General features: G+C 72.3%; 112 protein-coding genes and 1 riboswitch (2 of these 113 cut by a window edge). Of the genes, 54 read left to right on the top strand and 58 right to left on the bottom strand.

The features are described 5' to 3' along the window. A protein-coding gene (locus AB0K52_RS09855; protein ID WP_363528822.1) for a carbohydrate-binding protein crosses the window boundary here: on the bottom strand, positions 1-7 show its 5' end (the start). The gene continues 1,424 nt to the left of window position 1, outside the view; 7 of the gene's 1,431 nt are visible here — the first part of the coding sequence; the start codon lies at positions 5-7; its stop codon lies off the left edge, out of view. A 221-nt stretch (positions 8-228) separates the two neighbouring features. Continuing rightward, a complete protein-coding gene (locus tag AB0K52_RS09850; RefSeq protein ID WP_363528819.1) occupies positions 229-687 on the bottom strand; it encodes a hypothetical protein in 459 nt (152 codons plus the stop codon). A 171-nt stretch (positions 688-858) separates the two neighbouring features. Here AB0K52_RS09850 and AB0K52_RS09845 point away from each other — a divergent pair, with 171 nt between their 5' ends. Continuing rightward, complete coding sequence (locus tag AB0K52_RS09845; protein WP_363529540.1) at positions 859-1,527, top strand: M50 family metallopeptidase; 669 nt, start codon at positions 859-861, stop codon at positions 1,525-1,527. 15 nt (positions 1,528-1,542) lie between these two features. On the opposite strand, the gene hrpB is transcribed toward AB0K52_RS09845, so the two are convergent. From hrpB to msrB, 3 genes are all read right to left on the bottom strand, one after another. Next, entirely contained in the window at positions 1,543-4,158 is a 2,616-nt protein-coding gene (gene hrpB, locus AB0K52_RS09840; RefSeq protein ID WP_363528816.1) for an ATP-dependent helicase HrpB, read from the bottom strand. A 69-nt stretch (positions 4,159-4,227) separates the two neighbouring features. Further along, positions 4,228-5,829, bottom strand: a complete 1,602-nt coding sequence (locus tag AB0K52_RS09835) for a protein kinase (protein ID WP_363528813.1) — start codon at positions 5,827-5,829, stop codon at positions 4,228-4,230. A gap of 225 nt (positions 5,830-6,054) precedes the next feature. Then, positions 6,055-6,465 carry a peptide-methionine (R)-S-oxide reductase MsrB gene (gene msrB / locus AB0K52_RS09830; protein ID WP_363528810.1) on the bottom strand — a complete coding sequence of 137 codons (411 nt, stop codon included), beginning with the start codon at positions 6,463-6,465 and terminating at the stop codon, positions 6,055-6,057. 99 nt (positions 6,466-6,564) lie between these two features. On the opposite strand from msrB, the gene AB0K52_RS09825 reads away from it, so the two are divergent. The 8 genes from AB0K52_RS09825 to AB0K52_RS09790 all read left to right on the top strand — a co-directional run bounded on the left by AB0K52_RS09825 (position 6,565) and on the right by AB0K52_RS09790 (position 16,856). Then, on the top strand, positions 6,565-7,593 hold the full coding sequence (locus tag AB0K52_RS09825; protein ID WP_363528807.1) for a beta-propeller fold lactonase family protein: 1,029 nt from the start codon (positions 6,565-6,567) through the stop codon (positions 7,591-7,593). An 89-nt stretch (positions 7,594-7,682) separates the two neighbouring features. Then, positions 7,683-8,300 (top strand): TetR family transcriptional regulator, encoded by a 618-nt coding sequence (locus AB0K52_RS09820; RefSeq protein ID WP_363528804.1) that lies wholly within the window; start codon positions 7,683-7,685, stop codon positions 8,298-8,300. 174 nt (positions 8,301-8,474) lie between these two features. Continuing rightward, a complete protein-coding gene (locus tag AB0K52_RS09815; protein WP_363528801.1) occupies positions 8,475-10,718 on the top strand; it encodes an MMPL family transporter in 2,244 nt (747 codons plus the stop codon). A 69-nt stretch (positions 10,719-10,787) separates the two neighbouring features. Continuing rightward, entirely contained in the window at positions 10,788-11,489 is a 702-nt protein-coding gene (locus AB0K52_RS09810) for a hypothetical protein (protein ID WP_363528798.1), read from the top strand. A 691-nt stretch (positions 11,490-12,180) separates the two neighbouring features. Continuing rightward, positions 12,181-13,875: a DUF2264 domain-containing protein gene (locus AB0K52_RS09805; protein ID WP_363528795.1), complete on the top strand. Its 1,695-nt coding sequence runs from the start codon at positions 12,181-12,183 to the stop codon at positions 13,873-13,875. A 171-nt stretch (positions 13,876-14,046) separates the two neighbouring features. After that, positions 14,047-14,934, top strand: coding sequence for a sigma-70 family RNA polymerase sigma factor (locus tag AB0K52_RS09800; protein ID WP_363528792.1), 888 nt, complete (start codon positions 14,047-14,049; stop codon positions 14,932-14,934). A 102-nt stretch (positions 14,935-15,036) separates the two neighbouring features. After that, positions 15,037-15,390 (top strand): DoxX family protein, encoded by a 354-nt coding sequence (locus tag AB0K52_RS09795; protein WP_363528789.1) that lies wholly within the window; start codon positions 15,037-15,039, stop codon positions 15,388-15,390. A 128-nt stretch (positions 15,391-15,518) separates the two neighbouring features. Beyond that, positions 15,519-16,856: a jacalin-like lectin gene (locus AB0K52_RS09790; protein ID WP_363528786.1), complete on the top strand. Its 1,338-nt coding sequence runs from the start codon at positions 15,519-15,521 to the stop codon at positions 16,854-16,856. On the opposite strand, the gene AB0K52_RS09785 is transcribed toward AB0K52_RS09790, so the two are convergent. The 3 genes from AB0K52_RS09785 to AB0K52_RS09775 all read right to left on the bottom strand — a co-directional run bounded on the left by AB0K52_RS09785 (position 16,853) and on the right by AB0K52_RS09775 (position 18,518). Beyond that, on the bottom strand, positions 16,853-17,383 hold the full coding sequence (locus AB0K52_RS09785) for a hypothetical protein (protein WP_363528783.1): 531 nt from the start codon (positions 17,381-17,383) through the stop codon (positions 16,853-16,855). The two genes, AB0K52_RS09790 and AB0K52_RS09785, sit on opposite strands and share 4 nt — an antisense overlap. Before the next feature lie 119 nt (positions 17,384-17,502). After that, positions 17,503-18,321 carry a phosphotransferase gene (locus tag AB0K52_RS09780; RefSeq protein WP_363529537.1) on the bottom strand — a complete coding sequence of 273 codons (819 nt, stop codon included), beginning with the start codon at positions 18,319-18,321 and terminating at the stop codon, positions 17,503-17,505. A gap of 29 nt (positions 18,322-18,350) precedes the next feature. Continuing rightward, complete coding sequence (locus AB0K52_RS09775; RefSeq protein ID WP_363528781.1) at positions 18,351-18,518, bottom strand: hypothetical protein; 168 nt, start codon at positions 18,516-18,518, stop codon at positions 18,351-18,353. 189 nt (positions 18,519-18,707) lie between these two features. Here AB0K52_RS09775 and AB0K52_RS09770 point away from each other — a divergent pair, with 189 nt between their 5' ends. Then, positions 18,708-19,514, top strand: a complete 807-nt coding sequence (locus AB0K52_RS09770) for a class I SAM-dependent methyltransferase (RefSeq protein WP_363528778.1) — start codon at positions 18,708-18,710, stop codon at positions 19,512-19,514. A gap of 27 nt (positions 19,515-19,541) precedes the next feature. On the opposite strand, the gene AB0K52_RS09765 is transcribed toward AB0K52_RS09770, so the two are convergent. Further along, the gene (locus AB0K52_RS09765; protein WP_363528775.1) at positions 19,542-19,979 is read right to left on the bottom strand and encodes an ASCH domain-containing protein; all 438 of its coding nucleotides are present in this window, start codon (positions 19,977-19,979) and stop codon (positions 19,542-19,544) included. Between the two features lie 237 nt (positions 19,980-20,216). On the opposite strand from AB0K52_RS09765, the gene AB0K52_RS09760 reads away from it, so the two are divergent. Continuing rightward, on the top strand, positions 20,217-21,323 hold the full coding sequence (locus tag AB0K52_RS09760; RefSeq protein ID WP_363528772.1) for an epoxide hydrolase family protein: 1,107 nt from the start codon (positions 20,217-20,219) through the stop codon (positions 21,321-21,323). 47 nt (positions 21,324-21,370) lie between these two features. Here AB0K52_RS09760 and AB0K52_RS09755 read toward each other — a convergent pair whose 3' ends face one another. Further along, positions 21,371-21,799, bottom strand: coding sequence for a peptidase inhibitor family I36 protein (locus AB0K52_RS09755; RefSeq protein ID WP_363528770.1), 429 nt, complete (start codon positions 21,797-21,799; stop codon positions 21,371-21,373). A gap of 334 nt (positions 21,800-22,133) precedes the next feature. Here AB0K52_RS09755 and urtA point away from each other — a divergent pair, with 334 nt between their 5' ends. The 10 genes from urtA to AB0K52_RS09705 all read left to right on the top strand — a co-directional run bounded on the left by urtA (position 22,134) and on the right by AB0K52_RS09705 (position 33,640). After that, a complete protein-coding gene (gene urtA, locus AB0K52_RS09750; RefSeq protein WP_363528767.1) occupies positions 22,134-23,399 on the top strand; it encodes an urea ABC transporter substrate-binding protein in 1,266 nt (421 codons plus the stop codon). Positions 23,400-23,427: 28 nt separating this feature from the next. Further along, positions 23,428-24,312 (top strand): urea ABC transporter permease subunit UrtB, encoded by an 885-nt coding sequence (gene urtB, locus AB0K52_RS09745; protein ID WP_363528764.1) that lies wholly within the window; start codon positions 23,428-23,430, stop codon positions 24,310-24,312. Beyond that, positions 24,309-25,385 carry an urea ABC transporter permease subunit UrtC gene (gene urtC / locus AB0K52_RS09740; protein ID WP_363528761.1) on the top strand — a complete coding sequence of 359 codons (1,077 nt, stop codon included), beginning with the start codon at positions 24,309-24,311 and terminating at the stop codon, positions 25,383-25,385. Before urtB ends, urtC begins: the two co-directional genes overlap by 4 nt. Next, a complete protein-coding gene (locus AB0K52_RS09735) occupies positions 25,382-26,152 on the top strand; it encodes an ATP-binding cassette domain-containing protein (RefSeq protein WP_363528758.1) in 771 nt (256 codons plus the stop codon). The genes urtC and AB0K52_RS09735 overlap by 4 nt, the downstream gene beginning before the upstream one ends. Next, positions 26,136-26,825 (top strand): urea ABC transporter ATP-binding subunit UrtE, encoded by a 690-nt coding sequence (gene urtE, locus AB0K52_RS09730; protein ID WP_363528755.1) that lies wholly within the window; start codon positions 26,136-26,138, stop codon positions 26,823-26,825. Before AB0K52_RS09735 ends, urtE begins: the two co-directional genes overlap by 17 nt. After that, positions 26,822-27,535: a GntR family transcriptional regulator gene (locus tag AB0K52_RS09725; protein WP_363528752.1), complete on the top strand. Its 714-nt coding sequence runs from the start codon at positions 26,822-26,824 to the stop codon at positions 27,533-27,535. The genes urtE and AB0K52_RS09725 overlap by 4 nt, the downstream gene beginning before the upstream one ends. Positions 27,536-27,565: 30 nt before the next feature. Beyond that, positions 27,566-31,141: an urea carboxylase gene (gene uca, locus AB0K52_RS09720; RefSeq protein WP_363528750.1), complete on the top strand. Its 3,576-nt coding sequence runs from the start codon at positions 27,566-27,568 to the stop codon at positions 31,139-31,141. 27 nt (positions 31,142-31,168) lie between these two features. Beyond that, positions 31,169-32,842, top strand: a complete 1,674-nt coding sequence (gene atzF / locus AB0K52_RS09715) for an allophanate hydrolase (RefSeq protein WP_363528747.1) — start codon at positions 31,169-31,171, stop codon at positions 32,840-32,842. Positions 32,843-32,883: 41 nt separating this feature from the next. Further along, a complete protein-coding gene (locus AB0K52_RS09710) occupies positions 32,884-33,120 on the top strand; it encodes a ribosomal protein L7/L12 (RefSeq protein ID WP_363528745.1) in 237 nt (78 codons plus the stop codon). Between the two features lie 76 nt (positions 33,121-33,196). Next, a complete protein-coding gene (locus AB0K52_RS09705; protein ID WP_363528742.1) occupies positions 33,197-33,640 on the top strand; it encodes a hypothetical protein in 444 nt (147 codons plus the stop codon). 140 nt (positions 33,641-33,780) lie between these two features. Here the strand turns inward: AB0K52_RS09705 and AB0K52_RS09700 are convergent, their stop codons facing one another. The 4 genes from AB0K52_RS09700 to AB0K52_RS09685 form a co-directional block, all read right to left on the bottom strand. Beyond that, positions 33,781-34,284: a methylated-DNA--[protein]-cysteine S-methyltransferase gene (locus AB0K52_RS09700; protein ID WP_363528739.1), complete on the bottom strand. Its 504-nt coding sequence runs from the start codon at positions 34,282-34,284 to the stop codon at positions 33,781-33,783. Continuing rightward, entirely contained in the window at positions 34,281-35,768 is a 1,488-nt protein-coding gene (locus AB0K52_RS09695; RefSeq protein WP_363529534.1) for an AlkA N-terminal domain-containing protein, read from the bottom strand. The genes AB0K52_RS09700 and AB0K52_RS09695 overlap by 4 nt, the downstream gene beginning before the upstream one ends. Before the next feature lie 65 nt (positions 35,769-35,833). Beyond that, positions 35,834-36,808, bottom strand: a complete 975-nt coding sequence (locus tag AB0K52_RS09690; protein WP_363528737.1) for a tyrosine-type recombinase/integrase — start codon at positions 36,806-36,808, stop codon at positions 35,834-35,836. Between the two features lie 28 nt (positions 36,809-36,836). Then, positions 36,837-37,370 (bottom strand): DUF1697 domain-containing protein, encoded by a 534-nt coding sequence (locus tag AB0K52_RS09685; protein ID WP_363528734.1) that lies wholly within the window; start codon positions 37,368-37,370, stop codon positions 36,837-36,839. A 74-nt stretch (positions 37,371-37,444) separates the two neighbouring features. Between AB0K52_RS09685 and AB0K52_RS09680 the strand changes: the two genes are divergently transcribed. After that, positions 37,445-37,864, top strand: coding sequence for a secondary thiamine-phosphate synthase enzyme YjbQ (locus tag AB0K52_RS09680; protein WP_363528731.1), 420 nt, complete (start codon positions 37,445-37,447; stop codon positions 37,862-37,864). Positions 37,865-38,005: 141 nt separating this feature from the next. Here the strand turns inward: AB0K52_RS09680 and AB0K52_RS09675 are convergent, their stop codons facing one another. Then, a complete protein-coding gene (locus AB0K52_RS09675; protein ID WP_363528728.1) occupies positions 38,006-38,971 on the bottom strand; it encodes an aldo/keto reductase in 966 nt (321 codons plus the stop codon). Positions 38,972-39,131: 160 nt separating this feature from the next. On the opposite strand from AB0K52_RS09675, the gene AB0K52_RS09670 reads away from it, so the two are divergent. The 4 genes from AB0K52_RS09670 to AB0K52_RS09655 are packed head-to-tail and all read left to right on the top strand — an operon-like array spanning position 39,132 to position 41,657. Continuing rightward, positions 39,132-39,440 carry a MerR family transcriptional regulator gene (locus AB0K52_RS09670; protein WP_363529531.1) on the top strand — a complete coding sequence of 103 codons (309 nt, stop codon included), beginning with the start codon at positions 39,132-39,134 and terminating at the stop codon, positions 39,438-39,440. A gap of 42 nt (positions 39,441-39,482) precedes the next feature. Then, positions 39,483-40,226, top strand: coding sequence for a nucleotidyltransferase domain-containing protein (locus tag AB0K52_RS09665; RefSeq protein WP_363528726.1), 744 nt, complete (start codon positions 39,483-39,485; stop codon positions 40,224-40,226). A 10-nt stretch (positions 40,227-40,236) separates the two neighbouring features. Continuing rightward, complete coding sequence (locus AB0K52_RS09660; RefSeq protein WP_363528724.1) at positions 40,237-40,785, top strand: AAA family ATPase; 549 nt, start codon at positions 40,237-40,239, stop codon at positions 40,783-40,785. Then, positions 40,782-41,657, top strand: coding sequence for an aminoglycoside phosphotransferase family protein (locus AB0K52_RS09655; protein ID WP_363528721.1), 876 nt, complete (start codon positions 40,782-40,784; stop codon positions 41,655-41,657). The genes AB0K52_RS09660 and AB0K52_RS09655 overlap by 4 nt, the downstream gene beginning before the upstream one ends. Positions 41,658-41,844: 187 nt before the next feature. Here AB0K52_RS09655 and AB0K52_RS09650 read toward each other — a convergent pair whose 3' ends face one another. The 3 genes from AB0K52_RS09650 to AB0K52_RS09640 form a co-directional block, all read right to left on the bottom strand. Continuing rightward, the gene (locus tag AB0K52_RS09650) at positions 41,845-42,420 is read right to left on the bottom strand and encodes a GNAT family N-acetyltransferase (RefSeq protein ID WP_363528719.1); all 576 of its coding nucleotides are present in this window, start codon (positions 42,418-42,420) and stop codon (positions 41,845-41,847) included. A 62-nt stretch (positions 42,421-42,482) separates the two neighbouring features. Then, a complete protein-coding gene (locus AB0K52_RS09645; RefSeq protein WP_363528716.1) occupies positions 42,483-42,983 on the bottom strand; it encodes a tetratricopeptide repeat protein in 501 nt (166 codons plus the stop codon). Between the two features lie 11 nt (positions 42,984-42,994). Continuing rightward, positions 42,995-43,738: a hypothetical protein gene (locus tag AB0K52_RS09640; protein WP_363528713.1), complete on the bottom strand. Its 744-nt coding sequence runs from the start codon at positions 43,736-43,738 to the stop codon at positions 42,995-42,997. 42 nt (positions 43,739-43,780) lie between these two features. On the opposite strand from AB0K52_RS09640, the gene AB0K52_RS09635 reads away from it, so the two are divergent. Then, positions 43,781-44,449 carry a maleylpyruvate isomerase N-terminal domain-containing protein gene (locus AB0K52_RS09635; RefSeq protein WP_363528710.1) on the top strand — a complete coding sequence of 223 codons (669 nt, stop codon included), beginning with the start codon at positions 43,781-43,783 and terminating at the stop codon, positions 44,447-44,449. Here the strand turns inward: AB0K52_RS09635 and AB0K52_RS09630 are convergent. Continuing rightward, complete coding sequence (locus tag AB0K52_RS09630; RefSeq protein WP_363528707.1) at positions 44,446-45,150, bottom strand: HNH endonuclease family protein; 705 nt, start codon at positions 45,148-45,150, stop codon at positions 44,446-44,448. The two genes, AB0K52_RS09635 and AB0K52_RS09630, sit on opposite strands and share 4 nt — an antisense overlap. Positions 45,151-45,257: 107 nt before the next feature. On the opposite strand from AB0K52_RS09630, the gene AB0K52_RS09625 reads away from it, so the two are divergent. The 3 genes from AB0K52_RS09625 to AB0K52_RS09615 all read left to right on the top strand — a co-directional run bounded on the left by AB0K52_RS09625 (position 45,258) and on the right by AB0K52_RS09615 (position 47,267). Beyond that, on the top strand, positions 45,258-45,776 hold the full coding sequence (locus AB0K52_RS09625; protein WP_363528704.1) for an AAA family ATPase: 519 nt from the start codon (positions 45,258-45,260) through the stop codon (positions 45,774-45,776). A 73-nt stretch (positions 45,777-45,849) separates the two neighbouring features. Beyond that, positions 45,850-46,989, top strand: coding sequence for a sialidase family protein (locus AB0K52_RS09620; protein WP_363528701.1), 1,140 nt, complete (start codon positions 45,850-45,852; stop codon positions 46,987-46,989). Then, complete coding sequence (locus AB0K52_RS09615; protein WP_363528698.1) at positions 46,986-47,267, top strand: MoaD/ThiS family protein; 282 nt, start codon at positions 46,986-46,988, stop codon at positions 47,265-47,267. Before AB0K52_RS09620 ends, AB0K52_RS09615 begins: the two co-directional genes overlap by 4 nt. Positions 47,268-47,326: 59 nt before the next feature. On the opposite strand, the gene AB0K52_RS09610 is transcribed toward AB0K52_RS09615, so the two are convergent. Continuing rightward, positions 47,327-47,878 (bottom strand): FKBP-type peptidyl-prolyl cis-trans isomerase, encoded by a 552-nt coding sequence (locus tag AB0K52_RS09610; RefSeq protein ID WP_363528695.1) that lies wholly within the window; start codon positions 47,876-47,878, stop codon positions 47,327-47,329. Between the two features lie 128 nt (positions 47,879-48,006). Here AB0K52_RS09610 and AB0K52_RS09605 point away from each other — a divergent pair, with 128 nt between their 5' ends. From AB0K52_RS09605 to AB0K52_RS09585, 5 genes are all read left to right on the top strand, one after another. Continuing rightward, positions 48,007-48,594 (top strand): rhomboid family intramembrane serine protease, encoded by a 588-nt coding sequence (locus tag AB0K52_RS09605; RefSeq protein ID WP_363528693.1) that lies wholly within the window; start codon positions 48,007-48,009, stop codon positions 48,592-48,594. Beyond that, a complete protein-coding gene (locus AB0K52_RS09600; protein ID WP_363528690.1) occupies positions 48,591-48,815 on the top strand; it encodes a hypothetical protein in 225 nt (74 codons plus the stop codon). The genes AB0K52_RS09605 and AB0K52_RS09600 overlap by 4 nt, the downstream gene beginning before the upstream one ends. Positions 48,816-48,894: 79 nt before the next feature. Beyond that, a complete protein-coding gene (locus AB0K52_RS09595; RefSeq protein ID WP_363528687.1) occupies positions 48,895-49,284 on the top strand; it encodes a GntR family transcriptional regulator in 390 nt (129 codons plus the stop codon). Then, positions 49,281-50,168: an ABC transporter ATP-binding protein gene (locus AB0K52_RS09590; RefSeq protein WP_363528684.1), complete on the top strand. Its 888-nt coding sequence runs from the start codon at positions 49,281-49,283 to the stop codon at positions 50,166-50,168. Before AB0K52_RS09595 ends, AB0K52_RS09590 begins: the two co-directional genes overlap by 4 nt. Continuing rightward, entirely contained in the window at positions 50,165-51,151 is a 987-nt protein-coding gene (locus AB0K52_RS09585) for a transmembrane transport protein (protein WP_363528681.1), read from the top strand. Before AB0K52_RS09590 ends, AB0K52_RS09585 begins: the two co-directional genes overlap by 4 nt. A 38-nt stretch (positions 51,152-51,189) precedes the next feature. Here the strand turns inward: AB0K52_RS09585 and AB0K52_RS09580 are convergent, their stop codons facing one another. From AB0K52_RS09580 to AB0K52_RS09570, 3 genes are all read right to left on the bottom strand, one after another. Beyond that, positions 51,190-51,594, bottom strand: a complete 405-nt coding sequence (locus AB0K52_RS09580) for a VOC family protein (protein WP_363528678.1) — start codon at positions 51,592-51,594, stop codon at positions 51,190-51,192. A 91-nt stretch (positions 51,595-51,685) separates the two neighbouring features. After that, positions 51,686-52,093, bottom strand: coding sequence for a VOC family protein (locus AB0K52_RS09575; RefSeq protein ID WP_363528675.1), 408 nt, complete (start codon positions 52,091-52,093; stop codon positions 51,686-51,688). Positions 52,094-52,170: 77 nt separating this feature from the next. Further along, positions 52,171-52,710, bottom strand: a complete 540-nt coding sequence (locus AB0K52_RS09570) for a GNAT family protein (protein ID WP_363528672.1) — start codon at positions 52,708-52,710, stop codon at positions 52,171-52,173. Positions 52,711-52,967: 257 nt separating this feature from the next. Between AB0K52_RS09570 and AB0K52_RS09565 the strand changes: the two genes are divergently transcribed. Then, the gene (locus AB0K52_RS09565) at positions 52,968-54,074 is read left to right on the top strand and encodes a hypothetical protein (protein ID WP_363528669.1); all 1,107 of its coding nucleotides are present in this window, start codon (positions 52,968-52,970) and stop codon (positions 54,072-54,074) included. 78 nt (positions 54,075-54,152) lie between these two features. On the opposite strand, the gene AB0K52_RS09560 is transcribed toward AB0K52_RS09565, so the two are convergent. Both AB0K52_RS09560 and AB0K52_RS09555 read right to left on the bottom strand, forming a co-directional pair. Then, a complete protein-coding gene (locus tag AB0K52_RS09560; protein WP_363528666.1) occupies positions 54,153-54,740 on the bottom strand; it encodes a DinB family protein in 588 nt (195 codons plus the stop codon). A gap of 63 nt (positions 54,741-54,803) precedes the next feature. Next, the gene (locus tag AB0K52_RS09555; RefSeq protein ID WP_363528663.1) at positions 54,804-55,385 is read right to left on the bottom strand and encodes a DinB family protein; all 582 of its coding nucleotides are present in this window, start codon (positions 55,383-55,385) and stop codon (positions 54,804-54,806) included. A 121-nt stretch (positions 55,386-55,506) separates the two neighbouring features. Here AB0K52_RS09555 and AB0K52_RS09550 point away from each other — a divergent pair, with 121 nt between their 5' ends. Beyond that, positions 55,507-56,253: a class I SAM-dependent methyltransferase gene (locus AB0K52_RS09550; RefSeq protein WP_363528661.1), complete on the top strand. Its 747-nt coding sequence runs from the start codon at positions 55,507-55,509 to the stop codon at positions 56,251-56,253. Between the two features lie 70 nt (positions 56,254-56,323). Here the strand turns inward: AB0K52_RS09550 and AB0K52_RS09545 are convergent, their stop codons facing one another. From AB0K52_RS09545 to AB0K52_RS09535, 3 genes are all read right to left on the bottom strand, one after another. Then, positions 56,324-56,761, bottom strand: a complete 438-nt coding sequence (locus AB0K52_RS09545; RefSeq protein ID WP_363528658.1) for a DoxX family protein — start codon at positions 56,759-56,761, stop codon at positions 56,324-56,326. Between the two features lie 355 nt (positions 56,762-57,116). Continuing rightward, a complete protein-coding gene (locus tag AB0K52_RS09540) occupies positions 57,117-57,257 on the bottom strand; it encodes a DnaJ family domain-containing protein (RefSeq protein WP_363528656.1) in 141 nt (46 codons plus the stop codon). 47 nt (positions 57,258-57,304) lie between these two features. Continuing rightward, entirely contained in the window at positions 57,305-57,955 is a 651-nt protein-coding gene (locus AB0K52_RS09535; RefSeq protein ID WP_363528654.1) for a hemolysin III family protein, read from the bottom strand. A 125-nt stretch (positions 57,956-58,080) separates the two neighbouring features. On the opposite strand from AB0K52_RS09535, the gene AB0K52_RS09530 reads away from it, so the two are divergent. Beyond that, positions 58,081-59,274 (top strand): cation:proton antiporter, encoded by a 1,194-nt coding sequence (locus AB0K52_RS09530; RefSeq protein WP_363529528.1) that lies wholly within the window; start codon positions 58,081-58,083, stop codon positions 59,272-59,274. An 81-nt stretch (positions 59,275-59,355) separates the two neighbouring features. After that, complete coding sequence (locus tag AB0K52_RS09525; protein WP_363528653.1) at positions 59,356-59,871, top strand: DUF2269 domain-containing protein; 516 nt, start codon at positions 59,356-59,358, stop codon at positions 59,869-59,871. Here the strand turns inward: AB0K52_RS09525 and AB0K52_RS09520 are convergent. Beyond that, positions 59,801-60,940 (bottom strand): glycosyltransferase, encoded by a 1,140-nt coding sequence (locus tag AB0K52_RS09520; RefSeq protein ID WP_363528650.1) that lies wholly within the window; start codon positions 60,938-60,940, stop codon positions 59,801-59,803. The genes AB0K52_RS09525 and AB0K52_RS09520 overlap by 71 nt on opposite strands. A gap of 323 nt (positions 60,941-61,263) precedes the next feature. Between AB0K52_RS09520 and AB0K52_RS09515 the strand changes: the two genes are divergently transcribed. Both AB0K52_RS09515 and AB0K52_RS09510 read left to right on the top strand, forming a co-directional pair. Continuing rightward, a complete protein-coding gene (locus AB0K52_RS09515) occupies positions 61,264-61,953 on the top strand; it encodes a hypothetical protein (RefSeq protein ID WP_363528648.1) in 690 nt (229 codons plus the stop codon). Positions 61,954-62,241: 288 nt separating this feature from the next. Next, positions 62,242-62,763 carry a hypothetical protein gene (locus AB0K52_RS09510; RefSeq protein ID WP_363528646.1) on the top strand — a complete coding sequence of 174 codons (522 nt, stop codon included), beginning with the start codon at positions 62,242-62,244 and terminating at the stop codon, positions 62,761-62,763. 81 nt (positions 62,764-62,844) lie between these two features. On the opposite strand, the gene AB0K52_RS09505 is transcribed toward AB0K52_RS09510, so the two are convergent. Further along, positions 62,845-63,357, bottom strand: coding sequence for a LuxR family transcriptional regulator (locus tag AB0K52_RS09505; protein ID WP_363529525.1), 513 nt, complete (start codon positions 63,355-63,357; stop codon positions 62,845-62,847). Beyond that, on the bottom strand, positions 63,357-65,789 hold the full coding sequence (locus AB0K52_RS09500; RefSeq protein WP_363528643.1) for a LuxR C-terminal-related transcriptional regulator: 2,433 nt from the start codon (positions 65,787-65,789) through the stop codon (positions 63,357-63,359). The genes AB0K52_RS09505 and AB0K52_RS09500 overlap by 1 nt, the downstream gene beginning before the upstream one ends. Before the next feature lie 179 nt (positions 65,790-65,968). Between AB0K52_RS09500 and AB0K52_RS09495 the strand changes: the two genes are divergently transcribed. The 8 genes from AB0K52_RS09495 to AB0K52_RS09460 all read left to right on the top strand — a co-directional run bounded on the left by AB0K52_RS09495 (position 65,969) and on the right by AB0K52_RS09460 (position 77,671). Continuing rightward, positions 65,969-67,459, top strand: coding sequence for a dynamin family protein (locus tag AB0K52_RS09495; RefSeq protein ID WP_208495022.1), 1,491 nt, complete (start codon positions 65,969-65,971; stop codon positions 67,457-67,459). Positions 67,460-67,500: 41 nt separating this feature from the next. Next, positions 67,501-68,079 carry a nucleotide exchange factor GrpE gene (gene grpE, locus AB0K52_RS09490; protein ID WP_208495023.1) on the top strand — a complete coding sequence of 193 codons (579 nt, stop codon included), beginning with the start codon at positions 67,501-67,503 and terminating at the stop codon, positions 68,077-68,079. Beyond that, positions 68,076-70,001 (top strand): dynamin family protein, encoded by a 1,926-nt coding sequence (locus AB0K52_RS09485; protein WP_208495024.1) that lies wholly within the window; start codon positions 68,076-68,078, stop codon positions 69,999-70,001. The genes grpE and AB0K52_RS09485 overlap by 4 nt, the downstream gene beginning before the upstream one ends. Beyond that, positions 70,001-70,504, top strand: a complete 504-nt coding sequence (locus AB0K52_RS09480) for a hypothetical protein (RefSeq protein WP_363528638.1) — start codon at positions 70,001-70,003, stop codon at positions 70,502-70,504. The genes AB0K52_RS09485 and AB0K52_RS09480 overlap by 1 nt, the downstream gene beginning before the upstream one ends. A 465-nt stretch (positions 70,505-70,969) precedes the next feature. Then, on the top strand, positions 70,970-72,232 hold the full coding sequence (locus tag AB0K52_RS09475) for a J domain-containing protein (RefSeq protein WP_363528636.1): 1,263 nt from the start codon (positions 70,970-70,972) through the stop codon (positions 72,230-72,232). A gap of 85 nt (positions 72,233-72,317) precedes the next feature. Then, the gene (locus AB0K52_RS09470) at positions 72,318-73,712 is read left to right on the top strand and encodes an IucA/IucC family protein (protein ID WP_363528633.1); all 1,395 of its coding nucleotides are present in this window, start codon (positions 72,318-72,320) and stop codon (positions 73,710-73,712) included. Next, the gene (locus tag AB0K52_RS09465) at positions 73,709-76,354 is read left to right on the top strand and encodes an IucA/IucC family protein (RefSeq protein ID WP_363528630.1); all 2,646 of its coding nucleotides are present in this window, start codon (positions 73,709-73,711) and stop codon (positions 76,352-76,354) included. Before AB0K52_RS09470 ends, AB0K52_RS09465 begins: the two co-directional genes overlap by 4 nt. A gap of 114 nt (positions 76,355-76,468) precedes the next feature. Then, positions 76,469-77,671, top strand: a complete 1,203-nt coding sequence (locus tag AB0K52_RS09460) for a hypothetical protein (protein WP_363528627.1) — start codon at positions 76,469-76,471, stop codon at positions 77,669-77,671. Positions 77,672-77,677: 6 nt separating this feature from the next. Here AB0K52_RS09460 and AB0K52_RS09455 read toward each other — a convergent pair whose 3' ends face one another. Then, a complete protein-coding gene (locus AB0K52_RS09455) occupies positions 77,678-78,151 on the bottom strand; it encodes a MarR family winged helix-turn-helix transcriptional regulator (protein WP_363528624.1) in 474 nt (157 codons plus the stop codon). A 58-nt stretch (positions 78,152-78,209) separates the two neighbouring features. Here AB0K52_RS09455 and AB0K52_RS09450 point away from each other — a divergent pair, with 58 nt between their 5' ends. Further along, complete coding sequence (locus tag AB0K52_RS09450) at positions 78,210-78,587, top strand: cupin domain-containing protein (RefSeq protein WP_363528621.1); 378 nt, start codon at positions 78,210-78,212, stop codon at positions 78,585-78,587. On the opposite strand, the gene uppS is transcribed toward AB0K52_RS09450, so the two are convergent. From uppS to AB0K52_RS09430, 4 genes are all read right to left on the bottom strand, one after another. Further along, positions 78,584-79,348, bottom strand: a complete 765-nt coding sequence (gene uppS, locus AB0K52_RS09445; RefSeq protein ID WP_363528618.1) for a polyprenyl diphosphate synthase — start codon at positions 79,346-79,348, stop codon at positions 78,584-78,586. The two genes, AB0K52_RS09450 and uppS, sit on opposite strands and share 4 nt — an antisense overlap. A 276-nt stretch (positions 79,349-79,624) precedes the next feature. After that, complete coding sequence (locus AB0K52_RS09440; RefSeq protein WP_208495034.1) at positions 79,625-80,371, bottom strand: succinate dehydrogenase/fumarate reductase iron-sulfur subunit; 747 nt, start codon at positions 80,369-80,371, stop codon at positions 79,625-79,627. Beyond that, positions 80,368-82,305, bottom strand: a complete 1,938-nt coding sequence (locus AB0K52_RS09435; RefSeq protein WP_363528615.1) for a fumarate reductase/succinate dehydrogenase flavoprotein subunit — start codon at positions 82,303-82,305, stop codon at positions 80,368-80,370. The genes AB0K52_RS09440 and AB0K52_RS09435 overlap by 4 nt, the downstream gene beginning before the upstream one ends. A 1-nt stretch (position 82,306) precedes the next feature. Continuing rightward, the gene (locus AB0K52_RS09430) at positions 82,307-83,044 is read right to left on the bottom strand and encodes a succinate dehydrogenase cytochrome b subunit (RefSeq protein ID WP_363528612.1); all 738 of its coding nucleotides are present in this window, start codon (positions 83,042-83,044) and stop codon (positions 82,307-82,309) included. A 77-nt stretch (positions 83,045-83,121) separates the two neighbouring features. On the opposite strand from AB0K52_RS09430, the gene AB0K52_RS09425 reads away from it, so the two are divergent. Beyond that, on the top strand, positions 83,122-84,048 hold the full coding sequence (locus AB0K52_RS09425; protein ID WP_363528610.1) for a LysR substrate-binding domain-containing protein: 927 nt from the start codon (positions 83,122-83,124) through the stop codon (positions 84,046-84,048). A gap of 1 nt (position 84,049) precedes the next feature. On the opposite strand, the gene AB0K52_RS09420 is transcribed toward AB0K52_RS09425, so the two are convergent. The 17 genes from AB0K52_RS09420 to AB0K52_RS09340 all read right to left on the bottom strand — a co-directional run bounded on the left by AB0K52_RS09420 (position 84,050) and on the right by AB0K52_RS09340 (position 103,134). Beyond that, on the bottom strand, positions 84,050-84,418 hold the full coding sequence (locus AB0K52_RS09420) for an ankyrin repeat domain-containing protein (RefSeq protein WP_363528607.1): 369 nt from the start codon (positions 84,416-84,418) through the stop codon (positions 84,050-84,052). A gap of 268 nt (positions 84,419-84,686) precedes the next feature. Continuing rightward, positions 84,687-86,027: a chorismate-binding protein gene (locus AB0K52_RS09415; protein WP_363528604.1), complete on the bottom strand. Its 1,341-nt coding sequence runs from the start codon at positions 86,025-86,027 to the stop codon at positions 84,687-84,689. Between the two features lie 64 nt (positions 86,028-86,091). After that, on the bottom strand, positions 86,092-87,762 hold the full coding sequence (locus AB0K52_RS09410) for a VWA domain-containing protein (RefSeq protein WP_363528601.1): 1,671 nt from the start codon (positions 87,760-87,762) through the stop codon (positions 86,092-86,094). 89 nt (positions 87,763-87,851) lie between these two features. Next, positions 87,852-90,743, bottom strand: coding sequence for an aminomethyl-transferring glycine dehydrogenase (gene gcvP / locus AB0K52_RS09405; protein WP_363528598.1), 2,892 nt, complete (start codon positions 90,741-90,743; stop codon positions 87,852-87,854). Positions 90,744-90,822: 79 nt separating this feature from the next. Continuing rightward, positions 90,823-90,923: riboswitch (glycine riboswitch) on the bottom strand. 21 nt (positions 90,924-90,944) lie between these two features. Continuing rightward, complete coding sequence (locus tag AB0K52_RS09400) at positions 90,945-91,502, bottom strand: MerR family transcriptional regulator (RefSeq protein WP_363528595.1); 558 nt, start codon at positions 91,500-91,502, stop codon at positions 90,945-90,947. Positions 91,503-91,600: 98 nt separating this feature from the next. Beyond that, the gene (locus tag AB0K52_RS09395; RefSeq protein WP_310286585.1) at positions 91,601-92,071 is read right to left on the bottom strand and encodes a bifunctional nuclease family protein; all 471 of its coding nucleotides are present in this window, start codon (positions 92,069-92,071) and stop codon (positions 91,601-91,603) included. Positions 92,072-92,199: 128 nt separating this feature from the next. Continuing rightward, positions 92,200-92,637 (bottom strand): FHA domain-containing protein, encoded by a 438-nt coding sequence (locus tag AB0K52_RS09390; RefSeq protein ID WP_208495044.1) that lies wholly within the window; start codon positions 92,635-92,637, stop codon positions 92,200-92,202. Positions 92,638-92,671: 34 nt separating this feature from the next. After that, positions 92,672-93,049 carry a glycine cleavage system protein GcvH gene (gene gcvH, locus AB0K52_RS09385; RefSeq protein ID WP_363528592.1) on the bottom strand — a complete coding sequence of 126 codons (378 nt, stop codon included), beginning with the start codon at positions 93,047-93,049 and terminating at the stop codon, positions 92,672-92,674. A 118-nt stretch (positions 93,050-93,167) separates the two neighbouring features. Next, positions 93,168-93,776: a CDP-alcohol phosphatidyltransferase family protein gene (locus AB0K52_RS09380; protein WP_363528589.1), complete on the bottom strand. Its 609-nt coding sequence runs from the start codon at positions 93,774-93,776 to the stop codon at positions 93,168-93,170. Between the two features lie 355 nt (positions 93,777-94,131). Then, positions 94,132-94,731 carry a DUF624 domain-containing protein gene (locus AB0K52_RS09375; RefSeq protein WP_363528586.1) on the bottom strand — a complete coding sequence of 200 codons (600 nt, stop codon included), beginning with the start codon at positions 94,729-94,731 and terminating at the stop codon, positions 94,132-94,134. 10 nt (positions 94,732-94,741) lie between these two features. Then, entirely contained in the window at positions 94,742-95,629 is an 888-nt protein-coding gene (locus tag AB0K52_RS09370) for a carbohydrate ABC transporter permease (protein WP_363528583.1), read from the bottom strand. Beyond that, positions 95,626-96,615, bottom strand: coding sequence for a sugar ABC transporter permease (locus tag AB0K52_RS09365; RefSeq protein WP_363528580.1), 990 nt, complete (start codon positions 96,613-96,615; stop codon positions 95,626-95,628). The genes AB0K52_RS09370 and AB0K52_RS09365 overlap by 4 nt, the downstream gene beginning before the upstream one ends. An 85-nt stretch (positions 96,616-96,700) precedes the next feature. Beyond that, positions 96,701-97,996 (bottom strand): extracellular solute-binding protein, encoded by a 1,296-nt coding sequence (locus AB0K52_RS09360; protein WP_363528577.1) that lies wholly within the window; start codon positions 97,994-97,996, stop codon positions 96,701-96,703. Positions 97,997-98,091: 95 nt separating this feature from the next. Beyond that, a complete protein-coding gene (locus AB0K52_RS09355) occupies positions 98,092-99,549 on the bottom strand; it encodes a rhamnulokinase family protein (protein ID WP_363528574.1) in 1,458 nt (485 codons plus the stop codon). Continuing rightward, positions 99,546-101,570, bottom strand: a complete 2,025-nt coding sequence (locus AB0K52_RS09350; RefSeq protein WP_363528571.1) for a bifunctional aldolase/short-chain dehydrogenase — start codon at positions 101,568-101,570, stop codon at positions 99,546-99,548. The genes AB0K52_RS09355 and AB0K52_RS09350 overlap by 4 nt, the downstream gene beginning before the upstream one ends. Before the next feature lie 2 nt (positions 101,571-101,572). After that, complete coding sequence (gene rhaI, locus AB0K52_RS09345) at positions 101,573-102,742, bottom strand: L-rhamnose isomerase (protein WP_363528568.1); 1,170 nt, start codon at positions 102,740-102,742, stop codon at positions 101,573-101,575. Beyond that, a complete protein-coding gene (locus AB0K52_RS09340; protein ID WP_363528565.1) occupies positions 102,739-103,134 on the bottom strand; it encodes an L-rhamnose mutarotase in 396 nt (131 codons plus the stop codon). Before AB0K52_RS09340 ends, rhaI begins: the two co-directional genes overlap by 4 nt. Positions 103,135-103,420: 286 nt before the next feature. On the opposite strand from AB0K52_RS09340, the gene AB0K52_RS09335 reads away from it, so the two are divergent. Both AB0K52_RS09335 and AB0K52_RS09330 read left to right on the top strand, forming a co-directional pair. Continuing rightward, positions 103,421-104,428, top strand: a complete 1,008-nt coding sequence (locus AB0K52_RS09335; RefSeq protein ID WP_363528563.1) for a LacI family DNA-binding transcriptional regulator — start codon at positions 103,421-103,423, stop codon at positions 104,426-104,428. A gap of 143 nt (positions 104,429-104,571) precedes the next feature. Continuing rightward, positions 104,572-106,077 carry an alpha-N-arabinofuranosidase gene (locus tag AB0K52_RS09330; protein WP_363528560.1) on the top strand — a complete coding sequence of 502 codons (1,506 nt, stop codon included), beginning with the start codon at positions 104,572-104,574 and terminating at the stop codon, positions 106,075-106,077. Positions 106,078-106,132: 55 nt separating this feature from the next. Here the strand turns inward: AB0K52_RS09330 and AB0K52_RS09325 are convergent, their stop codons facing one another. From AB0K52_RS09325 to AB0K52_RS09305, 5 genes are all read right to left on the bottom strand, one after another. After that, entirely contained in the window at positions 106,133-107,206 is a 1,074-nt protein-coding gene (locus AB0K52_RS09325) for a 3-deoxy-7-phosphoheptulonate synthase (protein ID WP_363528557.1), read from the bottom strand. 255 nt (positions 107,207-107,461) lie between these two features. After that, on the bottom strand, positions 107,462-108,187 hold the full coding sequence (locus AB0K52_RS09320) for a maleylpyruvate isomerase N-terminal domain-containing protein (RefSeq protein WP_363528554.1): 726 nt from the start codon (positions 108,185-108,187) through the stop codon (positions 107,462-107,464). After that, on the bottom strand, positions 108,112-109,077 hold the full coding sequence (locus AB0K52_RS09315; RefSeq protein ID WP_363528551.1) for a hypothetical protein: 966 nt from the start codon (positions 109,075-109,077) through the stop codon (positions 108,112-108,114). Before AB0K52_RS09315 ends, AB0K52_RS09320 begins: the two co-directional genes overlap by 76 nt. A 60-nt stretch (positions 109,078-109,137) precedes the next feature. Further along, on the bottom strand, positions 109,138-109,917 hold the full coding sequence (locus tag AB0K52_RS09310) for an exodeoxyribonuclease III (protein ID WP_363528549.1): 780 nt from the start codon (positions 109,915-109,917) through the stop codon (positions 109,138-109,140). A gap of 55 nt (positions 109,918-109,972) precedes the next feature. Continuing rightward, positions 109,973-112,252 (bottom strand): hypothetical protein, encoded by a 2,280-nt coding sequence (locus tag AB0K52_RS09305; RefSeq protein ID WP_363528546.1) that lies wholly within the window; start codon positions 112,250-112,252, stop codon positions 109,973-109,975. A 113-nt stretch (positions 112,253-112,365) separates the two neighbouring features. On the opposite strand from AB0K52_RS09305, the gene AB0K52_RS09300 reads away from it, so the two are divergent. After that, positions 112,366-112,944 carry the 5' portion of an exodeoxyribonuclease III gene (locus AB0K52_RS09300; RefSeq protein ID WP_363528544.1) on the top strand. It continues 234 nt past the right edge of the window, so the window shows 579 of its 813 coding nt (coding positions 1-579); it begins with the start codon at positions 112,366-112,368; its stop codon lies beyond the right edge, outside the window.

The raw sequence follows: 112,944 nt of genomic DNA, 5'->3' as shown, positions 1-112,944 counted from the left end.
GTGCCATGACGGCTCCTTTGCCGAGGGTTTGAGAGATCGCTCTCTCGCTGTCGATCTGCTTGAAGATCAACCTTGAGAGAGCGCTCTCTCATTCGGTTCAGGTCTCATTCCTACCCGAACGAATCAGTACATGTCAATGGGTCGTGGCCGAACCGTTATCGGCGGAGCCGCGCATCGGCGCAGGTAAGCCCTTGCAAGGCAAAGTGAACGGTCACTTCCGCGGTGGCGTCAGCCCGATCCCTCATCGCCTTCCGCCGGAGGCGGCTGCCGCTGCGTCTCCCGCGACCGCCGCTGCAGATCGCCCAAGCGCGCCTGCCGCTCCTCCCGCAGCCGGTCCAGGCGCCGCTGGCGCTCCCGGCGCTCCCCGGGCGACTCCGTGCCGCCGAGCATCCGCTTCTCGATCCACTCCACGTGCTCGGCGTGCGCGGCCGCATTGATCGCCCGCACGTCCTGGTAGGCGCCCCGCAGCGACTCCATCCGCTTCAGCGCGTCATGGCACTGGGCCAGCAGGATCTCGATGTCGGCGTTCTCGGCCGGGTCGGCGTCCGCGCGGCGCGCCTCCAGCCACGCGATCCCCTCCCGCAGCTTCTCGCGGGCCCTGAGGTTGTGCATCGCGAGGTCCTCCACGATGCTGTCGGTCAGTTCGAGGAAGCTCAGGTGAGGATCGGGGCGGTCGTCGGTGCCCATGGGGCCGTCCTTCCACGAGGAGGTGCCGCTACCCCCTCTACCATACGGGCGCGGCTACGATCATCCTTCACCGCGCGACCGAATCCCCCCGAAGTCTGAGGCCCAGTGGAACCCATCGAGACCGTCGTCGACACCCTCACCCAGACCCAGGACGCCCCGCCCCTGTGGGTCATGCTCGCCTGCCTGGCCGCGGCCGCCGCAGCCGTCCTCTACGGGCCCGTGTGGCGCTGGGCCCGCGGCCTGATCACCATCGCGCACGAAGGCGGGCACGCGCTCATGGCCGTCCTCATGCGCCGCCGCCTCACCGGCATCCGCCTCCACGCCGACACCTCCGGCCTCACCTTCTCGCGAGGCAAGCCCACCGGCTTCGGCGCCGCCATGACCCTCGTCGCCGGCTACACCGCCCCCGCCGCCCTCGGCCTGGGCGCGGCCGCCCTCATCGGCGCCGGCCGCATCGTCGTGCTCCTGTGGATCACGCTGGCGCTCCTGGTGGTCATGCTCGTGTTCATCCGCAACTGGTACGGCGCGCTGGCGCTGATCGTCACGGGTGCGGGCGTCTTCGCCGCGACCTGGTACGGCAACGCGATCGTGCAGACCGTCGCGGCCTACCTGGGCGCGTGGCTGCTGCTGCTCGGGTCGGTGAAGCCGGTCCTGGAACTGGGTTCGCGCCGCCGGCGCCGCCGCCACGGGGCGGGCCAGTCGGACGCCGACCAGCTCGCCGGGATCACCGCGATGCCCGCCGGGGGATGGGTCTTCCTGTTCGCCGTCGCGACGATCGCGGCCGCCTTGTGGGGCACGTACCTGCTGCTCCCCGCTGACGAGTGGTTCGCCGCCGCCTAGCCCGCTGCGGCGCGATCAGCGCAGGTGCCGCTTCGTCTTCGCGGTCGGCGCGACCGAGTACGGGTCCTCGGGCCAGGGGTGCTTGGGGTAGCGGCCGCGCATCTCTTTGCGCACGTCCTGATAGGGGCCCTCCCAAAAGGACGCGAGGTCGGCGGTGACCGCGAGCGGGCGCCCGGCGGGGCTGAGGAGGTGCAGGAGCACCGGCACGCCCGCGATCCGCGGCGTCGCGACGGCGCCGAACATCTCCTGGAGCTTGACGGCCAGCACCGGGGCCTCGCCCGAGTAGTCGACGCGGGCCTCGCGGCCGGTCGGGACCGCGAGCGCTTCGGGCGCGGTCTCGTCGATCCCGGCCTGCCACGGCAGCAGGTTCCGCAGTGCCTGTCCCACCGGGATGCGCTCCACATCGGACCGCCGCCGCGCCCGGGACCACCACGGCTCCAGCCAGTCGGTGCCGGCGGTGAGGGCGGCGTCGGAGACGTCGGCCCACGGCGCGCCGACGGCCCGGTGGCAGAACGCCATGCGCTCGCGCAGCCGCTTCGACTCCTCCGACCAGCGCAGCAGACCGAGGCCTTCGCGCCGCAGCCCTTCGGCGAGGGCCGCGGCGACGAGCGCAGGATCGGCCTCCCTGAGGGGCTGCGACGACACTTCGATCGCGCCGAGCGACCGCACCCGGCGCGCGGCGACATCGCGGCGTTCGGCGTCCCACTCGACGCGTTCGCTCACGTTGTCGCCCACGAGTTCGCAGGCGAGTTCCCCGTCGATCGGGACGGCCGCGCGGATGAGCGCGGCGGCGCGGCCGGGGGAGCGGTCGGCGTCGGCGATGGCCAGCCACGCGCTCCCGGCGAGCGGGGAGCCTTCGGCGGCCACCGCACCGGTGCCGGCGACGGTGCGCCACTGCCCGGCGCTCACGGGCGGACCGGACCGGCCCGGCTCGCCCGTGCGTCCCCGGCCTGCCGCGGGGGCGGCGCTCGCTTGGCGCTTGGCGACGCGTTCGGGGAAGGCGAGGGCGATGACGGTGGCGGCGGCTTCGTCGTCGCCGACCGCGGAGCGTCCCTCGGCTCGCCCTCCTGACGCGCCTGCGGCGCCGAGCGACCGCGTCAGGCGCTTCACCTCGTTCTCCCACTGGCGGTCGCGGCTGGTGCGCAGCTGCCGCCACAGTGCGAGGAGGTCGTCGCCGCGGGCGCGGCGGTCGAGGTTGAGGAGGGCGGCGACCTCGGCGGCCTTCTCGGCGCCGACGCGGGCGGCGCCGTCGACGAGCGCGCGGGCGAGCCGCGGGTGGACGCCCATCCGGGCGAGGGCGCGGCCGCGTTCGGTCGCGGCACCGTCGTCGTCGATGGCGCCCAAGGAGAGCAGGGTCGCCTCGGCCGCCTCCACGGCGCCCGCGGGCGGCTGCCCGGGCAGGGCGAGGTCGGCGACCGGCGTGCCCCAGCAGGCCGCTTGGAGCCGGAACGCGGTGAGGTCGGAGCAGGCGATGTCCGGGGCGGGCTGGGCGGGGCGGCGGGCGTGCTCGGTTTCGCTCCAGCACCGCCAGACCGCGCCGGGGCCTTCGCGACCGGCGCGCCCCGCGCGCTGATCGGCCGCGGCGCGTGACGCGTAGGAGGTGGTCAGCCCCGGCAGGCCGCGGGCATGGTCGATGAGGGGACGGCGGGCGAGGCCGGCGTCGACCACGATCCGCACCCCCGGCACGGTCAGGCTGGACTCGGCGATGTCGGTGGCGAGGATGATCCGGCGGCGGTCTCCGGCGCGCATGACGCGGTCCTGCTCGGCCGACGACATCGAGCCGTGCAATTGATATATATCGACTCCGAGACTTTCCGTCTCGCGGTGGGCCAGGCCGTCGGCCACCCTGCGGATCTCGGCGGCGCCTGGAAGAAAGACCAGGATGTCGCCGTCGTCGGCGTCGAGGGCGCGTTCGACAGTGCGGGCGACATGGGCGAGGAACCTCGGGTCGACGCGCAGCCCGTCTGGCGCGTTGACGCGCTCCCTCGGTGGGGCCCAGTGCATCTGGACGGGATGGCGCATCGGTTCGGAGCTCACGGCGGGTGCGGGCGCGCCGTCGCCGAGGAGGGCGGTCCACAGGCCGATGTCGGCGGTCGCGGAGGCGGCGACGAGGCCGAGTTCAGGGCGCAGGATCTGGCGGGTCTCGGCGAGGAAGGCGCAGGCGGTGTCGGTCTCGAGGTGGCGCTCGTGGCATTCGTCGAGCACCACGAGGTCGACGCCGGGGAGTTCGGGGTCGGCGATGAGCCGGTTGAGGAGGACGCCGGTGGTGACCACTTCGACGCGGGTCGCGGCGGACCGGCGCGTCTCGCCCCGGATCTGGTACCCGACCCGTTCGCCGACCCGCTCGCCGAGGATGGCGGCCATCCGCACGGCGGCGGCGCGGGTGGCGATGCGCCGTGGCTCGGCCACGAGGACGCGGCGCTGTGGCATGTCACGTGTCACGCGTGACGCGTCATCGCCGCGTTCGCCCGCCGCAGGGATGAGGCCCGCGAGGGCGAGCGGTGCGAGCGTCGTCTTCCCGGTACCCGGCGGGGCGGCGAGCACCGCCGTCCCGGTGCGCGCCACGGCCTCGAGGAGGTCGGGCAGGGCGGCGCGGATCGGCAGCTCGGGCAGCGCGGGCGGTTGCGGCATGCCGACCATTGTCGCCGAATACGCGTTCGCCCCGGACCGAGGCCGGGGCGAACGAGGGCGTCGGGACGGTCAGATCTGGTTGCCGTCCGGGCAGGAGTCGTCGTTCGCGACGTAGCTGAGTTCGATCTGCGTGTCCTCGCCGGCCTCGACGCCGCCTTCGGGAGTCTGGTACAGGACCTCGCAGGTCTCGTGTTCGGCGCTCTCGGGGGCGGTCGTGACCACGGAGATGTTGGAGAAGCCGTTGGCTTCGAGGTCGGCGACGGCGGTGTTGACGTCCCAGCCGGTGTAGTCGTCGAGCTCGAGATGCTGGGGCCCCTCCTCGGAGGTCTCCTCGTCGGGGTGCGACTCTTCCTCGTTGTCGCCGCTGCCGCTGTTGGAGTCGTCCTCTTCGGAGTCCTCCCCGGAGTCGTCGCTGGACTCCTCCTCGGCGGCCTCGGTCGCCTCCGCGCTCGTCTCGGCCTGAGAGGTGCCGGTGTCCTCGCCCGCGGTCAGGTCCTTGTCGTCTTCGGACCGGTCCCACGGCTTCAGCAGCACCAGGGCGACGATGATGACCAAGATGCCCGCGATGACCACGAGGATCGGACCGGTCGGGTTGCGCCGCGGCTCTTCGGCCTCGCGCGGCGGCGGCAGCGGACGCTCAGGGGCGCCGCCGGTCCGGTACTGGCCGGTCCCGGGCGCACCGTACCCGTCGTGCTGCACCGGCTGCGCCGACGTATGGGCGGCGACGCTGCCGGCGGCCATCGCCGGGGCCGCACCCGGCGTCATCACCTGGGTGGACTGGAACGACTGCGGCGACGGGCCGGACTGGTACGGGTTCGGCGCGGGGGCGAGGATCGCGGTCGTGCCGCCGCCCACGCCGCCGGACTTGCAGACCTGCGCGAGCTCGGCGGCCGAGGCGAAGCGCTGGCGCGGGTCCTTGGCCAGGCAGCGCATGATGATCTGGGCGACCGGGCCGGGCACGTCGGGCGGGAGCGGCCCGGGCTGGCCGGTGAGGTGGCCGGCGATCGCGGCGGTCGGCTCGTTGCCCGCGAACGGGGGCCGCCCGGCGAGGCATTCGTAGCCGACGATGCCCAGCGAGTACAGGTCGGTCGCGCCGGTGAGCTGGGCGCCCTGCAGCTGCTCGGGGGAGGCGTAGGCGAGGGTGCCCATGACGGTGCCGGTCTCGGTCAGCCCGGCGCCGCCCTTCGCGGCGGCGATGCCGAAGTCGACGATCTTGACGGTGCCGTCGGAGCCGACGAGCATGTTCCCCGGCTTGATGTCGCGGTGGATGATGTGGGCCTGGTGGGCGACGTCGAGCGCTTCGGCGGCCGAGGCCATGATCTTCAGCGTCTCGTTGGGGGACAGGCGGCCCCGCTCGCGCAGGACGCCGTCGAGCGCCTGGCCGCGCACCAGCTCCATGATGAGGTAGGAGACGAGGCCTTCGGGCGCGTGCTCTTCGCCGTAGTCGTACAGGCCGACGATGCCGGGCGACTGGAGCTGGGCCACGGCCTGCGCCTCCTGGTGGAAGCGGGCGCGGAACCGGTCGTTGCCCGACAGTCCTGAATGGAGGAGCTTGATGGCGACGGTGCGGTTGAGCCGGGTGTCGGTGCCGCGCCACACCGCGCCCATGCCGCCCGCGGCAAGGCGCTGGTCCAGGCGGTAACGGCCAGCGATCAGGTTCCCGGGTTCCACCCTCGGCCTCGCTTCTGAATCGGGGAGCAGGGGACGAGGGTGAGCTTAGTCGGGCGGCGCGAGGCCGCCGGAGGGCGTCCGGGCCAGTCCGGACCGGTTTGACCCGGTCGCAATGCGTGACATGTGATATATCACCGCCTCGGCGGCGCGGCGCGATTCGGTAGCAAATGCGTCACGCGTGACATACCACCGCCGCGCCGCTCAGTCCGGCGCGCACCGGTCGCGCTACTCGGCGCCCTCTGCGGGCTCCAGGGTCAGGCTGATCGAGTTGATGCAGAAGCGCGCGTCGTCGGGGTTGTCCCAGCCCTCGCCGTAGAACACGTGGCCCAGGTGCGAGTCGCAGTTGGCGCAGCGCACTTCGGTGCGGCGCATGCCGAGGCTGTCGTCCTCCAGCAGCCGCACGCGGTCGCCGGCCATCGGCGTCCAGAACGAGGGCCACCCGCAGCGGGAGTCGAACTTCGTGTCGGAGGCGAACAGCTCGGCGCCGCACGCGCGGCACCGGTAGACGCCCCGGCGCTTCTCGTCGACGTACTCGCCCGTCCACGGCGCCTCAGTGCCGCCCTGGCGCAGCACTTTGTACTCGTCACGGCTCAGCTGCTCGCGCCATTGCGCGTCGGTCTTGCGGTCCTCGGCCATGCCTCAAGTGTAGGAGCCCGGGTCCGCGTCGTCCCCTCTCGCGGCCGCAGAGCCGCCCGAGCCCGCGTCGCCCGCACTGGGGGCCGCTAGGATCGGCGCATGCGGTACCTCCTTGGCGACTACACCACTGAAGGCGGCCCGGGCCTCGTCGTGGCCGGCCCCGACGGCCTCGGCGCGGCCGCGGCGGTGGTCAATCCGTCGTGGGTCCACGTCGGCCCCGAAGCGGTCTACACCCTCACCGAGACCGAGCCGGGCTTCGCCGCGGCCTGGCGCCTCGGTGAGAACTTCGCGCTCGACCGGGTCGGCCAGGGCCGGTCCACCGGCGGCAACAACCCCTGCCACGCCACTGTGGACCCGTCCGGGCGCTGGCTGCTGGTCGCCAACTACGGGAACGGCGACGGGGGCGGCGCCTCGGTCGCGGTCCTGCCGATCGGCGAGGACGGGACGCTCGGCGAGGCCGCCGACGTCTTCAAGCTCTCCGGGTCGGGTCCCGACGCGGAGCGCCAGTCCGGGCCGCACGCGCACCAGGTGGTATGTCACATGGGACGCGTGCTGGCCGTGGACCTGGGCTCGGACCGCATCCACGCGTTCGACCTCGGCGAGGACGGCACGCTCGCCCCGGCCGCGACCACGCAGCTCGAGCCGGGCTTCGGCCCGCGCCACCTCGCGTTCCTGGGGGACCGCGCGGTCATCGTGGGGGAGTTGGCGAACGCGGTCGCGGTCGGCGCTTTCGACGAGCGCTCGGGCGTGTTCTCGTTCGGCGTCCCGGTGCCGCTGCCCGGCGGCGGTGTCGCGGACCTCGCGGCCCTGCCCGACATCGGCTTGGAAGAGGATTCGCCGCAGGTGCTGCCCGCGGCCGTGGTCCCCGACCCTGAGCGCGGCCTGGTGTACGTCACGGTGCGCGGCACCGACCAGCTCGTGGCGATCGACCCGGTCGGGGGCACGCTCGTGCGCTCGGTCCCGGTCGGCGCCGCCTGGCCGCGCGACGCCGTGCTCACCACCGACGGGACGCTGCTGGTGGCCTGCCAGCACTCGGGCGTCGTCAACCGGGTCGACCCCGAGGGCGTGTCGGAGCCGGTGACGGAGTGGACCGTTCCGGGCGTCACCTGCGTGGCCCCGCTCACATAGAACGTTCCTACCAGGAAACTTTGCGCCTCCTGCAAAATTTCTTCATTTGCATCTTGTAAACATGAGTAACCCCCACTAGGGTTGCTCTCATGGCCGACCACTCCGGACTCCGCGAACGCAAGAAGGCCGCCACCAAGGCGGCCCTCTCCGCGGCGACCTTCCGGCTCGCTATGGCCAAGGAGGGCATCGGGAACGTCACGGCCGACGAGATCGCCGCCGAAGCAGGGGTCTCGACCCGCACCTTCCACAACTACTTCGCCTCGAAGGAAGCCGCGCTCCTGCACGACTTCAACGAGACGACCAGCGCGTTCCTCTCCGACCTGCGCGAGAAGTCGGCGACTCAGCCGATCTGGGACGCGATCCGCGACGCGGCGATCGAGATGCACCTCGACGAGAAGTTCGACCTCGAGATGATGCGCTGCCGCGAGCAGCTGATCCACAACTCGCCTTCGCTCATCAAGGAGCAGTCCGGGCAGTTCATGGAGCTGTTCTCCGAGGCGATCGGCATCGTCGCGGAGGGCACCGGGACCGCCGCCACCGACCTCTACCCCCGCCTTGTGCTCGGCACCGCCCTGGTCTGCATCAAGACCACCACCGAGCACTGGCTCGCCGATCCCGGGGAACGCACCCTCCCCGAGGCGATCACCGAGGGCTTCGCCGTCCTCGAACGCGGCATCACCCAGCCGCCCACCTTGCCCGGGAATTGAAACCGCCCGTGAGCCAAGTCCACAACTGAACAGCAAATCCAGGAAACCCCGCCGTCGAAACCGTCGGCGAACACCACCCGAGCCGACCGGCTCCGCCGCCGCACACCCACTGCGTCCACACTGCGCAGCGCGTGCGGCGGGGCCGGTAGGCGAACCCTGTAAGGAGCACCCAGCGTGGCCACCTTCCTCTACCGTCTCGGCAGAGGGTCCTTCCGACTGCGATGGCTCGTCCTCGCCGTCTGGATCCTCATCGTCGGCGGCGTCGGCGCCGCGGCGGCGACCATGCAGCAGGAGACGAACCCCGAGTTCGTCCTGCCCGGCACCGAATCCCAGGAGGCGTTCGACCTCCTCGAAGAACGCTTCCCCGAGGCCAGCGCCGACGGCGGCAGCGCCCAGATCGTGTTCGAGTCCGAGAACGGCCAACCGCTCACCGAGGGCGCGAACCGGTCCGCCATCGAGGACCTCGCGGCCATCATGCAGGACTCGCCGCAGGTCGCGGCGGTCACGAGCCCGTTCGCGACCGACGAGGCCGGCAACCCGGTCGGGATGATCTCGGCCGAGGGCCAGACCATCGCCGTCATGCAGGTCACCTACGCCGAGCCGGCCATGGAGCTCGAGGAGTCCACGGTGGACTACCTCGAGGACGCCGTGGCCGAGACGGAGGGCGCGGGCGTCCGCGTCGAGGTCGGGGGCGACGTCCTCCAGGCGATGCCCGAGACCGGTACGACGGAGCTCATCGGCATCGCCGTGGCCTTGATCGTCCTCGTGGTCACCTTCGGCGCGCTCATCGCGGCGGGCCTGCCGATCATCACCGCGGTGCTCGGCGTCATGCTCACCACCGCGGGGATCCTCGCGGCGACCTCGTTCATGAACGTCAGCGAGTCGACCGGCACGCTGGCCTCGATGATCGGACTCGCCGTCGGCATCGACTACGCGCTGTTCATCCTCTCGCGCTACCGCAGTGAACTCGCCAAGGACGGCCGGGTCGAGGACAAGCGCGCCCGCGCCGAGGCCATGGGTCGCGCCGTGGGGACCGCCGGCTCGGCCGTGTTCTTCGCGGGCCTGACGGTCGTGATCGCGCTGCTGGGCCTGTCGGTCGTGAACATCCCGTTCCTGACCGAGATGGCCGTGGCCGCCGCGGTCACCGTCGTGATCGCCGTGCTCATCGCCGTCACCCTGCTCCCGGCCTTCGCCGGGTTCGCGGGGAAGCGGATCTTCACCAGGCGGCAGCGCCGCCGCATCGCCGAGGGGCTGCACGACGCGAAGCCCAACGGCGGCAAGCGCTGGGCCGGGTTCGTCACCCGCCACCCGATCCTGGTCGCCCTCGTGGGCATCGTCGGCCTCGGCACGCTCGCCTATCCGGCGCTCGACCTGGAGCTGGGCCTGCCCGACGCCGGGTCCTCCGGTGAGGAGACCACTCAGCGGCAGGCGTACGACCTCATCAGCGAGGGCTTCGGCGAAGGCTTCAACGGGCAGCTGATCATCGTGGGCGACCTCGAGGACGGCGTCGACGCGATGACGGCCGCGCAGGACATCACCGACGAGCTCAACGGCATCGACGGCATCGCCGTCGTGGGCCAGGCGTTCCCGAACGCCGATCTGGACACGGTCATGGTCACCCTCATTCCGGGGACCGGGCCGTCCGACCACGCCACCAACGAGCTCGTGCACGAGATCCGCGGGGTCCTCGCCGACGACGCGGACGCCGACTGGGCCGTCACCGGCGCCACGGCGCTGAACATCGACATCTCGGACAACCTCAACGACGCGCTGCTGCCGTACATGCTCATCGTGGTCGGCCTTGCTGCGCTCATCCTGCTGCTGGTGTTCCGCTCGATCCTGGTGCCGATCACGGCCACGCTCGGGTTCATGCTCAGCGTGTTCGCCGCGCTCGGCGCGCTCGTCGCGGTCTTCCAGTGGGGCTGGATGGCGGAGCTGTTCAATGTGGACCAGCCTGGTCCGATCATGTCGATGATGCCGATCCTCATGATCGGCCTCGTGTTCGGTCTCGCGATGGACTACCAGATCTTCCTGGTGACGCGTGTCCGCGAAGCGTATGTGCACGGCGCCGACCCGAAGCAGGCCATTGTGGAGGGCTACGGCCACTCCTCGCGGGTCGTGGTCGCGGCCGCGCTCATCATGATCAGCGTGTTCGCGGCGTTCATCTTCAGCGGCGAGGCGATGATCGCGGCGATGGGCTTCGGCCTGGCCGCGGCGGTCATCTTCGACGCGTTCGTGGTCCGCATGGCGATCATCCCCGCGATCATGGCCCTCATGGGCCGCGGGTCGTGGTGGATCCCCAAGTGGCTCGACCGCATCCTGCCGAACGTCGACGTCGAAGGCGACAAGCTCCAGCAGCACCTCGCCAAGGACGCCCCGCACGAGGACGAGCGCGAGCTCGTCGGAGCGTCCAAGTAGCCGATGCCTGAAGGGGACCGGGCCCACCCCCGGCCCGGTCCCCTCCGGCGTTCGGCGAACGGGGGACCCATGACGGTCTTCTTCTGGGCGATGCTCATCCTCATCGGCATGGTGGTCGCGGACTTCTTCGTTCCGATGCTTCCGAGCGCGACGCTCGTGACCGCCGCCGCCGGGCTCGTCTTCGGCAATCCGCTCCTCATCGGCGTCCTGCTCGTCGGGGCCGCCGTGGCCTCCTGGCTCGGCGAGTTCCTCGGCTACCGGCTGTTCCGGTCGCTGCGGGCCGGGCTGGCCCGCCGCAGCCCGCGCGTCGTGCGCGGGCTCGTGACCGGCACGGTCGCGAGACTCGAAGCGCTCCTGCAGCGCACCATCAGCGACCACCCGTACCGCACGACGATGGTGGCGCGGTTCCTGCCGGCCGGGCGCACCGCGCTGGCGTGGGCGGCCGCGGGCACCGCCAGGCCGCCGTACGCGCGCATGGCCGCCCTCGGGGGCGTCCTGTGGGCGGTGTACTCGGTCGGCCTCGGCCTGGTGATCGCCTGGATCGCCGGTCCGGGACTCCAGTCGCTCGTCGGCTCGGTGGTGACGGTGGCGGCCGTGGGCCTGTTCCTCGGCTGGCTCGCCCGCCGCTGGCAGCGGACCCACCCCGACGGCGTGGTGAACACCGCGACCGGTGCGGTGGCCCTCGCGGCGGCGCCCGCACCCGACGCGGTGCTCCCGCCGTCGGCCGGTGAGCCTGACGGCACGGGCGGAACGGCGGCCCGGGCCGCTTGAAACGACCAATGGCATATCACATGTGACACAGCGGCGGGGCCCGTCCACGAACTCGGACGGGCCCTGCCGTGCCTGCTCGCGGCATTGCGATGTGTCAATATCTCGCGTCCACGGTCCCGGCGGCCGCGATCGTGCGCCTGCCGCCCATCGCCTCGGTCAGCCGCGCCGCCATCGCACCCTGCGCCCGCTGGCAGGCCGTCGCGGCGACAAGCCGTCTCCTTCGCGAAGAGCCGCAACACCACCGCCACGAGCGCGAGGCCGAGCGCGAACGCCGCCGCGAGCCGCAGTCGAGCCACAGCAGCATCGCGAGCCCACCACCGGCGGCAGCGCCGCCGGCGCCCCGACCTGGGCCGCGTCCGCCGAGGTGCTGGCGACGAGGTCGCCGGTATCGAAGTCGCGGATGCGATGGGGGATGGCGAGCATACGGTGGACTCGGCCACCGCGTCGGCGGTGGCGCCAGGTAGATGCCGCCGCCGTTGGAGAAGTGAGCACGCCCTCGGTCGTGTAAGGGATAGCGCCATTCCCTTGAACCTCCTTGAGCCGCAACCGGTGCTGCAACTCATCCTGCAAGATCCCGATAGGTTCGAACCACCCCGTTTCATCGCCGATCGCACCGTGAAAGACCCACGCCCGCCGCCCGATCGCCTGGACCCCTTGCCGTATCCCACCGGCATTGATAGCGTCTGCCACCGTGACTTCACCGCTGCGCACCTTCGGACCGCTCGACCACAGCCGCACCGGGTGGGCCTCGGCCGCACTCGCGATCGGGAGGCCCGCCGCCGAACTGGCCGCCGCCGGGCCTGACGCCATGCCGGTCACCATGTCGAACCACTCCCACCCCGAAGACTGGTTCGAACTCCTGACCCGCCCCCTGTGGGGCCTGGCCCCCGCCAAAGACGCCGTCCCCGCCGACCTCTGGGACACCCTCGCCGCGACACTCGCCCGCGCCCTCGACCCCGACGACCCCTGGTACGTCGGCGACGTCGCCCAAGGCGGGCAGCGCATCGTCGAGGCCGCCGCCGTCGGCTGGGCCTTCCACCTCGCCCCCGAGAAGCTCTGGGACCCCTTGGACCCCAAGGCGAAGGACAAGACCGCCGCGTGGCTCACCGCCGCCTACAACGGCCCCGTCGCCGACATGAACTGGCACTACTTCCCGGTCTTCGCCGGCCACGGCCTCAAACGGCTCGGCATCGCGCACGACCAGGCCGTCGCGAACGGCCACCTCGAGCGCATCGGCGAGTTCGCGCTCGGCGACAGCGTCTTCGAGGACGGCCCCGGCGGCCGCGTCGACTACTACAACCCCTTCGCGTTCCACACGTACGCGCTCCTGCACTACAAGCTCGCCGGCGACGACCGGTACGTCGCGAACGCGGCCGCGTTCGCCCGCAAGTTCCGCTCCTGGTTCGCCGCCGACGGCGCGGCCGTCCCCTACGGGCGCAGCCTCGGCTACCGGTTCGCGCAGGGCTGCCTGTGGGGCGCGCTGGCGGCCGCCGACGTGGAGGCGGTGCCGTGGGCCGAGGCCGCCGGGTTCAGCCGCCGCCACCTCGAGTGGTGGTGGGACAAGCCGATCCTCGACCCCGAGGGCCGGTTGACGGTGGGGTACGCGTACCCCAACGACGCCGTGGCCGAGCAGTACCTGACGGCGGGTTCGCCGTGGTGGGCGACGAAGGTCTTCGCGGGCCTGCTGGCGGGCGAGGACCACCCGTTCTGGACGGCAGAGGCCGCCCTGCCGGGTCCGGTGGTGGAGCCGCACAAGGCCGCGAGGGCGGTGCATGTGCGCGACCGGGGCGGGAACGTGACGCGGCTGAACGGCCAGGCATGGCTGCCGTGGGCGCGCACGGGCGAGGCGGCGTACGGGAAGCTCGCGTACTCGACGCTGGCGGGGTTCTCGCATGCGACGGGCGGGCCGGGCCTGGAGTCGGCGGTGCCCGACGGGGCGCTGCTGCTGTCGGAGGACGGGCGCCACTGGCGGGGCCGGGAGGACTCCGACGAGGGCGCGATCGACGAGAACGGGGTGCTGACGGTCAACTGGCAGCCGTGGGAGGACGTGACGATCACGACCTCGCTCGAGGCGGCCGTCGACGGCTGGCACGCGCGCGTCCACGTGATCGAGACCGGTCGGGTGCTGCATACGGGGGAGGGCGGCTGGTGCGTGCCCAAGCCCGGCCATGTCGCGGAGGTCGGGGACGCCCGCGTCGCGGTGGTGGGGCAGGGGCTGCGCTCGGAGCTGATCGACAGCACGGGGGAGCGGGAGGCGGCGCTCATCGAGCCGATGCCGGGCACGCACTTGTACTGGCCCGCAACGGTACTGCCGGTGCTCAGAGAGGTCCTCGAACCGGGCAAGCACGTGCTGAAATCTCTGATATATATCGGTTCCGAGGTTTAAAACCTCTCCTTGAGAACCAGACAAAAAGACTGATACGTGCGCGGCTTCGCCGCGCTCTCATCAAGAGAACGACTGCGAGCCCGGTCACGATCGCGGCTCGGGTGTCACAGACGGCGGCCCTGTTCGGCTCTTGGATTGCGATGCAGCCGAGAGACTTCGAGGAGGGCCGCCGTGAACGCAGTGCCTGATGGACCGGCCGTGGTGTTCGCCGAGCAGCGCGAGCTGCTGTTCGGCATCGTCTACGGGATGCTGGGCACCGTCGCCGACACCGAGGACGTGCTCCAGGACGTCTGGCTCGCCTGGGAGCGCCGCTCGCACGGCGATCCGATCGAGCACGCCCGGGCGTACCTGGTGCGGGTGGCGATCAACGCCGCGATCCGGCGACAGCAGGCGGTGAAGCGCCGCCGGGAGACGTACATCGGGCCGTGGCTGCCCGAGCCGGTGATGACCGAGACGGCGCCGGACGCGGCCGAGCCCGCGCTGCGGGCCGAGTCGGTGTCGTTGGCGCTCATGGTGGTCCTGGAGTCGCTGACCCCGGCGGAGCGGGCGGTGTTCGTGCTCGCCGACGTGTTCGGTTACGCGCACGGGGAGATCGCCGCGCTGCTGGGCCGCTCGGCGGCGTCGGTACGGCAGATCGCGCACCGCGCCCGGTCGCATGTGCAGGCGCGGCGCCCGAAGTACGAGGTGGACCCGGCGGTGCACCGGCAGGTGACCGAGCGGTTCATGGCCGCGGTCTCGGGCGGCGACATCGACGCGCTGCTCGGGCTCATGGCCCCGGATGTGGTGCTCACCTGCGACGGCGGCGGTCTGGGGCCGGCGGCGGGGCCGCGGCCGATGCGCGATGCCGCGCGGATCGCGTCGTTCCTGGTCAGCCGCCGTTTCCGCCGCCACGAAGGGCTCGAGGTCGACTTCCGTCCGGTGAACGGCTCACCGGCGGCGCTGATGTGGCGCGACGGCCGCGTCGTAGGCGTCCTCATGCTCGACCTCACTCCGGCGCTCGACCGGGTCGCCGCGGTCTACGCGGTCACGAACCCGCGGAAGCTCACCACCCTGCGCTGATCCGAGCGCGACGCGTCCTCGCGACCGCGAGCGGGCCGGCCGCGCTGTGCACCGCTCGCCCATGCACTTCGACATCACCTACTGCACGAAGGAGTAACACCCATGTCCACGCTTCACCTCGTCCTCGCCGTCGCCTTCGGCGTCCTCAACCTCGGTTCGGGGGTCGGCGCGATCGTCCGGCTGCCCCAGATCCTGCCGCTCATGGACGGTGCGAGGGTGCCGCATTCGATGCTGGTCTTCCCGATCGGCGTCCTCAAGGCCGCCGGCGGGATCGGGCTCCTGGCCGGCCTCGCGTACGAGCCGGTCGGCACGGCCGCCGCGGCGGGCCTGGTGCTGTTCTGGACCTGCGCGGTCCACACGCACATCCTGGCGAACTACTGGCCGAAGGAGACGATCCTGACCTTCACGTTCCTCGCCTCCTCGATCGCGATCCTGGCGCTCGATCTGGCGGCCTGAGCGCGAGCGTTCACCGCCGGGCGGGGCGCGGTTTCCCCAGCAGTCTTGAACATTTCGCATTATTCGGGCAATCTGATTGCGCCATAACCGAAGCCGAGCCCTCTCGGCCGCGAGACCACTGGAGCCCCATGCACCTCCCACCCCGCCTGGCGGCGCTCACCGCGCTGACCTCGCTCGCCGCCCTCGCCCTCGCCGCCGCACCCGAACCGGCCGAGGCGCAGGAGGCCGCCGTGAGCGGTGACCTGTCCGTCCTCTCCTATAACGTCGCGGGCCTGCCGCTGGGCCTGGGCGACGGCGACCCCGAGACGAACACGCCGATCATCGGATCCCGCCTGGGCTCATACGACATCGTGCACGTCCAGGAGGACTTCAACTACCACGCGGCGCTGTACGCGGCGGACGACCACCCGCACCGCACGCCCACCAGCGGCGGCGTCCCGTTCGGGGACGGCCTCAACACCTTGTCGGACCTGCCGTTCGAGGACTTCGAGCGGGTCAAGTGGAACGACTGCGCCTCCGGTTCGGGCGACTGCCTGACCCCGAAGGGCTTCACGTTCATGCGCGCCCGCCTCGCCGAGGGCGTCTGGGTCGACCTGTACAACCTCCACACCGACGCCGGGAGCGAGCCGGCCGACATCGCCGCGAGGTCGAAGAACCTCGCCCAGGTGTCGGCGTTCATGGCCGAGCACTCGGCCGGAAACGCCGTGATCGTCTACGGCGACACCAACACCCGTTACACGCGCACCGGCGACGGCATCGCCGGTTTCGCGGCGGGCAACGGCCTCACCGACGCTTGGGTGGAGCTCGTTCGCGGCGGCGACGCCCCGAACGAAGGCGACCCGGCGATCGTCTGCGACGACGCCACCGTGAGCGAGCAGTGCGAGGTCGTCGACAAGGTCCTGTACCGCTCGGGCGACCACGTGAAGCTCGACGCGGGCCAGTACCGCAACGAGCACGCCGCTTTCCGCGACGCGAACGGCAAGAACCTCTCCGACCACTACCCGATCGCGGTGGACTTCTCGTGGACCACGGGCGGGGACTTCATGCTCAGCGACCAGTTCGGGGGACCGCACGGCGCGTTCTTCACCGATGTGGACGACCTGGACGCGGGCGACGCGGCGCGCGTGCTGCGCCTGCGCGCGGGGGAGCGGGTCGACCAGGTGGGCGTGACGCTCGCCGACGGCACGGTCCTCGACCACGGCGGCTCCGGCGGCACGCTCAAGGAGTTGACGATGGCGGCGGGGGAGTACTCGGTCGCGCTGCGCCTGTGCCAGGCCAAGCACGACGGTCACACGCGGATCTTCTACGCCCGCTTCACGACCAGCACCGGCCGCACCCTCGAGGGCGGGACCTCGACCGGCGAGTGCGCGACGTTCACGGCCCCGTCGGGCTGGCAGATCGCGGGCTTCCACGGCCGCTCTGGCACGGCGGTGGACAAGGTGGGCGTGGTCTACACGCGCCGCTAGCTGTCGGCGTAGACGGAGGCGAGGAAGCCCACGGGTGCGCTGAGGGCGGTCAGGATGATGAACCAGAGCAGGTAGCCGGGGTCGGCCGCGTGGAGCAGGACGCCCATGAGGACGACGGCCGCGACGCACGGCAGCACGAGGAGCACATAGGTGGCCTCGACCGTCGCGTGCAGCGCGGCCGCGCCCGCCGCGCCCGCGATGAGCATCGAGACCCCGATCGCGGCGATGCCCCACAGCAGGTTGTCGAAGGTGCCCTCGGACCAGGCGAGTACGGCGTCCCATGAGAAGCCCGCTCCTTCGTCCGAGGGCTCCTGCGCGCTGTCGCCCTCATCGGCGGTCGCATCCTGTGCCACCTCGGACGCGGTCTGCTCCGCGTCCGGTTCGGTCTCAGTGGTCTGGGCGGTGCTCGGGGAGAGGGTCCAGCCCTGCTGCTCGAGCCATTGCTGGCCGCCGAACAGGGCGAAGATGGTCGCGACGCCGGACAGGAACGCGACGATCCAGGCGAGGCCCTTCACGAAAGTCGACAAGGGGCTCCGAACCTCCAAAGCACGGTGCACGACCGGATCGGGCGGGTCGCGGGGACGGGCATAAGACCACCGCCGATCCTATTCCCACCGCGCTACGGCGCGGCCCCCGCTACTTCGTCTCAAGGCGACAGATCGAGGCAGCGGCGGACTTCCCGCATCCGGTAGGCGATGTGCTCGGCGGTGTCGACCTCCTCGCTGCCGTTGCTGTGCACGAGTCCTGCGGCCCAGAGGCATTGGGCCGTGTGGCGGGCGGCCATGAGCACCGGCAAGTGCGCTTCCAGGTCGACCGGCAGCGGCCGGACGGAACGGTATCCGGCGAGGAAGGCGGCGCGGAGTCGCCGAAAATGCGGGTAGTCGCTGAGGTTGCCCAGGACGGGGCCCATGTCGGCGAGGTAGTGGCCCCAGCCGGTCTCGTCGAAGTCGAGGACTCCGATGCTCCAGCCTTGCGGGGTGCGGCGGGTGTGGCAGTTGCCGAGGATGAAGTCATGGTGGACGACGCCGAACGCCTCGGGGTCGTCGCCGAGCCGGTCGAGGATCGCGGCGGTCCGGGCGGCGACGTGGTCGAAGCGCGATCGGTCGGCGGGCGCGAGGAGGTCGCGGAACGGGCCGGGCCGGTAGGGCGAGTCCTCGGTGAACAGTGCGCGGGCGTCCCAGACGGGGAGGTCGAACCCGGCCGGCGGCGTGAAGGACGCCGCGGCGCGGTGCAGGTGCGCGAGCGCACGGCCGGTCTCGCGGACGCCGCTGCGCCCGAGGCCGGTGCCCGGTCGGCGCACGTCGCCTTCAACCCAGGTCAGGAGGTCGCAGTGGAGGGTGCGCCCGTCGCCCGGCGAAGTGACGGCGAGGGACAGCGCGCCGTCGTTGGCGGGCACGGGCTTCGGGTGCGGATGCCGGCCGCGGCGAGGTCGCCGTGGACGGTGTCGAGGAAGGCGAGTTCGGATCGGATGTGCGCGGGGGCGCGGGAGGCGGGTCAGTGGACGCGGAGCGCGTAGCGGCGGCCGTCGGCGGCGGTGACTTCGTAGACGGCGTTGTTGAGCAGCCGGATGGGTGCGACGGTGGCGGGTCGGGGGAGGTCGTAGGCGGCGAGCGCGGTTTCGGCGGCGCGGTGCATGGCCTGGGTGTAGGGGGCGGGTGGCAAGCGGGCTCCTCGGCTGGAGTCGGGAGTCATCTCAGCAGGTTCGCCGCCCGCTCGCAACCGCGTATCGACGGCCGCGGTTGTGCTTGGGGCGCAACCGGAGTGTGAGGTGAGGCGTGGTGTACCCGTACGCGAAAGCAGTGAGCCTCGGGTGAAGTCCGGGGTTCGACAAGAACGCGGAAGGACCATGCGATGCAGGGACAGACGACCGATGAGCGGTTCCAGAAGGTCGACAACTACCGCAGCGAGGATGGTCTCGCGGCCCGTCAGGGGCTCTACCATTTCAAGACCCCGGATTACGACCTGCCGGGTGTCGTGGTCTCGAGGGTCGGCCGGCAGCCGGGGCGGGTGCTCGATGTCGGGTGCGGCAACGGGCGCTACACGGGGCGGCTGCGGGAGGCGCTCCCTGGCGCGGAGGTGATCGGGGTGGACCTCGCGGAGGGGATTCTGGCGTCGGTGCCGGAGCCGACGGTGGTGGCCGATGTCGCCGAGCTGCCGTTCGAGGACGGTTCGGCGGATGCGGTGCTGGCGATGCACATGCTCTACCACGTGCCCGACATTCCGGCGGCGCTCGACGAGTTGCAGCGCGTGCTCGCGCCGGGCGGGGTCCTGTTCGTCTCGACACTCGCTGCGGACGACAAGCGGGAGTACGTGCCGATCTGGCAGGACGCGGCACGGGAGGTGCTCGGGGGCGAGGTGCGGATGGCGTTGACGACGCTGCTTGAGCGTTTCTCTCTGGAGACGGCGGAGTCGATGCTGGCCGAGCGGTTCGAGACGGTTGCGCTGCACGACCTTCCGGGTGTGATCGAGGTGCCCGGGCCGGGGCCGCTGATGGCGGCGTTCCGGTCCGAGGAGGACTTCATCGGGTTGCCGCAGGGTGATTTCGAGCGGTTGATGGGCGCGATCGAGCAACGGCTGGAGGCGCACTTCGCCGACCACGAGGTCCTGCGGATCACCAGCCACAGCGGGATTCTCGAATGCCGAGGCGCGAAGGGCTGACCTGCGACTGACGCGCTGGTCGGTGGATCAGCGGAGATCAGCGGTGAGGCGGAACCGCATCAGGACGACTGGCGTCGCGTCGTCGACGGTGAAGTCGGGGTCGCCGAGTTCGTTTCGCATGTCGTCGCTGGTCCAGAAGGCTTCGTGGTTGGCGCGCCAGGTGTCGAGGGCGCGGTCGCCTTCGCCTTCGGCGATGGCGTGTTCGAGGGGGACTGCACCGAGGGGCGCGATGCGGACGTCGGTGGTCTCGATGAGGGCGACGGGCCGGCCGTCGGAGTCGATGACGACCTCTTGCTCGCCGGGTTCGGGCAGCGGGTGGGTCTCGTATTCGACGGCGAGGCCGGTGGTGGCGGTCTTGCGGCCGTCGAGGATGGCGGCCACGAGTCGGTCGCGCAGCGGGCCGGGGAAGGCGAACTCTGATCGGGGGAGTGCGGCGATCTCAGCGGCGGTGGGGCGGTTGGTCATGAGCTGATCGTACGAGGACCGGAGCGCCTGCGCCCCGGTCCTCGACGTATGAGGACGGCACCGACCGGACCTCGGTCGGTGCGTGCATTGGCCCCCGCTGCCGAAGACGGCCAGCGCGCTTGTCGGTGATCGCGGCGACATGATCGTTCGTTGGCCTAACGAATGTGTTATCGTTAGCCTCACGAACGTTAATTGCTCGAATCGTCGGGCGATCGCCATCCCCAGGAGTGCATCACCATGAGCGCCAATGACACCGCCATCCGCCCCTTCCGCATCGATGTCCCGCAGGCCGACCTCGACGACCTCGAGGACCGGCTCTCGCGCACCCGCTGGCCCAACGAGGTGGCCGACGCCGGGACCGACTACGGGTTCCCCCTCGCCCGGCTCAGGGCGCTGGCCGAGTATTGGCGCACCGAGTTCAGCTGGCGTGAGCAGGAGGCGCGGCTCAACGAGCTGCCGCATTTCACGACCGAGATCGAGGGGCAGAGCATTCACTTCGTGCACGTCCGGTCCGCGAACCCCGACGCCCTCGCGCTGGTGCTCACGCATGGCTGGCCGGGGTCGTTCCTGGAGTTCCTCGATGTGATCGAGCCGCTCTCGCGGGACTTCCACCTTGTCATCCCTTCCATCCCGGGCTATGGCTTCTCCGGGCCGACGCATGAGCGCGATTGGGGTGTGCCGCGGGTCGCGCGGGCCTGGGCCGAGCTCATGCGTCGTCTGGGGTACGAGCGGTACGGGGCGCAGGGCGGGGATTTCGGTTCGGGGGTGTCGATCGCGCTGGGCGCGTTCGCGCCTGAGCATGTGGTGGGGGTCCATGTCAACTACCTGCCGACGCGGCCCGACCCGGACGCCGGGCTCGAGTTGTCCGCGTCGGACGAGGCCCGGCTCGACACCGTGCGGGCGTTGATGGCCAATCGTCCGCCGTATCAGGCGCTGCAGGCGCTGACGCCGCAGACTATCGGGTACGCGCTCACGGATTCTCCGGTCGGCCAGCTGGCGTGGATCGCCGAGCGGTTCGCGCAGTGGACGGATCCGGCGACGCCGGTGAGCGATGAGCGGATGCTCACCGACGTCTCCTTGTACTGGCTGACCGCGACCGCCGCGTCGTCGGCCCGGTTGCATCGCGACAGCCAGCGCGGTGCGAGGGTGGAGTGCAGGGTGCCGTTGGGGGTGGCGGTGTTCGCGCATGACATCACGTTGTCGGTGCGGCCGCTTGCTGAGCGGTTGTTCGATGTTCGGCATTGGTCGGAGTTCGGGCGGGGTGGGCATTTCGCGGCGATGGAGGTGCCGGAGGCGTTGGCGGGGGATGTGCGGGCGTTCTTCTTGGCGCGGTTGCGGGATTAGTGGGAGGCGGGGGCCGCCGGTTTACCGGCGGCCCCTTTTGTGTGTGGTTAGGCGGGGACCCAGACGCTGAGGGGTTGGATGCCGAGGTCGGGGATGGCGCTGTTGCCGGGGACGAGGTAGGGGCCGCCGGTGCAGTCGTCGTTGGGGAAGAGTGCGGCGGCGTTGTCGTTGGTGTTGATGGCGGAGTTGGCGCGGCCGGCCCAGCCGTGGTCGACGAGGCTGACGCAGGTGCCGGGTTCGACGAGTGAGCTGGCGGTGAAGCGTTCGCCGGTGTAGTTGTCGCCTTCGAAGAGGCAGAGGGTGTCGGTGAGGGGGCATTCGTCGGCGGTGGTGGTGGTGTCGGCGGGTGTGGCTGCCGCGGGTGTGGCGGCGGTGAGGATCGCGGCTGCGGCGAGTGCGGGGGCGAGGTATTTGAGGCGGCGGGTGTTGGCGGTGGCTTGGGGGTTCTTGCGCATGCGCAGTTCTCCTTTGGTCACGCGTTGCGTTGTGGGGGAAGCATATCGGGGGAGTGGGGGGGCTGGTCAAAGTTTGTTTGCGGGGTCGTCCGAACTCGCTTAGGTATCGATGTATTTCGATTGTTCTCACTCTCGGGGCGTGGGGTCGTGCGCGCTTTTTTACGGCCCGGCAACGGGAGTTCACCGGGCCGTTCTTGACGCGCACGGCGGCGAAACATCGCGCCCCTAGCTTGAACCCATAGCGGATACGACGCTGTATACGCACCTGTACACCGCCGCTGCCTGCGGCGACACCCCTTGCGGGCCCGGGTCCCCATCCGCCCGGGCTTCCCTGCGTGAAAGGTCGAACCCCCGTATGCCACAGCGTTCCACGATCACCCGCCTGGCCCGCGCCACCGGCGCCGCCGCGGCGGCCTGCGCCCTCCTCGCCACCGCCGCGTGCGGTTCGCGGGCGGGGGAGGAGACCCAGGCGGCCGAGTCCTGTGTCGACACCTCCGGCGACACCGTCAAGGTCGGCGCGCTCAACTCCCTGTCGGGCACCATGGCGATCTCCGAGACCACCGTGCGCGACGCGATCTACCTCGCCGTCGACGAGATCAACGCCGCCGGCGGCGTCCTGGACAAGCAGATCGAGATCGTCGCCGAGGACGGCGCTTCCGAGCCGACCGTGTTCGCCGAGAAGGCCGAGAAGCTCATCCGCGAGGACTGCGTCGCGGCCGTGTTCGGCGGCTGGACCTCGGCCTCGCGCAAGGCGATGCTGCCGGTCTTCGAGGACAACGACTCGCTGCTGTACTACCCGGTCCAGTACGAGGGCCTGGAGGCGAGCGAGAACATCTTCTACACCGGGGCGACCACGAACCAGCAGATCATCCCCGCGCTCGACTACCTCGCCGAGACCGGCGTCAAGTCGCTGTACCTGGTCGGGTCCGACTACGTCTTCCCGCGCACGGCGAACGCGATCATCAACGCCTACGCCGAGGCGCACGGCATCGAGGTCCTCGGCGAGGACTACGTGACCCTGGGTTCGACCGAGTTCTCCACCATCGTCAACCAGGTCAAGTCCGCCGGGGCCGACGCGGTGTTCAACACCCTCAACGGCGACTCGAACGTCGCGTTCTTCCGCGAGTACGCCAACGTCGGGCTCACGGCCGAGCAGATGCCGGTCATGAGCGTCTCGATCGCCGAAGAGGAAGTGGGCGGCATCGGCGTGGAGAACATCGAGGGGCAGCTGGCGGCCTGGAACTACTACCAGACCGTCGAATCGCCCGCGAACGCGGCGTTCGTCGCGGCGTTCAAGGCCGAGTACGGGGCCGACCGCGTCACCTCCGACCCGATGGAGGCCGCGTACACCTCGGTGCACCTGTGGGCGGCCACGGCCGAGAAGGCCGGGTCGTTCGCCGTCGCCGACATCCAGGGCGCGGCCGACGGCGTCTCGTTCGACGCCCCTGAAGGGACGGTCGTCATCGACGGGGCCAACCACCACGTCACCAAGACCGCGCGCATCGGCGAGATCAGCGCCGACGGCCTGCTCTACACCGTGTGGGAGTCCGAGGGCGCGATCGAGCCCGACCCGTTCCTCGACGGCTACGACTGGGCCGCCGACCTCACCGTCAGCCAGTAGCCGTGCGGGCGATCAGGAAGGAGACACCATGGACCTGCTCGTAGGACAGCTGTTCACCGGGCTGAGCACCGGATCGATCCTGCTGCTGGCGGCGCTGGGCCTGTCGCTCACGTTCGGCCAGATGGGCGTGATCAACATGGCGCACGGCGAGTTCATCATGGCCGGGTGCTACACCGCCTATGTCGTGCAGCAGCTCGCCGGGGACGCCGGCGTGTCCCTCCTGATCGCCCTGCCGCTGGGCTTCGCCGTCGGCGGCGTCATGGGCCTGGTCCTCGAGGCCCTGCTCATCCGCCACCTCTACCACCGGCCCCTCGACACGCTCCTGGTGACCTTCGGCGTCGGGCTCATCCTCCAGCAGGTCGCCCGGGACGTCTTCGGCGCTCCGGCGGTGAACGTGTCCGTTCCCGAGGCCCTGCGCGGCGGGGTGGACCTCCTGGGCGTCACGGTCCCCAAGACCCGCCTGTTCATCATGGGCCTCGCCGTCGTCGCGGTCACCGCCGTCGCCCTCGTCCTGCGGTTCACCCCCGCCGGGCGGCGCATCAGGGCGGTCGTGGGCAACCGCGACCTCGCCGAGACCGCCGGGATCTCCTCCCGCGCCGTGGACGCCGGCACGTTCTTCATCGGCTCCGGCCTCGCCGGCGTCGCCGGGGTCGCCCTGACCCTCATCGGCTCGACCAGTCCCACCACCGGCCAGTCCTATCTCGTCGACGCGTTCCTCGTCGTCGTCGCCGGGGGCCTGGGCCGCATCAAGGGCGCCGTGGTGGCCGCCGTCGCCCTCGGCGCGACGCAGGCGGTCTTCGAGACCTACTCGACCGCGTCCCTCGCCAAGGTCGGCGTCTTCATCGTCATCGTCGTCTTCCTGCAGCTGCGCCCCCAAGGCCTGTTCACGCTGCGGACCAGGAGCCTCGCATGAACCGCTTCTTCGCCTCGCGCCTGGGCACGTGGGCCGGGTTCGCGGCCGCGGCCGCCGTCCTGTTCGGGCTCGCGCCCCTCGTCCTGTCAGGATTCCGGCTCGGGCTGCTCGCCCAGTTCCTCTGCTACGCCGTCGTCGCCGTCGGCATCGGCCTCGCCTGGGGCCGCGGCGGCATGCTCACCCTCGGCCAAGGCGTCTTCTTCGGCATGGGCGCCTACCTCATGGCCATGCACCTCAAAATGGCCGACGCCGCATTCCGGAGCGGCCCCGGCGCCGTCCCCGACTTCATGGCACTCGCCGGCATCCGCGAACTCCCCGCCTACTGGGCGCCCTTCGCCTCGCCGGTGTTCACCATCGCCGCGATCCTCCTGCTGCCCACCGGCTTCGCCGTCCTGCTCGGCCTCGCCGTCTTCAAACGCCGCGTCAAAGGCGCCTACTTCGCGATCCTCTCCCAAGCCCTCGCCGGCGCCTTCGCGATCCTCCTCATCGGACAGCAGTCCCTCGGCGGGTTCAACGGCCTCTCACGCTTCCGGTACTTCTTCGGCTACAACCTCGACGACCCGGTCAACCAGCAGATGCTCTACTACATCGCCGCCGGCGTCCTCCTCGCCGTCGTCGCCGTCGCACTCCAACTGCGCCGCTCCCGCTACGGCGAACTCCTCCTCGCCGTCCGCGACGCCGAAGAACGCGTCCGCTTCCTCGGCTACGACGCCGCCAACATCAAGACCGTCGCCTACGCCACCGCCGCGCTCTTCGCCTCCGTCGCCGGCGCCGTCTTCGTGCCCATCGTCGGCATCATCTCCCCGGCCTCCATCGGCATCGTCCCCTCCATCATGTTCCTCCTCGGCGTCGCCATCGGCGGCCGCGCCACCCTCCTCGGCCCCGTCCTCGGCGCCCTCGCCGTCTACTGGGCCCAGACCACCCTCTCCGAACAGTTCCCCTCCGGCTGGGTCTACGCCCAAGGACTCCTGTTCGTCCTCGTCATCGCCCTCCTCCCCGGCGGCATCGCCTCGATCACCGCCCTCGCCAAGCGATTCCCCACCAAACGAGCCCCCGCGGAGGCCGCAGCATGAGCACCATCGCCCTGACCTGCACCGACATCCACGTCGCATTCGACGGCTTCAAAGCCGTCGACGGCGTCTGCCTCGAACTGGCCCGCGGCGAAGTCCACTTCCTCATCGGACCCAACGGCGCCGGCAAGACCACCCTCGTCGACGCCGTCACCGGCCTCACCCCCTACACCGGATCCGTCACCAAAGACACGCCCGGCAAAGGCGCCGTCGAACTGCGCGGCAAAAAGGTCCACCACATCGCCCGCACCGGCATCGGCCGCACCTTCCAGACCGCCACCGTCTTCGACAACCTCACCGTCGCCCAGAACCTCGACATCGCCGCCGGCGCCCACCGCAGCCCCTGGACCCTCCTGCGCCGCCGCCGCCACCTCCCCGAGACCGTCACCGCCACCATGGACCGCATCGGCCTGACCGGCCACGCCCACACCCCCGCCGGCATCCTCGCCCACGGCCAGAAGCAGTGGCTCGAGATCGGCATGCTCCTCGTCGGCGACGCCGACGTCCTCCTCCTCGACGAACCCATCGCCGGCATGGGCCACGACGAACGCGAGACCACCGGACGACTCCTCCACGACATCGCCGCCGACCGCGCCGTCGCCGTCGTCGAACACGACATGGACTTCATGCGCGCCTTCGCCTCCCGCGTCACCGTCCTCCACGCCGGCGCCGTCCTCGCCACCGGAACGGTCGACGACGTCTCGACCGACCCGCGCGTCCAAGCCGTCTACCTCGGCACGAAGGAGACCGCCGATGCTCACACTGCGTAACCTCACCTGCGGATACGGACGCACCCCCGTCGTCCACGACGTGAACCTCGACGTCGGCACCGACCAGGTCGTGGCCGTCATGGGCCACAACGGCGCCGGCAAGACCACCCTCCTGCGCGCCGTCGTCGGCCTCCTCCCCGCCATGACCGGCACCATCGAACTCGACGGCCGCGACCTCACCCGCACCCCCACCCACCAGCGCGTCAAACACGGCATGGCCTACGTCCCCCAAGGCCAGCAATGCTTCGCGCACCTCACCGCCGGCGAGAACCTCCGCCTCGTCGCCGACGGCCGCAAACACGGCAAGACCCTCATCGACGAACAGCTCGACCGCTTCCCCGCCCTACGCCCCCTCCAAGGACGCCAAGCCGGACTCCTCTCCGGCGGCCAGCGCCAGCAGCTCGCCATCGCCCGCGCGCTCATCACCGAGCCGCGCCTGCTCATCCTCGACGAGCCCACCGAAGGCATCCAGCCCAACGTCGTCGCCGAGATCGAGGCGGCCGTCATCGACCTCGCCCGCGGAGGCCTGTCCGTGCTCCTGGTCGAACAGCACCTCGGGTTCGCGCTCCAAGCCGCCGCCCGATACGCCGTCCTGCGATCGGGCCGGATCGCGTCGCACGGGGCGACCGGCGCCGGCGCCGGCGAGCGGGTCCGGGAGGCGATGGCCATATGAACACCGCCTTCACACCCCTGCCCGAGGTGGACGAGCCCCTCGCGGCGCGCGTGTACGTGGCGTTGCGCGCCGACTTGATGGCCGGGCGGTACGAGCCGGGCAAGCGCCTCGGTGAAGAACGGCTCGCCGGGAACTACGGCGTCTCGCGCACGCCCGTGCGCGAGGCCTTGAGCCGGTTGTCCGCCGACGGGCTCGTCTCGCGCGAAGTCGACGGGCTCTACCCGTACCGGCCGCGGATCGACCAGCTCAACGACCTGTACGAGGTGCGGTTGACCCTCGAGCTGCGGGGCCTCGCGCGCGCCGCCGCCGACCCCGAGACCACGCACGACGCCGATCTGCTGGGGCCGGAACTGGAGCGGTGGTACCGGCTGCGGGACGCCCCGCCGGGCCCCGACGCCGGGTTCGTCGAATCCGACGAGCGCTACCACCTGACGCTCCTGGCCGCCTCCGGGAACGCCCAGTTGGCCGAGTCGTTGAAGGCGGTGAACAACCGGATCCGGCCGGCGCGGATGTTCGACTACTTCACCGCCGAGCGGATGGCCGACACGATCGAGGAGCACATCGCGATCGCCGAAGGTGCCCTGGAAGGCCGGTACGCGGAGGCGACGGCAATCCTCACCCGCCACATCGAGACCTCCCGGTCGATCGTGGTCGGCCGCGCCGAGGCGGCCCTGACCTGGGCGCACCTGGCCAACGCCGTCCGCCCCTGAACCGAAGCTGAACTGGAAGCGAGACCTGTCGTGTTCGACCGCATCCTCATCGCCAACCGCGGCGAGATCTCCCGGCGCATCACCCGCACCGCCCACCGGCTCGGCGCCGCCACCGTCGCCGTCTACTCGGAGGCCGACGCCGCGTCCCTGCACGTGCGGGACGCCGACGCGGCGGTATGCGTGGGCCCGGCCGCGCCGGCCGAGTCCTATCTGAACGTCGATGCGATCCTGTCGGCCGCGAAGGACACCGGCGCGCAGGCGATCCACCCCGGGTACGGGTTCCTCGCCGAGAACGCCGAGTTCGCGCGCCGCTGCGCCGAAGCCGGCCTCGTGTTCATCGGCCCCACCCCCGGGCAGCTCGAACTGTTCGGCGACAAGGTCACCGCCCGGGCCGCCGCGACCGCCGCGGGCGTGCCCCTCGCCGCCGGCACCGGCGCCCTCCCCACCCCCGAGGCCGCGGTCGCCGCGGCCGAGCGGATCGGGTACCCCGTCATCGTCAAAGCCTCGGCCGGCGGCGGCGGCATCGGCATGCGGGTCGCCCACAGCCCGCGCGAGCTCGCCGACGTGTTCGCCACCGTCAAGCGCCTCGCCGCCGACAACTTCGGCGACGACGCGGTCTACCTCGAGCAGTACGTCCGGCGCGCCCGCCACGTCGAAGTGCAGGTCTTCGGCGACGGCCTGGGCCGGGTCGTGTCCTTGTCGGACCGCGACTGCACCCTGCAGCGCCGCCACCAGAAAGTCATCGAGGAAGCCCCCGCCCCCGGCCTGCCCGCCCTCGTCCGGGGGCAGATGCACGCCGCCGCGCGGGCCCTCGCCGCCTCGGCCCACTACCGGTCCGCCGGCACCGTCGAGTTCATCTACGACCCCGAACGCGAGACCGCCTCGTTCCTGGAGTGCAACACGCGCCTCCAGGTGGAGCACCCGGTCACCGAGCAGATCCTCGGCATCGACCTCGTCGAGTGGATGATCCGCGCCGCCGCCGGCGACACGGCCTTCCTCGACGGCCTGCCCGACACCGGCCCCGCCGTGACCGGCGCCGCGGTCGAAGCGCGCGTCTACGCCGAAGACCCCGCCCGCGACCACCTCCCCTCCGCCGGGCTCCTCACCTGCGTCGACCTCCCCGCCGCCGCCCGCGTCGACACGTGGATCGCACCCGGCCTCGACGTCCCCGCCGCCTACGACCCCATGCTCGCCAAGATCATCACCACCGGCGACACCCGCGAGGCCGCGTGGGCCGCGCTCGCCGACGCATTGGGCGAGACCCGGATCGAAGGCGTCCACACCAACCTCGGGCAGCTCGCCGCCGCCGCCGTCGACGCCCGCGTCGCCGCCGTCGCCCACGACACCGGCACCATCGCCACCATCACCGACACCTCCCCGCGCATCGACGTCATCGCCCCCGGCGTCCTCACCACCGTCCAGGACTGGCCCGGCCGGCTCGGGCACTGGCAGGTCGGCGTCCCCCCGTCGGGGCCCATGGACGACCACTCCTTCCGGGCCGGCAACCGCGCCCTCGGCAACCCCGAGGGCGCCCCCGGCCTCGAATGCACCATCGCCGGCCCCACCCTGCGCTTCAGCGCCCCCGCGATCGTCTGCGTGACCGGCGCCCCCGCGCCCGTCACCCTCGACGGCGAGCCCGCACCCCAATGGGAGCCCCTCCACGTGCCCGCCGGCGGCGTCCTCGCCGTCGGCGCCGTCACCGACGCCGGCGCCCGCACCTACGTGCTCTTCCAAGGCGGCCTCGACGTCCCCCGGTTCCTCGGCTCGGCCTCGACGTTCCCGCCCGGGCGCATCGGCGGCTACACCGGCGACCAGCTCCGCGCCGGCGACCGCCTCCTCCCCGCCGCCACCGGACTCGAAGCGGCACACGCCGTCCCGGTCGCCGAGCGGCCCGAATTCACGCACGCGTGGACCCTCGCCGTCACCCCCGGGCCCCAGCCGGCCCCCCACTACTTCACCACCGGCGACATGGCCCGGATCTACGACGCCGCATGGACCGTCCAAGTCCACGCCGGACGCTCCGGCGTCCGCCTCGACGGACCCCGCCCCGCATGGGCCCGCACCGACGGCGGCGACGCCGGCCTCCACCCCTCCAACCTCCACGACAACCCCTACTCCGTCGGCACCGTCAACTTCACCGGCGACACCCCCGCCCTCCTCGGCCCCGACGGCCCCAGCCTCGGCGGCTTCGCCTGCCCCTTCACCGTCACCACCGCCGACCGGTGGAAACTCGGGCAACTGCGCCCCGGCGACACCGTCCGCTTCCTGCCCGTCGACGAACCCGAAGCCGACCGCCTCCGCGCCCGCCCCCTCGCCCCGCCCCGCCCCCTCGATCGCGCCGAACACGACACCGCGACCCTCGCCGCCATCGACGCCGGCGAGGACCGGCCCGCCGTCGCCTACCGGCGGGCCGGCGACGACGCCGTCCTCCTCGAATACGGGCCCATGCACCTCGACCTGGGCCTGCGCATGAGAGTCGGCGCCCTCATGGACGCCCTCGCCGCCGCCGCACCAGCCGGACTCATCGACACCACCCCCGGGGTGCGGTCCCTCCACCTGCACGTCGACCCCGACCTCCTCCCGATCCGCACCCTCACCGGGCTCCTGGTCGAACTCGAGCAGGACCTCCCCGACATCAACGACATGACCGTCCCCTCACGGGAAGTGCGGCTCCCCATCTCCTGGAACGACGCCGTCGTCGACGAGGCCATCGCCCGCTACACCACCAACGTCCGCGACGACGCCCTGTTCAACCCCTCCAACATCGAATTCATCCGCCGCATCAACGGCCTCGACACCATCGACGACGTCGCCCGCATCGCCACCAGCGCCGAATGGCTCGTCCTGGGCCTGGGCGACGTCTACCTCGGCGCGCCCGCCGCCGTCCCCGTCGACCCCCGGCACCGGCTCGTCACCACCAAGTACAACCCCGCCCGCACCTGGACCGCCGAAGGCACCGTCGGCATCGGCGGCTCCTACATGTGCATCTACGGCATGGACTCGCCCGGCGGGTACCAGCTCGTCGGCCGCACCGCCCCCATCTGGGCCGGCCTGCGCGACCTCCCGTCCTTCCACGACGGCCTGCCCTGGCTCCTGCGGTTCTTCGACCGCGTCGTCTTCGAACGCGTCAGCGAGGAGCAGCTCGCCGAGACCCGCCGCGAACTCGCCGCCGGACGGACCCGTCTCGACATCCGCCCCGGCACCTTCGCCTACGCCGACTACCGGCGGCTCCTGGCCGACAACGCCGACAGCATCGACGCGTTCCGCACCCGCCAGGCCGCCGCGTTCGAGGCCGAACGGCAGCGGTGGGCCGACGCCGGCGAATTCGACCGCGACCACACCGAACCGGCCCCCCACACCGGGCCCGCGGTCGACCTCGCCGCCGGCGAGACCCTCGTCGAAGCGCCCATGGCCGCCAGCGTCTGGCGCATCGACCTCCGCGAAGGCGACACCGTCACCGCCGGGGACACCGTCGTCGTCCTCGAAGCGATGAAACTCGAGATGCCCGTGACCGCACCCGTCACCGGGACGGTCACCCGCGTCCTCGCCCGGCCCGGCGACCAGGCCGCGCCCGGCACACCGCTGCTCGTGATCGCCGACCGGTAGACGACCGACCATCAGACAGGGGAATCCGTGAACACCACCAGCGCCGCCCAGCGGGTGCGGGACGCCTACGCCCGCATGCAGGAAGCCGAGAGGCCCGAAGCGTGGATCGCCGTGCGCGGCCTCGACGACCTCCTCGCCGAAGCCGCCGCCGTCGACGCCCGCGCCGCCGCCGGGGCGGCACTGCCGCTGGCCGGCACCGTGTTCGCCGCCAAGGACAACATCGACGTCGCCGGCCTCCCCACCACCGCCGCCGCGCCCTCCTTCGCGTACGAACCCGAACGGGACGCCACCGCCGTCGCGCGCCTGCGCGCCGCCGGCGCGATCTGCCTGGGCAAGACCAACCTCGACCAGTTCGCGACCGGCCTGGTCGGCACCCGCAGCCCCTACGGGCCGGTCCGCTCCGCCCACGACGAGACCCTGATCTCGGGCGGGTCCTCCTCCGGCTCGGCCGTCGCGGTCGCGCTCGGCGTCGTCGACTTCGCGCTCGGCACCGACACCGCCGGGTCCGGGCGGGTCCCCGCGGCCCTCAACGGGCTCATCGGCGTCAAAGCCACCCTCGGGCTCGTCCCCGTCGACGGCGTCGTCCCCGCCTGCGCCTCCTACGACTGCCTCACCGTCTTCGCCCCGGGCCTCGACCTCGCCGCCGCCGCGATGCGCACCATGACCGGCCCCAGCCCGGCCGACCCCGCCTCCCGGCCCTGGCCCGCCGACACCCCCCTCGCCGCCCCGCCCGCACCGCGCATCGCACTCCCGCACCCGGGGGCGCTCACCGCCCTCGACCCCGACTTCAGGCCGCTGTGGGCCGAGGCGGTCGCGCGGCTCGAGGCGACCGGCGCCCAGACCGCCGTCATCGACGTGCAGCCGCTCCTGGACGCCGCACTCCTGCTCTACGAAGGCGCGCTCGTCACCGAACGGTACGCGGCCTTCGGGCACCGGCTCGACGCCGACGACACCGACCCCACCGTCGCCGCGATCGTGCGCGGCGCCTTGCAATACTCCGGCGCGGACCTCGCCGCCGACCAGCAGCGCCTGCGCGCCACCCGCCTCGAAGCCGCCGCGCTCCTGGCCGGGTTCGACGCGCTCGTCCTGCCCACCGCGCCCCTCCACCCCTCGCTCGCCGACGTCGCCGCCGACCCCGTCGGCGTCAACGCCCGCATGGGCACCTACACCAACTTCGTCAACCTCCTCGACATGGCCGCCGTCGCCGTCCCCGCCGGGCGGGCCGGCGCGAAAGGGTTCGGCGTCAGCCTCATCGTCCCCGCCTTCGCCGACCAGATCGCCCTCGACCTCGCCGCCCGCCTCACCGGCACCCCCGCCCCCGCCTACGCGCCCGGCGGCTGCGACCTCGTCGTCTTCGGCGCCCACCTCACCGGCATGCCCCTCAACCACCAGCTCACCGGCCTCAACGCCCGCCTCGTCGGGGCGGTGCGCACCGCCCCGGCCTACCGGATGCACGCCCTCGACACCGACCCGCCCAAACCCCTCGTCATCCGCACCGCCGCGGGCGGGGCGAGCCTGCCCGGCGAGCGCTGGCAGTTGAGCCCGGCCGCGCTCGGGCGGTTCCTCGACGGCCTGCCCGCACCCATGACCCTGGGCAAGGTCGAGCTCGACGACGGCACCTGGGCCACCGGATTCTGCGCGGCCGAGCCCGCGGGGGAGGACGTCACGGCCGCCGGCGGATGGCGGGCCTGGCGGCAGTGACCGCCTAGCATGGTCGCCACCGCACCACCGGAAGGAACCCGATGCGCCACGACCCGACCCTGCAGGCCCTCGCCCGGATCGAACGCAAACTCGACCTCGTCATGCGCCACCTCGCGATCGCCGACCACGCCCCGCCCGAGCCCGACCCGTTCACCGAGGTCCGCGACCTGGCCCGGCGCGGCAAGAAGATCCAGGCGATCAAGGCCTACCGCGAGATCACCGGCACCGGCCTCAAAGAGGCCAAAGACGCCGTCGACCGCATGGAAGCCGGACACTGAACCCACTCGTGCCCCGCCGGTGCGGGGCACGAGTGGATGTGACGGTCACTCGCGGGATTCGGGTAGGGTCGCGCCCATGCAACCCCAGCCGCAGCCGACGGTCCGCCGCGCCCTCATCGCCGCCGTCTGGCTCGCGGGCGTCGCCGCCGGACTCCTCGCCGCCGTCTGGGGTGTGGCCTGGGCGCTCGAAGGCGGCCCGCAGCCGAGCCTGGCCACCGTCCAGAGCGCCACGCGCCTGGACTTCCCCGAGGACACCGAGGTGACCGACGCCGACCTGACGGCCATGGAGTCCCCGACCCCCGGCGACCGCGCCGAAGTCACCGTCGAGATCCCCTCGGACGGCTTCGACGACTTCCTCGCCGACAACGGCATGGACGCGCCGCTGCTGGCCGGGACGAGCCCGGGCGGGACCGCCACGGGCGTCATCCCGGCCGGATGCGACGACGAGATCTGCTGGGCCGCGACCATCATCGTCGAGAACGACGCCGTCACCGTCGAACTCGACGTCACCCTCCTCTAGGGCCTGTCCTGCGCATCAGACCGGCCCGCTCGCCGCGGTGTCGGCCCTCCCGACACCACCCCGGTATCGGGAAAGCCCTCCGCCTCGCGAACGCACCAACGGACTCGGACACCGCCGCATCCTTGATGCACAGACGGGCCCTAGCCGAACAGGGCCGGCTCGCCCCGCTCGAGCGACAGCAGCCGCTCCTTGCGCCACAGGCCCCCGGCGTAGCCGGTGAGCTTGCCGTTCGCGCCGATCACCCGGTGGCAGGGGACGACGATCGCGATCGGGTTGCGCCCGTTCGCCAGCCCGACCGCCCGCACCGCCTTGCGGTCCCCGATCCGCTCCGCGATGTCCATGTACGACACCGTCTCGCCGTAGGGGATGCGGCACAGCTCCTTCCACACCCGGTGCTGGAACGTCGTGCCGGCGGCGGCGAGCGGCAGGTCGAAGTCCCGCAGGTCCCCGGCGAAATACGCCTCGAGCTGGTCGACGGCGGCCTCCAGGACCGGGGTGGCCTCCTCGGGACCCCAGGCGTCCTTCATCTCCTCGACGCCCATGTGGACGCAGGTGACGCCCGCGTCGACCGCCGAGACGGCCATGAGCCCCAGCGGGGACTCCATCGTCAGATGCCTTGCGGTGGGATCAATCGCGGTGGTCATGCTGCGGTCTCCTTCTCGGTGTCGGTCGGCAGGCGGTTCGTCGGGTGCTCGCTCGAGGCCCACAGGTACTGGACGGCGTAGGCCCGCCAGGGCCGCCACGCCTGCGACCTCGCCTCCAAGGCCTTCCCGGCGCCCAGGTCGAGATGCCGGGCGCCCTTGACGACCCCGAGGTCGTTGACGGGGAACGCGTCGGGATCCCCCAGGGCGCGCATGGCGATCATCTCGATCGTCCACGGCCCCACCCCCGCCACCCCGGCGAGGTCCTGCCGGGCCTTCGCCCAGTCCGCGCCGGGCCCCACCTCCACCCGCCCCGCGGCGAGCGCCGCGGCGAGCGCCAGGACGGTGGCCTTGCGGCGGGCGGGCATCGGCAGGTGCGCGGGGTCGGCCTCGGCCAGCGCGGCCGGGGAGGGGAAGAGCCGGGTGAGGCCGCCGTCGGGGTCGTCGACCGGCTCGCCGTAGCGTTCGGCGAGGCGGGCGGCGACGGTGGCGGCTGAGGCGGTGGCGATCTGCTGGCCGATGACGGCGCGCAGGGCGTACTCGGGGCCGTCGGCTTTGCGCGGGACGCGGCGGCCGGGGGTCTTGGCGACGAGGGGGGCGAGGGCGGGGTCGGCGGTGAGGGCTTCCATGGGGGCGTGGGGGTCCGCGTCGAGGTCGAGGGCGCGGCGGCAGCGGGCGACCGCGGCGGTCACGTCGCGCAGGTCGGCGACGCGCAGGCGGCATTCGATGTAGCCGGGTGCGGGGCGCAGGGCGGCGGTGCCGGGGCCGTGGGGCAGGCGCAGGGTGCGCCGGTAGGCGCCGCCCTGCCATTCTTCGACGCCGGGTGCCGCGGCGGCGGCGAGGTGCCCGAAGAGGTTGGAGGGTTCGAAGGGTTCGCGGTAGGCGAGGCGGAGGGTGATGGCGCCGCCGCCGGTCGTCGTGCGGCCTCGGGCTTTGGTGCGCAGTTCGGTGGGGGAGCAGGCGAAGACGTCGGCGACGACGCGGTTGAAGGCGCGGATGGAGGCGAATCCGGCGGCGAAGGCGACCTGGCCCATGGGCAGGTCGGTGGATTCGATGAGGGTGCGGGCGACTTGGGCCCGTTGGGCGCGGGCGAGGGCGGCCGGTCCGGCGCCGACTTCGGCGATGAGGAGGCGTTCGAGTTGGCGCAGGGAGTAGCCGAGGCGGGCGGCGAGGCCGGCGGCGCCGTCGCGGTCGACGACGCCTTCGCCGATGAGGCGCATCGCGCGGGCGCACACGTCCGAGCGCCAGTCCCAGGCGGGGGAGCCGGGGGAGGCGTCGGGGCGGCAGCGTTTGCAGGCCCGGTAGCCGGCGTCCTGGGCGGCCGCGGCGGAGGCGTAGAACCGCTGGTGTTCGCGTTTGGGTTTGACCGCGGGGCAGGAGGGGCGGCAGTAGATGCGGGTGGAGGTGACGGCCAGGAACACCCAGCCGTCGAAGCGGGCGTCGCGGCCGGCGACGGCGGCCTGCAGCCGGTCGGTGTCGCCGAGGATCGCGTGGAAGTCCATGCCCCCAAGACTGCCTCCCGGGTGCGACAACGGCTAGCCAGAAATCGACATCACGATTCGGGGAGCTGGAGCCGGTCGACCGCCTCGCGGGAGCGGCGGGCGGGGCGGCGGTCGTAGCGGGCGGTGGTGGCGGGGGAGGCGTGGCCGACCAGGGACTGGGTGATGGCCAGGTCGACGCCGGCGTCGAGGAGCTCGCCGATGAAGGTGCGGCGGAAGTCGTGCGGGGTGTGGCGGCGCTGCCCGGCCTCGACCAGGCGTTTCATGAGCAGGTCGGCGATGGCCTGCCCGGTCATGCCCGACAGGTGCGTGCCGGTGCGGCGCAGCCGCCCGGCCTTGTTGATGGGGCAGAACAGGGCGCCGGGGTCGTTGCCGCGGACGTGCGTCCACCGGTCGATGCGGGCCTGGGCGGCCTCGGTGACGTAGACGGCGCGTTCCTTGTTGCCTTTGCCGACGATGCGGATGGACCGCTCGGCGGGGTCGTAGTCGGCCAGGCGCATCGAGGCGATCTCCGAGCGCCGGCACCCGGTCGAGTAGAGCGTGGCGAGGACGGCGGCGTCGCGGGCGCCGGCCGGGCCGGGGTCGGCGTCGCACGCGTAGAGGGCCGCGCCGAGCGCTTCGGCGTCGACCTGCTGGCCGACGGGGAGCCGCTGGGCTTTGACCGGTTGCAGGTCGCAGGCGCGCTGGTAGTCTTCGGCGGCCATGAGGTCGAGCCGCCACGCTTCTTTGAGGACGCGGCGCAGGGCCGCGAGGTGCTTGTTGACGTACGCGCCGGACCAGCCCGCGTCGATCATCGCCGCCCGCAGCCGCGACGTGTGCTCGTAGCGCAGCAGGTGCCACGGCTGGCCTTCGCCGACCGCTTCGGGGTCGCCCGAGAGCAGCTGGGCGATGCGGTCGAGGCAGCCGCGCATGGTCCGCCGCGACTCGGCCGACCCGAGCGTGTCGAGGTAGGCGCGGTACGGGTCGGCGCCCGGCCCTGCGGGGGCGGGGGCGGCGGACCAGTCGACACCTATGAGTTCAGCGGCCATGCGTCCCACCATAACCCAAGCCCCGCAGTCATTCTGGCGTCTCAGCGGCCATGTCCCGCAGCCGGCGGACGGTGCGAAGGTTCCGGGTCGTGGCCGCGGTGTCGCCCAGGGGCTTCCAGAACCCCGACCGGTCCAGTGTGGACTTCCCGAGTCCGTCCGGGTAGTACACCCACACGTGCGAGCCGGCCACGACCGCCTCCTCGGGCCGCCCTGCGGGGACGGCCAGCGCGGGCGCGGGCCCGGACAGGAACGTCACGGTCACCTTCGCCTCGTCGAGGCCGCGCCCGGCGAACGGGTCGGCGTCGAGGAGGCGGTCGAGTTCGGCGCCGGTGCGGACCATGACCGGGACGCGGTGCCCGAACTCGGTCTCGAGCACTGCCGCGATCGCCTCGGCGACGGCGGGGGCGGCGGTGTCGGCGTCGAGGACGAGGTTCCCCGACTGGATGTAGGTGCGCACCCGGGCGAATCCGGCCTCGGTGAGCGCGGTGCGCAGGCCGGCCATGGGCACCTTGCGGTGCCCGCCGACGTTCACGCCCCGCAGCAGTGCCGCATAGGTCGTCACGATGTCCCCTCTCGCCGCAATGGACGCCACGTACCCCGACGGTACGGCAGGGGCCGGCGTGGCAAGATCGCGTCATGAGCTCGGCGTTCCACACCACCACCATCGCCGTCCACACCGGACGCCGCGAGACCGTGAAGGACCTCACCGGCGCCTGCGAGGCGTTCCTGACCGAGGTGGGCGCCCGCGACGGCCTGCTCAACGTGTTCGTGCCGCACGCGACCGCCGGGATCGCCGTCATCGAGACCGGCGCGGGTTCGGACGAGGACCTGCTCGACGCCCTCGCCGACCTCCTGCCGCGCACCGACCGGTGGCGCCACCAGCACGGCTCGACCGGGCACGGCAGGGACCACGTCCTGCCGGCCCTGGTCGCCCCGCACGCCACGCTCCCGGTCGTGGCCGGGCGCATCGCCCTGGGCACGTGGCAGTCGGTGCTGCTGGTCGACACCAACCGCGACAACCCCGACCGGACCGTGCGCCTGTCCTTCCTCGGCTAGGGCCTGTGCATTAGGGAGCTATCCGCGTCCGTTGGTGCGCCCGCAAGGCGCAGGGCCCTCTCGATACCACCCCGGTATCGGGAGGGCCGACAACGCGGCGAACGGGCCGGACAGCGACCGGTCTGATCCACAGGACGGGCCCTAAGCCGCGTCGGTCATCCGCGCCCACTGCTCGGGGTCGAGCTTCAGCTCGAGTCCGGCGGCGGCTTCGTCGAGCTGCGCGACCGACGAGACCCCGACCAGCGGGATGACCGGTGCTTCGTGCCCGGCCAGCCACGCCAGCACCACTTGGTTGCGCGAGGCGCCCGTCTCGGCCGCGACCTCGTCGAGCACGCGCAGCCGCGCGGTCGTGCCGGGGTGCTCGTAGTGGTCGCCGAGCGGCTTGGCCGGGTTGGTGTACGCGCCCGACAGGAGCGAGGAGTACGCCAGCAGCGCCGCGCCCGGCGTCGCGGCGATGAAATCCAGGTCCGCCGGCGCGGCGTGGACGTGCCCGCCCTCGGGCAGCACCGCCTCGGGCCGCGGCTTCACATACGAGTACCGGTTCTGCATCGCCGTGTACGCCGCCGCCCCGGTCCCCGCGGCGATGCCGCGGGCGCGCTCGACGCGCCACGCGGTGTGGTTCGAGGCCCCGACCATGCGCGCCTTCCCGTCCCGCACGACCGCGTCGAAGCCCGCGACGGTCGCCTCCAGCGGCGTGTCGCGGTCGTCGCGGTGCGACCAGAACAGGTCCACCCGGTCGGTGCCCAGCCTGGCCAGCGACTCCTCCAGCCCGGCGGCGATCCGCTCCGGCGTCAGCGGCTCCGAATGCTCCAGGCCCCCGCCCGGGAAGGACGGGCGACGCCCGACCTTCGTGGCGATGACCAGGTCGTCCCGGTTGCCGCGTGCGGCCAGCCAGCGCCCGAGCAGCAGCTCCGACTCGTCCCCGGTGCCGCCGTCGATCCAGAACATGTAGCAGTTGGCGGTGTCGATGAAATTGCCGCCCAGTTCGACGAACCGGTCCAGAATCGCGAAGCTCGTGGCCTCGTCCTGCACCCCGCCCAAGGCCATGGCCCCCAGGCACAGGCGCGAGACGCCGATCCGGTCCGGTCCCAATGCGATCCGCTCCACAGCGGTCTCCTCTCTTCCGGACTCCGACGCTAGGGCTTGGAGTGGACTCCAGCGCAAACCCGCAGGCAGCGGCACTGGGGTATCGTCGTTGCTTGTGGCAGACAATGCAACGGCCCCCACCTACACCATCGGCGAATGCGCGCGCCGCTCCGGCTTCACCATGGACACCCTCCGCTACTACGAGCGCATCGGCCTGATCGACGCCGTCGGCCGCACCGCGACCGGGCAGCGTCGCTTCACCGACGGCGACCTCGAATGGCTCGGCACCCTCAAATGCCTGCGCGACACCGGCATGCCCGTCGAGCAGATGGCCCGCTTCGCCGACCTCGTCCGCGACGGCGACCACACCATCCCCGAACGCATCCGCCTCCTCGAAGCCCACCGCGTCGCCGTGGACGACCGCATGGCCGACCTCGCCGCGAAACGCGACTACATCTGCGGGAAGATCGACTACTACCGGTCCGTCTGAAAACCCCTCGACACCAACGGGGCCCGTGGCGATACTCGACGCATGCACCACCACACCCAGGCGCTGGCGATCGCCGAACGGGTCGCGGCCGAACTCGCCCCCGGGACGCTCGGGATCGGCCTGTTCGGGTCCGTCGCCGCCGGCACCGACCATCCGCAGTCGGACATCGACCTGTTCCTCGTCGTCGACACCGGTGCCGGGACCGAGGTGCGGCAGGTCGAGGGCCGCATGGTCACCCTCTCGCGCAAGACCCGCGACGACCTCGAAGGCGGGCTCGCCCACCCCTGGGAGGCCGTGACCGCCGTCGGCGCCTGGCGCCGCGCGCGGATCCTCCACGACCCCGACGGGCGCATGGCGGCCCTCCAGGCCCGCGCCCGCGCCTGGACATGGGAGGCGATCGGCCCCGAAGCCGACCGGTGGGCGGCTCGCGAACTCGTCGGCCTCGCCGAGGAGGTCCACAAGATCCACGGCATGCTCGTACTCGACCGGCCTCGCGCGGCCGCCGCCAACCGCGCCGTCCTCGTCCTCCAACTCGGGTACGCCCTCGCCGTCTCAGGCCGCCTCACCTGCGAATCCGAGAACGACCTCTGGGACGCCGTCGCCGACGCGGAAGGCCCCGACTGGGCCGCCGCCTGGGACGCGGCCGCCGGCATCCTCCCGGCCGACCACGAGACCGGCTGCCGCGCCGCCCTGGCCCTGTACCGGCACGCCGCCGGCCGCCTCACACCGCACCTGGACGCCGGCGAACGAGCCGTGGTCGACACCGCCGGCGCCCTCGCCGCCTGAAAGGAGCCTCGTGCGCCGCTACCTCCTCACCGGCGCCCCCGGCGCCGGCAAGACCACCGTCCTGGGCCTGCTCGCCGCGGCCGGGCACACCGTCATCCCCGAAGCCGCCACCGACCTCATCGAAGCCGCGCAGGCCGCCGGCGACGACGCACCCTGGGAGCGCCCCGACTTCACCGAACGGACCGCCGCCCTCCAACGCGACCGCCAGATCGCCGCGAACACCCGGCCCGGGCCGGTCCAATGGTTCGACCGGTCCCCGGTCTGCGCCCTCGCCCTCGCCCGCTTCACCGGCACCCCCGTCGGCCCCGTCCTCACCGCCGAACTCGACCGCATCAAAGCCGAAGCCGTCTACCGGCCGACGGCGTTCCTGTTCGACCTCCTCGGCTTCATCGAAGCGACCGCGGTGCGGCGCATCGGCATCGACGAGGCCCGCCGATTCGAACACGTCCACGTCGACGCCTACACCGAGCACGGCTACACCCTCGTCCGCATCCCCGCGCTCGCACCGGCCGAGCGCCTCGCCGCGCTTCTCGCCCACACCGCGAACGACACGCCGTGACCGCACCCACCACCGGCATCGTCCAGGCCCTCATCGCCGACCAGTTCCCGCACTGGGCGCACCTGCCCGTGACGCCCGTGCCCCGGCAAGGCTGGGACAACCGCACCTTCCGCCTCGGCCCCGACCTGTCCGTGCGCCTGCCCAGCGCCGCGGCCTATGTCGCGGCCGTCGCCAAAGAAGACCAGTGCCTGCCCGCCCTCGCCGCGCACCTGCCGCTGCCCGTCCCCGAACCGGTCGCCACCGGCCGCCCCTGCGAGGCGTACCCGCACCCGTGGTCGGTCCGGCGCTGGATCGAGGGCGAGACCCTCCTCGACGCCCCGGACGTGGACCGGGGCCGACTCGCCGACGACCTCGGGAGGATCCTGACGGTCCTGCGCGCCGCGCCCGCCGCCGGCGGACCCGCGGCCGGGCAGCACTCGTTCTACCGCGGCTGCCACCCCAGCGCCTACGCCGACCAGGTCCAGCAGTCGCTGCGGCTGCTCGACGGCGCCGTCGACACCGAAGCGTGCCAAGCGGTCTGGGATGCGGGGATGCGCAGCGCGTGGGCGCGCGGGCCGGTGTGGTTCCACGGCGACATCGCCCCCGGCAACCTCCTCACCACCGGCGGCGTGCTCTCGGCCCTGATCGACTTCGGCACCTGCGGCGTCGGCGACCCCGCCTGCGACCTGCAGATCGCCTGGACCTACTTCACCGGCGACGAACGGCGGCGCTTCCGCGCCGCCGCGGGACTCGACGACGCCACCTGGGCGCGCGCCCGCGCCTGGACCCTCTGGAAGGCCCTCATCATGATCGCCGGGATCTCCGGCACCGATCGCGACGGCGCCCAGGCCCGCAACCTCGCCGCGGTCCTGGCCGACCCGGTCACCGGGTGACACCGGCGACCACCGTCTTCCCGGCCGGCCAGCGCCTGGACCCTCGCCGCCCCCGGCGTCGACCACGGCCGCGCCCCGGCGCATCCGCGTCGAGCCCGGGCGACACCCGCTCGCACTGCCGGTGCGCCGCTTAGCGAACGCCCCGCCCGGGAACCGCCGAGAACCACATCCCGACCCCCTGCGGCGGTCAGCTTCGGCGGCGATGCCTGACGGTCACCCGCGCCTTGGGCGTGGGGCGGGCGACCTCCTCGAACCCGGCGGCCAGGAACATCGGCAGCGTCCCGGTGTACGAGCCGCCCGGGCTGCGGTCGACCACCGCCGGGTCGATCGGCACGCCCTCGACGACCGTGGCGCCGCTGCGGTAGGCGAAGTCCACAGCAGCCTCCAGCAGCGCGCGGGACACGCCGCGCCCGCGCCACTGCTCGGGCACGAAGAAGCAGGACACCACCCACACGCGGTCCAGATCCCCGGCATCGGGCAGCGGCCGGGTGTCACGGGCGGTGTTGAGCCGCGGATACGCCGCGCGCGGCGCCACGGCGCACCATCCGACCGGGGTCCCGCCCGCATAGGCGATCAATCCCGGCGGCCCCTCCTCGACTACCTCCCGGGCCGCTTCGGCCCGCGGGCGGCGCAGCCGCTCCCCGCGCTCCTCGCGCCACCACATGCAGTAGCAGGAGCGGTTGCCGCCCATTTGCCGGGCCAGCGCCAGGAAGTCCGGCCACCGGTCCGGAACCAGCTCGGCCACCGTCACACGCTCGTCCACGCCATCGAACCTATCGCCCGCCGCCGGGCGGGGGAGCGGCTCGCGCCGAAACGGCGCCGGGCCTACCGGATCGGGGGTTCGCCGACCAGGCCGCGCGCGTAGTTCACCGTGGACCGCTGATAGCGCGGCAGATGCGGGGCGAGGGCGATGAGCGCGACCGACAGGCCCTCCCGGTCGCGGCCGAGCTTCGCGAGCGTCAGCGCCTCGCACATCGCGAGGGCGTCGTCGTACTCGTCCGAGCCGCGCTCCCGCTCCTCCGCGAGCATCGCGAGGGCCCGCTCCGGGTGCCCGGTCTCGCGCAGCGACGACGCCAACTGGATCGACACCCGCCGGCGCCGCACGCCGCCGAGCCCGGCCTCGACCGCCCGCTCGTAGTAGCCCACGGCGGCCTCGGTGTACCCGGTCGAGTCGTGCGCGGACCCGACCTCGAACAGCGCCACCGGATCCTCCGGGTCACACTCGGCGGCCAAGTCGAGCATCGCCTGCACGAACGCGTCGCGGCCCATCGCGTCCAGCCGCTCCCACAACGCCGCGACCCGCGCCTCCCACGCCACATCAGTCATAGCCGCGAACCCTACGCGGGCACCCGGATCCCGTCCGGCAGCGCCCCCAGCGAGCCCAGCAGCACCAACCGCTCCTCGGCGTCCAGCGCCTCGTACACCGGCGCGTCGAGACGGTTCGTCGCCGCCTCGATCGCCGCCCGCTCCGGCCCCGGCCCCATCGCCGCGATCTCGTCCACCGTCAAACCCGCCGCCGCCCACGCCGCCCGGTGCGCGTCCGCGCGGTGATGGCGCAGCGCCTCCAACCGCACCGCCAAGCGCGCCGCCGCCGAAGCGCCCGGCCGCTCCCACACCGGCGTCAACGCCCGGAACACCGGGCCGCCCGACGCCTGCCCGGCCTCCAGCAGCCGCTCCACCAACGGCAGCGCCGCCTCGACCGCCGCCAGACCCGGCAGCGACGGGCTCGGCCGGTACGACCAGCACCGCTCCGCCGCCGCACCCAGCACCCCGTCCACCGCCGACACGAGCTCACGGCCGGTCCCCGTCAAACGCCAGCAGCCGTCCACGAGCTCGACCAGCCCCTGCGCCTGCGTCGCCTCCGGATCGAAATCGAAGTACACCATCCGCGCCGCCAGCGCCGCCTCCGGCACCGGATGGTCCAGCAGCGCCGCGAACGCGTCGACCTCCACCCCCGGCACCAGCCCCCGCGCCGCGTACAACGCCTTCACCTCCGCGCGCGCACCGTGCCGCAGCGACACATGAAGACGGTCCACCACCGGACGGATCACAGCGGCGTACGAAGCGAGCGGATGCGACATGACAGCCTCCACAAGGCGGAGCGGATAGGATCAGCCCCCATGATGCCACCCGCGCCACTGACCGCGCTCGCCGCCGAAACCGCACGACTCTCTCTGGCGCTCAACGACATCACCGACTGGAACGCACCCACCCGCTGCGCCCCCTGGGACGCCAAGGCACTCCTCGCCCACATCACCGGCGCCCTCGCCCGCCTCGACGCCATGCTCGACGCCCCCGAACCCCCCGAAGCCACCGTCGACGCCGCCGGCTACTACCGGCCCGACGAACGCTTCTCACCCGCCGTCAACGACCTCCGCATCGACTCGGCCACCGAAGCCGCCAGCGCCGGGGGAGCAGCCCTCACCGCCGACTTCGACACCACCTGCCACCGCATCCTCACCCGCTGCGCCGAACAAGCACCCGGACGCCGCGTCACCACCCGCCACGGCGACCCCATGACCCTCGACGACTTCCTCACCACCCGCGTCGTCGAAACCGCCGTCCACGGCATCGACCTCGCCGACGCCCTCCACCGACCCCGCTGGACCACACCCGAAGCCGCCGCACACATCACCGACCTCCTCCTCGGCCCCGACCACGACACCGCGCTGGCCGCCCTCGGCCTCGACGAGGTCGCCTTCATCGCCAAGGCCACCGGCCGCGACGCGTTCACCGCAGCCGAACAGGCCGCGGTCGAAGCGCGCGCGATCACCTGGCTCGCACTCGGCTAACAGGACGAAGCGGTGTAGTCCAGCAGCGCGGTCTTCTCGGCCTGGTCGACACTGAGATGCCATTCGGTCTTGACCTCGACCCACGCCCAGATGTAGGCGCACCACACGGGCTCGTCGACGGGCATCCACTCGGCCGGGTCCTGATCGGACTTGGACCGGTTGGAGGACGCGGTCACCGCGATCAGGTGCCAGTTGTTCTCCTGCCAGTTCGCGTACGCCTGCCGGTCCTCGGTGGTCCAGTCGACCGCGCCCGACCCCCACGCCTCCTTGAGCGGCACGAAATGGTCGATGTCGATATCACCGGAAGCGGTGACCGTCTCGCCGTCGTACATCGAGATCCACTCGCCCGTCATCGCCCCGTCGCAGTCGGCCTCAGTGAGCCCACCGGTGCGGTCCTGCTTGACCAGGACGTCGTCACGGGCGTCGCAGCCGTTCCCGTCGTCGTCCTTCCAGTGCGGGAACAGGGACCGGTCATAACCGTCGTCGCGCTCCTCGGCGACCTCCAGCGCCTCGATCGCGGCCGTCAACGCCGCGGGGTCGACGGTGACCGTGAACGGCGCGGTCGCACTGAACTCGTTCGACACCTCCGATCCCGCACCGGCCGCATCGGACGAGGCCGCATCGTCGGCCAGATCGGCCAGATCGGCGCAGCCGGCGGCGAACAGCAGCGGGAGCACCAGGAGCAGACGGGGAGCGCGCATGAGCAGAGTCCTAACGGGACACATTCGGGCAAAGGACGAGCGGGGTGTTCGCAACGTAACACAAACACCCGCGCCCCAACAGGTCCGCTCCTGCTAGATTCCCCCGAATGATCGTATGGCTCAACGGCAACTTCGGCGCCGGCAAGACCACCACCGCCCGCCTCCTCAAAGACACCCTCCCCGCCCGCGTCTTCGACTCCGAGCACATCGGCTACCTCCTGCGCGGCATCATCGACGACGTCCCCTGCTACGACTTCAAAGAATGGGACCCCTGGCGCGGCCTCACCATCGAGACCGCCCGCCAAGTCCTCGACTACGTCGGCGGCACCCTCGTCATCCCCCAATCAGTCCTCCAGCACGAGTACTGGACCGAACTCACCGACGGCTTCACCAAAGCCCGCATCCCCCTGCGCGCCTTCACCCTCCACACCGACCCCGACACCTTCCGCCACCGCGTCGAAAACGACGCCGACGAACCCACCGCCAAACAATGGCGCCTCGACCACCGCCCCGCCTACGAGACCGCCCTCGACGCATGGATGCGCGACGCCACCGAAGTCGTCGACACCACCCACCGCACCCCCGAACAAGTCGCCGCGCACATCAAGGCCGCCCTAAACGCGTAACTCCCAGAAAACGTCACACCCGGGCGCGACGATGGGGACGACGTAGCCACAACGAACGGCAAAGGAGCCCGCCATGGCCTACCTCGTCCTCATCGGCACCCGCAAAGGCCTGTTCACCGCCACCAGCGACGACCGCGTCCACTGGTCCGTCGACGGCCCCGCCAAACTCGACGACGACGGCTTCACCGCCGTCGCCGAGATCTACGCCGCCGCCTGCGACCCCGCCACCGGCCGCATCCTCGTCGGCGCCGCCACCTTCTTCGGCCCCAGCATCTGGCGCTCCACCGACTACGCCCGCACCTGGTCCGAACCCGAGAACGCCCCCATGGCCTTCCCCCAAGACCTGCCCTACCGGCCCCTCGACTTCTCCGACACCGCCGGCGAAGACCAACCCGACACCGACCAGACCAACACCGTCAAACGCATCTGGCAACTCACCTTCGGCCCCGGCCGCCGCGTCTGGGCCGGCGTCGAACCCACCAGCCTCTGGACCTCCGACGACGACGGCGAGACCTTCACCTTCAACCGGCCCCTCTGGGAACACCCCGACCACACCACCTGGGCGTCCGGCGCCGGCGGACCCGCCGTCCACACCATCGTCCCCGACCCCGCCGACCCCCAGCACCTCACCGTCGCCATCTCCTCAGGAGGCATCTACCAGACCGACGACGACGGCAAGACCTGGACCGGCATCACCAAAGGCATCACCGTCGACTACGGCCCCGACCCCGAACCCGACTCCGGCCAATGCATCCACAAGGTCACCCGCGACGCCGACGGCACCCTCTACGCCCAATCCCACGGCCCCGCCTACCGCGCCACCCGCCCCGACGGCGGCTGGACCAACATCTCCGCCACACTCCCGTCCAACTTCGGCTTCGCCATGGTCGCCCACCCCCACCGAGCAGGCACCGTCATGGCCTGGCCCGTCGGCGAATCCATGGACCGCACCCCACCCGGCCACCGCATCACCGCCTGGCGCACCACCGACAGCGGCGACACCTGGCACGCCTGGGGCACCGGCCTGCCCGACGAACCCTACTTCGGCACCGTCATGCGCGACGGCGCCTGCACCGACGGCGCCACCGACCCCGGCTGGTACTTCGGCACCCGCTGCGGCGACGTCTGGGCCGCCGCCGACGACGGCCACTGGCACCAGATCGCCGCCCACCTGCCCGACGTCCTCTGCGTCCGCGCCATGGAGACCCCGTGATCATCGACGTCAAACTCCCCGCCGCGCTGGCCTCCGAATGCGGCGGGGCCCGCCACCTCGACGTCGACGCCCCGCCCGGGGCCACGCTCGCGGACGTCCTCGACCAGGTCGCCGCCGCCCACCCGCGGCTGGGCCGGCGGCTGCGGGACGAAGCGGGCAAGCTCCGCCGCTACGTCAACGTCTACATCGGCGACGAGGAGTCCCGGCGGCTCCAGGGCCTGGCGACCCCCATCGACGGCAAGGACGTCCAGATCCTCCCGTCCATCGCCGGGGGATGAGACCACGCGCAAAGGGGGCGCCGCGCGACATGCGCGGCGCCCCCTTTCGGCTCTCCCGGCTAGGACTGGCCGTTGATCGAGACGACGTCCACCACGAACACGAGGGTCTCGTTCGGGCCGATCACGCCGCCGGCGCCGGCGGCGCCGTAACCGAGCTCCGGCGGGATCACGATGAGGCGGCGGTCGCCGACCTGCGCGCCGATGAGGCCGTCGTTCCAGCCCTGGATGACCGGGGCCGAGCCCAGCGGCGACACCGAGAACGGCTGCGCGCCCCGGTTCCACGACGCGTCGAACTCCTTGCCGTTCGACCAGTTGAACCCCGCGTACTGGACCGCGACCGAGTCGCCGGCCTTCGCCTCGGCGCCCGAGCCCTCGACCACGTCGAAGGTGAACAGCGCCTTCGGCGGCTCCTCGCCGCTCGGCACCGTCACGACCGGCTTCGCGTCCGTCTCGGACGAGACCGACACCTCGACACCGTCACTGATCTGCACCACGTCAGCATTCCCTTCCTCGGCGGCGCCGTCTTCCACGCCGCAACCCGCCAGCAGGCCCGCGCACAACGACGCGAACACGACCGGCTTCCAAACTCGACTCAGCAGGCTAGAGGCCATCGTGGGAACCTACCACCCGCCCGCCGCCGGGACCGCCCGCTGCCCGAACCGAGCGGCCGGACGCACAAGGCCCCCACCGACTACCCTTCAAACGAGACCCCGAACCCCGCGCCACCGCAAGGACGACGATGACCGACCCGAACACCCCCGCCCCCATGCACCCCCTGCGCCGCGCCCTCACCTTCTGGGGCGCCGTCATCGGCCTCATGTGGCTCCTGCTCGTCATCGACTGGGTCACCCCCGGACACCTCACCGCCTACGGCATCACCCCGCGCCGCCTCGACGGCCTCCCCGGCATCGCGGCCGCGCCGTTCCTGCACGCCGGCGCCGGCCACCTCGCGTCCAACACGGTGCCGCTCATCGTCATGGGCACCGTCGCGGCCCTGCGCGACTGGCGGGGCATGTGGGTCGCGCTCGTCGTCTCGCTGCTGGCCTCGGGAATCGGCGTGTGGCTGTTCTCCCCGGCGCACTCGGTCACGGTCGGCGCCTCGGGCGTCGTCTTCGGCGTCTTCGGGTACCTGCTCGCGAGCGGCATCGTCATGCGCAAGATCGGGGACCTCCTCATCGCGGTGGTCCTGGTCGGCGTGTACGGGTCGATGGTGTGGGGGATCTTCCCCTCGCAACCGCAGATCTCCTGGCAGGCCCACCTGTTCGGGTTCCTCGGCGGCGTGGCCTCGGCGTTCATGGTCCGCAACGCCGCCCGCGTGAACGCGTGAGCGCCCCGACCGGATTCTCCTACCGCCAGCGCGGCGACGGGACGGTCGTCATCATCCACCGGGGCAAGGCGGCCGCGACCCTGCGCGGGGCGCGGGCGGCGAAGTTCCTCGGCGAGATCACGGCAGGGGACGAGCAGCTGGTGATGGCGCGCTGGACCGGCGCGTACAAGTTCGGCAACGAGCGCCAGGCCCGCCAGCACCCCCGCAACCAGGGGCGATAGGCCGAAACACCCCCCGGGATCAACGGCCGCACCCCCATAGTCCTATAGTACTAACATCCTAGTGAAATAGAGTTTTCGTGTGATCGACTTCCATCTCGAGCCGCGCTCCGGCGTCGCCCCCTACATGCAGCTCGTCCACCAGGTCCAGCAGGCCCTGCGCCTCGGCATGCTCGAAGTGGGGGACCAGCTGCCCACGGTCAAACAGGTCGTCGCCAAGATCGCCATCAACCCCAACACCGTCCTCAAGGCCTACCGCGAACTCGAGCGCCAAGGCCTCGTCGCACCCCAGCCCGGGCGCGGCACGTTCGTCACCGCCACGCTCGCCGACGCCAGCCTCGACGCGCACGCCGAACTCAAGACCGCACTGCAGCAATGGATCGCCCAGGCCCGCCGAGCAGGCCTCGACGACGCCGCCATCCAAGCCCTCTTCGACACCACCATCAGAAAGGCACCGCAGGTGACCCCATGAGCACCCCAGTCCTGAGCACCCACGCACTCACCAAGCGCTACGGCAGGCACACGGCCCTGACCGAAGCCACCCTCGACATCCCCGCCGGACGCATCGTCGGCCTCGTCGGCCCCAACGGCGCCGGCAAATCCACCCTCCTGGCCCTCGCCGCCGGACTCATCCGACCCACCAGCGGCCGCATCCACGTCCTCGGCCGCCGCCCCGCCGCCGACGCCGCCCAACTCGCCCGCGTCGGATTCGTCGCCCAGGACACCCCGGTCTACGCCGGGCTCTCCGTCGCCGACCACCTGCGCCTGGGGGAGCACCTCAACCCCAGCTGGGACCGCGCGTTCGCCGAAGCCCGCGTCAAGCAGATCGGACTCGACCCCGCCAAGAAGGCCGGGCGGCTCTCCGGCGGCCAGAAAGCCCAGCTCGCACTCACCCTCGCCGCCGCGAAACGCCCCGAACTGCTCATCTTCGACGAACCCGTCGCCGCCCTCGACCCCCTCGCACGCCGGGCCTTCCTGCAGAACCTCATGGAGTTCGTCGCCGAACTCGAGGTCTCGGTGATCCTCTCCTCGCACCTCATCGGCGACGTCGAACGCGTCTGCGACCACCTCATCGTCCTCGCCGAATCCCGCGTCCAAGTGGCGGGGGAGATCGACGACCTCACCGCCGACCACCTCCGCCTCGTCGGCCCGCGCGGCTCCCTCGACACCCTGCCCGAAGGCGTCGACGTCATCGCCGCCGACCACACCGACCGCCAGACCACCCTCATCGTCCACAACACCACCGGCCGCGCCCTCGACGGCGCCGAGCCGATCGGCCTGGAGGACATGGTCTTCACCTACCTCCACCGCGCCGAAGGCCTCACCGCCCCGACCCTCCAGGAGACCCGCGCATGATGTGGCTGACCTGGCGCCAGATGCGCGCCCAGACACTGTGGACCGGCGCCCTCGTCGCCGCGGCCGCCGCCTACCTGCTCTACCTCGCCGCCGACATCCGCGACACCCACCGACTCACCATCACCGACTGCACGACCGCATGCGCCGACGCCCGGCACGCCTTCGCCGAGGAGTTCGGACCCGGCCTCCTCCTCATCGGACTCCTCCTCATCGCCGGACCCGCCCTCATCGGCGCGTTCTGGGGCGCACCCCTCATCACCCGCGAACTCGAAGCCGGCACCCACCGCCTGGTCTGGAACCAGTCCGTCACCCGCAAGCGCTGGCTCGCGGTGAAACTCGCCGTCGTCGGGGGAGTGAGCGTCCTGTTCACCGGCGCGCTGAGCCTCCTGCTCACCTGGGCCGCCGGACCGTTCGACAACCTGGTCGACAGCCGGTTCGAGCCGCTGACGTTCGCGGCCAGAGACCTCGCGCCGTTCGGTTACGCGCTGCTGGCGTTCACCCTCGGCCTCTCCGTCGGCGTCCTGACCCGCAAGACCCTCGTGGCCATGGCCGTGACGCTCCTGGTGTTCACCGGCTTCCAGCTGGCCATGGCGAACCTGGTTCGTCCCCATCTCGCCGAGCCCGTCAGCACCACGGTCACCTGGACCGAGGCGAGGGCGATCGGATCGATCGACTCGTTCGGCGTCGGCCCCGAGGGCGCGCGGATCCAGAACTACGTGCTCACCGGCGCCTGGGTGCTCGACGACGAGATCATCGTCTACAAAGGCGACGGCACCGAGGTCACCGAGGCGGACCTGAAAGCCTGCGGTTTGGGGATCGAACCGGACGAGTGCCTGACCGCGCTCGAGGCGACCTTCACCGTCAACTACCAGCCCGCCGACCGGTACTGGACGTTCCAGTGGATCGAGTTCGGCATCGCGGCCGGCCTCTCGGCGGTGCTGATCGGCGTCGCGTTCTGGCGCCTGCCGCGCGGCCTCAACTGACGTCCGCGATTCCCGCAAGCAATAAAGAGAGAGGCGGGTCAGCTCGTGATGTCGACCATCCAGTTGACGCCGTACCGGTCCACGAGCGCGCCGTACTCGTCGCCCCACATCTGCTTCTCCAGCGGCATCGTGACCGTCGCGCCCTCGCCGAGGGCCTCCCAATAGCGGCGGAGCAGGTCGCCGTCGTCGCCGGAGATGCTGATCGAGATGTTCCGGCCCGGCTCGTAGTCCATGCCGGGCGGCGTGTCGGAGGCCATGATCGTGTAGCCCGCCTCCGAGGTGAGCTGGGCGTGCATGACCTTGTCGGACGCCGGCCCGGGCATGCCCGACTCCCCGAAGGTCATCACCTTCAGGTCGCCGCCGAGCACGCTGTGGTAGAACTCCATGGCCTCCCGGGCGTTCCCGTCGAACTGGACGTACGGGTTGAGGATCGTCGAACCCATCGCAAGCTCCCTTCGTCACCGCTGCGATATCCGCTCATCGTCGCAGGCGACACCGCGGCGGGTCCCCGATTCGCCGATCCGGCCGGGAGGGTCAGGAACCGGCGCTGATGTCGACCATCCAGGACACGCCGAAGCGGTCCACCAGCGATCCGTACTCGTCGCCCCAGAACTGCTTCTCGAGCGGCATCGTCACGGTGGCGCCCTCGGCCAGGCGCTGCCAGTACCCGCGCAGGCGGTCGCCGTCGTCGCCACCCAGGCAGAGGGCGACGTTGGCGCCCGGCCGGTACTCCTGGCCGGGACCGGTGTCCGATCCCATGATCGTGTACCCCGCGAGGCTCGTCAGCGTCGCGTGCATGACCTGGTCGGCCTCGGGGCCGGTGGCCCCGGTCTCGCCGTAGGTCATGACGTTGAGCTCCCCGCCGAGCACCTCCTGGTAGAAGCCCATCGCCTCCCGGGCGTTCCCGTCGAAGAACAGGTACGGGTAGAGGTTCGTCTCCATGGCAGCCTCCTTCGCCGCGGCGATACCGCCATACTCGCAGCGGCCGCCGCCACCAGGGGCCGAACCGAAGAACCGGGCTAGGCCGCGGCCGCCTGCCACTCGTCGACGAGCAGCCCCAGGATCACCTCGTCCAAGAACTCGCCCATGACCCAGTGCGAACCGCGCCGCACGCCCTCGCGCACGAAGCCGTTGCGTTCGGCGGCGCGCAGCATCGCGAAGTTGTCGGCGAGGGTCTCGATCTGCAGCCGGTGCAGGCCGTGCACGACGAACCCGTAGTGGCACAGGACCGCGACCACATCGGTGGCGTACCCCTTGCCTCGAGCCGAGGGCCGCAGCCCCAGCCCGACATGCGCCGACCGCAGATACGTGTCGGTGCCCCAGAGGTTCGCGGCGCCGACGAGATCGCCGCTCTCCAAGTCGACCACGGAGAAGTGCGCGACCCCGTCCTTCGCGTCGCCCACGACGAACGGCGCCTCGGTGGCCCCGGGGGTGAACGGCCGCCACGGCATCCCGGTCGCGCGCGCCGTGACGAGCACGTCTCCGCCCAGTTCCTCCTGCAAGACTGGAATGTCCGTTTCATGACGGGCGCGCAGCCCGACCTTGTCTCCCTTAAGCACTCACGTTTTCTACCAGACGCCCGCCAGGCCCCGCCAGCGCCGATTTCCGCCCGCACCGTGCCGCCGGGCCCGATCGCGTCAATAGGGCCACCGACCCGACGAATGAGCCCTCGGTTCGCGGGAGGTCGGGTCCGGCCCCGGATCAACATTACTTGCGGGAACGGCACTTCTCGTGAGTTATATATCCCGACGGGACTCGGATGTTTTTACGTTATTTAAATAATAAAAACGGAAATTAAAAATGATAGGGTGTGGGCATGACGAAAACAGGTACGACCACGACCGCCGTTCCCGCGACCCGGACGCCCGCCAAGGGCGCGACGCTGTGCAAGCGGTGCGGGACGCCGATCCCGCAGCAGCCCGGGCGCGGGCGCCCGCGCCTGTACTGCGCCGAAGGCGACTGCGCCGCCCAGGCCAAGCGCCAGCGCGAGCTGCGCCGGTCGACGCCGGGGCTCGAGGGGGCGCTGGCGCGGGCCGAGGAGCTGTACGAGCAGATCGAGCAGTCGATGGCGTCGGCACTGGCGCCGCTGGCGGAGGCACTGCGGGCGGAGACCGATCCGGCCGAGGTGGAGGCCCGGTTGGCGGAGGTGCGGTCGGACGCGGCGTCGTCGGTGGCGGCGGCGCGGGCGGAGCGTGACGAGGTGGCCGCGGCGGCGGCGGCGCTGCGGGAGGAGCTGGCCGGGGCGCGGGACGAGATCGAGCGGGCCGCTGGTGCGGTGGCGGCGGCTGAGGCGCGGGCGAAGGAGGCGGTCGCGGCGCGGTTGGCGGCGGTGCGGGCCGCGGAGGCGGCTCGGGAGGAGACGGGCGCGGCGGTCGCTGAGGCGGTCGCGGCTGCGGCGGCCAGGGCGGAGGCGGAGGTTTCGGCGCGGGCGGCTGAGGAGGCGCGGGCGCTGGCGGTGTCGGAGCGGGAGGCGGCGGTGTCGGGCCGTGAGGAGGCCGAGCGGGTGGCGGTCGCGGCGCGGGGCGAGGCGGCGGCGGCGCGGGAGCGGGCGGATGAGGTGGCCGCGGAGGCGGCGGAGGCGCTGCGGGCCGGTGAGGCGGCTCTGGAGCGGGCCGAGGCGCGGGCGCTGGGGTTCATCGGTGAGCGGGATGCGGAGCGGGCGCGGGTGGAGTCGCTGGTGGCGGAGGTCGCGGTGGCGCGGCGGGATGCGGAGCAGGCCGGCGCGCGGGCGGCGGCGCTCGCGGCGGATGTGGAGCGGCTGCGCGGTGAGCTCTCCGGTGCGGTGGCCGAGGCGCGGGTGTCGGCGTCGCGTGCGGAGGCGGCCGAGGCCGCTGGTGCGGCGGCGTCCGCGGCGGTGGAGTCGTGGCGTGAGCGGGCCCTGTCCGCGGAGGCGCGGTGGGCCGGGCGCGAGGGCGGGGCCTAGGCTCCTGCTCCCCCGCGCTGCGGCGCGTGTTTTGTCCTTTTTGGAGTTTCGGGCCCCGGCACACCGCCGGGGCCTGTGTCAGTGGTGCCCGTCGGCTCGGCGTGCGGCTTGCTCGATGGCGTCGCGGCGTTCGGTCCACCATGCGGGGGTTTCGGCGGGGAGGCTGGTGGCGCCGGGGCGCAGGCCGGCGGCGCCGTCGATGAGTTCGCGGATGATGTCGGCGTGGCCGGCGTGGCGGTTGGTCTCGTCGATCATGTGGACGAGGATCTGGTGGAGGGTGACGTCGGCGGTGTCGGCGGGCCACCAGGGGACGCGGCCGGGGGCGTCGAGGTCGAGGCTGGTAATGGTGGTGTCGGCGTGGGCCCAGGCGCGCCGGTAGAGGTCGGTGAGGTGGGCGGTGGGCTCGTCGGGGGCGGCCCACATGTCGGCGCCGGGGTGGGCGTCGGGGTCGAACCAGGGCTGGGGGTCGGGGAAGGGCCGGTCGAAGACGGTGCCGAAGTAGTCGGCGGCGGTGCAGGTGAGGTGCTTGACGAGGCCGAGGAGGTTGGTGCCGGTGGGGGTGAGGGGCCGGCGGATGTCGTACTCCCCCAGGCCTTCGAGCTTCCACAGGACCGCGTCGCGGGCGTTGGTCAGGTAGCGGTGCAGGTGGGTCTTCGGGTCGGTCATGGGCCGAGTGTGGCAGGAGGGTGCGACATCGGGCCGGGCCGCGGCGGGACCCGGCCCGGCGGGTCAGCGGCCGGCGGCTTTGCGGGCGTTCTGCTCGACGAGGTCGAAGTACTCGGTCCAGGACTGCTCGTCGTCGCGGCCGAGGTTGTCGTTGCCCTGGCGCATGCCGATGGCGCCGTCGATGCCTTCGCGGACGATGTCGGCGTGGCCGGCGTGGCGGTGGGTCTCGGCGATCATGTGCGTGAGGATCTGGCCGAGGGTGACGGTGGCGCGCTCGGTGGGCCACCAGGGGACGTTGCCTTCGGCGTCGAGGTCGAGTTCGCGGATGGTGGCGTCGGAGTGGTCCCAGACGCGGCGGTAGAGGTCGGTGAGGTAGTCGCGGCTCTCGTCGGGGGTGGCCCAGAGGTCGGCGTGGGCGTCGTCCTCTTCGAGCCAGGGCAGGGTCTCGGGGAAGGGGCGGGCGAAGCATTCGCCGAAATAGCCGATCTCGACGCTGGCGAGGTGTTTGACGAGGCCGAGGAGGTTGGTGCCGGTGGGGGTGAGGGGGCGGCGGATGTCGTACTCCCCCAGGCCTTCGAGCTTCCACAGGACCGCGTCGCGGCCGGATTGGAGGTAGCGGTTGAGGTGTGTCTTGAGGTCGGTCATGCGGCGAGTGTCCCACTGCGGTGCGGCGGGAGTGGCCGATGGGGGCCGATTGCAGTGTTGGTCTCGCTGGGGCGGTATTCGGTTGACGCCTCGTGGGCGCGTGTTGTTACCGTGGCGTCCGATGACTTCTCATGACGGGCCGACACGGTACGGCCATCTGGACTGCAACTCCCCTATCGCCGCATGGCGCTTCGACCGGCAGGTCGAGGAGTGCGCCGCCGCGAATCCTCGGGTGATCGTGGACATCGGATGCGGTTGGGGCGAGCTGCTGCAGCGCGTGACCGCGAAGGTGCCGGGCGCGAAGGCGTACGGGATCGACTCGGATGCGGAGCTCTTGGAGCGGGGCCGGGCGGGCGCGGCCTCGCGCGGCATCGCCGACCGGCTCGAGTTCGTGGAGTACCGGGGCGAGGACTGGACCGAGCCGGCGGACCTGGTGATCTGCATCGGGTCGGTGCACGCGTTCGGCACGGGCGCGGACGCGCTGCGGGAGCTGTACAAGATCGTCAAGCCCGGCGGGCGGCTCCTGATCGGCGACGGCGTGTGGAACCGGGTGCCGACCGAGGCGGAGCTGGCCGCGCTGTGGCCGGAGACGTCGGCCGGGGACTGGCAGCTGCTGCCGGAGTTCGTGGACACGGCGATCGCGACCGGATTCCGACCGCTGCGCGTGGAGGCGATCGAGCAGCACGAATGGGACGACTTCGAGTCGCAGTTCCTGGCGGACAAGGAAGTGTGGCTGCTGGCCAATCCTGACCACCCGGAGGCGGCCGCGGTCCGGGAGAAGGCCGACGCGCACCGGAACTGGTGGCTGCGCGGGCACCGCGGGCTGCTGGGGTTCGCGTACTTGACGCTGGGACGCCCGGTCGAGTAGACGTGTGCCGAAGGCCCCGAACCGCATCGGTTCGGGGCCTTCGGCGTGCCGGCTGCTCCCCCGGGCCCGTTTACAGGGCGGCGAGGACGGCGAGGGCGATGAAGAGGATCTGCTCGGCGGTGCGGATGCCCAGGGGCGTGGCGGGTTTCCCGGCGAGCGGGATGCCGCGGCGGGCCGCGGAGACGTTCGCGGGGAACATCGCGACCATGAGCAGCGCCAGGCAGACGGCGGCGGCGGGCGCGGTGGCGGGGACGAGGAGCCCGGCGGCCCCGGCGAGTTCGAGGACGCCGGTGAGGGCGACCAGCGCGGCGGGTCGGGGCAGGCGTTGGGGGATCATGCGGATCATGTCGTCGCGGAATTTGGGGACGAAGTGGACGATGCCGGTGATGGTGAACATGGCGGCGAGGCCGATGCGCAGGGAGGTCTGCCAGTCGAGGGCGTCGACGCCGAGGAGGCCGGTGAGGCGGGCGAGGAGGGTGGCGGCGGTGAGGGTGATGATGGGGACCATGGGGCGGGCCTTTCCGGGGTGCGCGGCTAGGCGCGCGTCTTGACAGTGTCAAGTTCATGATGCAGCACTGATCTTGACAGCGTCAAGTCTTGCTGGTGTGGGCTCGGCCTCAGACGCGGCGCTCACGCCAGGCGCGCACTTCGGTGTCGACGTCGCGCAGGCCGAACCGCAGCGGCGGGCCCTCGATCGGGCCGATGAGGGCCTTGCGGATGCGCACGTTGAGCGCTGCGACGGCGTCGCGTACGGCGGCTTCGTCCTCGAGCGCGTCAAGCGCGGCGTCCAGCTCCTCGACTTCGCGGGCGAGTCTGAGGGCGGGCGGGAGGGCGTCGAGGCCGATGTTCTCGCGGGTGGCCTGCTAGTGGAGCCACCAGTCCTCGCGCAGGGGCTGTCCGATGCCCGGGAGGGGCTTGCCGGCGCCGGGCAGGTTCTTGAACTCGCCGCGGGCCTCGGCCTCTTGGATCTGGCGGTCGACGCCTCGTGCCTGCCTGTCGCTCATCGCGGCCTCCTCGCTAGGGGCCCAATGATAACCGGGCGGCGGGCGTGTCAGGCGGCGTGGAGGACGAGGGCGACGGCCGTGAACTGGACGGCGTAGGCGGCGACGGTGAAGGCGTGGAAGACCTCGTGGAACCCGAACCACTGCACCGACGGGTTGGGGCGCTTGAGGGCGTAGATGACGCCCCCGACCGTGTAGAGCACGCCGCCGGTGATGATCAGGACCGTCGCGGCGGTGCCCGCGCCTTCGAGGAGCTGGGGCATGACGAACAGGGCCGCCCAGCCCAGGGCGATGTAGAGGACCGTGTACAGCCAGCGCGGGGCGGCGAGCCAGAGGGTGCGGAAGGCGACGCCGGCGAGGGCGCCGGTCCAGATGGCGGCCAGGAGTGCGGTGCGGGCGGTGCCGGTGAGGGCGAGGGCGGCGATGGGCGTGTAGGTGCCGGCGATGATCAGGTAGATGTTGGCGTGGTCGAGGCGTTTGAGGCGGGTGGTGGCGCGCTCGGTGAGGTTGGTGCGGTGGTAGAGGGCGGAGATGCCGAAGAGGGCGGCGGAGGTGGCGACGTAGAGGGCGGTGGCGAGGCGGCCGGTGAGGGTGGGGGCGGTGGCGATGAGGACGAGTCCGGCGAGGACGGCGGTGGGGAAGGCGGCGAGGTGGAGCCAGCCGCGCAGTCGGGGTTTGGGTTCGGTGATCGCCAGTGCCATGTCTTGACGGTATCGCCATCGGTTACTTGTCGGTAGTGTCGCTGCTCCCCCGATCGGGGGTGGGGTTAAGCCCCGAAGTGGCCTGTTTGGGCTGGTGGGGTCGTTACGCTCGCGCGGTGGACGTGATGCACGGGACGGTGCCGATCCAGTTGGTGGTGCTGGCGGTCGCGGCGGTGGCGGCGCCGCTGGTGGTGGATCGGTTGGAGCGGTGGGTGCGGCTGCCGAGTGTGGTCGTGGAGATCGTGCTGGGGATCGTGATCGGGCCGCAGGTGCTGGGTCTGGTGGCGGAGCATCCGGTGTTCGAGGCGGTGTCGCAGCTGGGGTTGGCGATGCTGTTCTTCTTGGCGGGGTATGAGATCGATTTCCGGGCGGTGCGGGGGCGGCCGATCACGCTGGCGTCGGTGGGGTGGGTGGTGTCGTTCGCGGTGGCGGCGGGCGGGCTGTTCGTGTTCGGTGCGGGGGCGGCGGTGCTGATCGTGGCGATCGGGTTGTGTTCGACGGCGTTGGGGACGATTCTGCCGATCGCGCGGGATTCGGGGCTGCTGGCGGGTCCGGTGGGGCCGCATCTGATGGCGGTGGGGGCGGTGGGCGAGTTCGCGCCGATCGCGTTGCTGGCGTTGTTCTTCTCGGAGGGTGCGCATTCGGGGCGGACGACGTTCGTGATCGCGGTGGTGGGGTTGGCGGTGGCGGCGGCGGCGTTCGGGTCGTTGCGGCGTTCGGCGCGGGTGTCGCGGCTGTTGTCGGCGACGCTGGGGACGAGCGCGCAGTTGGCGGTGCGGTTGTCGGTGCTGGTGCTGTTGTCGGCGGTGCTGCTGGCGGCGGAGATCGGGGTGGACATCGCGTTGGGGGCGTTCGCGGCGGGGGTGTGCATGCATGTGCTGCTGTCGGCGTTGGACGAGCGGGAGGAGGCGCTGGTGCAGTCGAAGTTGGACGGGATCGGTTTCGGGGCGGTGGTGCCGGTGTTCTTCGTGTACACGGGGGTGACGTTCGATTTGGACCAGTTGCTGGCCTCGCCGGTGGCGCTGGCGTTGATCCCGGTGTTCTTGGCCGCGTTCGCGCTGGTGCGGGGTGTGGTGACGTTCGCGGTGTTCCGGCGGGTGCTGGGGCGGGCGCCGCGGGGGGCGTTGGCGGCGTTCGCGGCGACGCAGCTGCCGATCGTGGTGGTGGCGGCGTCGACGGCGGCGGAGCGGGGGCTGGTGGACGAGTCGGTCGCGGCGGCGATGATCGGGGCGGCGATGCTGTCGGTGCTGGTGTTCCCGCTGGTGGGGTTGCGGTGGGCGCGGATGGACACGAAGGCGGTCACCGCGGAGGCGATCTAGCGGGGCTCGGCGCGGGGGCGTAGGCGCGGGTACGTTCGGGCGCTGATGCGCGGGGGCGGGTCCGGGGGTGACGCTGGTGGCATGTTCAAGCTTCGCAGGCCCGTGTACCGGGCGTTGATCATCACCCATGTCGTCTCGTCGGTCGCGTGGCTGGGCCTGAGCCTGTGCCTGCTCGTGCTGGGCCTGTGGGCTACGGGGACTTCGGAGGCGGCCGCGCAGTACGCGGCGGGTTCGGCGATGGCGGTGCTCGCCGGGGCGCTGGCGGTGCCGTTGGGCGCGGCGGCGCTGGCGTCGGGGGTCGTGCTCATGCTGGGGACGAAGTGGACGCCGGCGTACACGTGGGTGCTGGTGAAGCTGGTGGCGACGGCGGTGACGTTCGCGCTCACGGTGTTCTCGCTGCGGCCGGGGCTGGCCGAGACGGCCGCTTCGCTGGATCCGGTGCGGCTGCAGGTGCTGGACGGTCAGGTCCTGGCGGCGCCGATCGTGTCCTCCTCGGTGTATGTGGGCGCGGTGGTGCTGTCGTACGTCAAGCCGTGGGGACGGCGAGGCTCGCGCGCGCGGGTCCGAGTGCCAGTGCCCGCTCGTAGTGGGCGATGAGGGCGTCGCCTTCGGCTTCCCAGGTGCGGGCCTGGACTTTGCGGCGGCCGCGTTCGCCCCACTGGCGCAGCAGGTCGCGGCGGGCGGCGAGGGCGGTGACGGTGGCGGCCAGCGCGGCGGGGTCGCCGGGCGGGAAGTGGGTGCCGTCGACGCCGGGGTCGACCAGTTCGGCCGCTCCTCCGGCGTCGACGGCGACGACGGGGACGGCGGAGGCGTGGGCTTCCTGGATGGTCTGGCCGAACGTCTCGAATGGTCCGGTGTGGACGAACAGGTCGAGGGAGGCGTAGAGGCGGGAGAGGTCGGTGCCGTGGAGGGCGCCGAGGAACGTCGCGCGCGGGAGGAGGCGTTCGAGGGCGCGGCGGCGGGGGCCGTCGCCGGCTATGACGAGGCGGATGCCGGGGGCGGCGGCGAGGTCGGCGAGCCAGTGGAGCTGCTTCTCGCGGGCGAGGCGGCCGACGTAGCCGACGAGGAGTTCGCGCTCGGGGGTGAGGGCGTCGTGGAGGGTGCGGTCGCGGTAGCGGGGGTGGAAGCGGTCGGTGTCGACGCCGTGCGGGAGGACGGCGATGCCGCCGATGCCTTGGGCGGTGAGGAGTTCGGCGGTGCATTCGGACAGGGCGAGGTTGACGCGGGCGCGGGAGTGGATGGAGCGCAGGCGGTGCCAGACGAGCTGTTCGAAGGCGGTGAGGTGGTAGGCGCGGGTGTAGGCGGGCAGGTCGGTCTGCCAGACGGCGACGGTGGGGACGCCGCGGCGTTCGGCCCAGGCGGCGGCGCGGGCGGTGTAGCCGAAGGGGCTGGCGAGGTGGACGATGTCGGGCCGGTGGGTGTCGAGGGCGTCGTCGAGGACGCGGGTGGCCAGGCCGGCGCGGAAGTGCTTGTAGGCGGGCAGTTGGATGGAGGGGACGTGGACGACGGGCCAGTCGAAGACGGGGCGGGGGCCGGGTCCGGGGGCGGGGGCGATGACGACGGGTTCGATGCCGCGGGCGGCGAGGTGGGCGGCGGCGCGGGCGACGGAGCGGGCGACGCCGTTGATCTGGGGCGGGAATGACTCGGTGACCAGTGCGACTCTCATGGTCGGAGCGTAGGCGGCCCGTTGGGCGGGTGGGGGAACCCGACATGGCCCGGGCCTGAACCGCAGCCGATATTCCGGGCCGGGCGGTGTGGCCGGGTCGGTGCAGCCGGGGCCCGGACCGGTGGGGTGTGGTGGAGGGTTCGCTGGTGGTGTTGGGGCGGTGGCGGTCCGGGGCGCGGGGCGGGCGTGGGCGACTTCTGCGCGGGGTGGTGTCGTACCCGCGGGATAGGTATTGGAGGATGCAGCAACCGGTCGGCCCGCAGCCGGCCCGCGGGCGCCCGCTGTGCAGCGGTGCCCGCCGCAACCTTGTGAAGGAGCCCCTGATGTCACTGTCGAGTGCCGACATCGCTCATCTCGAAGCGGTGCTGGCGCAAGGAAAGAAGCCGAAGGTGGTGTTCACCGACGCCGCCGGGCAGGTCGCCGGGCGCACCGGGAAGGTCGTGGCCCTCGACCCGGGCGGGGTCGACGACTTCGTCCATGTCGCGTTCGGATCCGACGAGTTGTCGTTCTCCGCCGCCGAACTGCGCCTGCCCGCGCCCGGGGAGGGCGCGCGCCGCGCGCCCCGCCAGCGTTCGAACGAGCCGGTCGCGCCTTCGGGCCCGGGCCTGCTGCCGGATGAGCCGGCGCCGAAAAACCAACCAGCTGTGAGTGAGAGGAAGACCGTGACCGCACCCGAGGCGCCCCAGGCCGCCGCCGAGCCCGCCGCGGCCCCGAAGAAGAAGGCGGCCCGGCCGCGCGCCGCCGCCGCGAAGCACCCCGAGCTGTCGATCACGCTGACCTATGAGGACGGCGAGTGGTCGGTCGCGGCGACCCGCGGGGCCCGCGCGGTCGTCAAGGGCGCCAAGGTGGCGCACTCGAACGCGCTGGCGATGTGCCAGGCGTCGGGTTCGGACGAGGTCGCCGAGGTCGTCGACGAGGTGGTCGAGAAGATCCGCTCCGAGGCCGCCGAGGAGGCGTCGCGGCTGCGCCGCCAGCTCGAGGAGGCCGAAGCGCGCCTCGCCGAGTTGAAGTAGCGCCAGAGGAAGCCGACGGGCCCGGTGCGTTTCCCGCACCGGGCCCGGCTGTGTGCCCGGGCCGGTCCCCCGGTGCGGGCGGCGGCGTCGCTCTCGTCGGCGCCGCACACCGGCCGGTGCGGCGCCGGGCGGCCGCGTGTCGCACCCCTGCGGCATCATCGGCACGGGGGACTGCGGTTCGGACACGCTCGGCCGCGGGCGCGCCACCGGTACCGGTCCGCTTGCCTCGCATGGCGAGTGGTGGCAGTGCGGCATCGGGTTCACGTCTCGACGATCGAGGGGCACGGCATGGCGGAGCGCATCGACGCATGGCAGGCGGCGCTGGAGCGGCACGAAGGCGAACTCGGCGAGCTCGAGGACATCGAGGGTCCGTCCAAGATCCCGTTGGACAACCTCGCGATCCAGATACTCGGCAGCATGCTCGTGGGGAACGGCGTGCTGGTGCGACTCGGCGAGCTGCTGGCCGAATACCACCGCTACCAGTGGCACGCGGAGACGGTGAAGGCCGGGCGCGCGACCGGTCCGCGCCGATCGGCCGACGAAGCGGTCGCGGAGCTCTTCGGCGTGTACTCGCATGTCGCCCAGGTGCACCGGGCGTGGCGGGCGTACGTGGACGCGTCGGAGCGGGGACATCGCAGGATCGGGGCCGCTCGGACGGAGCACGCCGCGTTCACCGCCGCCTTGGAGGCCGCTGTCGTGTTCGTGCGGCAGGTGAACGGTTCCGGCCCGACGGCGGCGCCGACATCGCCGGAGTCACCAGGTGTCGTGAGACCGGCCGTGGACGGCGAAGGCGGTTCCGCACGCGGGTGATCCACCGGACCGCGGGCCTGCCGGGACGCCGGGGCGCGCCGCCGCTTCCTGCACGGGGATACCGCACGCGGCCGGCGGGCGTCAGTCGCGGGCGTGCTTGATGTAGATCATGACCGCTTCGCGGGTGGTCTTGACGCCCAGGGATTGCCGGGCCGCGGCGATGCGGCGGTTGGCGGTGCGCAGGGACACGAACTCGGCTTCGGCGGCGGCCGCGATCGTCGAGCCGGCCGCCAGGCGGCCCAGGAGGGCGCGCTGCTCGGCGTCGAGGTCGAGGCCGTCGGCGGCTTCGGCCTTGCCGGGGGTGAGGCCGAGGGGCCCGACCCGGCGCAGGTCGGCCGCGAGGCTCAAGGCGAGGGCGCCGGTGGCGACCGCGACGATGCCGGCGCCGCGGGCCGCGGCCAGGACCGCCTGCGAGGCGGTGTGGTCGTCGCTGACCTGCCCGTGGCACACCAGGCGCCGCTCGGCCAGGTCCCATGCGGGCTCCAGCAGCGCGAAGCCGCGGTGCGCGGCCCAGCCGGCGGCCGCGCAGCGGCGCACGATCGCGTCCGCGTCACCGGCGGCGCCGACCACGTGCAGCGGCACCGCCTCGCCCATCACGCCTCACCGCCTTCGGCGGCCGTCAGGAGCACGGCGGCCTCGGTGCGGGTCTTCGCGCCGAGTTTGCGCATGCCCGAACGGATGTGGGTCTCCACGGTCTCGGCGGTGATGCCCAGGATCTCGGCGATCCGCCGCGACGGGTGCCCCGAGGCGACATGGCGCAGCACTTCGCTCTCGCGGTCGGTCAGGCCGCCGCCGCCGCGCGCCGAGCGGCGGTCGCGGCGGACGTCGTGCTTGCGCAGGCCCCGGCGGGCGCGCCCGGCCAGGACGATCAGGCCGTGCTCGTCGGCGATCCGCTCGGCCGCTTCGAGGGCGGCGACGGCGGCCTTGGCGTCCCCGGCGTGCGCGGCCAGCGCGAGCAGGCAGCGGACCTGCTCGCGGGCGGCGAGGCCGTCCCAGGCGGTCGCGGCCTGCGCGAAGGGGCCGGGGGCGGCCTTGTCCCAGGCGGCGAGGGTGGAGGCGACGGGGACGGGCCAGGGGGCGGGTTCGGCGGCGACCGGTTCGGTGCCGGTGTCGTAGGCGATCCAGCGGCCGGTGATGTGGGCGAGGCCGCCGACCAGGCCCGGCCGGGCTTCGGGGGCTTCGGGTCCGGGCTGGCCGTCGAGCCAGGCGGTCTCGTGTTCGAGCCAGGCGACGAGGCCTTCGAGGGCGGCGGGCGCGTCTTTGAGGCGGGTGATCCGGTTGCGGGCGGCGCCGAGGGCGCCGGTGTCGGCTTCGGCGAGGGCGATCGCGGCGTCGATGAGCGTGTCGGCGACCGCCGGGAGGGCGTGGTCGGCGAGGGACTGGGCGGCGGCGATGACGTTGTCCAGGCCCGTGCCGGACAGGACCAGGCACCAGGCGGCGGCGGCGAGGAACCGGGTCTGCCACGAGTAGGCGCCGGCGGCGCCGGCGCGGTCGGCCGCTTCGTGCGCGACCGCTTCGGCCTCGACGAGGCGGGCGGCGTCGGCGAGGGCGATGACGCGCGACCAGGCGCACCAGAACGCGGTGGTGGTGTCGCCCGCGTCGCGGGCGAGCGCTTCGGCGAACGCGAGGGCGTCGGGGTCGTCGCCGGCGAGGGCGGCGGCCAGGCCCGGGTGGGCCAGGTCGGGGTGGGCGTCGCGCAGCTCCGCCGCCAGGAGGTCCTTTTCGGACGGCGGGGCGGTGAGGAGGCGCAGCTGGTCGGTCTCGGGACCGGCCGGGGCGTCGGCGAGCGCGGCGCGGGCCCGGGCGGTCTCGCCGAGGGCCAGCAGCGCCCAGGCGCGGGCGAGGGCGGTCTCGGGGCCGCCTCCGGCGCGGTCGAGGACGGCGAGCGCGGCGCGGGTGCGCCCGGCCGCGAGGGCCGCGCGGGCGGCGGCGACGGCGTGGGCCGGGTCGAGTTCGGCCGCGAGCAGGAGCGCTTCGGCCTTCGCCTGCGGCCCGGCGTGCTCGGCCGCTTCGAGCGCGGTGGCCAGGGCGCGGCCGGCGAGTCCGGCGGCGTGCGCGTGCCGCGCGGATTCGACGCCGAGCGTGGCGTCGGCCAGGTGCTCGTGCATCGAGATGCGGGCGTCGCGTTCGAGGATGCCCGCGGCGACCTCGGCCATCCACGGGCTGGCGGCGCGCAGGTGGACGCCGTCGGGGACGGCGAGGCCGGCCTCGTGGAGGATCGCGGCGCCCTCGCCCAGGAGGCTGGGGTGGGCCGGGCGGCCCAGGAGCCCGAGCGCGGCCAGGGCGGTGCGGCCGGCCCGGGGCAGGTCGGCGATCGCGGCCGCCGCCGCGGCGGCCGGGTCGCCGGGGTTGTCCAGGTCGAGGTCGTCCTCGCCCGCGTCGAGGTGCGCGGCCCGCTTCGCGAGCGCGGTCAGGGCCAGGGGGTTGCCGCCGGCGCGGACGGTGAGCGCGGCGGCGCGGGCCGGGGGCAGCGCCGGGGCGGCCTCGGCGACGAGCCGGGCCGCTTCGGCGTCGGTCAGGTCCGGTACGGGGATGACGGTGGCGGCGGCGAGGAGCCGCTCCAGGGCGGCTTCGCTCAGGCGGTTGGGAGTGCGCAGGGCGGCGGCGACCGGGAGGCGCTCGGCCAGGACCGGGAGGACGGCGAGAGTCGCCGCGTCGCACCACTGGAGGTCGTCGATGACGAGCAGGCCGCCACGGGTGCGCGAGTAGACCGCCTCGGCCAGCAGCGGCAGGTCGTCGGCGGGCATGCGCGCCCGCGTGGCGCGTTCGAGGGCGAGCGCGGGCGCGCCCGAGAGCATCGCCAGGCCCCCGCCGGCGTGCACGGGTCGCTTCGAGGCCTGCGCGAGCCGGTCGAGCAGGCGGGTGCGGCCGATGCCGGGCGGGCCGGTGACGACCACCAGGCCCGGGCCGGCCAGCGCCGCGGCCATCGCGTGGAGCGCGGCGTCGCGGTCGCCGCGGCCGGGTTCGGCGGGCACGGTGTCGACGCGCGGTCGGGCCAGACCGGGGGTGGGCGGCGGGGCGGCCAAAGTGGGGGCTCCTAACGCTGTGGCACGAATGGGGGAGGCGGCCGGGCGGCTGCGGTTTGTATCGTCGTCTTGTCGACGGAACGCCGACGCCTCTCATGATATTGCGGAAGCTTCGATGCCGCAGACCGGCGTCGGCGGCCGGGTGCCGAGGGAACGATGGAGAGGGCGGACGCGGGAGCATGGTGGCAGGGCAACTCACCACGAGTGTGGCGGGCATGTGCGAAGAGCTGGCCGGCAAGGTCAGCAGCGCGTCTCGCCCCGTGGTCGAGGAGGTGGCCTCCCGGCTCGGGCAGCCGCTGCGCGTCGCGGTCGCCGGGCGCTTGAAGGCCGGGAAGTCGACGCTGGTCAACGCGCTGATCGGGCGGCGGGTCGCGCCGACGGCGGCGGGCGAGTGCACGCGCGTGGTGACGCAGTTCCGGTACGGCCCGGCCGACCGGGTCGACGTCGTGGCCCGCAACGGCACCAAGCACGCGGTCCCGCTGGACGCCAACGGGATGATCCCCACCACGCTGCCGATCCCCGCCGACGAGGCGGCCATGATCGACGTGCAGCTGTCCTCGGACCGGTTGCGGGACTTGACCGTGGTCGACACGCCCGGTCTGCAGTCGGTCAACACCGACATCTCCGACGCGGCCCGCGAGATGCTGTTCGCCGCGCCGATCGCCGACGACGTCGACGACGACTCCCGCGCCGCGGTCGAGTCCGCCGAGGCGATCATCTACGTGTTCACCCAGCAGGTCCGCGCCGACGACGTCGAGGCGCTCGAGGCGTTCTCGAAGGCCTCCCAGCAGCTCTCGTCCTCCCCCATGAACGCGCTGGGCCTGTACAACAAGGCCGACAAGCTCGCCCCCGGGCCCGGCCAGGACCCGTGGCCGGTCGCGGGCCCCATCGCCGGGGACCAGGCCGCGGTGCTGCGCCGCGCGGTGTGCGACGTCGTCCCCGTCGTCGGGCTCCTGGCCGAGACCGCCGAGGCCGGGCTCCTGACCGCCGCCGACTGCGAGGCGCTGCGCACCCTCGCCGGGCTCGACGAGTCCAAGCGGGCGCTCATGCTCGCCTCGGCGGGCCTGTTCCTGTCCACTGAGGGCCCGGTCGACCAGCACCAGCGCCAGCGCCTGTTGGAGCGGCTCGACCTGTACGGCATCCACTTCGCGATCGCGCACCTGAGCGCCAACCCGCACCTGGCCACCGGCGAGCTCGTGCGGCTGCTGTTCGCCGCCTCGGGGTTCCCGCGCCTGCGCACGACGCTGCACCAGATCTTCGGGGTCCGCGCCGACGTCATCAAGGCCGGGTGGGCGCTGGGCCGGCTCGACGCGGCCGCCGCCTCCGGGCCCGCCGCCGACCGCGACCTGCTGCGCGGCGCGGTCGAGTCGATCGTCGCCCGCCCCGAGTACCACCGGCTGCCGCTGCTGGAGGCGGCCGCGCAAGTCACCACCGGGCAGGTCGCCCTGCCCGAGGCCATGGAGGCCGAAGTCGCGCGCCTGGCGCTGACCGACGACGCCGGCGTCGTCCTGGGCCTGCCCGGCGAAGCCCGCCCCCAGCTGCGCCGCGCCGCGATCGAGGCCGCCGCGCGCTGGCGGGCCTTCGCCAACGGCGGCGCCACGCCGTCCCAGGCGCGGGTGGCGAACGTGGTGCATCGTGGTTTCCATCTACTCGCCCAGCGGCTCGGATGAGCCCCCACCCCGCGACACCTGCACGACCGAAGGAGAGCAAAGTGACGAATCGACTCGGCGGACCGCTGGTGGGAGCCCTCGTGGGCCTCGCCGCCGCCGGCCTGGGCGCGGTGTTCCTCACCGACGAGTTCGATCCGATGACCCTGGCCGTCGCGGCCGGGTCGGTCGTCGTCGCCGCCGTCGTGGCCGTCCTCACCGGACGCTCCATCAACCCCGCCCCGGCGGCCCCCGCGGCGCCGCCGGTCTCGGGCGTGCCGTTCACGCCCGCCCCTTCGGGTGCGATCCCGGTGCAGCAGCTGCAGGCCCCGGCGCAGGCCGCGCAGGCCATGACCGACCGCAACGCCCTGGTCGAGGCGTGCATCTGGATGCGCGACCGCGCCACCTCCCCCGCGCTCGCCCAGCACCTGGACGGCGCGTTCGCGAAAGTCGGCGTGAGCCAGGTGGACGCGACCGGGCAGCGGTTCGACCCGGCCGTGCACGAAGCCGGCGGCACGGTCGCGGCCGGCTCCCCGGCCGAGGACGGCATCATCGCCCGCACCGAGCAGATCGGCTACACCGACCGCGGCCGCCTCCTGCGCCACCCCATCGTCACCGTCTACCGCGGCCAGGTGCGGGCATGACCGACACCGCCACCCCGCCGCCGGCCGCGAAGCCCGCCGCCGCCCCGGTCAAGAAGGCCGCCGCGACCCCCGCGAAGCCGAACCCGGCCCAGCAGATCCACAAGCTGTGCGCCCGCGCCGCCAAGGCCGGCAACGCCTCGCTGCGGACGGTGGACGCCAAGGCCGCCGCCGAGGTCGACGAGGTCGCGCGCTGGCAGCCCGACAAGCCCGTCGCGGTGGTCGTCGGTGAGACCAAGCGCGGCAAGTCGTCGCTGGTGAACGCCCTCCTCGGCATGCCCGGTCTGTCCCCTGTGGACGCACAGGTGGCGACGACGGCGTACCTGGAGTTCGCGTGGGCCGAGCAGGCGTCGGTGCGCGCCTGGCAGCCCGGCGCCGCCGATCCGATGCTGCTGGGCGTGGGCGACCTGCGCAACTGGGCGACCCGGCTGGGCACGATGCCCCCGGGCATGGTCCCGCCCCGGCGCATGCTCGTGGGCCACCCTTCGGCGCTGCTCAAGCACATGTCCGTGGTCGACACGCCCGGCACGGGCGGGCTCGACCCCGACCACGCGCAGATCGCTCTCGAAGCGGTCGCGCGCGCCACCTGCCTCATCATGGTCACCGACGCCTCGTCGCCGATGGCCAAGACCGAACTGGACTTCCTCACCGAGGCCTCCAAGCGCGTCAACTTCGTCGTGTTCGCCCTGACCAAGACCGACACCTACCCGGGGTGGCGCACGGTCATGGAGGAGAACCGGTCGCTGATCGAGGCGCACGCGCCCCGCTTCCGCAACGCCCCGCACTACCCGGTCTCGGCGATGCTCGCCGAGCACGCCCTCAACTCCACCGGCCCCACCCGCCAGGCCCTGGCGAAGGAGTCCGGCATCGGGAAGATGCAGCGGGCCCTGGTCAAGGTCGCCACCGCCGGCAAGGCCCTGGTGGCGGCGAACGTGGTGCGCGCGGTGCGCACCGAGTTCCAGCGCCTCGCCGTCTCCGCGGCCGCCGACATGAAGGCCTACGACCCCGATCCTGAGGCGGCCAACCGCCTCAAGGAGGAGAAGAAGCAGGCCCTGGCGTCGCGGCGCACCGAGACGAAGAAGGCGAACCTCGCCCTGCGGGTGGAGACCCAGCGGGCCAAGATCGAAGTCCAGGGCCGCCTGCGCACCCACCTGCAGGAACTCGAGGAAGCACTTCTGGACGAGGTCGAGAAGGCCAACAAGGCCGCGCTCGAGTCGCTGCCCAACCGCGTTGACATCGCCCTGCAGGGCATCGCCGCGCGCCTCTCGGGCGAGCTGCACCAGCGGTTCGTGCTCCTGGCCGAACGCGTGCTGCGGCAGGTGTTCAACGACGACGAGCTGCGCCAGGCCACCAACTCGATCTCCGCGGGCCTGCGCACGGCCGCCTCCGGGCGGGCCCGGCGCGGCGACAACTCCGACGGCGCGCTCCTCGTGGCCTCCTCGGCCGGTGTGGCGATGATGGCCGGACGCGCGGTCACCATGGGCGCGGGCGCGATCGGCCTGGGCGCCGTCGCCGGCGTCGGGGCCATCGCCCTGACCGCCTCCGGTGTCGGCATCGGCCTCGCCGCCGCCGCGTTCCTGCTGTACCGCAGGAAGATCCAGGGCAACCGCCAGGCCGCGAAGCAGTGGATCCAGCGCGTCATCGCCGAAGCCCGCGCGAACCTCAACGAGGAGATCAGCTTCCGCTTCACCGAGGTCGAGTTCGTCTTCAACTCCACCCTGGACGACGCCCTGGAGCGCCGCGCCGCCGAGTTCGACGCCCGCATCTCGGCCGCCGAGAACGCCCAGAAGGCCGACCAGGCCGCCCGCGCCAAGAAGCAGGCGGCGCTCAAGCAGCGCCGCGACTCCATGGCCGCCAAGGTCAAACAGCTCGACGAGGTGCTGGCCAAGGCCCGCACCCTCGTCCCCGGCGAGGAGGATGCGTGATGGATGAGTTCGACGCCTTCGATCCCGAAGGCAACGCGGACTTCGACGCCGGCGACCTCGACGAGGGCGCGGACGCCCCCGCATTGGACGAGTTCGACGACGACGAGGTTCCCGGCGAGGACGACCTCGACGCGTTCGCCTTCGACGGCGACGAGGCCGAGTTCGACGGCGACGACGCCCTCGACGAGGACTTCACCGCCGAATACGAGGCCGACGACACCGAAGCGGACGAAGCGGCCGGCGGCGACGAGGCCCCCTACGCGGCCACCTACGAGGACCTCCTCGTCGACGAGGCCGACAACCCGCCGAGCTTCCCGCCCGAACTCGACCTCGACGTCCCCGAGCCGGTCGACGGCTACCCGTGGGTCGACCTGGACGCGCTCGGCTCGGCCGAAGCCGAGCCGTGGGTCAACACCGGCAGCACCGTGGACGCCTCCGAGTACGCCATCGCCGACGTCGACGACCCCGCCGCCTCCGCGCTCGCCCGCTTCTGGCAGGGCTAGGGTCGGCGCGCCCGGCAGCCGCCGACCCGGCCACCGCAGCAACCGCGGCCGGTGCCGCCCCCGCATCGGGCGCGGCACCGGCCGCGCCGCGTGCGCCCTCGCGCCTCGGTAACGACTGCGGGCGAATCCGCGCACTGTCCGATGTCGCCTCTGCCTGAACGCGCGCAATAGCCGTTGAATGGGACACGCCGCGCCGCGGACGGACCCCGGTGACCGATAAGAAAACGCATGCCCTGACGGGCGACGTGCGCACCGGCGCGCCCGATCCGGCATTGGGACTCCACAATGGCGCTCCCGCGGTCGCGGCGGGGACCGAATGCGACGGATCGGTGGAAAAATGTCGGACCTGGCGACACCCGAAGCGGCAATGCGGCGGTAGATTGGCTCCATTACCGTCGAGACCGACGCCCGCCTCCCCTCTCGGGCACCGGCCCGTCCCCGCACGATTCGACCGGGAGCCGCGTGGTGAACGAACCAGACCACTACCGCGTCCTCGGGGTGAGCCCGCAGGCGCCGAAGGCCGACATCCAAGCGGCCTACCGCCGCCGGCTGCGCGAGACCCACCCCGACCGCGGCGGCGACGAGGACGAGTTCCACCTCGTCCAGGGCGCCTGGGAGACCCTCTCCCACCCAGGGCTGCGTCGCGAGTACGACCTGCTGCGCTTCGGGCGGCGCGCCGCCCGCCGCTACGGCAAGGCCGCCGCCAAGCCGTCCCACCGCAAAGTCCGCGGCTGGAACGTCGCGCCCGCGCCGGCCCCGGCCGCGCAGGCCCTCTCCACCGAAGGCGCCCTCGTCGCCGTCCCCTGGCACGCCCGGCTGCGGCTGGCCAGGCCCGTCCACCGGCCCTCGGTGTGGACCGCCGCCGGGGCCTTCGCCGCGCTCGCCGCCGTGTGGGCCTTCTGCGGCCTGGGCTACCTCGGGCAGGCCCTCGCCGCCGACGGCTGGCTGTTCCTGGCCCTGGCCATCCCCGTCACGATCGCCGTCGCCATCATCGTCCTCGTCCAGACCAGCAGGGCACTGCGGCGCCGGCCCGACACGGCACCGAACCCGCCCACCGGGCGGCTGGTCATCGCCTTCCTGTTCGCCGCCGCCGTCATCTGGCTCGCCGGGCTCTCGACCCCGTGGGGGTGGGCGCTGGGCGTGTACGTGCTCACCGGCACCGCCCTGGCATGGACGGTGAAGCGGCTGCGGTACACGCTCGCGCTGCGCCGCTCCGTCGGCGGGGCACTGCGCCAGTTCAACGCGTTCGGGCCCGCGGGCACCCGCCCCAAAGCCGACCGTTCCACCGGCAAGCTCCTGCGCGAAGTCCTCACCAACCTGCCCGCCGCGCGGCTGTTCGTCGCCCTGCCGGTCGACATGGAGACGCGCGTGCCCCACGCGATCGTCTGCGGCGACCGCATCGCGCTGCTGTGCGCCCCGGTCGGCCGCGAAAGCTTCGACGTCGACTCGGTCAACCTCCCCGAAGCGGTCAAAGCCCTCGACACGGCCCTGCCGGACGCGAACGTGCAGGGCTGGGTGCTGTGGCCGACCCTGCCCGAGACCGCCCGCGCCGGCGAGACCGAAGCCGTCCACGACGTCGCCGTCGCCCAGGCCGCCGCCGACATCGGACTGTGGCTCGCCGCCGCCGGCTCGGTCTACGACCTGCCGGTGCTCCAGTCGCTGCGGATGCGCCTGGCCGCCGTCCCGGCCCCCCGCACCGGCGACCGGACGCCCGCCGTGCGCTCCTGAAACCCCTACCGCCGCAGCGTAACCGCCCTGTCCGTGAGCAATCGCACCCTCCACACCGGCGCGTGACGCCAGTACAGTGCAGGCTGTGAACGCCACCGCCACCGGCCTGAGCGGCGCCGCCGGGACCTTCGCCCGCCGCGCCGACGCGATCGTCGCCGACCGCCTCCGGGCGGCCGCCGCACGCGAACCGCTCCCCGGCCGCGCCGAAGGCGCCACCGCCGCCGACATCGCCGCCGCCCTCAGCGCCGGGTCCCCGCACGCGGCCCGCTTCACCGCCGAGGTCACCGCCGCCGTGCGCGGCACCGCCCTCGCACTCGAAGCGGCCCGGCCGCACCCCGCCGACCTGTGGGCCGCCGCCGAGGCCTTCCACCCCGACCCGTCGGTGTGGTTCGAGCAGGCCGTCCTGCTCGGCCACCCCGTGCACCCGCTCGCGCGGTCCCGAGGCGAGCTGACCGACGACGAGATCCGCGCCTACGCGCCCGAGCACGCCGCACGCTTCGACCTGGGGCTCTATGAAGTCAAGGGGGTCGACGAGCCGGCGCTGCGACTCTCGACGCGCGAGCCGTCCGAGCAGCTGCCGGTCCACCCGTGGCAGGCCGCGCGCCACGGCCTCACCGGACCGGCCCGGGTGCTCGCCGACGCGGCGCCGCTCATGAGCCTGCGCACCGTCTCCACGGGCGACCTGCACATCAAAACCGCCGTCGATCTGCAGCTGACCTCGGCGGTCCGGCACGTCTCGCCCGCCTCGGTCCGCAACGGGCCGATCCTCTCGCGCCGGCTCGCCGAACCGGCCGCCACCCAAGGCATCACACTGCTCACGGAACATGCCGCGATCGCCCGCGGCGCCGACGGTGCGCCGCTGTCGCACCTGGCCGCGGTCGTCCGCCCCGCCCCGCACCGGGCGGGGCACCCGCGCGCCGTGCCGCTCGCCGCGCTCGCCGAGACCTGCCCCGCCGACGGCCGGCCGATCGCCATCGCCTTCACCGGCGACGATCCTGCGGCGTGGTGGGAGGCGTTCGCGACGGTCGCGCTCGCGCCGCTGCGCCTGTTCGCCGCGACCGGCGTCGCCCTGGAGGCGCACGGGCAGAACACCCTCGCCTCGTTCACCGCCGACCGGCCGACCGCCCTGGTGTACCGCGACTTCGGCGGCGTCCGCGTCCCGCCCGACGACTGGCCCGACATCATCGGCGACCTGCCCGAACCCGACCCCGAAGCGCGCCTGGCGAAACTCCTCGCCGCACTCTTCCCCACCACGCTGACCGCCGTCGTGGACGCGTTCGCCGCCTGGTCGGACACCGACCCCGGCCAATGGTGGTCCACTGTGGCCGACGCGGTCCGGGGCCTGGGCCTCGAGCCGTGGATCGCCCGGGCCGTGCTGCGCGAACCCTGGCCGATCAAGGCCACCACCGCGATGCGCCTGGCCGACGACCCCGTCGCCGACCTCTGGGTCCGCGTCGAGAACCCGCTGGCGGCGGCGTGAACCTCGCCTCGCAGATCACGGCCGCCGCCTGGCGCGAGAACCTCGCCGGCGCCCGCGACCGGGCCCTGCCCGAGGGCGCCCGCCGGCACGCGTTCAACCAGATCGACGTCGACGGGCCCGACGAGGACCCGGTGAAGACCCTCGAAACCGTCCTCGGCAGCGCCGTCCCCGACCACCTCGCCGCCGAACTCCACTCCGCGCACGAAGGCCTCGCCCACGCAAGATCGCGCGCCGAACGACGCGGCCGGCACCTCGCGGCCCTGGCCGACCGCGCCGGACACGCGACCCTCGCCGCACTCGTCGCCGCCGGCGGCCGGGACGCGCACACCACCGCGCGCCTGCTCGAGACCCTCGCGACCGAAGGGCACCAACTGCACCCGTGCGCCCGCACCCGCCTCGGCTGGGACCGGCACGACCGGGAGCGGTACGACCTCGAGGCCACCCGGCCGATCCGGATCCGGCTCATCGCCGACCGCGCCGGCGTCCTCGAACACTCCGGCCAGGACTTCCGCGACCACCCCATGCTCCAGGGCCTCGACCTGCCCGACCCCGTCCTCCCCGTCCACCCCTGGCAGCTCGAGCACCGCATCCTCCCCGGCCACCGCGACCTGTTCGACACCGGACGCCTCCGCGTCCTCGACGCGACCGTCCCCGCCTGGCCCACCGCCGCGATCCGCACCCTCGCCGGCCACACCGCCCCCGGCTTCCTCAAACTCGCCCTCGGCATCCACATCACCTCCACGCGCCGCGACATCTCCCCCGCCACCGCCCTGCTCGGCCCGCGCCTCTCCGCACTCCTCAACGCCCTCCACCGCATCGGCGACAACGGCACCGAGCACCAGCACCGCATCATCACCGACGTCGCAGGCGCATGGCTGCCCGGCTCGCGCGACCTCACCGCGCTCGCCCGCTCCCCGCTCACCGCGACCGAACCGGACGGCCTCGTCTACGTCCCCGCCACCGCGCTCACCGCGACCTCCCCGGTCACCGGCGTGAGCCTCGCCGCCGAATACGCGCGCTGGTCGGGCGACCCCGACCAGTGGATCCGCACCTACGCAAGACGGTTCGCCCACCCGGTCCTGGCCAAGGCCGAAGCCGGCATCGGCCTCGAAGCGCACCTGCAGAACAGCATCATCGCCATGCGCGGCCCCGACCCGGTCTTCCCCGTCTCCCGCGACCTCGGCGGCGCCCGCATCCACCTGCCGACCCTCCCGTGGGACCTCGAACTGCCGCAAGGCAGCCCGGTCAACGCCGCGAGCATGGACCAAGTGCGCTCCAAGGTCGCCTACACGCTCTTCCAGAACCACTTCGCGGCCCTCGTCGCCGTGCTCGAACGCGACCTCGGACTCGACGGCGCCGCGTTCTGGGACGACCTCGCCGACGAGCTCAACGGCCGCCTCTCCCGCGCCGAACGCGAGGCCTACCTCGCGCCCCGCCAGCCCACCAAAGCCCTGCTGACCATGCGCCTGCACCCCGGCGAGGAGATCGAGACCCCCGTGGACAACCCCCTCGCCCGCGCCCACGACCACCCCACGCTCGACCGCCACGTCAAAGCCCTCGCCGCACCCGCCAGCGCCTGGATCTACGACCCCGCCGGGGTCGGCGCGCACCTGGAAGACCTGCGGGAGCGGTTGGGGCACACGGTGATGTACGCGATGAAGGCCTGCGCCAACCCCGCGGTGCTGGCCGCGGCCGCAGCGGCGGCGGACGGGATCGAGTGCGCGTCGGGCGGTGAGCTCGCCGCGGCCCGGGCCGCGGGGGCGCGGCGGCTGGCGTTCTCGGGCCCGGCGAAGACGCCGGCGGATCTGGCCGCGGCGGCGGCGTGCGACGTGCCGGTGTGGATGCACGCCGAGAGCGTGCGCGAACTCGACGCGCTCGCGGCGGCGGCGTTCGCGGGCCCGGTGGCGCTGCGCGTCAACCGGGGCCGGGCGCTGCCGGGGACGCATCAGATGGCGGGCGCGGTGACGCCGTTCGGGATCGACGAGTCCGATGCGGCGGCCGCGGTCGACCGGGCGCTCGGCCTGGGGCTGGACCTGGTCGGCTTCCATCTGCACGCGGTGTCGAACTGCCTTGAGGCCGAGGCGTACGCGCATCATGTGCGCGACTCGGTCGAGTGGTCGCAGGGCGCGGCGCGGGGCCGGTTCGATCTGCGGTACGTGAACGTGGGCGGCGGGCTGGGGTCGGATCCGCGCGGGGCGCGCATCGACGTGCCCGCGCTCGCCGAAGGCCTGCGGGGCCTGGGGACCGGCGGGGCGGAGCTGGTGTTCGAGCCGGGCCGGTACGCGGCGGCGCCGGCCGGCTGGTACGTCGCCGAGGTCGTGGACCTCAAGACGGTGCGGGGTCAGGCGTTCGCGCTCGTGCGGGGCGGGACGCACCATTTCCGGCTGCCGGCGGCGTGGGGGTACTCACATCCGTTCCGGATCGTGCCGGGGGCGCGGTCGGGTCCGGTGTGGTCGGACGTGGAGGTGCGGGTGTGCGGTGAGTTGTGCACGCCCCGGGACGTGCTCAACGGCGGCCAGTTCGTGCCGTCCATCGCCGTCGGGGACCGCCTCGTGTTCGCCGATGCCGGGGCGTACGGGTGGGAGATCTCGCACGACCGGTTCCTGGGCCACCCCGGGCCCCAGCAGGTCGTCATCGGCTGATCGGCGGATCCGCCCCCGGGTGGAGGGCGTCTAGGATGAAGGGCCCGACGCAGCCCGCCGCCGGCACCGTGCGAACCGGCGGCGCGCGCCTCGATCCCTCATTGAGGAGCCCGCATGCCCAATCGGCGCCACGCCCGACGGACGCACCGCGATGCCGCGAAGCTGGCGGCCGCGGGCAACCATCAAGGCGCCCTTGCCGTCTACGCGCACGCCGAAGGCGAGTTCCGCGGCTGCCTGGCCGTGCACCCCGAGGACCGCGGCACCCGCAGCGACTTCGCCGACCTCCTCGGCGACCTCGCCGCCTCCCACACCGCCGTCGGCGAGGTCGCCGAAGCGTATGCGGCGCAACGGGAGCGGGTGACGATCACCGCCGGACTCCAAGCGGGACCGGTCGAGCGGGCCGCCGCGCGCCTCGACCTGGCCGAGGCCGCCGTCGCCGCCGGGCGGCTGCTGACCGCCGCGATCGAGGCCGACGCGGCGTTGAGCCTGTTCGACGATGTGGACGCGGCCGAACCGGGCAGCCCGGGCTTCGCGACGCTGGGCGACGCGATCGCGCGGGCCGCGCGCGTGTACGCCCGCGCCGCCGACCCCGATCTCGCGGTCGGGGCCGCCGACCAGGCCGCGCGCATGCTCATCGCCGCCCGCCACGCCGACCCCGGCGGATTCGGCGCCGACGGCATCGGGCTCGACGGCACCGCCGACCTGCTGCGCGACAGCCTGCGCCTGGCCGCGGCACTGCACGCGGCCGCCGGGAGGGCCTCGCACGCCAAAGGCGCGGCCGACCTCCTCGCCCGCCACTTCCCCGGCACCGCGCCCCCCACGGCGCCGATCCCGTTGACGCTCCGGGCGGCCCTGGAGACGGCGATGCGCATGGGCGCGTTCCTCGATCCGCGCCTGATCGACCGGCTCTGCCCCGACCCGGCCGGGCGGGACGCGCCGGCGACGATCAGCGCCCGCTGCGACCCGGGCCTGGCCGCCGTCGCCCTCCACTCGGCCGAACCGGCGATCGACGCGCTCGCGCCGACGCACCCGAACCTCGCCTGGCGCATCGCGACCGAGGTGCACTACCTGCTCACCGCCGCCGACCGCCTCGGCGAGCGGAACCTCCACCTGAACTTCCGCGACCACGGCCCGGCCTGGCTCGCGATGCTCATGGCGCTCACCGCCACCGGCAAGCAGGGCCCGATCCTCACCGACCTGGCGACCGCGCTGGCGGAGTTGTGCGAGCGGCTGCGCACGCGCCATGCCGCGGCCGACCACGAGCCGCTGGTGGTCGCGGCGACCCGGTTCATCGCCGTGCACGGGGACCGCCGCTGAGCGGTGTCAGCGGTCGGTGCCGAACCAGCCGGGGACGTCGAGGCGGAAGTGGTCGCCGGGGGCGAGGGTGCGCAGGTCGGCGTGGAGGGCGGCGAGGCGTTCGGGGCCGATGGCCTCGGCCCAGCGGGCTTGGACGGCGTCGAAGCTGCGGGCGGAGACGGCGAGGACGTCGAGGCCTTTGGGGGTGAGGCGCACGAGTTTGCGGCGGGCGTCGTCCGGGTCGGCGGCGCGTTCGACGTAGCCCTGCTTCTCGAGGTTGGCGATGGTCTTGCCGGCGGCTTGCTTGGTGACGCCGAGGCGGGTGCCGAGTTCGACGGCGGTGGTGCCGCGGGCGCCGATGGCCTGGAAGACGAAGCCGTGGAGGGGTTTGACGCCGGTGTGGCCGTGGCGGGCGAGGTCGGCGTGGGCGGCGTCGATGATGGCGCGGAAGGCGGCGAAGAGCTGCAGCGGGAGTTCGTAGCCGGGGGTCGGTTCAGCCATGATCGACAACCTGGTTTACTATATGGGTAACCACGTTGTCCATCTTAGGAGACTCCTCTTGCGTATCGTCCGCAGCACCGAATCCCGCCGCTCCGAGACCCCCGCGGCGGTCATGACCACCTTCGCCTCCCCCGGCCTGGGCGGCGCGGCCGCGCCGGTCTGGAAGGTCGAGGCCGCGGCCGGCACCGCCGGTCCCGTGCACCACATCGACGCCGAGCAGGTCTGGACCGTCCTGGCCGGCACCGTCGCGGTGACCGTCGAGGGCGAGGCGGCCGAACTGGCCGCGGGCGACACCGTCGTCATCGCCGCCGACGCCGCCCGCCGGTTCACGCCCGGACCGCAGGGGTTCACGGCGATCTGCACCGGCCCGGCCGGGATGCGCGCGTACATGCCCGGCAAGGAGGACGCGAAGATGATTCCGCCGTGGACGGCTTAGGAGGCGCGGCGGCGCGCGTAGTCGCGCAGCGCCCGCAGGAAGTCGACGTGCCGGAATCCGGGCCAGTAGACGTCGCAGAAGTAGAGTTCGGCGCCCGCCGACTGCCACAGCAGGAAGCTCGAGAGGCGCCGCTCGCCGCTGGTGCGGATGATGAGGTCGGCCTCGGGCAGGTCGGGGGTGTACCGGTGGGCGCCGATGTCGGCGGCGGTCAGGCGCGCGGCAAGGTCCGAGACGGTGGTGCCTTGGGCCGCTTCGGTCTCCAGGAGGGCCCTGACGGCGTCGACGATCTCGGACTGGCCGTCGTAGCCGATGGCGATCGTCAGGTGGCCGCCGGCGCGTTCGCGGGTGGCCTCGCAGGCGGTCTTGAGGGCGTGCGAGGTCGAGTCGGGCAGGTGGTCGAGGTGCCCGGCGATGTGCAGCCGCCACCGGTTGCCCGCGTCCATGAGGCGTTCTGCCACGATGGACTCGATCATCGCCATCAGGTGGGCGACCTCGCCGCTGCCGCGTTTGACGAGGTTGTCGTTGGAGGCGACGTAGACGGTGACGTGGGCGATGCCGATCGCGGCGCACCACTCGAGGAGGTCGTCGAGGTGCTGGGCGCCGTAGCGGTGGCCGATGCCGGGGTCGTCGAACCCCTGCTGGCGGGCCCAGCGCCGGTTGCCGTCCATCGCGACGGCCACGTGCCGCGGCAGCGGCCCGCCGCTGAGCTTGCGGCGCAACCGCTTCGCATACCAGTCGTAGAGGATTCCGGTTCCGCGCATGCGGCCCACCTTAGCGGAGGGAGCGGTGCGGGGCGGCCTGATCGGGCCGCGCCCCGGTACCGGCTGACGCCGCGTCTATCGCAAGGTTTCCGAAGAGAGAGACGCGGGTCACGGCCTGGCGGCGCGACCTCGGCGCGTCCGGGTCGTTGTTTACATGGGGCGGCATTACCCACTCACGTGGGGCGGATATCCCCTGGGGTCTCCCCGCTCACGCGGGGCAGGTGAAAGCGAGAAGCCCCCCGGCCAGCGCCGGGGGGCTTCTTCATGCGCTTCGGGCTAGGCGGCGCGGATGGCGGCCTTGCGGAAGTCGCGGTTGAGCTTGCCGATGACGTCGAGCCCGATCTCTTTGGGGCAGGCGGCGGCGCATTCGCCGGTGTTGGTGCACCCGCCGAAGCCGGCCTCGTCGTGGGCGGCGACCATGCCGAGGACGCGCGTGTGGCGTTCGGGCTGGCCCTGGGGCATGAGGCCGAGGTGGGTGACCTTGGCGCCCATGAAGAGCATGCCCGAGCCGTTGGGGCAGGCGGCGACGCAGGCGCCGCAGCCGATGCACGCGGCGGCGCTGAAGGCGGCGTCGGCGTCCTGCTTGGGGATCGGGACGGCGTGGGCGTCCGGTGCGGTGCCGGTGGGCGCGGAGATGTACCCGCCGGCCTGGATGATGCGGTCGAAGGCGCTGCGGTCGACGACGAGGTCCTTGATGACCGGGAACGCGCCGGCCCGCCAGGGCTCGATGTCGATCGAGTCGCCGTCTTTGAACTTGCGCATGTGCAGCTGGCAGGTCGTGGTGGCGGCCTGCGGGCCGTGGGGCTGGCCGTCGATCACGAGGGAGCAGGCGCCGCAGATGCCTTCGCGGCAGTCGTGGTCGAACGCGACGGGGTCTTCGCCCTCGCTGATGAGGCGTTCGTTGAGCACGTCGAGCATCTCCAGGAAGGAGGCGTCCTCGGAGACCTCGTCGATCTCGTAGGAGACCATCTTGCCCTGGGCTTGGGCGTCGCTCTGGCGCCAGATTCGCAGAGACAGCTTCACTTGTAGCTCCGTTGGGTGGGCTTGACGTATTCGAATTCGAGGGCTTCCTTGTGGAGGACGGGCCCGTCCTCCCCGAACTCCCAGGCCGCGACGTAGGAGAACTGCTCGTCGTCGCGCTTGGCCTCGCCGTCCTCGGTCTGGGACTCGGCGCGGAAGTGGCCGCCGCACGATTCGGTGCGGTGGAGGGCGTCGATGCACATGAGCTCGCCGAGCTCGAGGAAGTCGGCGACGCGGCCGGCCTTCTCGAGTTCCTGGTTGAGCTGCTCGTTCTTCCCGGTGACCTTGACGCGGCGGTAGAACTCGTCCTTGAGGCCGCGGATGAGGCCGATGGCCTTGCGCAGGCCCTCGTCGGTGCGTTCCATGCCGCAGTACTCCCACATGATCTTGCCGAGTTCGCGGTGGAAGGAGTCGACGGTGCGGTCGCCGTCGTTGCCGAGGAAGAACGCGATGCGGTCGTCGACCTCCTTGCGGGCGGCGACGACGGCCTCGTGGGTCTCGTCGACGGCTTCGAAGGGGCCGTCGGCGAGGTAGTCGGAGATGGTGTTGGGCAGGACGAAGTAGCCGTCCGAGAGGCCCTGCATGAGCGCGGAGGCGCCCAGGCGGTTGGCGCCGTGGTCGGAGAAGTTGGCCTCGCCGGTCACGAACAGGCCGGGGATGTTCGAGGACAGGTCGTAGTCGACCCACAGGCCGCCCATGGTGTAGTGCACGGCCGGGTAGATGCGCATGGGCCGCTCGTACGGGTTCTCGCCGGTGATGCGCTCGTACATGTCGAACAGGTTGCCGTACTTGGCTTCGACGGCCTTGCGGCCGAGGCGTTCGATGGCGGCGGCGAAGTCGAGGTAGACGCCCAGGCCGCCGGGGCCGACGCCGTGGCCTTCGTCGCAGACGACCTTGGCGGCGCGTGAGGCGATGTCGCGGGGCACGAGGTTGCCGAAGGCCGGGTAGCGGCGTTCGAGGTAGTAGTCGCGCTCGTCCTCGGGGATGTCGGCGGGGTGGCGGTCGTCGCCCTTCTGCTTGGGGACCCAGACGCGGCCGTCGTTGCGCAGGCTCTCGGACATGAGCGTGAGCTTGGACTGGTGCTCGCCGGACTGCGGGATGCAGGTGGGGTGGATCTGCGTGTAGCAGGGGTTGGCGAAGTAGGCGCCCTTGCGGTGCGCGCGCCATCCGGCGGTGACGTTGCAGCCCATGGCGTTGGTCGACAGGAAGTAGACGTTGCCGTAGCCGCCGGTGGCGAGGACGACGGCGTCGGCCAGTTCGGTGGAGATCGCGCCCGTCACGAGGTCGCGCACGACGATGCCGCGGGCCTTGCCGTCGACGATGATGAGTTCGAGCATCTCGTGGCGGGTGTGCAGGTCCACGGTGCCGGCGGCGACCTGGCGCTGCAGGGCCTGGTAGGCGCCGAGGAGCAGCTGCTGGCCGGTCTGGCCGCGGGCGTAGAAGGTGCGCGAGACCTGCGCGCCGCCGAAGGAGCGGTTGTCGAGCAGGCCGCCGTATTCGCGGGCGAAGGGGACGCCTTGGGCGACGCACTGGTCGATGATCTCGGTGGAGATCTCGGCGAGGCGGTGCACGTTCGACTCGCGGGAGCGGAAGTCGCCGCCCTTGACGGTGTCGTAGAACAGGCGGTGGACGCTGTCGCCGTCGTTGCGGTAGTTCTTGGCGGCGTTGATGCCGCCCTGCGCGGCGATGGAGTGGGCGCGCCGGGACGAGTCCTGGAAGCAGTAGTTGGCGACGCGGTAGCCGAGTTCGCCGAGGGTCGCGGCGGCGGAGGCGCCGGCGAGGCCGGTGCCGACGACGATGACGCGGAGCTTGCGGCGGTTGGCGGGGTTGACGAGGCGGCCGGAGAAGCGGCGCTTCTCCCAGCGCTCGCTGATGGGCCCGGCGGGGGCCTTGGCGTCCGCGACGGCCGCGCCGTCGCGGTAGTAGTCAGTGCTCATATCACTTCACCAGTCCGAACGTGACCGACAGGGGCACGATGGCGAACCCCAGGACGACGATGAGGGCGACGGCGAGGCCGATCGCCTGCGTGCGCTTGCGCCACTTCGAGTTCGGGCCGGCGATGGTCTGCACGGCCGACCAGATGCCGTGGCGCAGGTGGAAGAACAGGGCGAGCAGGGCCAGCAGGTAGAACACGGTGACCGGCCAGCGCTCGGGGCTGAAGGTGGCGACGACGGCGCCGTAGGCGTCGGGGACGTCCTTGACGGGGTTGACCGTGCGGAAGGTCAGGTCGAGGAGGTGCCAGATGATGAACAGGAAGACGACGGCCGCGCCCCAGCGCATGGTGGCGGCGGCGTGGCGCGATTCGCCCTTGGCGGGCTTCTTGGAGGCGTAGCGCACGGGGCGGGCGGCCAGGGCGCGGCGGGTGAGGACGACGGCGGTCCAGATGTGGACGGCGGCGGCGGCGATCAGGCCGATGCGCAGGACCCACAGGAGGCTCTCGTGGGGCAGCAGGGGCTCCCCGAAGGTGCGCAGGCCGTGGGCGTATTCGTTCATCGATTCGCGGCCCTCGAACACGTGCAGGTTGCCGGCCATGTGGGCGACGAGGAAGAGCACGAGGAGGATGCCGGAGACCGCCATGGCGATCTTGAGGCCGATGTTGGAACGCCACGGTCCCTGGGGCGCTCGGGCGCGTGTGCCCGGCCTCGCGGCGGGGCGGTTCTGCAAATCCGTAGACACGTCCAGAGGCTAGACGCGATGCGGGTCACGGGTCCAATTCATGGCGTGGCGCTGTTCGATGCCGTTAGGTTATGCAGATGCGTCCGCAGCAACTCCAGGCCTTCCTCGCTGTCGCACAAACCCGGCATTTCACCCATGCGGCCGAAGAACTCGGTGTGACACAACCGTCATTGAGCAAGCAGATCCAAGCGCTCGAGGCGGAGCTCGGCGCGCCCTTGTTCACGAGGGCGCGGGGGCGGATCGAGTTGACCGACGCGGGGCAGACCCTGCTGCCGCACGCGCGGCGGATCACGGCGGCGGTGACGGCGGCCCGCTCGGACATCGACGACGTGCTCGCGGTGCGGGCGGGGCATCTGCGGCTGGGGGCGACGCCGTCGCTGTGCTCGTGGCTGATCGCGCCGCTGCTGACGCGCTACCTGGAGGCGCATCCGGGGGTGACGGTGACGTTGACCGAGGACGGTTCGGGTCCGTTGACCGACCACCTGACGGCCGGGGACCTCGACCTGGCGTTCACGGTGGGCGACATGGCCGAGGACGCCGGGCTCAGCGTGCAGCCCCTGCTGTCCGAAGCGCTCGTGGTGGCCTCGGCGGCGCACCTGCCGCCGCTGACGCGGCAGGGCTACATCGGGCTGCAGCAGTTGCGAGAGCAGGCGTTCGTGCTGCCCGCGCACGGCTATGACCTCAGAGACTTGACGGTCGCGACGTGCGAGGCGGCGGGGTTCACCCCGCGCATGGGCGTCGACGGGGGCGCGACGGACGCGGTGGCCTCGCTCGTGGAGGCGGGCTTGGGGATCGCGCTGCTGCCGGCGATGATCGCGGCTGGCCGCCCGGGCCTGCGGGCGACGCCGCTGGCGCCGCCGGGGGCGAGCCGGACGATCGCGCTCGCCGCGCGCCGCGAGGCGCCGTTGACGAAGGCGGCGGGGGCGTTCGCGGCGACCTTGGAGGCGCATTTGACGGACCTGCACGCCTGGGGGCGGCTGCCGGAGGGCATGCAGGCCCTCTGACCTACTTGAAGGCGTCCCGGTCGAACATGGCGGCGATCTGGCGCGCCGAGGGCGTCCCCGCGTCGGGGTCGGCGCCGGCGTCGAGGAGGACGGCGACGACGTCCTTGTAGTCCTTGAAGACCGCTCCGGCCAGCGGGGACTGGTCGCGGTCGTTGCGTCGCTCCACATCGGCCCCGGCCTTGATGAGGGCGCGGACGGTCTCGGCGTGCCCGTGGTAGGCGGCCAGCATCAGCAGGGAGTCGCCCGAGCCGTTCACCAGGTCGACCGGGAGGCCGGTCTCGACGAAGCGGGCCAGTCGCTCGGCCTCGCCGGCGCGGGCCAGGTCGAAGGCGGCTTCGGCTATGTCGTTGAAATCCTCGTCATCGCTCACGTCCACCAGCTTGACACACCCGGTCAGGTGACGTACCGGTTCGTGCGCGCCCTCCGCAATGGACCGCTCCCAATGGAGTTCACCCTCGCAGGTGTCGGATCGGGTATTGACACGGCTGCACGCGCGTGGGAAAGATTGAAGCGGGCCCGCGCGGGCGATTCGCTGACACGAGTCCGCCGCGGCTCCTTTGAACGGTGGGACACAAGCGGTGAGGACTCGGGCATGAGCGAGCCGAAAATCCTAGGGCAGTTCCAATTGGAACATCGCACTATCCAAGTGAGCGGCGACGACGGCAATGCCGGGACCGTGTGGCTGCGTCGCGTCCATCCCGACCCGCCGATGGCGCTCGGCTGCGTGGTCGAACTCGACTCCTCGACGCCGCGCCTGCGCCTCTACCGCGCCGAGTGGCCCGACGCGCTGCGCGAGCAGGCGAAAGAGCAGACCCTCGCGATCTGGCGCTCCGCCCGGTCGTTAACGCCCCGAGCGACGCGGCCACGCCGGCGGCCTTCGCCTCGGCTTCGGCCACTTCGGCCCGCGGGTCGGACCGCCACGTGATGCCCCCGCCCGACCAGACGTGGACGTGCTCGGCGTCGAGGGCGACCGTGCGGATCGTGACGCCCAGGCGCACCTCGTCCCCGCACAGGAACCCGAAGGCGCCCATGGCCGGGCCGCGGCCCACCGGCTCGAGGCCGCCCACGAGGTCCAGGACGGCGAGTTTCGGCGCGCCCGTGACCGACCCGGGCGGGCACATCGCCCGCAGCAGGTCGGCGAACCCGGTCCCCGGCGCCAGGTCGGCCGTCACGGTCGACTCGGCCTGCCACAGCCCGGCCCACCGGCCGATGTGGAACAGATCCTTGACCGAGACCGTGCCGGGCACGGCCACCTGCGCGAGGTCGTTGCGTTCGAGGTCGACGATCATGACGTGCTCGGCACGCTCCTTCACCGAGGCCAGCAGCGCCACCCGGCCCTCCGGCGTGGCCGGCGCCGTGCCCTTGATCGGATACGTCGCCGCCGCGGCGGCATCGGCGGACAGGAAGCACTCGGGGGAACCGGACGCGACCAGCCAGCCCTCGCCGGAGAGCACCCCGCCCCACGACGCACCGGCCACAGTGGACACCGCATGCGCGATCGCCCCCGGATCGCCCGACCACGCCGCCCGCCGGTGCCCGACCACGTTCGCCACATAGACGTCCCCGCGCCCGATCGCCTCCTGCACCAAAGCGACCGCCTTCGCATGGTCGGACGACGACCACGACGCCGCCCACGGCCCCACACGGAACGCCCCCAGCGACGCCGCCCCGCGCACCGGCCCGTGCGCATACGCCACCAGCACCAGGTCAGGGACCGCCGGCACCGGACTCGGCGCACCGGTCGCACCGCCGACCATCACCGCGCCCGCCGCCGCCGACAACAGCACCGCCACACCGCAGACCGACCCGTCCTCCCCCGAATGCGCCCCCGCGTACCGGGCCCGGAACGCCGCGGCCAGCGCCGCCGGATCGCCGCCGTCGCCCAGCCGCCACTCGAACCGGTCGACCTCCACCAGGCGGTCCCGGCACGCCGCGGGCACCCCCGGCGGCGCGGGCGGGACGGCACGGAAGTCGCTCATGATCCAAGTATCGCCGCGCCCGACCCCACTCCCCGAACCGTGTGAGCCACCTCACCAGGCCCGCTCAGCCGCCGATCGCAGCGAGCACGCCCCCGTCGTCAGGCGCCTGAATGAACGCCCCGCCCGTCGCGGTCGCCAGCGTCGTCAACTGCTGCGGATCGGTGTCGCCGAACCCGACCGTGTACACCACCGTCGGCCCCTCCAACTGCCCCGCCGTCTCCTCGGCGGTCCCCGCACTCACGTCGTCCTTACTGCTGTTCGTCAGCACCACGATCACGCTCACCGCCCCGTCGGCCGCCTCGCCGTTCATGAACGCGCTGGCCGCGAGCAGCGTGTCGTACAGCGGCGCGCCGCCGTCATAGGAGTTCCCGGAGACGTCGTACAGGTCGGTCTCGACCGTCTCACGGCCCTCGTCGGACAGCTCGGTCAACCCCGTGACCTGCCGGTACGGCTCGCCGTCGCCCGCCCCGACCCCGTACTCCCACACCCCGACCCGATAGGTCGAGGCCATCTCCTCCACGGTCGCGATCGCGGTCTGCACCGCCGCGTCCCCGGCGTTCAGGTCCTCGCCGCCGTACGTCACCGTCTCGTTCTCGCTCGACGCCGACCGGTCCACCAGGAACAGCACGTGCAGGTCCTCCCGGCCCACCTGCCAGGTCCGCACCGCCTGACCGACGGCCTCCGGGGACGTCGCCGCCAGCGCCGCCGCGGGATCGTCCACCGCCTGCAGGTCGGCGTCGTCGAACTCGCCCGAAGCGACCGCGTCCTCCAAATAGGCGCCGAACGCCTCCGCGATGCTCGCGTCGGACTCGGAGACCCAGCCGCCCTCGACCACACTCAGTACCTGGTAGATCGCGACCGCGCTCACGCTCGACCCCGCCGGCGTGATCGGCACCAGCGGATCGGCCGGCGCGTTCTCGGCGTTGAACTCCTCCACCTGGTAGTCCAGCGCCGTGACCACCCGGGTCGGGTCCGGAGCCTCGGCGTAAGCCGCCAGCGGCTCGCGCGCACCGTCGACGAGCGCCCCACTGCCGGTCGCGCCCTTCCAGGCGGCCATCGCCTCCTCGGAGAACCCGCCCGAACCGTCCCCGGAAGCGTTGAGCATCGCCACGAACCCCTCGGTCGAGGTCCGCGGGTTCGCCGCCGCCAGGCTGATCGACCCGCCCTCGACCGCGTCGAGCACGTCCGCCCACGCCGGCGGCTCACCCCCGACCCAGCCCAGCTCGGCCGCCTTCGACTCCGGCACCGCCAGCACCGACGTGGCCTGCCCGAGCACGATCGGCTCGGCGGCCACGATCCCGGCCGTCGTCTCGTTCGACGCCAGCCACGCCGACCACGCCTGCGAATCCGGCGCCCACGCGATCGGCCGCGGCCCCAGCGACTTCTCGTCCCAGACCCCGCTCATCCCCCGCGACGCCGCATCGGGCGCGACCTCCCGCACCGACGCGCCGATGCACTGCCCCGTCGAGGCCTCCGGCTGCGTCGCCTCCCACGCCTGCACCGCGTCCTCCAGCGTCCCGGCCACACTCGGCGCGGCCGCGATCGTCACCCGGTACACCTCACCCGAGCAACCCGCCCGCATCAACGCCACGAAACCCCAGGTCAAACCGGCCGCGACGAGCACGCACACGAGAGTGATCACGATCCAGGGGGCCACCACCATGCGGTTGCCGCCCTTCTTGCGCCGCCGCCCGAGCCGGTGCGACCTCACCTTGTGCGTGGTACCGAAAACCATCAGCTTCACTCCTGGGGGAATCGTCGGCGCCCAGTGTAAAGCCACTGCCGCAAGCCCCGCCCACTGTGGTGAGCGGGGCTACGGTTCGGCTACTCCCCGAACGCCTCGATCGGCGGACACGTGCACGCCAGGTTCCGGTCCCCCCACGCATTGTCGATCCGCCCCACCGGCGGCCAGTACTTCGCGCCTCCAGGCGACGCTTGCGAGCCATGAGCCGGCGCAGTCACCCCCGCGGGCCAGGCCGCCTCCGTGCGCGAATACGCCCGGTCCCATCCGTCGGCGGTCACCACCGCGGCGGTGTGCGGGGCCGCCCGCAGCGCCGAATCCTCCACCGCGACCGCACCCGACGCCACCGCCTCGATCTCGGCCCGGATCGCGATCATCGCCTCGCAGAACCGGTCCAGCTCCGCCAGGTCCTCCGACTCCGTCGGCTCCACCATCAACGTCCCCGCCACCGGGAACGACATCGTCGGCGCATGGAACCCGTAGTCGATCAACCGCTTCGCCACGTCCTCCACCGTCACCCCCGACACCTTCGAAAGCTCCCGCAGATCCAGGATGCACTCATGCGCGACGAGGCCGTGCGCCCCCGCGTACAGCACCGGGAAGTGATCGCGCAACCGCGCCGCCACATAGTTCGCCGCCAGCACCGCCGACGCCGTCGCCGCCGTCACCCCGTCACCGCCCATCATCCGCAGATACATCCACGGAATCTGCAGGATCCCCGCCGAACCCCACCGCGCCTGCGACACCGGCCCCACCGGACCCGCCGCCGCCGCCATCGGATCCGACGGCAGGAACGGCACCAGGTGCTCGGCCACCGCCACCGGCCCCACACCCGGCCCGCCGCCGCCGTGCGGAATGCAGAACGTCTTGTGCAGGTTCAAATGCGACACGTCCGCCCCGAACCGGCCCGGCTTCGCCCACCCCAGCAGCGCGTTCAAGTTCGCGCCGTCGACGTACACCTGCCCGCCCGCGTCGTGCACCCGCGCGCACACCTCGACGATCGTCTCCTCGTACACCCCGTGCGTCGAGGGGTACGTGACCATCAGCGCCGCCAACCGGTCCGCGTGCTGCGCGATCTTCGCGTCCAGGTCCGCCAGGTCGACGTTCCCGGCCTCGTCGCAGGCCACCACGACCACCCGCATGCCCGCCAGCACCGCCGAGGCGGCGTTGGTGCCGTGGGCGCTGGCGGGGATGAGGCACAGGTCGCGGTCGGTCTCGCCGCGGTCGTGCTGCCAGGCGCGGATGGCGAGGAGCCCGGCGAGTTCGCCTTGGGAGCCGGCGTTGGGCTGGACGGAGACGGCCGCGTACCCGCACACGTCGGCGAGCCAGCCTTCGAGCTGCTCGACGAGGGTCTGCCAGCCGCGGGTCTGGTCGGCGGGGGCGAGGGGGTGGACGTCGGCGAACTCGGGCCAGGAGATGGGCTCCATCTCGGCGGCGGCGTTGAGCTTCATGGTGCACGATCCGAGCGGGATCATGCCGCGGTCGAGGCCGTAGTCCTTGTCGGCCAGGCGCTTGAGGTAGCGCATCATGGCCGTCTCGGAGTGGTGGGCGGTGAACACCGGGTGGGTCAGGTACGCCGACTCGCGGCGGAGCGCGGCCGGGACCCCGTTCGAGGCGGCCGGGGCGGCGAGGTCGATGCCGAACGCCGCGCACACCGCCTCCAGGTCGGCCGCGGTGGTGGTCTCGTCGCAGGCGATCGTGAGGGTGTCGGCGTCGACGCGGTGGAGGTTCACGCCGCGCTCGGCGGCCGCGGCGAGCACGGCGTCGGCGCGGCCGGGGGCCACTGCCGTGACGGTGTCGAAGAACGCGGGCCCCGCGAGCGCGATGCCGGCCCGCGTGAAGGAGGCGGCGAGGCGCGCGGCCTGGCCGGCGGCGTGCTCGGCGATGCCGCGCAGGCCTTCGGGGCCGTGCCACACCGCGTACGAGGCGGCGATGACGGCCGGGAGCACCTGTGCGGTGCAGATGTTGCTGGTGGCCTTCTCGCGGCGGATGTGCTGCTCGCGGGCCTGCAGGGCGAGGCGCAGCGCGGGGGCGTCGGCCGAGTCGCGGGAGACGCCCACGAGGCGGCCGGGCAGCTGGCGCTGCAGGCGGTCGCGCACGGCCATGTACCCGGCGTGCGGCCCGCCGAAGCCCATGGGCATGCCGAACCGCTGGGTCGAGCCGACGGCGATGTCGGCGCCGAGTTCGCCCGGCGAGGTCAGCAGCGCCAGCGCGAGCAGGTCGGCGGCGACGGTGACGAGCGCGCCCGCCGCGTGCGCGGCCTCGATGGCGGGGGTCCAGTCGTGGACGGTGCCGTCGGCGCCGGGGTACTGGAGGAGGATGCCGAAGGCGCCGTCGGGGAGGGCGGCGGGGTCGGTGAGGTCGGCGACGGCGAGGGTGATGCCGACCGGTTCGGCGCGGGTCTGGAGGACGGCGAGGGTCTGCGGGAGGACACGCTGGTCGACGGCGAAGACGTCCCCGGGGCCCTGCTGTGCCGATTTACGGCTCGCCGGCTTCGCCGAGGGTGCGGCGCGGCGGGCGAGGAGCATGGCTTCGGCGGCGGCGGTGGCTTCGTCGAGGAGGCTGGCTCCGGCGACGTCGAGGCCGGTGAGGTCGGCGCACATGGTCTGGAAGTTGAGGAGGGCTTCGAGGCGGCCTTGGGAGATCTCGGCCTGGTAGGGGGTGTAGGCGGTGTACCAGGAGGGGTTCTCGAGGACGTTGCGGCGGATGACGGCGGGGGTGTGGGTGCCGTGGTAGCCGAGGCCGATCATGGAGCGGGCGGGGCGGTTCTGGGCGGCGAGGGCGGCGAGTTCGGCCTGGGCCTGGGTCTCGCTGACGGCGGCGGGGAGGGCGAGGCCGTCGCGTGAGCGGATGAGGGCGGGCATGCAGGCGTCCATGAGGGCGTCGAGGCTGGGTTGGCCGACGGTCTTGAGCATGGCGTCCTGGTCGGCGCTGCTGGTGCCGATGTGGCGGGTGGCGAACGTGCGGTCGGTCATGGTGGTGCTCCGGTGACAGGTCGACGGCTGTAGCGGTCCCCTCGTCTGTCACCTGCGCGTGTGCGGGCTCCAGAGCGGCCAATTCCGGGCGGTCCTGGTACCTGAGAGTTTGAAGCGAGGGACTTGCCCCTTCGGTGCCGTGGAGCGCATGTGGCCCACGATCTCTCCCGCCCGGTTTTCCGGCTCTGCGGCCATGGTAGGTCAGGAGGCGGTGCGTCGGCGACCGGGCACGGTCCCGGTGTGGTGCGCTTGGGTCTGCTCGGGCGGGTGGAGGCGGGTGGGGGCTTTGACGGGGGCTTCGCCGGGGAGGGTGGCGAGGCGGCCCATGACTTCGGTGACGGTGGTGCGCACGGCGATGCCGAAGACGCCTTGGCCGCCGCGGAGGAGGTCGATGACCTCGCCGGCGGAGCGGCATTCGTAGACGGTGGAGCCGTCGGACATGAGGGTGATCTCGGCGAGGTCCTTGACGCCGCGGGAGCGGAGGGCGTCGACGGCTTTGCGGATGTTCTGGAGGGAGACGCCGGCGTCGAGGAGGCGTTTGATGACTTTGAGGACGATGATGTCGCGGAAGGAGTAGAGGCGGTTGGAGCCCGAGCCCGAGGCGCGGCGGATGGAGGGTTCGACGAGGCCGGTGCGGGCCCAGTAGTCGAGTTGGCGGTAGGAGATGCCGACGACGCGGCAGGCGGCGGTGCCCCTCCAGCCGCGGATCTGGTTGGGGGGGACGACCGGGCGGCCTGCGGGTTCACTGTGGGCGTCCATGGCTTCCTCCCCTGTTGCCGGTGATGCAGCCGAGCGTAACCGGCGGACCCTCCACCATGGGCTGAACGAGAGAAAACTTCGGCAGGTCGCCGGGGTCGCTACTGGCTTTCGCCGAAGTCCTCGGGCGTGACCTCTTCGAGGAATTCGCGGAACTTCTCCACTTCGTCCTCTTGGGTGTCGGGGAGGACGACGCCGGCTTCGTCGAGGACGGCGTCGGCGCACCAGATGGGGGCTTCGGCGCGCAGGGCGAGGGCGATGGCGTCGGAGGAGCGGGAGGAGACGCGGGTGCGGCCGTCGAGGACGAGTTCGGCGAAGTAGACGGTGTCGCGCAGTTCGGTGATCTCGACGGCGGTGAGGGTGACGTCGAGGGCGTCGAGGACGTCGCGCATGAGGTCGTGGGTGAGGGGGCGGGAGAGCTGCACGTCCTGCTGCTGGTAGGCGATGGCGGCGGCTTCGACGGTGCCGATCCAGATGGGCAGGTACCGGTGGCCTTCGGCCTCTTTGAGCAGGACCACCGGCTGGTTGCTCGGGAGTTCCACGCGGACCCCGACTACGGTCATCATCCGCACCGGTACGCCTCCATCGGGTGCCGTGACTGGAACGGACCCGCGCCGGGGCGGCCCCGGGCGGGTCCTCGAGACTGTTCAGCCTACTCGTGGTCGGCGGCCGCGGGGCGGTCGCCGGGGGTTCGAGCGGGCTAGGCCGCGGCCAGTTTGGGGCCGCTGACGAACACGAGGCGGAATTTGCCGATCTGGACCTCGTCGCCGTTGCCGAGGCCCGCGGTCTCCACGCGTTCGCGGTTGACGTAGGTGCCGTTGAGGCTGCCGACGTCGCGGACGGTGAATCCGTTCGCGTCGCGGTGGAATTCGGCGTGGCGCCGCGAGACGGTCACGTCATCGAGGAAGATATCGGAATCGGGATGCCGCCCGGAGGTGGTGACCTCCTGATTGAGCAGGAAGCGCGCGCCCGCGTTCGGGCCGCGCCTGACCAGCAGCAAAGCGGTTCCCGCGGGAAGCGAGCTCGCCAAGTTCGCGGCGTTCGTCTCCGCGTCGACCTCGCCGCTCTCCTGGAGCGCCGACAGGTTCATCGTGGCCGTAACATCCGGCGGAGGGAACTCGTCATTCGAACGCGTCATGGATTGCCACCTTCTACAAGTCTGGACCCTCTGGTCACTCCGTAAGCTTCGCATACGCACCGGCGTCGAGCAAAGCAGTGAGCGAGCCGGCATCCTCGACTTCGATGTCGAACATCCAGCCCGCCGCATAGGGGTCGCTGTTCACCAATTCCGGGGATTCCGACAATTCGTCATTGCACGCAAGAATCTTACCGGTCAACGGAGCGTACACGTCGGAGACGCTCTTGGTCGACTCGACTTCGCCGACCACGTCACCGGCCCGCACCTCGGTGTTCGCCTCCGGAAGCTGCACGAAGACGACGTCGCCGAGCGCGTTCTGCGCGAAATCGGTGATGCCGATGCGCAGCACGTTGCCTTCGCGCACCTCGACCCACTCGTGCTCCGCGGTGTAACGCAGTTGCTCCGGAATCACCTGGCGCTCCCCTCTTGGAAACCCCGCCGGGCGGCGGGTCGGACGATCATGACCGTATCGCCCGGGCGCGGGCGGCCTGCGGCGGGGCCGCGGCTCGTGATCATCGGCGCTGCGGGCGTTATGCGGCGACGCGCGGCTGCGGGCGGCCGGCGCGCAGGAGGCCGGCGGCTTGGCGCAGGTAGACGATCGCGGCGAGCCAGTACAGGCCCAGGCCCCACCAGGCGAGGGCCCAGCCCAGCGGGGCGGCCCAGGCGTCGGCGTCGGCGACGAGGCCGGCGATGACGAGCACGGGGAAGGACATGAACACCATCGCGGTGGCGCATTTGCCGAGGAAGTGCACTTGGGGGGGCGCGAAGCCGTGCCAGCGCAGGACGATGACCATGGAGACCATGACCGCGTCGCGCAGGAGGACGACGATGGCGAACAGCCACGGCAGCAGGCCCAGGAAGGTGAGCATGAGCAGTGAGCTGAGGATGTAGAGCCGGTCGACGAAGGGGTCGAGGAGGCGCCCGAGTTTGGAGACCTGGCCCAGGCGGCGGGCGAGTTGGCCGTCGACCCAGTCGGTGCCGCCGCCTACGGCGAGGATGATCGCGGCCTGCCAGTAGAACTCGGTGGCCAGGAGGAGGTAGCACACCAGCGGGATGCCGAGGAGGCGCACGGCGGTGACGAGGTTGGGCCACGTCCAGACGCCCCAACCGGGGAGCGGCGCTGCTGCTGGTTTGCTCAAGGCGGTCCTCTCGGGGGCCCGCTGCCGCGTGTGCGGCGGCGCGCCCGGGGTCGTCTCCTCTCGCCCGCCAGGTGCGGCGGGCGGTTCGTCTGCTCGTTGGAAGCGCGGTGCGTCCGGTTCGGTGGGTGTATCTGGATTCTAACCGGAGCCTCCGACACCTGTACCCCGGAATTTGGGCGCTGATGCACGCGCGGCGCATCGCACCTGACGGGGTCGTTTCGAGCGGGACCTTGCGAAACACCGTCCCCTGAGGACTCGGCGGGGGCGGGGGCGGTGTCGAAAACGTGACAGGAAACAACCCCGGGCCGGTCCTCGCGGACCGGCACGGGGGCGGGCGAAAGGCGCGAAGGGGCGTTCAGGCGCCGGGGCGGGCCTCCTCGTCGCGCGCGGCGCGGCGGCGGCGGACGGCCACGGCGGCGCCGATGAGGCAGCCGCTCATGGGGACGACCAGGAGCCACAGCGCCCACGCGCACGCCGCGAGGACGGCGATGCCGCCCAAGAGGATGCCGGTGCCCGAAGCGTCGGCGCGGGTCTCCTCGACCGCGCCGGCGAACAGGGACCGCCACCGCACCCCGGGCGTCCAGGCGGCCGCGGCCCGCAGGAGCACGGTCGCGGCCAGACCGGCGACGATGACGGTGGCCAGGGCGAACCCGGGCCGGCCGGGGACGCCTTCCTGGGCGAGGACGGCCAGGTTCAGCGCCAAGAGCAGGCCCGCGCCGATGACGGCCAGGCCGGTCCGCCAGGAGCCGCGCCAGGCGGCCCGGAAGTCCGCCCAGTAGCCGCGCCAACCGGTCGGCTCGCCGTCGACGTACGCCGCGAGGTGCCGCGCGGCGGCGGCCAGCGCGGCCGGGAGCGTCACCACCGGCAGCGCCGCGAGGACGAGCCAGGCGCCCGTCAGCAGGCATTCGGCCAGGAGCGCGAACCCCTCGCCGAACGCCTGCCGTCGTCGTGCCACGCTCGCCACGCTAGCCCTTCACACCCGAGGTGGCGATCCCCTTGATGAGGAACTTCTGGAACACCAGGAAGAACAGCACCACCGGGACGAGCGAGAGCAGCGTCATGGCCATCATGCCGCCGTAGTTGGAGACCGCTTCGGTGTTGTTGTAGGACTGCAGCAGTCGCGGCAGCGGGAACTTCTCGATCTCGTGCAGGTAGATCAAGGGCCCCATGAAGTCGTTCCACGACCAGATGAACGTGAAGATCGACGAGGTCACGATCGCCGGACGCAGCAGCGGCAGCATGATCGAGAAGAAGATCCGGAAGTGCCCGGCGCCGTCGATGGTCGCGGCCTGGTCGAGCTCGCGGGGGATGCCGCGCAGGAACTGGACGTACATGAACACGAAGAACGCGTCCAGGCCCAGGAACTTCCCGATGACCAGGGGGAAGATCGTGTTGACGACGTCCATCTCGGAGAAGATCAGGTACTGCGGGATGAGCATGACCTGCCCGGGCAGGAGCAGGGTCGCGATCACGACGGCGAACATCGCCTTCCGGCCGGGGAACTCGAGCCGCCCCAGCGCGTAGGCGGTGATCGAGCAGGAGGCGACGATGCCGACCACCGAGAGCGCGGCGATGACGAACGAGTTCCAGAAGAACCGCCACAGCGGGATCCCCGCCATGCCGTCGAACGCCGACGCGAAGTGCTCCCACGTGATCGAGGTCGGGATCGGCGAGATGCTGGTGAGGATCTCGGCGTTCGGCTTGACCGCGGCGGTCAGGACCCAGAACGCGGGGTAGAGGACGACCACGAGGACGGCCAGGAGCGCGACGTGCCAGATCACGGATCTGACCCGGGCGGCCGGGGTGCGCCGCTTGCGCGCGATCACCCGCGGCACGGCGGTGGTGCCGGTCATCGGTTGTCCTCCCCCGCGTAGTAGACGAGGTTCTTGGCGGCGCGGAACATGACGAGCGTGACCGCGCCGACGGCGAGCACCAGGACCCACGCCCACGCGGACGCGTAGCCCATCCGCAGGTCCACGAAGGCCAGCGCGTAGATGCGCACGGTGTAGAACAGGGTCGACCAGGCCGGGCCGCCCGCGGTGCCGCCGATGATGAACGCCGGCCCGAACAGCTGGAAGGCGTGCACGGTCTCCATGAGCACGTTGAAGAAGATGACCGGGGAGAGCATCGGGATCGTGATGTGCACGAACCGGTGCCATTTCCCGGCGCCGTCCACTTCGGCGGCCTCGTGCAGCTCCGAAGGGACCTGGAGGAGCCCGGCCATAAAGATGACCATGGGCGCGCCGAAGGTCCACACCGACAGCAGGACGAGCATGAGGATCGACACGGACGGGTTGCCGATGAACCCCCCGCCCTCCCAGCCGAACCAGGACATGAACTGGTCCTGCGGGCCGCCGCCGGCGAACAGGGCCTTCCAGACGATGGCGATGCCGACGCTCATGGCGATCAGCGAGGGCATGTAGAACGCCGCCCGGTAAAAGCCGATGCCCCGCCGCGACTGGGTCAGAAGCATCGCGACGGCGAGCGAGGCGATGAGCTTGAGCGGCACGGCCAGCAGCACGTACAGCAAGGTCACCTTGACGGCCCGGCCGAACATCGGGTCGTCGAACATCGCCGCGTAGTTCTCCAGGCCGATGAACTCGCCGCCGAGCAGCAGATGGTAGTCGGTGAACGACAGGTACAGCGACCACAGCATCGGACCGACGGTGAAGACGAGCGACCCGATGATCCAGGGGGTCATGAAGGTGTAGCCGACGAGCCGCTCGCCGCGGCGGGAGGGCGGGGTGCGGCGCTTGGCCGCCCCCCGGCTCCCGCCCGCGGGCGGCGCTCCGGCCCCGGTGGCCGCGGGTGGCGCGGTCGTGGAGGGAGAAGCTGACACGGTGAGGATTCCTTCGGTGGAGCTTGCGAGCCGAAGCGGTGGCTCTGTCGATATGCCTTGCCGAGGCGAAGCCCGGCCGGGTGGGTTACTGCTCGTTCGCCAGGAGGGTCTCAGCCTCGGTGAAGAACAGCGCGGCGGCCTCGTCCGGCGTCATCTCGCCGTACTGGACCTGCTGGTACAACTCACCGAACTTGACCTCGATCGCACCCGTCGCCGCCGGCGGGGCCGGCGGCGGCGACGTGAGGTACTGCGCCACCGACGCCTCGTAGTCGATGACGGCCTGCGAGGCCGCATCGAGCTCGACGTTCGCCAATCCGGTGTTGGTCGCCGGGATACCGCGGCTGGTACCCAGGATCTTGATCGCCTCCGGGTCGCCGAGGAGGAAGTCCACGAGCTTCGCCGAAGCCTCGGCCTGCTCCGTGGCGGCCGCGATCACGAACTGCATCGAGGGCTTGAGGTACAGGCCCAGGTTGTCCGGGTCCAGCGACGGCGGCGCGGTGAGCGCGAGCGTCCCGCCATTGGCCTCCACCGTCGGCGAGAAGCCGGGCATGAAGTTGTCCCAGCCGATCTCGGACGCGAGCAGGTCCTGCACGAGCCCGCCCTCGACCCATTCGATCGTCGTCTCGACCGGCGGGACGTCCCCGGCCGCGTACAGGTCGGCCGTGGTCTGCCACCATTCGGCGAGCTTGGCCTGGTCGAACGCGATCGCCTTGCCGTCCTCGGTGTAGAACGAGCCGCCCTGCTGACGCAGCCACAGCTCCATGAAGTGGTACTGGCCGGCCCAGTCGCCGCCGCCCCACTTCCCGCCGCCGAGACCGGCGGTGACGGTGGCGATGTCGGCCTTGTAGGCGTCCCAGCTGTAACCGGGCGCGGGCGTCGCCACGCCGTGCGCCTCGAACCAGTCCGCGCGGTAGATCAGACCGAGGGTGTTCCCCGCGGCCGGCACGGCGATGAGCTTGCCGTCGAGCTTCGCCGTCTCGAGGAACCCCTCACGGAAGTCGTCGGTCTTGACGACGCCCTCGAGGGGCAGCAGCAGCCCGGAGGTCCCGAACTGCCGCAGCCGCGAGTAGTCCATCTGGAACACGTCGGGCAGGTCCTGCGAGGCCATACGGCCGGTCATGCCCTCCCAGTAGGTCGGGAAGTCGGCGAAGTTCATCTTCACCTTGATGCCGACGTTCTTCTGCTCGAAGAGCGCGACCGCCTCCTTGGTGATGTCGGCGCGCGTCTGGTCGCCCCACCACTCGAAGCTGATCTCGATCGGGTCGTCGGCCGTGCCGGCCGGCCCGTCCTCGCCGCACGCGGCAGCGGCGGCGAGGACCGCCGCGGCCGAAGCACCGGTGAGGAGTGAGCGGCGCCGGAGGCCGTGAGGATTGCGCATCATCGTTGACTTGCTCCTTCTATATAAGAGGGGTCCCACCCGAGGGGCGGGCCTTCGGGATCTATTCGATTCGCCGGCCGCCCGACCGGACAGTGCCGTCAGGCGACGGGGGCGGTCGTGAACCGCGCCGCCGCTCGCACCCAAGGGTCTTGCGGCCCTCGGGGTTCGAAGCGGCGCGGACGTGCGGAGGCGCGAGCGGCGGCGCGACGGGCCTCGGGGCCCGCCGCGATCAGACCCAGCGCTTGGGCTTGGACGAGGGCATTGCCCAGAGCGGTGGCCTCGTCGGGACCGGCCAGCACCACGCGCCCCGTGGCGTCGGCCGTCAACTGGCACAGCAGCGCGTTGTTCGCCCCGCCCCCGACAATGTGCACCGTCGAGATCGGATCACCCGTCAAGGCCTCGAGATCGTCGAGGGCGCGCCGATGGGCCAGCGCGAGCGAATCGAGCACGCACGCCGCCACCGCCGCAGGCGTCTCAGGGACCGGCTGACCGGTCTCCGCGCAATAGGCGCGAATCCGCGCCGGCATGTCGCCGGGGCCGGCGAACCGGGCATCGTCAGGGTCCACCACCGAACGCAACCGCTCGCACCGCCCGGCCCCGGCAAGAAGGTCACCGAGCGCCACATCACGACCCTCACGGCGCCAAGCGCCGACCGACTCGCTCAGCAGCCACAGCCCGGCGACATTGCGCAGGAAGCGGATCCCACCGTCAGCGCTCCGCTCGTTCGTGAACCCGGCCGCCAACGCATCAGGCGTGGTGATCGGGGATGGCCGCTCCACCCCGACGAGCGACCAAGTGCCGCAAGAGATGTACGCGGCCCCGTCGCCCGCATAGGGCACCGCGGCGACCGCCGCGGCCGTGTCATGACTCGCCGTCGCAACGTACGCCGTGGACGGCGCGAGGCCGGTGACCGCGGCGACCTCGGGCAGAACCGCGCCGAGCACCGTACCGGTGGGAGTGATCGACCCGAGCAGGTCCGCGCGGCAACCCGCCGCCGAGCACAACTCGTGCCGCCACGTCCCCGTGCCCTGGTCCACCAGGCCGGTCGTGGACGCGTTCGTGGCCTCGCACGCGCTGGCGCCCGAGAGCCAGTACCCGATGAGGTCGGGGATGAGGAGGAGCCGGTCGGCGCGGTCGAGCGCGTGCGGGTCCTCGGCTGCGAGCTGGAACAGCGTGTTGAACGGCTGGTGCTGGATGCCGGTGCGCGCGAACAGGTCCGCGGGGTCGAGCGCGGCGAGGAGCCGGTCGCGGGCGGGCGCGTTGCGGGCGTCGCGGTAGCAGACGGGGTTGCCCATCAGGCGCCCGTCGGCGTCGAGGAGGCCGTAGTCGACGGCCCAGGAGTCGACGCCGACCGCGACGGCGTCGCCCACGGCCCGCAGTCCCTCGAGGATCCCCGACCACAGGCCGAGGACGTCCCAGTGGAGGCGGCCGTGGACCGGGACCGCCCGGTTGGGGAACCGGGCGGCCTCGGCGAGGCGGATCCGGTCCCCGTCGACATGGGCGGCCATGACGCGCCCGGAGGACGCGCCCAGGTCGACGGCGGCGAGGACGGTCACCGCAGGAATCCTTGCGGGTTGCCCGAGTCCACGGGGAGGTGGACGCCGGTGGTCAGGCCCAGGTCGGGGCCGACGAGCGCGTAGACGGCGTCGGCGACCGAGGAGGGCAGCACCTCTTTCTTGAGGAGGGTGCGCCCGGCGTAGTACTTGCCGAGCTCGGATTCCTCGACGCCGTAGACGGCGGCGCGGTTGGCGCCCCAGCCGGAGGCGAAGATCCCGGAGCCGCGGACGACGCCGTCGGGGTTGACGCCGTTGACGCGGATGCCGTGCTCGCCCAGTTCGGCGGCGAGGAGCCGCACCTGGTGGGCCTGGTCGGCTTTCGTGGCGGAGTAGGCGATGTTGTTGGGGCCGGCGAACACCGAGTTCTTCGACGCGATGTAGACGATGTCTCCGCCCAGGCCCTGGGCGATCATGACCCGGGCGGCCTCGCGGGAGACGAGGAACGAGCCTTTCGCCATCACGTCGTGCTGCAGGTCCCAGTCCGCGGCGGTCGTCTCCAGCAGCGGCTTCGACAGCGACAGCCCCGCGTTGTTCACGACCAGGTCGACCCCGCCGAACGCCAGCGCGGCCGCGTCCAGTGCGGCGGCGATCGCCGCTTCGTCGGTCACGTCGCAGGCCACACCGATCGCGGCGTCGGCGGTCCCGATCTCGGCCGCCGCCGCCTCGGCTTTCGCCAGGTCGAGGTCGGCGATGACGACGCACGCGCCCTCGGCCGCGAACCGCTCGGCGGTGGCCTTGCCGATGCCGCCGGCCGCGCCGGTCACGAACGCGACCCGTCCCGCGAGCGGCTTGGGCTTCGGCATCCGCCGCAGCTTGGCCTCTTCGAGGTCCCAGTACTCGATGCGGAACTTCTCCGCCTCGGCGATCGGGTGGTACCGGGAGATCGCCTCGGCCCCGCGCATCACGTTGATCGCGTTGACGTAGAACTCCCCCGCCACGCGCGCGGTCTGCTTGTCGGGCCCGAACGAGAACATGCCGACACCGGGCACGAGCACGATCGCCGGGTCCGCGCCGCGCATCGCCGGCGACTCCGGCGTCGCGAACCGCTCGTAGTAGGCCCGGTAGTCCTCCCGGTAGGCCGCGTGGCGTTCCCGGAGGTGCGCGATGACCTCCGCAAGCGGCTGCGCCGCAGCGGTCTCGAGCACCAGCGGCCGCACCTTCGTGCGCAGGAAGTGGTCAGGGCACGACGTGCCCAAAGCCGCCAGCTCGCCCAACCGCTCCGAAGCGAGGAAATCGAGGACGACCGGGTCGTCGGTGAAATGCCCGACCTGGCGGCGATCGGTCGAGACCAGCCCCCGGATCACCGGCGCGAGCGCCGCCGCCCGCGCCGCACGCGCTTCGGCGTCGAGGGGCTCGGCCACGCGCGCCCCGAACGGGTCGGCCTTGCCGCGCTCGGCGATGAACGCCTCGCACCCGCGGATGATCTCCAGCGAGTTCGCCTCGCACGCCTCGGACGTGTCGCCCCAGGCGGTGATGCCGTGCCCGCCGAGAATGCACCCGATCGCCTGCGGATTCGCCGCCTTCACCGCGGCGATGTCCAGCCCCAGCTGGAATCCCGGCCGGCGCCAGTCCACCCACACGACCCGGTCGCCGAAGCACGCCTTCGTCAGAGCCGGGCCGTCGGCGGCCGTCGCGAACGCGATCCCCGAGTCAGGGTGCAGATGGTCCACATGCGCCGCGTCGACGAGCCCGTGCATCGCCGTGTCGATCGACGGCGCCGCCCCGCCCCGCCCGTGCAGGCAGAAGTCGAACCGCGCCACCATCGCGTCCTCGGCGTCCACACCCGGATACGTGCCCGCCATGGCCCGCATCCGATCCAGCCGCAGCACCGCCAGACCCGCCGCCGTCAGCGTCCCCAGGTCGCCCCCGGAACCCTTGACCCACAGCAGCTCCACCGGCGCACCCGTCACCGGGTCGATCTCGGTCCCCTTCGCCGACGTGTTCCCGCCCGCGAAATTCGTGTTCCGCTTGTCCGCGCCCAGCCGGTTCGACCGGCCGATCAGATCCTCGACCGCACCCACGACTACGCCCCCCAACCGGCGGCCTGACCGCCCTGGCGGTCGGCCCGGATCTTCTCCGCATACCCCGACGCCGCGTACGCCGCCATCGGATCGGCGTCCAGACCCTGCTCCTCGCGGAGCTCGGCCAGGAGCGGGCGCACATCGGTGTTGTAGGCGTCCATCAGGACCGCGTTGGCGCCCAGCACATCTCCGGCGGCCTGCGCCTCGCCGAGCGCGTCGGTGTCGACCAGGAGCGCCTTCGCGGTCGCCTCCTGCACGTTCATCACCGACCGGATCTGACCGGGGATCTTCGGCTCGATGTTGTGGCACTGGTCGAGCATGTACGCGATCCCCGAATCCGGGCCCACCACGCCCCGCAGCGCCAGCTCGTGCATGATCCGGAACAGCTGGAACGGATCCGCCGAACCCACCATCAAGTCGTCGTCGGCGTAGAACCGCGAGTTGAAGTCGAACCCGCCGAGCTTGCCCTCCCGCAGCAGCACCGCCACGATGAACTCGATGTTCGTCCCCGGCGCATGGTGCCCGGTGTCGATCACCACCTGCGCCTTCGGTCCGAGCTTGAGGCAGTGCGCGTACGCCGTCCCCCAGTCGGGGACGTCCATCGTGTAGAACGACGGCTCGAACAGCTTGTACTCCAACAGGAGGCGCTGGTCGTCGCCGAGGCGGTCGTAGACCTCGGCGAGGACGTCGGCGAGGCGGGCCTGGCGGTCGGCGATGGCGTCCTGGCCGGGGTAGTTGGTGCCGTCGGCGAACCAGAGTTTGAGGTCGGTCGAGCCGGTGGCGTCCATGATGTCGACGCATTCGAGGAGGTGGTCGGTGGCCTTGCGGCGGACGGCGGGGTCGGGGTGGCAGACGGAGCCGAGCATGTAGGCGTCGTCTTGGAAGGTGTTGGAGTTGATGGTGCCGATGCGCACGCCGAGGTCGGCGGCGTGGGCGGCGAGGGCGGCGTAGTCGTCCGCTTTGTCCCAGGGGATGTGGAGTGCGACGGAGCCGGCGGCGCCGGTGTACTGGTTGACCTGGGCGGCGTCGGCGATCTTCTCGTAGGGGTCGCGGGGGACGCCGTGTTGGGCGAAGACTTTGAAGCGGGTGCCGGAGTTGCCGAAGGCCCAGGAGGGCAGTTCGATGGTCTGGGCGGCGAGGATCTGCTTGGCGGTGGTGCTGCGGTCGCTCATTCGCCGGCTCCTTCGTTGGCGGCCTGGGCCAGTTGGGTCTCGAGGTTGAACACTTCGGGGAGGACGGTGAAGGCGTCGTCGGCGTTGGCGCCGCCGGTGCCTTCGAAGAAGGGGGCCATCTCGGCCTGCCAGCGGGCGTTGACCTCGCGCTGGGCCATGCCGGCGCGGGCGGCGTCGAAGTCGTCGGTCTCCAGGTAGCCCACGAGGAGTCCGTCGTCGCCGAGGAAGAGGGAGTAGTTGGTCCATCCGGTCTCGGCGAGGGCGGCGAGCATGTCGGGCCAGACGGCGGCGTGGCGTTCGCGGTACTCGTCGAGGCGGTCGGGCCGGACGCGGAGCGTGAAGCACACGCGCGCCTTGGAAGGCGCTTGCAGGCCGTTGGTCGGGGCTGCCAAGGGGGTTCCTCCTCGGGAGTGTTCGCGGGGCGTGGCGGTGAGGGCCGCACACATTTTGAATCGATTCATGAAGGGATTTCGATAAGTTAAAACCCTCGGGCCTCAGGTTGTCAAGGCGCGACCACGAAGAAATTCGAACACGGTTCGGTATATGCTCCTCAAGCTCCGGCTACACCGTTGAACCGTTTCAACCGGTTGCCCGAGCGCCCACCCGCAGCGACAGCCGTCGATCCCGATGCGCGCCCCTGCATTACCCTGGGCTCCCGACAGCATTCGTGAGGTGACGATGACCACAACCAGCATGAAGGACGTCGCGCGCGCCGCCGGCGTGTCGGTCGGGACGGTCTCCAACGTGCTCAACCGGCCCGAGGCCGTCGCCGAGGAGACCCGCTCCCGCGTGCAGGCCGCCATCGCCGAACTCGGCTACGTGCGCAACGACTCCGCCCGCCAACTGCGGGCCGGGCGCTCGCGCACCGTCGCGGTCGTCGTGCTGGACGTGGCCAACCCGTTCTTCACCGACGTGGTGCGCGGCGCCGAACCCCTCATCGAGTCCGCCGGCGGCGTCGTCACCGTCTGCGACTCCGGCGAAGACGTCCGCCGCGAACGCCGCCACCTCGAGATCCTCGAAGAGCAGCGCGTCCTCGGCCTGCTCATCACCCCCGTCGACGACACCTCCGCCTCCTGGATCGAACGCCTCTCCGGCCACGACATCCCCCTGGTCCTCGTCGACCGCGGCGCCGGACGCCACCCCCACTGCTCGGTCGCCGTCGACGACGTCCACGGCGGCCGCCTCGCCGCCGGCCACCTCGCCGACCGCGGCCACGCCCGCATCGCCTTCGTCGGCGGCCCCGCCTCCATCCCCCAGGTCGCCGACCGCCTCGCGGGCTGCCGCGAGGTCTGCGACGAGCGCGGCGTCGCCCTCGAGGTCTTCACCACCGCCGGCCTCAACTTCGCGGCCGGGCGCGAGGCCGTCGAGCAGATGCTCGGCCTCGACGAGCGCCCCACGGCCGTGTTCTGCGCCAACGACCTCGTCGCGCTCGGCGCCCTCCAGGCGCTGACGATGCACGGCGTCAAGGTCCCCCAGGAGTGCGCGATCATCGGCTACGACGACATCGACTTCGCCGCCGCCGCCGCGGTGCCGCTCTCCTCGATCCGCCAGCCGCGCTCACAGTTGGGCCGCACGGCCGCGCAGCTGCTGTTCGACGAGATCGGCGAGGGCGAGGGGCACACCCACCGCAACGTGGTCTTCCAGCCCGAACTGGTCGCACGGGCCTCCACCTCGCGGGAGCCGTAGCACGCGCGCGGGTCGGTGACGCCCCGCTCCTGTAACGGTAAAGTTCGGGTCTGGTAGCGTCGGCGCAACAACCGGCCCGGCGCGCTCGCGCCGCCCCCCGGGCCGCCGGCGACGATGCAGATGAACCCTTCCAGGAGGCGATAATGGCCGAGCACCACTCCGCGCGCATCGAGTTCGATCCGCGCTTCACCGTCGCCGACGTGCCCGAGCGGCTGTTCGGCTCCTTCGTCGAGCACCTGGGCCGGTGCGTCTACACCGGCATCTACGAGCCCGGGCACGCGACCGCGAACGCCGACGGCCTGCGCCAGGACGTCCTCGACCTCATCGCCGAACTGGGCCCGACCATGGTGCGCTACCCGGGCGGGAACTTCGTCTCCGGCTACCGCTGGGAAGACGGCACCGGCCCCAAGGAGGACCGCCCCCGCCGCCTCGACCTCGCCTGGGGCACCACCGAGACCAACCAGTTCGGCCTCGGCGAGTTCATGAAGTTCTGCCGCGCCACCGGGGTGGAGCCGAACATGGCCGTCAACCTCGGCACCCGCGGCCTGCAGGAGGCCCTGGACCTCCTCGAGTACGCCAACCACCCCGGCGGCACCTACTGGTCGGACCTGCGCCGCTCCCACGGCGACGAGGAGCCCTACGGCATCAAGCTGTGGTGCCTGGGCAACGAGATGGACGGCCCCTGGCAGATCGGCCAGAAGACCGCCCACGAATACGGCCGCACCGCCGACCAGGTCGCCCGCTCCATGCGGTACATCGACCCCGAGCTCGACCTCGTCGCCTGCGGCTCCTCCTCCCGCGGCATGCCCGAATTCGGCGCCTGGGAGGCCGAAGTGCTCACCCAGTCCTACGAGTCGGTCGACTACATCTCCGCCCACGCCTACTACCAGCCCCGCGACGGCGACTTCAAGTCGTTCATGGCCTCGGCGCAGGACATGGAGCTGTTCATCGACGGCGTCACCGCCACCGCCGACGCCGTCGGCGCGAAGCTCAAGAGCGACAAGAAGATCAACATCTCCTTCGACGAGTGGAACGTCTGGTACCAGGACGCCCCCACCGGCGAGCGCGACGAACCGTGGTCCGTCGCCCCCCGCCAGCTCGAGAACATCTACTCGACGATGGACGCCGTCGTCTTCGGGTCGCTCATGATCACGCTCCTGCGCCGCTGCGACCGCGTCACCGCCGCCTGCCTCGCGCAGCTGGTGAACGTCATCGCGCCCATCATGACCGAGCCCGACGGGCCGGCGTGGCGCCAGACCACGTTCTACCCCTTCGCCGAGGCCTCGAAGTTCGGCCGCGGCAAGGTGCTGCGCGTCAACGCCGCCTCACCGCAGCTCGAGACCGAGAAGTACGGCGCGGTCGACGCCCTCCACTCGGTCGCGGTGGCGAACGAGGACGGCACCTTCACGGTCTTCGCCGTCAACCGCGACCTCGAAGCGCCCCTCACGCTCGAGATCGACCTCGCCTCGCTCGGGGGCCGAACGGACCTGACCTGCTCGACGCTGACCGACGCGGACCCGAACGCGAAGAACACCCTCGCCGAGCAGGACCGGGTCGTCCCGGTCGACAACGGCGATATCACCGTCAAGGACGGCGTCGCGTTCGTCGAGCTGCCCGCGATGTCCTGGAACACCATCCGCATCGCCTAGGCCCACAGCGCAAAGAAGAGGCCCGCAGCCAAATGCTGCGGGCCTCTTGGTGTTGTCAGGCGCGGGCGGTGCGGACCGCGTCGGCGAGCTCACCCAGGAGCGCGGCGGTCTCGTCCCAGCCGACGCACGCGTCGGTGACCGACTTCCCGTACTCGAGGGTGTCGAGCGGGCCCGGCTCCTGGCGGCCCGGTTCGATGAAGCTCTCGATCATCAACCCGGCGACGCCCTGCTCCCCCGCCGCGATCCGCGCCGCGAGCTCGCGCACGACCTCGCCCTGGCGCACATGGTCCTTGCCGGAGTTGGCATGGCTGGCGTCCACCACGAGCCGCTGCGGCATGCCGTGCTTGGCCAAGAGCGCCAACGCGTCCCGAATGTCCTCCGGGCTGTAGTTCGGGCCGCCGCGACCGCCGCGCAGAATGATGTGGCAGTCCGGGTTGCCACTCGTGGAGACGATGGAGGCGCGCCCGTCCTCGTCCACGCCGAAGAACACGTGGTCCCCGGCCGCCGCCCGGCACCCGTCGATCGCCGAGGTCAGGTCGCCGTCAGTGGTGTTCTTGAACCCCACCGGCATCGACAGGCCCGACGCGAGCTGCCGGTGGACCTGGGACTCGGTGGTGCGGGCCCCGATCGCGCCCCACGAGACGGCGTCGGCGATGTGCTGCGGACTGGTCGGCTCCAGGAACTCGCACCCGACCGGCAGACCCGTGTCGAGGACGTCGAGCAGGACGCGCCGAGCGGTGCGCAGACCCAGCTCGACGTCGTGCGTCCCGTCCAGATGCGGGTCGTTGATCAGGCCCTTCCACCCGACCGTGGTGCGGGGCTTCTCGAAGTACACGCGCATGACGACCATGAGCGCGTCCGACAGCGGCGCCGCAGCGGCCGCGAGGCGCTGCGCGTAGTCCTTCGCGGCGGCCGGGTCGTGGACCGAGCAGGGACCCACGACCACCAGGAGGCGGTCGTCGGTGCCGTCGAGGACGTGCGTGACCTCGCGGCGGGTGCGCTCGACGAGCGCGGCGCGGTCGGCCCCGAGCGGCAGCTCAGCGCGGAGGGCGGCCGGGGCGACGAGCGGCTGGAACGCGGTGACGCGCAGGTCGCTGGTCTGCGGTGAGCGATCGGCGGGCGTGGTCATCGGAGTGCGGTTCCCATCTGTGTTGCGAGGCGGGTCCTGTCCACTCGAGGTCTTCCCGGTGCCGGCCCGCCTGACGACGAAAGGCAGCGACTCGTGTCGCTGCCTTGTTGGCTCCGGGTGTGTTCGTTCGTCAGCGCTCGAGGCGCCGGGCTCCACCCGGAGCCGGCGTAAAGCGCCAATAGTTGCGAACAGACCAAGACATGCGCCGAACCGTAGCACACCCGCCGAGCCGCCACCAACGGCCCGGGCCCGACGTCACAGTCCCGAGATCGTCCCCGGGGCGCGCTCGGACCTGGCCAGCGCCCGCACCAGGTCCGCCTGCCCGTGGCGCTTGACGGCCAGGCGCGCGAGCATCCACGCCGCCGTGTCGAACACGTCCTCGTCGAAGACGGGCGTGTCGATCCCGACCGAGTAGGCGAGGTCGTCGCTGTGCACGACGAGCTCCATGAGCCGGGTGCACAGGAAGTCGTCCAGGCCCATCGCATACGGCCAGCGCGTGTTCCCCGAGGTCTCACTGCCCTCCATCGCGGGCAGGGCGGCCTCGAGACCGGCGAGCGCCGCCTCGGCCTCGGCCGCGACCGCGGCGGCGCCGGTTTCGGCGGCGCGCTCGCCGCCGTCCCTGATGCCGGTGTTGTAGTCGTTGTCGATGTCGGCCGCGAGCCAGGCGACCCGGTCGTAATGCTCGAACAACGTCACGGTCGCCTTGCCCTCATGGTCGGCGGCGAGGGCCGCGGTGACGGAGGTCAGCTGCTGGAGCAGGTGCGCCGCGAGGCCGCCGACGGTGAACCCGGCGAGCGCGGACGACCCGGTCCAGGCCCGGTCACCGCGTCGTCCCCGGCGAGGGCGAGCGCGACCCGGGCGGCGCGCAGATACTGGTCGCGGATGCTGGTCATGTCGATCGCCTTCTAGCGCATGGAGACGTGGACGTGGTTGGTGTGGTCGGAGGCGGGATCGCCGCCGGCACCGGAGTAGGAGCGCCACCCCGACGACGGCGACCAGAACTCGCGGTACCAGATCACGTATTCGACGCCGAGCGAGTCGGCGTTGTTGACGTACCACGCGGCGAGCTGGTCGCCGTAGGTCTTGTCGTCGCCGGACGCGTCCTCGTTCTGGAACCCGGACTCGTCGGCGGCCCAGTCGCAGGCGCGGCCCAGCGGGTGCTCACCGGACCCGCCCGAGCGGTAGCAGGAGACGTAGTGGTCGAAGCCGGCCTCTATCGTCTCGTTGTACATGTGCAGGGTCCGCGGGGTGAGGCAGCCGTCGGTGGTGGGGTCGTCCTCGGTGCAGCCGCCGCCGTCGCCGCCGTAGCCTTCGGCGGCGGGCGCGCCCCCGTCCGAGCCGGGCCCGGCGGCCTCCTCGGCGCGCAACTCCTCGAGCTGCTCCTCGAGGTCTTCGGCGGCCTTCTCGGCGTCGGCGAGGGCGTCTTCGGCGGTCTTGATCTCGTCGGCGTGCGCTTGGCGCTGGGCCTCGAGCTCGTCGAGGAGGGCCCCGGCCTCGTTCATGAGCGCGGCGCGCTCGCCGCCGAGGAACCCCGAGTAGGTCATGGCGTCGACCAGGTCGCGGGTGTCCTCGGAGGAGAGGACCGCGTTGGTCTGCTGGAGGTCGCCCTCGGTGTGCAGATAGACGGCGTACTCGTTGAGTTCGGCGGTGAGCTCGTTGAACTGCGCCTCGGTCTCGGTGATGCGCGTCTCGAGTTCGGCGGCGCGGGCGTTGGCGGCGTCGACGGCCTCCTGGGCGTCGGCGACCTTGTCGATGGCCTCGGCCAGGTCGGATTCGAGGGTCTTCTCGTCGGGTTCGGCCGAGGCCGGCACCGGGAAGAACGCCACGAGGGCGGCGAGGACCACGACGGGGAGGATCTGCTTGCTGCGCACGGGTGGAGGTCTACTTCCGGAGGGTCGGGTCGCCGCCCCGGCGTGGGCGGCGGCCGGGGTTTACAGATCGAGGTCGACCACGAGGGGGGCGTGGTCGGAGGCGCCTTTGCCTTTGCGTTCGTTGCGGTCGACGTACGCGTCCTTGACGGCCGCCGTGAAGGCGGGGTTGGCCAGGGCGAGGTCGATGCGCAGGCCGCGGTTCTTGGGGAAGTCGAGGTTGCGGTAGTCCCAGAACGTGAACGGCTGGTCGTACTTGAGGGGGCGCGGGTAGACGTCGGCGAGGCCGGCGGCCTGGACGGCGGCCAGCGCGTCGCGCTCGTCCTTCGTGACGTGGGTGGTGCCCGGCCAGGCGTCGACGTCCCAGACGTCGGCGTCGGTGGGGCAGATGTTGTAGTCGCCGAGGGCGGCGAAGGGGAGGCTGCCGGCGGCGTTGACGGCGACGTCGTCGGCGAGGGCCTTGAGGAAGGCGAGCTTGTACGGGAAGTGCGGGTCCGCGACGTCGCGGCCGTTGGGGACGTACAGCGACTGGACGCGCACGGGCCCGCAGGTGGCGGTGATGGCGCGCGGTTCGACCTCGTCGCCGAAGGCGGGCTGGTCGGCGAGGCCGCGACGCACGTCCGCGATGCCGACGCGCGAGAGGATCGCGACGCCGTTCCAGCGGCCCAGGCCCCACGCGGCGGTCTCGTACCCGGCGGCGCTGATCGCGTCGATCGGCACGTCCGCGTCCGCGCACTTGAGCTCTTGGAGGCAGACCACGTCCGGCTCGGCGGTCTCGAGCCAGGCGATGAGCCTTTCGAGGCGGGCTTTGAGCGAGTTGATGTTCCACGTGGCCACGCGCATGGGCCTCACCCTACCCGCCGCCGGTCCCGGGTTGGCCGGACCCGGGGTGCGCCGGTCAGTTTCCGCTGGTGGGGGCGGTTGCGACCGGGTCCGGTGTGGCCGGTTCGGCACGTTCGGTGCGCGGCCCGACCGCGACGGCGAGGAGCCCGAACCCGAGCGCGGTGCAGAACCCGGTGACGGCGATCCCGGAGTCGTTGACGACCGCGCCGACGACGGCCACGGTGGTCAGGCCGATGACGGCGGCCGCGACCTCGTCGGAGCGGATCGGCGCCCGCTTGCGCCAGATCACGATCGCGCCGATGAGCGCGGCCAGCGAGATCCACGTCAGGGGCCGCCCGATGGTGCCGATGGCGGCGTCGGCCTTGCGGATGAGGATGTTCATAGCGGTCCCGTCGAGGACGGAGCCGACGAACCGGCCCAAGTGCGTCTGGTCCTCCTGCGGGCGCAGGTAGTCGAGGAACCCGCCGACCGCGAACACCGCGAACGCGATCCCGCCGGCGACGACCACGGCCTTGACCGTCAGACGGCGGCCCCACAACTTCCAGCAGCACAGGATGCCCGCCGCCACGAGCGTCAACGTGCCGCCCATGTCGCGGCCCAGGTTGGGGGCGCCCACGATCACCACCGCGCACACCCCGATCGCGATCGGCCCCCACACCCGGGCGCGGCCGCGCCACGGCAGGAACGCCACGAGCAGGATCACCGCCGCCGCGAAGACGGCGAACGCGTAGTTGCCCAGGCCCGTGAACCGGGCCCCCGCCTGCGCGGTGTACCCCATCGGGGTGTGCAGCGGCCAAGTCGCGCCCGAGACCTGGTCGACCGCGATCAGCAGCGCCGCGGCACCCGCGATCACCCACACCGGCCGCGCGCCCTGCCGCGTCCACGGCAGCGACGCCGCCACGGTGAGCACCGCGACGCCCGCGGCGATGATCGCCCAGAACGCCAGCGGCGGGTCGTCCGCCCGCCACCAGGGCGGGATACCGGCGGCGACGCCCGCGACCGGGATCGACGCGACCGCCAGGCACACCGCCCGCGCCAGGCCCCGGAACCGGTCCGACCCGCACAGCAGCCACACGGCCGCCGCCACACCGACCACGCCCAGGCCCGACAGGACCGAATAGAACACGAAGCTCACCGAGATGACCGCCTGCGACGCCGCCGTCTCGTCGATGCCCTCCGCGACCGCCGCACCGCTCGTCCGCCCCGCATCGGGAAGGACCTGGATCGGCGCGCCCGCCACCGTCGCCGGCACGTCGGCGCCGACCGCGTCCAGCGCCGTCGCCGTCACATCCACCAACTGGACGTACCCGTCGCGGCCGGTCGTCGCCGAAGTCAGCTCGCCCGCCTCGACCCCCGCCCCCTCGTACAAGACCGGGTGCAGGGCCGAGGGCGCCGACGCATCCGCGACACCGGCGACCAGCAGCCGCCAGTCCTCGGGCAGCGCCGCCCGGACTTCGCCCACGGCCGCGTCGGCCGCGCCGGCGGCCCGCTCGCGCACCGCGTCCGGCTCGGGCTCGATCTCGCCGGCATCGACCTCCCCCGACGGGTCGTCGGAGCCGACCCCGACGTCGTCCTGCCCGAGCTGGTCGTAGTCGGTGCTCGTGTCGGGCGCCTCGTCGGCCGCATCGCCCACGACCACACCAGGATCGACGATCACCACGTCGCACGCGGCCATCGCCGCCCCCAGCGAACCGAGATCCGGCGCCCAGAACGCGATCCGGCCCTCGGTGTCGGCCGCCGCCAGCGCCGCGCCCTCGCCGATGCCGGCCGCGCACGCCCCCGGGTCCGGCTCGACGACCGGCTCACCCGCCGCCTCCGCCTCGACAGCCGCGGCCTCCTCCTCGACGGCCATCGTCGCCAGGGCCTCGGCGAGCGATCCCAGCCGCGCCCCGTAGTTGAACGACTCGTTCGCTTCGACGAGCGCGTCCCAGCCCTCGGCCGACCAGCCGCCGCCGTCCTCGGCCGGGGCCGGCAGGTGCGACTGCGCCGCGCACTGCGCGTCCCGCGGCGCCGCGCCACCGGCGCGCTCGCCCGCGCCCAGGCTCAACCAGCCCGCCTCCGGGCACGTCCACGACCCGATGGTGCGCACGCTCATCGACCCCGACGCGCCCGAGCCGGCCATCGCCCACAGATGCGGCGTCACCGCTTCGTCGATGTCGGTCCACGCCAGGCCCGGCACGCCGACGACGATGATCCCCGCGACGTCGTCCTCAACCTCCGCCGCAGCGGCCGCCGGAGGCACCGCCAGCACCGCGCAGACCACCGCCAGCGCGGCCGCGAACCACCGCACCAACGCACCGCCTCCGCGCACCCGCACGCCCGCCTCCCAAGTCATGCCAGCAGTCTATGGGGTCCCCGCGCCACCGCCCGCTCCCTACCGTCAGACCTGCGCCACACACCGTCGCGCCGCGTCCGGCCGGGCCTGCCCGCCCGCGTTAGTCTGGGCCGATGCGCACCATCGCCACCGCGAACGTCAACGGGATCCGAGCCGCCGCCAAGAAGGGCGTCATCCCCTGGCTCGAACAGACCCAGGCGGACGTGGTTCTCCTCCAGGAAGTTCGCGCCGCCCACGACCAGATCCCCGCCGAAGTGCTCGAAGCCGGCGGCTGGCACTGGCATGTCGCCCCCTCGATCGTCGCCAAAGGACGCGCCGGCGTCGCCGTCCTGACCCGGGGCGAGCCCGAGGCCGTCCGCACCGGATTCGACGGATTCAGCGGCGCCGTCGAGTTCGACGATCACGGCCGCTACGCGGAGGTCGACCTCCCGGGCCTCACCGTCGCGAGCCTCTACCTTCCCTCGGGTGAGACCGACACGCCCCGCCAGGTGGAGAAGGAGCGCTTCATGACGGTCTTCGCCGCCTACCTGGCCCACGCCGCCAAGAAGGCCCAGGCGAGCGGCCGCGAACTGCTCGTCTGCGGGGACTGGAACATCGCCCACGCCGAAGCCGACCTCAAGAACTGGAAGTCCAACAAGAAGACCGCCGGCTTCCTCCCGAACGAACGCGCCTGGCTGACCGACCTCTACGCC

The sequence above is a fragment of the Glycomyces sp. NPDC049804 genome (assembly GCF_040674615.1).
GTDB lineage: Bacteria > Actinomycetota > Actinomycetes > Mycobacteriales > Micromonosporaceae > Glycomyces > Glycomyces niveus.
The sequence above is the reverse complement of the archived record's forward strand: the minus strand, read 5'-3'. Positions and strand labels throughout refer to the sequence as shown.

Coding starts and splice junctions, on each gene's coding strand:
- AB0K52_RS09305 (WP_363528546.1), bottom strand. CDS start 112,252: ATGACTTGGGAGGCGGGCGTGCGGGTGCGCGGAGGCGGTGCGTTGGTG.
- AB0K52_RS09560 (WP_363528666.1), bottom strand. CDS start 54,740: ATGACCGACCCGAAGACCCACCTGCACCGCTACCTGACCAACGCCCGC.
- AB0K52_RS09425 (WP_363528610.1), top strand. CDS start 83,122: ATGCGTCCGCAGCAACTCCAGGCCTTCCTCGCTGTCGCACAAACCCGG.
- AB0K52_RS09590 (WP_363528684.1), top strand. CDS start 49,281: ATGAGCACCCCAGTCCTGAGCACCCACGCACTCACCAAGCGCTACGGC.
- AB0K52_RS09550 (WP_363528661.1), top strand. CDS start 55,507: ATGACTTCTCATGACGGGCCGACACGGTACGGCCATCTGGACTGCAAC.
- AB0K52_RS09670 (WP_363529531.1), top strand. CDS start 39,132: ATGGACACCCTCCGCTACTACGAGCGCATCGGCCTGATCGACGCCGTC.
- AB0K52_RS09680 (WP_363528731.1), top strand. CDS start 37,445: ATGAGCTCGGCGTTCCACACCACCACCATCGCCGTCCACACCGGACGC.
- AB0K52_RS09410 (WP_363528601.1), bottom strand. CDS start 87,762: ATGGTTTTCGGTACCACGCACAAGGTGAGGTCGCACCGGCTCGGGCGG.
- urtC (WP_363528761.1), top strand. CDS start 24,309: ATGAACCGCTTCTTCGCCTCGCGCCTGGGCACGTGGGCCGGGTTCGCG.
- AB0K52_RS09795 (WP_363528789.1), top strand. CDS start 15,037: ATGTCCACGCTTCACCTCGTCCTCGCCGTCGCCTTCGGCGTCCTCAAC.
- AB0K52_RS09625 (WP_363528704.1), top strand. CDS start 45,258: ATGATCGTATGGCTCAACGGCAACTTCGGCGCCGGCAAGACCACCACC.
- AB0K52_RS09335 (WP_363528563.1), top strand. CDS start 103,421: ATGACCACAACCAGCATGAAGGACGTCGCGCGCGCCGCCGGCGTGTCG.
- rhaI (WP_363528568.1), bottom strand. CDS start 102,742: ATGAGCGACCGCAGCACCACCGCCAAGCAGATCCTCGCCGCCCAGACC.
- AB0K52_RS09690 (WP_363528737.1), bottom strand. CDS start 36,808: ATGGCCGCTGAACTCATAGGTGTCGACTGGTCCGCCGCCCCCGCCCCC.
- AB0K52_RS09845 (WP_363529540.1), top strand. CDS start 859: ATGCTCGCCTGCCTGGCCGCGGCCGCCGCAGCCGTCCTCTACGGGCCC.
- hrpB (WP_363528816.1), bottom strand. CDS start 4,158: ATGCCGCAACCGCCCGCGCTGCCCGAGCTGCCGATCCGCGCCGCCCTG.
- msrB (WP_363528810.1), bottom strand. CDS start 6,465: ATGGCCGAGGACCGCAAGACCGACGCGCAATGGCGCGAGCAGCTGAGC.
- AB0K52_RS09370 (WP_363528583.1), bottom strand. CDS start 95,629: ATGACCGGCACCACCGCCGTGCCGCGGGTGATCGCGCGCAAGCGGCGC.
- AB0K52_RS09760 (WP_363528772.1), top strand. CDS start 20,217: ATGAGCGCCAATGACACCGCCATCCGCCCCTTCCGCATCGATGTCCCG.
- AB0K52_RS09400 (WP_363528595.1), bottom strand. CDS start 91,502: ATGGACGCCCACAGTGAACCCGCAGGCCGCCCGGTCGTCCCCCCCAAC.
- AB0K52_RS09460 (WP_363528627.1), top strand. CDS start 76,469: ATGCCCAATCGGCGCCACGCCCGACGGACGCACCGCGATGCCGCGAAG.
- AB0K52_RS09725 (WP_363528752.1), top strand. CDS start 26,822: ATGAACACCGCCTTCACACCCCTGCCCGAGGTGGACGAGCCCCTCGCG.
- AB0K52_RS09545 (WP_363528658.1), bottom strand. CDS start 56,761: ATGGTCCCCATCATCACCCTCACCGCCGCCACCCTCCTCGCCCGCCTC.
- AB0K52_RS09530 (WP_363529528.1), top strand. CDS start 58,081: ATGCACGGGACGGTGCCGATCCAGTTGGTGGTGCTGGCGGTCGCGGCG.
- uppS (WP_363528618.1), bottom strand. CDS start 79,348: ATGCGCGGAACCGGAATCCTCTACGACTGGTATGCGAAGCGGTTGCGC.
- AB0K52_RS09575 (WP_363528675.1), bottom strand. CDS start 52,093: ATGGAGACGAACCTCTACCCGTACCTGTTCTTCGACGGGAACGCCCGG.
- AB0K52_RS09455 (WP_363528624.1), bottom strand. CDS start 78,151: ATGGCTGAACCGACCCCCGGCTACGAACTCCCGCTGCAGCTCTTCGCC.
- AB0K52_RS09520 (WP_363528650.1), bottom strand. CDS start 60,940: ATGAGAGTCGCACTGGTCACCGAGTCATTCCCGCCCCAGATCAACGGC.
- AB0K52_RS09555 (WP_363528663.1), bottom strand. CDS start 55,385: ATGACCGACCTCAAGACACACCTCAACCGCTACCTCCAATCCGGCCGC.
- AB0K52_RS09390 (WP_208495044.1), bottom strand. CDS start 92,637: ATGACGCGTTCGAATGACGAGTTCCCTCCGCCGGATGTTACGGCCACG.
- AB0K52_RS09640 (WP_363528713.1), bottom strand. CDS start 43,738: ATGTCGCATCCGCTCGCTTCGTACGCCGCTGTGATCCGTCCGGTGGTG.
- AB0K52_RS09645 (WP_363528716.1), bottom strand. CDS start 42,983: ATGACTGATGTGGCGTGGGAGGCGCGGGTCGCGGCGTTGTGGGAGCGG.
- AB0K52_RS09765 (WP_363528775.1), bottom strand. CDS start 19,979: ATGACCAACCGCCCCACCGCCGCTGAGATCGCCGCACTCCCCCGATCA.
- urtB (WP_363528764.1), top strand. CDS start 23,428: ATGGACCTGCTCGTAGGACAGCTGTTCACCGGGCTGAGCACCGGATCG.
- urtE (WP_363528755.1), top strand. CDS start 26,136: ATGCTCACACTGCGTAACCTCACCTGCGGATACGGACGCACCCCCGTC.
- AB0K52_RS09705 (WP_363528742.1), top strand. CDS start 33,197: ATGCAACCCCAGCCGCAGCCGACGGTCCGCCGCGCCCTCATCGCCGCC.
- AB0K52_RS09770 (WP_363528778.1), top strand. CDS start 18,708: ATGCAGGGACAGACGACCGATGAGCGGTTCCAGAAGGTCGACAACTAC.
- AB0K52_RS09700 (WP_363528739.1), bottom strand. CDS start 34,284: ATGACCACCGCGATTGATCCCACCGCAAGGCATCTGACGATGGAGTCC.
- AB0K52_RS09710 (WP_363528745.1), top strand. CDS start 32,884: ATGCGCCACGACCCGACCCTGCAGGCCCTCGCCCGGATCGAACGCAAA.
- AB0K52_RS09510 (WP_363528646.1), top strand. CDS start 62,242: ATGGCGGAGCGCATCGACGCATGGCAGGCGGCGCTGGAGCGGCACGAA.
- AB0K52_RS09495 (WP_208495022.1), top strand. CDS start 65,969: ATGGTGGCAGGGCAACTCACCACGAGTGTGGCGGGCATGTGCGAAGAG.
- AB0K52_RS09810 (WP_363528798.1), top strand. CDS start 10,788: ATGACGGTCTTCTTCTGGGCGATGCTCATCCTCATCGGCATGGTGGTC.
- AB0K52_RS09325 (WP_363528557.1), bottom strand. CDS start 107,206: ATGACCACGCCCGCCGATCGCTCACCGCAGACCAGCGACCTGCGCGTC.
- AB0K52_RS09540 (WP_363528656.1), bottom strand. CDS start 57,257: ATGAGCGACAGGCAGGCACGAGGCGTCGACCGCCAGATCCAAGAGGCC.
- AB0K52_RS09630 (WP_363528707.1), bottom strand. CDS start 45,150: ATGCGCGCTCCCCGTCTGCTCCTGGTGCTCCCGCTGCTGTTCGCCGCC.
- AB0K52_RS09850 (WP_363528819.1), bottom strand. CDS start 687: ATGGGCACCGACGACCGCCCCGATCCTCACCTGAGCTTCCTCGAACTG.
- AB0K52_RS09505 (WP_363529525.1), bottom strand. CDS start 63,357: ATGGGCGAGGCGGTGCCGCTGCACGTGGTCGGCGCCGCCGGTGACGCG.
- AB0K52_RS09820 (WP_363528804.1), top strand. CDS start 7,683: ATGGCCGACCACTCCGGACTCCGCGAACGCAAGAAGGCCGCCACCAAG.
- AB0K52_RS09525 (WP_363528653.1), top strand. CDS start 59,356: ATGTTCAAGCTTCGCAGGCCCGTGTACCGGGCGTTGATCATCACCCAT.
- AB0K52_RS09415 (WP_363528604.1), bottom strand. CDS start 86,027: ATGAGCGACTTCCGTGCCGTCCCGCCCGCGCCGCCGGGGGTGCCCGCG.
- AB0K52_RS09515 (WP_363528648.1), top strand. CDS start 61,264: ATGTCACTGTCGAGTGCCGACATCGCTCATCTCGAAGCGGTGCTGGCG.
- AB0K52_RS09580 (WP_363528678.1), bottom strand. CDS start 51,594: ATGGGTTCGACGATCCTCAACCCGTACGTCCAGTTCGACGGGAACGCC.
- AB0K52_RS09585 (WP_363528681.1), top strand. CDS start 50,165: ATGATGTGGCTGACCTGGCGCCAGATGCGCGCCCAGACACTGTGGACC.
- AB0K52_RS09485 (WP_208495024.1), top strand. CDS start 68,076: ATGACCGACACCGCCACCCCGCCGCCGGCCGCGAAGCCCGCCGCCGCC.
- AB0K52_RS09665 (WP_363528726.1), top strand. CDS start 39,483: ATGCACCACCACACCCAGGCGCTGGCGATCGCCGAACGGGTCGCGGCC.
- AB0K52_RS09360 (WP_363528577.1), bottom strand. CDS start 97,996: ATGATGCGCAATCCTCACGGCCTCCGGCGCCGCTCACTCCTCACCGGT.
- AB0K52_RS09435 (WP_363528615.1), bottom strand. CDS start 82,305: ATGAGCACTGACTACTACCGCGACGGCGCGGCCGTCGCGGACGCCAAG.
- urtA (WP_363528767.1), top strand. CDS start 22,134: ATGCCACAGCGTTCCACGATCACCCGCCTGGCCCGCGCCACCGGCGCC.
- AB0K52_RS09565 (WP_363528669.1), top strand. CDS start 52,968: ATGACGAAAACAGGTACGACCACGACCGCCGTTCCCGCGACCCGGACG.
- AB0K52_RS09480 (WP_363528638.1), top strand. CDS start 70,001: ATGGATGAGTTCGACGCCTTCGATCCCGAAGGCAACGCGGACTTCGAC.
- AB0K52_RS09825 (WP_363528807.1), top strand. CDS start 6,565: ATGCGGTACCTCCTTGGCGACTACACCACTGAAGGCGGCCCGGGCCTC.
- AB0K52_RS09790 (WP_363528786.1), top strand. CDS start 15,519: ATGCACCTCCCACCCCGCCTGGCGGCGCTCACCGCGCTGACCTCGCTC.
- gcvP (WP_363528598.1), bottom strand. CDS start 90,743: ATGACCGACCGCACGTTCGCCACCCGCCACATCGGCACCAGCAGCGCC.
- AB0K52_RS09330 (WP_363528560.1), top strand. CDS start 104,572: ATGGCCGAGCACCACTCCGCGCGCATCGAGTTCGATCCGCGCTTCACC.
- AB0K52_RS09610 (WP_363528695.1), bottom strand. CDS start 47,878: ATGGCCTCTAGCCTGCTGAGTCGAGTTTGGAAGCCGGTCGTGTTCGCG.
- AB0K52_RS09635 (WP_363528710.1), top strand. CDS start 43,781: ATGCCACCCGCGCCACTGACCGCGCTCGCCGCCGAAACCGCACGACTC.
- AB0K52_RS09605 (WP_363528693.1), top strand. CDS start 48,007: ATGACCGACCCGAACACCCCCGCCCCCATGCACCCCCTGCGCCGCGCC.
- AB0K52_RS09735 (WP_363528758.1), top strand. CDS start 25,382: ATGAGCACCATCGCCCTGACCTGCACCGACATCCACGTCGCATTCGAC.
- AB0K52_RS09310 (WP_363528549.1), bottom strand. CDS start 109,917: ATGCGCGTGGCCACGTGGAACATCAACTCGCTCAAAGCCCGCCTCGAA.
- AB0K52_RS09535 (WP_363528654.1), bottom strand. CDS start 57,955: ATGGCACTGGCGATCACCGAACCCAAACCCCGACTGCGCGGCTGGCTC.
- AB0K52_RS09620 (WP_363528701.1), top strand. CDS start 45,850: ATGGCCTACCTCGTCCTCATCGGCACCCGCAAAGGCCTGTTCACCGCC.